This window comes from Neomoorella sulfitireducens, from assembly GCF_024733845.1.
In the GTDB taxonomy this organism is placed as follows: domain Bacteria; phylum Bacillota; class DSM-521; order Neomoorellales; family Neomoorellaceae; genus Neomoorella; species Neomoorella sulfitireducens.
In genome coordinates, this window is the sequence record NZ_JANRHG010000005.1 from 54541 (window position 1) to 169883 (window position 115343).

Below are 115343 nucleotides of genomic sequence, written 5' to 3' on the forward strand. Positions count from 1 at the left end.
CCCGTAACAATGCCCGGCGAATGTCGCCGTCGGTAATGAGGCCGAGGAGATGCCGTTCTGCATCTCCTACCAGCAGTACCTGCAGGCCGGCGCTGTCCATCCGCGGCAGGGCCAGCTTCAAGCTCTCCTGGGGCAGAGCCCAGATATCCTCCAGCTTATCATCATGCCAACCCATGGTTAACCCCTTATCCTTTTAAATCATATCCCAACTTAAAATACTCCCGGCCGCAATATCCCGCCTGGCCTGCCGGCCCACCACTACGTCCCAAAAATTCGGCGGGATGCCCGTCCCCGGCCTTCTGGCGGTCAGGCAGGATTCCGTGATTATTTCCCCGGCGGCTATGTCCCTGGCAGCCACCAGGCTGCGCCTGGCCGCCGGCATGATAGCCAGCTCGCCCGGCGCCGGCCGTTTGATGCCGTCCCCCAGGCTTTTTTCTACCTGGCGGATGGCCGCGACCATTTCTTTAAATTCTCCCGGCTCCAGGGAGGCGCGGTGGTCCGGGCCGGTGAAGGTACGATCTAAGGTTAAATGCTTCTCAATCACTTCTGCCCCCAAGGCCGCTGCCGCTATGGGTACGGCGATACCCATGGTGTGATCTGAATAGCCCACCGGTAGAGCGAAGGCCTGCTTCATGGTAAGCATGGCCCTTAAATTTACCTCCTCCGGCAGGGCCGGGTAATTGGTTGTGCAATGCAGCAGGGTGATGTCCCTCGCCCCGGCTTCCCGCAAAACCCGCAACGCACCTTCCACTTCACCCAGGGTCGCCATGCCGGTGGAAAGGATAACCGGCCGCTTTTTCCCGGCGATACGACGCAAGAAGGGATAGTTGGTTATTTCACCCGAAGGGATTTTAAAATAAGGCACTCCCAGTGCGGCCAGAAAATCAATGCTTTCCTGGTCGAAGGGAGAAGAAAGAAATATAATTCCCTTATGCCAGCAATAAGCATAAAGCTCCCGAAATTGGGCGTAGCTCAATTCCAGCCTTTTAATCATCTCCAGCTGGCTTTCGTCTTTTCCGGGCATGTTATCTTTTTGATATTGGGCCCGCTCGGCGCCGGGGGTAACTACTTTTTCAGCTTTGAAAGTCTGAAACTTTACGGCGTCTGCCCCCGCTTCTACCGCCGCATCTACCAGTTTCCTGGCCAGCCGTAAATCGCCATTATGGTTGACGCCCGCTTCGGCTATTATAAAAACATTCTGGTTCCCCATTTCCCCACTCCCAGTTATCTTCAGGAAGATCAATAAAATCTTTATAAAGCAATTTGCGATCTATCTCTACACTCTCTAATAAGTGTACAATACGTGGAACCGCATTCCCGTCCCCATAAATAGAAATGCAATTGGAAAATTGTAAACGGTATTCAGTGTCGAACGCAAGCTTTTCTAACACCATAGCAATTGTGTCAACATCAAAAGGTACAAATATAATGTTGTTAGAATGTTCCCGCTCTTTTTGCCGGTTACCGATATTTACTGCTGGCAAATGAAGAAAAGGAGCTTCATGGATACCTGCACTGGAGTTACCAACTAAAGCGACAGCATGACGCAAAAGATTTACAAATTGTAGGCGCGGTAAATTAGTATATGCCCGCAAAAAAGTATATTTACGTACATATTCATCAATAACCTCTATCATCCGTCGAGTTCCGGGATCGGAATTTGGCTTGATAATTACAGTTGGTAGCCCTACCTTAACTATAGCTTGTAAGGTAACATCTATCTGGGAGGCTCCTTCAGTAAACTCAGAAGAGATAGGATGCTGGAGTAAAACAAAATACTTGGCACCCAAAGAGATACCTAAACTGGTTTCCAGTTCCTCTAAAGAAAGGTCGGGTAGTGATTTTATGGCATCAAGCCCTGGAGAGCCAGTCACAGTTACGCGCCATTTCTCCTCGCCCATCTGCAGGATACGCCGGCCGCTCTGAACCGTAAAAGGGCAATGTAAATGAGCCATTTTAGTAACGGCATGACGTACATGGTCGTCTACATTTCCTATTACCCGATCCCCTCCGCCCAGATGTACGACAGGAATATTCAAATAATTACCTACGGTAGCCACTGCAAGGGATTCCTCGCGGTCACCCAGCACAAGTAAAAAGTCAGGCTCCCGTCGCCGGGCTATTTCAGCAAGCTCCATTGTAATTAACCCTAGCCCTTTTACTCTCCCTATCAATTCATCCGTATCAAATAGGGATAATATAGTTTCTACATCATTGAACCTATACTTAATTTGTTCTAATGTATAACCATAGCGGGGACTAAGATGAGCTCCCGTAGCCACAATTATAAGGTCTAATTTAGATGAGGCTTCTATTCCCTCTAATAAAGGCTCTAACAAAAAATACTCAGATCGAATACCTGTTACTACCATTACCTTCCGCCGAGTCATAATAACCTGATTTTATACCTCCATATAATTGTCTGGCTTCTAGCAAGCTAGACGAATTATTTGCTAGTTCCAGGCAAGAATGAGAGTCTGTGCCCCAGCTAATAATAGAACATGAGTTAACAATAAGCTGGATATATTCATCATTTAAACGATGCTTTGGGTTAACATTGATTTCCAATCCAAAGCCCGCCTGGTTAGCAAGCGCTATTAATCTGCTAACTTCATTCTGTTCTGGAAATAACCCGAGCTTTAACCACATACTAAAAGGATGACCCAGAATTACTCTTAGCTTGGGATTTTCTTGTTTAAGTATAATTAAATGCTTTCTAGTAAAGCCTCTTAAAGTTTCAAACCATGTTTTTTTAAATTCAAGCTGTCCTTTATTTTGATAAACTTCGCCAGGAAATTTATGGAAGGAAATAATTAAATTATCGAGTCTATGAGCCCACAATAAATTAAAATCGATATTTCCTTGCTCGTCAATAAACTTTACTTCCAGTCCCTTTCCAATTGTAATATCCCTATCTCTATACTTTTTCTTTAACTTTTCAAGTTCTCCCAAATAGGTTGGAATATAATCACTTTCTTTGCGTGCATGATCAGTAAAGCAAAGACAACTTATTCCTAGAGATAAAGCGGCTCGTATCATATCCTCCGGCTCATCTTGACCATCGGAAAAAGTTGAATGTATATGATTATCTGCCATTACCGGTATAGCTCCTGGAAAAAGCGGCCGCATTCTGTTTCCCAACGCACCTCACGGTTTTTAACTCGCCCATAGTAGATTAAATTTAGGGTTTCCTCAAACATATTGATGCCTCCCGCCAAGTCGGCAGCCAGCGTACCAGGAACCCGCGCATTTATTTCTAAAAGCTTGGGTTGTCCATATCTATCTTCTTTAAACTGGATATTCACAAGGTAAGACAGATTGAATAGCTTGATTAATTCCCTGGCACAGGCTATCAAAACCTCATGCCCGACCAGCCTGCTGACAGCTGCCTTACCGTCGACAACTACCTTTCGCTCCCTGGGTATAATAATCTCCGACTTACCTTCATAGCATAGTACATCCACGCTGTACTCCTTACCTGGCAGGTATTCCATAACAAAAAATTGTGCTAGGTCGTTCTCTTCTACAAGCAAGTCCAGCCATTCTAAGGGCACAGCTCCACCATGTTTGCTTCTCAGCCACTCGTCCCTTATTGGCTGTCCCAGCAAGATCACTCCCCGGCCCCCCTGGGCAAAACGGGATTTAAACACCACTTTTTCGTGGGAGTAGCCCAGCTTATAGGCAGCATGGTACAAGTCAACTTTGTTGCTTAGACGATAATATCTAGGGACAAAATGAGCAAGCGATGGTTGTTGAGCTACTCTATCTAATGTGCTCAACTTATCGCAAACCACTGCTACTTCTACAGGATTGTGAGAAACGGCTACAACTATTTCATGACATTTAAAAAGGTCCCTATTTCTCGCAAGGGGCACAAGTTCATTGGAGCTACAAGGAAAGACGACATTGACTCCTTTCTTAATACAGATTTTAAGCAGGGCATCAATAAACTCTTCCTCTTCCCCTCTTGGAATAATCTCCAGGGTTTCGCCAGTAAAGGTCGTATAGCTGAAACTATTATCTATATCAGCTGGTACTACCTCTACTTGAAAAGCCTGGATGCGCTTAAGAAGGTGGTAGTGGGAATATCCCGCCAACCCACCTGTAGCTGTGAGAAGTACCCTTATGCGATTATCCATCTTTTTAGCCCTTATTTTTATAGTTTAATTTCGATCAATAAATGATCGTCTGTAAGCCACGTATCAGGACAAATAAGTTTAGCTTTTTCTCTTTTATTTTTTCCTAATGCAAATCGAAGCCAATATTCCTTCCAGCCCATAAGATCGATAGTATCACAAAATTCTTTAACTATCTCTTTATTTTTTATCGTAGTTTCTATTATGGCTTTCAAGATAGAGTACGAAAATAAATAATAATGGTATGGAATCTCAGCATATGCTAAACCAAAATCATTAAGTATACTGTCATGGTTTGGCGTACTTATAAAAATACTGCCGCCGGGTTTAACCAATGAAGCCGCTTTATACAGGTATTTCTTTATATCTGCCAACGGAAGGTGTTCCAGTAACTCGAACATAGTTATAAAATCATATTTTTTAGGGAAATCAATCTCATCAAATCTACCTTGAAAAGCTAATATGCCCTTTGCACTCGCTAATGAACATGCTGAATCATTTATATCTGTTAAATGATATTCACAAGTTTTATCCAGAAATTCTCCGAATTCACCACTGTTACCGCCGACATCCAGTAAGCTAAAATTCTGTTTTCGAGGTAACTTTTTTAAGACCCATTGCCAATTTTTATGCCTTGATAAAAGAGCTTTTCCTGAACGTTCTACAGCATAATTTGAGTTATATAAGAGACTCAGACAATTTTTTGAAGGACGTGGGTTAAGATGTACTAACCCACAATTTCTACATGTCATGTAATATGATTTATCACATGGAACGAAAGAGTTTATAGGTAATGTGCTGGATACCGGAAGATAATCTAGACCCCCTCCACAAAAATCACATCGATCTATAGTTTCATAATCTATTTCTTCCCCGAAAAACATAACATTTGTTCTATTTTCTTGTAGAAATAAACTCAATTCATCAAGTGTTATATCTAAAATTCGCGAACCCAATTTGCTTGCAATCCATGAAAAACCTCGTATTTTATCATTATCGGATATTTCTACGCCAAATCTCATACTATCTAATTTATTACTCTCAATAAGCTTCATACCGTTACCCGAACCATTCACTATCTTATATGGCATTGTGCCAGGTATAAAGCCGTATAATTGAACTTCTTTACAGCTCTCATTAGCTAGAATCGATAATAGTTCATTTATCTCTATATAATCTACCAAAGCGTGTTCAACTTTAAAAAATAATGCTAGATGGTGAGGGTTTAAGGAGTCTATAATTTCTTTTTCTCTTTCTACCAAAGAGCGCGTTCCAAATTTAATTTGGCAATTATATTTTGGGATTAATTCTCCTAATCGCGCATCGGTATACCCATTGGGTAATGAAATTATAACACGAGGACTAAACTTTATTAAAGCTAATCTGTAAAGCAATAATTCAATTTGCCACAAACTGCCTATTTGATTCCAAAAAGGAGAAGGTACCCCTCGCCAATTATTTTCATCTGGATTACTTAAAATATATATATATATATCTTTGGGGTTCATATGCATTTATACCATTCCTCGCAGCTTTCGCATAACCTATATTTCCTGAAATCCAACTTTTCCATAGCGCGTCTAAAACGATTATACCTTTCACCAGTCCAAATCTCATATAGACTTTCATTGTTAAGGTTTCCCATATTTAAGTGGCCATTAAAATCAATACAACATCCAACAACTGTACCATCCCATAAGATCATACAGTATTTATATGGATGCCGACATGCTTTCCTTTTTTCAATGGGTCCCTTTAGTTTTAACAACTTACACCAATTTTCTACAACAAACTTAGATGTATCTATCCGTTTAGATAAATCTTCTTTAAATTTTTCTAATCCCAGCCATGAGTCCTCAGTCATAATTGCTACTCTAACCTGTCCCGCTAAAGACTTAATTGACCTTGTATATATGCAATCATTCGGTCCTAAAAATTGATTAAAGAATGAAATCGCCCTCTCGATTTCCGATTCTTGGTCTTTTTGTGCTAACATGTTTATTTGGATAGATAACTTATTTTCAATATTTTTTCTAGCAGTAAATAACTCTTTAATTCCCTGACAAACACGTCAGAAGTCTCCTCCTTTACGCATTTTATACGTTTCCTCGGAAAAATAGTCAAGGGAAACAATCACTTTATTAATATTGGAAGCTATAACACTATCAATGATTGCTGGTGTAAGGTTTTGACCATTGGTCACTAACGAGAGGTTACTGAAATGAGAACTTAGTTTTTCTAAGTATCTACTAAACTTTGGGTGGAGGGTCGGCTCCCCTACACCACATATAGAAATTTCAGTGCTTGGTGGTAATTCTATAATAAGATTATCTAAAATATGCTCCGGCAAATCCCCCTTTTTCCTAAACGTTGGTTGATGGTTTATGCAAAAATCACATCTTAAATTGCATCTATTAGTAAACTCAAGATTGATCGTACGCGGTAATAATGAAACCTCGAGTTTATCTGCCCATAAAACTTCCTCTGTTACATCATACATAGCTGGTTATTTACCCCCATATATGAATCTTACCGAATCATTTTCCTAATTAATCTAAACCCCTCAGCTTGGGTTATACCTACTTGAACACCACGAAATATAGCTAAAGCTGTTACACCTTCTTCACTGCGCGCATGCGGAAATGTTTTTATTTCTTCCCCAAAATAACGCATTATTGTTATCTTTCTCTCTATAAATTTAGAAATATCAACAAATGTATTAGGTTGAAAGCGAACACTCTTTTCTGGGAACCCCCAGTTTGTACTTGAAGGAACTTCGTAAAGCAAAATTTCTTGTATGAAAGGTGTATAAACCGGCTTGGTAGCCACCATAAGGGCACGATAAACTACGTCGTGGTCCGTGTTAACATCACTATCCCCCACACTATAAACTATATCCGGCTTTACTTCTTGAATAACTTTTGATAACGCATCAATAAGGCGACGTATAGGCACAGTATCTAAAGCAGCAGCCGGAAAATCCAGGAGAAAATATTTAACGAAACCATAAGCCCGGCTCACCTTTTCAATCATCCACAATCTTTCTTTACAATAGGCTTCAGTAGAGTCGGCAAAGGCATGGGTGACTACGCACCAGTAAACTTCATCCCCGCTGGCAATATGGCGCAGTAACGTGCCCCCGGCTCCCAGGGTTTCATCATCAGGGTGGGGCGCTATAACAAGAACTTTAGCTGCCATTAATAACCTCCCCTCTAAAATTTAAGGTTTGATCCTGGCCGGATTGCCAACCACAGTCACACCTGCAGGCACATCTTCGATTACTATCGCCCCGCTCCCTATTATGGCACCCCGCCCAATTCTTTTACCCTGAATGATACAAGCCCCAGCACCAATAAAAGCTCCTTCCTCGATTATAACACCACCACACAGGATCGCCCCGGGACCAATTTGTGCCGAATGTCCTATTATACAATCGTGCTCGATTATAGCCCCTGTATTAATAATCACGTTTTCACCAACAGTGACATCTGGATTAATTACAGCGGCAGCCATAATAATCGCTGCCTCGCTCAGCCTAACTCCTGGAGCTATACTAGCAGCCGGATGACTAAGTACTGGAAAAATAAACCCCAACTCCCGGATTTTTTCATATAACCTTCTGCGAATAGTATTATTAAAACCGGCCAGGCCCATAGCCGCCTGGTTAACCCCTGTCTGCAATAGATCGGGCAATATCTCGTCCGTACCCAAATACTTTATACCCCAGGAAATCAGGGCATTATCTTTGCGGGGATCTGTACAACCTATTATTTCATAGGCTCCCGTTTTCCTGATTATATCAGCAACAACTTTGGCGTGGCCTCCTGCCCCAATAAGTACGATCGGTAAAGGCATAATTAATCAGCACGCCCCGCTTTTCAAAGCTCGAGCAACAACATTTATATCCTCGACTGTTAAGAAACTCGCACTTGGCAAGTTTATCCCTTTCTGATACAATTCGTCTGCCACCGGACATAAATTAAAGGCGTAACCATGGTAACATGGTTGCCGGAATAGGGGTTTAAATAAGGGACGAACTTGAATACCCTGATCATGCAAACGCTTCATTAATTCCTGTCTACCCGTCCCGTATTCTTCTTCATCAATAGTTATAGAAAAAAGCCACCAATTACTTTCCGCCCCAGGCGTTTCCTCCTGCCAGCCAATCCCGGATATACTGCGCAATTCCCGGCGGTAGAGCGCCGCATTGCGCCTTTTAATCGCCAAAAATTCCGGCAGGCGTTCCAGCTGGGCCAGGCCCAGGGCAGCCTGGAGGTTGGTCAGGCGGTAATTAAAGCCTATTTCCTTATGCTCGTACTCGCTTTCCCCCGGCTCCCTGCCCTGGTTGACCAGGATTCTAGCTCTACGAGCCAGCTCAGGATCTTCTGTTACCAGCATCCCCCCGCCGCCGGTAGTGATAATTTTATTGCCATTGAAGCTAAAAACGCCTATATGTCCGAAAGTACCTGCTTTCTTTCCTTTGTAAGTTGAGCCTAAAGCTTCGGTAGCATCTTCGATGACGTACAGCCCATACTCCCGGGCCAATCCCAGGATGGCGTCCATATCGGCCGGGTTGCCGTAGAGGTGAACCGGTATTATCGCTCGGGTATGTTTGGTAATAGCTCTTTCTATCGCAGCGGGATCGATGTTCCACGTCCGGGGATCAACGTCGACCACTACCGGCCTGGCCCCAACGTATACCACCGGATTAACCGTGGCAATGAAAGTAAGGGCCGGTACAATAACTTCATCCCCTGGTCCGATCCCCAATAATTTCAGGGCCAGGTGCAGGCCGGCCGTGCCGTTTACTACTGCCACTGCATGGCTGATACCTAAATACGCGGCAAACCGCTGCTCAAACTCCCTTACCAGGGGCCCTGCTGAAGAGACATAGCCGCTTTCTAAAGCTTTTAAAATATAGTCCCTCTCTAACTCACTGAGATTAGGCCAGTCCAGCGGTATCTTAATTTCCTGCATCAACAAGGCGCCGCCTTATACGTTATATTGCCCGGCTTTATATAAAGCCAGGTGATTTTTAAACCACTCAATTGTTATTGCCAGTCCTTGACTTAAGGAGTATTCTGGTCGCCAGCCTGCCAGCCGGTTCGCTTTGCGGTTATCACAGCATAAACGCTCTACTTCGCTCGCTTCAGGGCGGTAACGTTCCGCATCAACCCGGACTTTCACCTTTATCCCGATCAATTGTCCTATCAGCTCAACCAGCTCGCCGATGCTTATTTCCCGGCCGCTCCCGATATTAACTACTTCGCCCACCGTCCGTGGTGAAAGACCTGCAGTGATAAAGCCGTTCACTGTGTCTTCAACGAAGTTAAAGTCCCTCGTCGGTGCCAAATTGCCCAGCCGTATCTCCTCCTGGCCACTTAATAGCTGGGTGATAATCGTAGGGATAACGGCCCGGGCTGACTGGCGTGGCCCATAGGTGTTAAAGGGCCGGATTACAGTTACCGGTAAATCAAAAGACCGGTAAAAACTCAGGGCCAGCTGGTCGGCGCCAATCTTGCTGGCAGCATAGGGTGATTGGGCCTGGAGGGGATGATTTTCATCAATAGGTACATACCGGGCCGTTCCATAAACTTCCGAGGTAGAAGTATGAACGACCCTTCTCAGGCCTTCTTCCCTCGCTGCCTGGCAAATATTGTAAGTACCTTCAACATTCGTCTTTATATAAGCAACTGGCGTGATATAAGAATAGGGAATCCCTATTAAGGCCGCCAGGTGGAATACTACTTCTATTCCCCGTAATGAAGCTCTGACGCTGTCATAATCACGGATATCACCGGCAAAGACTTCAATATCGTCTTTGACTTCACTCTCCTCCAACCACCCCCATGTATTGCGGGAATTATAATGGACAAAGGCCCGTACCTTATGTCCCTCTTTGACGAGTCTTTCCGAAAGATGCGAACCGATGAAGCCACCGGCACCGGTTACTAAAATACGCAAAAGTTTTACCTTCCTTTATTACATATAATGGTATTTAGAGTGCCATATATATATTATCTTCGCTTTAATTTTTCTTCCAGGACATTATATCGACATTCTATGGCGAGGCTGTAGAGGACAAGTAAGATTTTCTTCTTTAGCAATAAAGATGACACCGAATGGAAAATGTGGCTGGCTATTATCAAGGTAGCAAAAATACTTCTAGCAGCTTTAGAGGGCCAGTAAAAAAATACCCCGGTTTGTACCGGGGTGATTTGAGCAAGTATTGAACACTGGTCACGTTAACTCTTCCCATAATTCATCTAACTTCAGACTAAAACCCGGTAGCACCCGGGAGGTATAAACCCCGTCTTCATCCGGCCGTATCTGCCGGTACTGGCCGTCATGGAGCTGGAAAAACTCGGCATCGCGGGTATCGGGATGAATGAGCCAGTATTCTTTCACGCCGGCCTGTTCGTACTCGGTAAATTTAACGTGCCGGTCGCGGTTTAGACTTTCAAGCGAAGTTATTTCTACTACTAAATCGGGGGCCCCGTCCAGGTAGGTGGGCTTGAGCAGAGGAGAATTCTCCTTGGCCACAAAGATCAAGTCTGGCTCGCGGGCGCTTTTCAAAGGTTCGGGCAGGCGTACCAGAAAGGGAGCAAATAATACTTCGCCTAAATCATGGGTAATAACAAATTCCCTTAAAATAACAAGGAGAAAGCCTGCCAATCTTTGGTGGTTCAATGATGCCGGCGTCATCAGGACAACCTCTCCCTCAACCCATTCGGCCAGGGTGTCTTCATCGGCCCAGGCAAGAAATTGTTCAAAGGTTATTTTGCCAGGTGGAAGTGGGCGGGCAATAGCGACGGCGTACCGGGCATAGGCTTCCTTAAACAGGTTATGGTTATCCTGTTGGCTCATTTCAGTTTCACCTGCCGTCAGGGCATAGTGGACGAGATCGGCGTCTTGAACTAATTTGCTGAAATGATCATATCATACAAACCGTTACCGCTCAATGCCGCCCCTGCTCTTATTTCTGGCTGCCGGGAACCACATATAGCTCTTCCCGGCTCTACCGCGTCACGCCCATGCCGTTGATGATCTTGTCAAGCATGGCGTCCAGGGTGGTAATTAACCTGGCCGCGGCTTCGTAAGCCCGCTGGTACTGGAGCATGTTGACCATCTCCTCGTCCAGGGAGACGCCGGAAATGGATTCTTTGCGGCTGGTGAGCTGGTCTACCAGGACGCCCTGGTTGGTGACCATGCGGCCGGCTTCATGGGCGTCGACGCCGAGTTTAGCGGTGAAGTTTTTGTAGTAGTCGTCGAAGGTGACGCCGCTAGTCCCCTCGACCAGGGTATCAATGTCTCCATCGCTATTTATGTCGGTTTCTTGAAATAACTTAGACTGTAGTTGGGCGATCTTTAAGGCGTTAGCTCCATTACCGGCACCACCACTAACATCTGCCGCAGCGATTTTCGTTACATCATTGCGGATATTCAGGTTAACACCGATGTTTCTGGCGGTAATACCGCTTTCGCTGATATCACCTGTAGCGGGGGGATCGCTTAAAGCAACAAAAAAGTTTTCATATGTATTGGTATTGGGGTCTGTGTCAGTATTCACAGGTTGCCCGCTCAAATCCAGCCCCTCCCTGTGAATGGCATTGATGTTTTCCGCCAACCCCCTAGCTAAAACATCAAGCTTGTTAAGGTATAACTGGACATCGCCACGTGCTTCCTGCAAGCCTTTTATCTCCCCGCGATTGGGCGTGATCTCCGTCCCATCTCCCCAATAAATTTTTGCCTTGTCATTACCCGTTCCGACCGACACTTCATTTGCTATGCTGTTATTACTATTATCTATACTCACCAGATAGGCGTTACCGATTCTTATCTTTACCTGCCCGTCGTAAATATCGTCGCCATTGACGTTTATCTTGTTATACTCCACCTCAAAATCAATTATCTTGCTCAGCTTGTCCAGCAGCAAATCCCGCTGGTCCAGGAGGTCGTTGGGCTGGTCGCCGGCGGCGATGATGTTTTTGATCTGGACGTTCAAGTCTACAACCTGCCGGGCCAGGGAGTTGATCTCGGTGACCTTCAGCTCGATGGACTGGTCGATGTCGCCGATAATCGTTTCTAGCTGCTGGGCGCTGTGGTTGAAGGCTTCCGCCAGGGCGCCGGCCGTCTCGACAACGGTGGTCCGCACCGGGGAGCTTTCCGCGTTCTTGGACAGTTCCTGCCATGCGGCCCAGAACTGGCTCATCAGGGTGCTCAAGCCCGTATCCGAAGGCTCGCTAAAGACAATTTCCACCTGGGTCAGGACGTCCTGGATCTGCTCCCACATGCCCAGGTTTCCGGTTTCGCGGCGGATCTGGGTGTCTAAGAATTCGTCCCGCAGGCGGCGGGTTTCCTGGCTGTCGACGCCGGTGCCGATCTGCCATCCTGTACCGCCGGGCCGGTTCATGGCCGGGACGGGATAGGCGGGCGTGGTGGCCAGCACCACCTGCTGGCGGGTGTAGCCCTCTGTGTTGGCGTTGGCGATGTTGTGGGCGGTTGTATATATACCCCGCTGCGCGGCCTGCATGCCGCGCAGGCCGGTGTTAAAGCCGAAAAAAGTTCCCGGCACTTTACTTCACCCTTTATTCCGTTACTAATACCAGCCTCCCGCTACACCAGCCGGTCCACGAGGGCCGGGGCCTGGTCTTCCAGCAGGAGCAGGGACAGCATCTTATGTACATAGGCCAGGGACTGGCGCGCCAGCAGGCGGTTCGTCTCGTTGACTTCCCGGAGTTCCCCCACAGCCTGCCGTAAAGTGCAGCGCAGTTCTTCCGTTCCCGGCGCAGGGGCCTCGCCGGCCACGGCCAGCTGCCGTTCTTCTTCCAGGGCTGCTAAGATCCGGGCCAGTTCTCCCTTTCTTTCGGCGGCCGCCCGTATCGCCTCCAGATCGTCGGCCACCAGGGCGTCCTGCTCCCGGCGGCACACGGCCAAAAGGTCGCGCACCACTTCCAGCTCTGACTGCAAAACTTCTGCCAGTTCCCTCACCGGCCCATCTCCTTTAAGATGGCGCCGGCCACGTCTTCCTCGGGCACTTTATAAACGCCCGCCGCCACGGCGTCGCGTATGACCTCCACCCTGCCGGCGCTGGTTTCCTCCATGCCTGCCAGGCGGGTTCTTAATTCTTTTATCAGCCGGCTTTCGGGGGACAGCTGGACGCTGTCTCCTTCCTGGCGCGCCCGGGCCGGCCGTTCACTATCCTGGACTCCCGCCCCTTGCTGGTAGGCCACGTTCACCCGGTTCCAGGATACCGGTCCCTGTCCCGTTATCTTCAAATCGATACACTCCTCCTGGTTGCTCAACCTGCTATAAATCTACATATCGGTATGGCCGCCGCGATCTTTAACCGGCCGCGCAATATTTACGGCCGGCAGTTCCCCGGGTGCCACGGCAGCCGTCCTGGCGGCGGCCTTATTCTCGTCCCGCACGGCGGCGAGGAGTTCCTCGCGCACGATCGGCACCTCCGGCGGGGCGTCGATACCGATACGGATGCGGTCGTCTTCAATGGCGACCACGGTAATTCTTATCCTGCCGTCGACAATGATGGTCTCGTTGACCCGCCGGGTTAAGACGAGCACTCGCTACCGCTCCTTTATCATCACCTCAGGCGGGCAAAGTGACCCGCCCCGGATCAATTATACCCCTCCCGCACCGCCGTCTCCATCCCCGCCTGCCTGCCGCCACGGCCCTTATCACCGGAACAGGGGGTGCCGGGTGGTGTACCTGGTGCCTTCCATGATAAACTGCCGGCCCAGGCGGGCCTTCCTGTTGATGACCACCGGCGCCACCAGGTTGGCGGTCATGCGCCGGACGTCGCCGTCCGGGACGGTCACCACGGACAGGGCCAGGACATCGGCAGCTTCTTTTATTTCCAGCTCTCGCTGCAGCCCTTCCGGGATCTCCACTTCATAGCCGGGGAAAAAGAGGAAGGGGTCCACCAACAGGAAGGCCACGTCCGGATCGGCAACGGCCTGGAGCCAGGTAAAGGCCGGGTTTTCCGGGATGGGGTGCAGGAAAAACTTATGCAGGTGCTCAAAGGCCGGGATGCCGCCCGGGAAGTTCAACACATCCGCCGCCTCAATCTCTACGACTCCGAAACGTGACGTCTGTACCCTCACAGGTAAAACCGCCTTTCCAGGGGCTGAGATGATTTAACTGCTCCACAGGTTGACACGAAATACACGTGCCCGGCCGCAGCATGGTTTGGCCCGGGACATCGTGCCGCCGGAAAGGGGCGCTAGTTAAAATCCAGCACCCGCTCCCGGTAGTCGGCGGTCATTTCTTCCTGGAGATAATGAATAAAACGGTTGAGGAATACTGCCGCCTCGGCCCGGGTAAGGATTTCGTTGGGCCGCAAAAAGCCATAGTCGTCTCCCAGATTAAAGCCAATTTTATCGGCCACGTAGACGGAAGCCCTGGCCCAGGCAGGTATATCCCCGTCATCCAGATAAGATGTCTGCACATAGCCTGCCGGCGCCAGGCCTTCCAGGCCCAGGGCCCGCACCATGATGACCAGGGCCTCGACCCTGGTAAGGGGCTTCATGGGGCCAAAAAGGCCCGGTCCCGTGCCGGACATGACCCCGGCTTCGTAGACGGCCCGGTAATACTTATAGGCCGGGTCGGTTGTGGCCACGTCGGCGAAGATGGGGTTTTCCGGGGCTTGCTCAGCCTGGCCTGGCCTGCCGGTAAAGAGGGACGCCTGCCCGGCCTGGACGGTCAAGTTGGGCCTGGTATAAAACGTCCCGTTCTGACCCGGCAGGACGCTGCCGGCGTACAGTCCCCCGGCAGCCGGCAGCCGGGACGTCCCCGACGCTTCAACCGGCAGGGGCAGGTCCAGCACCGCCACCAGGGCCCGGGCAAACTGGCCGCGGTAAAAAGGCAGTGCGGGGCGGAAATATTCTCCCGTTTCCTCAAAGGCGCCCAGGCCGTAGATCTGGCGGATGTCGCTTTCTGCCCAGTGGCCGCGGATATCGGCCAGGTCTGCTACCCACAGCCGGTTTTTGCCGGCCAGGCCGTTTAGTTCGAAGCCGCCCTCTTTCTTCAACCAGGCGGTGCTGGCCAGCACGCCGTTTTCCAGGTCGGGAAAGCTGCCCTGGTACTGCAGGGTTTCCGTGGTGCGGCTGTTCTCGACGTAGCCCCCGGCAAAGCTGATGGCCTGGGGCTCGTTGGCCTGGTATTCCAGGTAGCGGGTGCGGTGGTAGGAAACGCCCTGGCTGTAGCTGCAGCTCCAGGTGGTGGAGACAAGGGTCGCTTTATCCAGGGCCACCTTACCGCTGAAAGACACCGTGCCTTCTTCCCGGCCGGTCTCGGTGCTCCCCCAGGCGTGGTTGTATCCCACCGTCCTGCCCCAGGTTTCCACCGTCACCGTCGCCTGGCCGTTGTTCACGCTGTAGACCTTCCGCGCCGTCCAGTTGCCGCTTTTATAGTCCACCGCCGGCTGGTGGTCAATGAGGTCGGAACGGGAAAATTGAAAGTCCTGCAGGGTGTACCTGTCCTTCCCCACCGTGACCGTCTCGCTGAAGCGTTCTATCCTGGTGGTATTCACTTCCTGGCGCCCGTTTTTTTCCACCGCCGTGGCAAAATTCAGGCTCCGGTTGAGCTTGATGCCCTTTTCCAGGTTCTCCAGCCTGTAGTTCACCCTGCCGGTTACGCTGCCGTCCCTGGCCTGGCCGGAGCTTTCCTGGATCGTGCCCTTCAAGACCACCGGCTCGCCGGTGAGGTAGAGGACTTCGACATATTCCTTTTCATTCCTGATGCCGCCCTGGAAGCGGTAATAGTCAACGGCCGCGGCCGGGAGGGTGCGCAGCAGCAATACGGCAAAAAACGCCCACCAGAAAACAAGGACGCGGGCTTTTCCTTTTAGAAGGTCTGTAACCACCACAAACCACCTCGAAATTAATCTTACCGCATACCCTACCGCGCTGCCGCGGCTAATCCATAACGGCAATTACCAGGGCCTGTTCCTGGTCGTGAATGACGTACAGGCTGTCGCCGGGAACCAAATCTTCCAGGGCGGCCGTGGACCTCCCTTTCACCACCAGGGCTTTCCGGGCGTCCAATTTTAAGGGCTCATCCCGGTCCTGCCAGCGGCCGTATCCCGCACTCCAGTCGCGGGCAGCGGTCAAGGTCAAAGTCCCGGCGCCGCGGTCGACTGCCTGCAGGCGGCCCAGGCTGGTCATGGCGGGTCCCACGTCGCTCCGGGGCAGGACCAGGAGGCCCCGGGCCACATCTCCCCGCACCAGGACATAGGCCCTGTAACCTTCATAATCGCCGGTAAAACGGCTGTAGGTAAAATCGCTCCTGCTCATCGAGCCGCTGCTGCCCATGATGACTGGCTCCCAGTCCAGCTCGAACTCCTGGCTTTCGCCGGCTTCTTCCCAGTCGAAGGGCCGGCCGGCCGCAGCGCCCATCTCCTCCACGTCTTCCAGGGTAAAACCTTCCCTGGTAACCGCTTCTATCTCCCCGCGGTAGAGGCGCCAGGAGGAGGGCAACACGTCTTCGCTGAAGACCAGCAGGGCCTGCCCGGCGCCGGGACCCGCTGCCGCCACCACAAACACGTAGTCGCCGGCATTAAGGTCTGCCACCCCTACCAGGCGGCCGTTTTTAACGAATACGCTTTCCCCGGTAAAAACGATGGGATCGCCGTAGCCTTCTAAAAGCATCTCGCCGCTGCCCAGGTAAAGGGCATGGAGGGTGCCCTCCAGGAGCCTCATGGAAGCGCCCGCCTTTACCACCGCCTCGCCGGTTTCGCCCCTGGCGCTTCCTCCCAGGATCACGAGCACTTCCCCGGCAAAACTGTTGCCGGACGGCAAGAGGCCACCGCCGGTCCCATTTAAGGAAGCAGCCGCTTCCCTGGTCAGCCCCAGGGTCTTTAAGGCGTCGCCGGCCAGCCAGGTGCCGTAGAAAAACTCGCCGGTATTGCGAAGAACAACCTTGCCGTCAAAAGGATTCACGCGGTCAAGCTTTCCCCTTACGATCTTTCCCACGCGGGAGGAGCTACCGCTTACCTGGACCGCCAGCGCCTCCCCCCTGCCGTCGACCTGCACCTTTACCTGGTCGCCGCGCTTCAAGTCGGCGGGCAGCAAAACACTGCCGGAACGGCTGATGGTCGCGGCAGCCGCCAGCGCGACGCTTCTTTCGTTCCCTGCCGTATCGACAATAATAAGCTCGGCTTCGTTTATCTCCCTCAGGTAGCCGGTTATTACCCGGGAGTCACCCTGGCTGTAGGCCGGGGTGGCCGCGGTACCGGCAGCGACTATGCGGGTGACGGTGCCGCCCTGGACCGTCAGGGTGACTGGCTGTCCCGGCAGGAGCGATCCGACGTTCCCGCTGCCCTCGACCGCCACATGGGGGCTGACGGCGTAGCGGTACTGCCGCCCCACGGCGTCCACCAGGAGCAACTCCTTTTCCCCGGCGGCCAGGACCGTGCCGCTAACAGGCTGCGATGAGGAAACGGTCTCCGCCAGCAGGACGTTATCTCCCTGGAGGAACAGCCGTACCGTATCGCCAACGGCCAGTTCCCGCCCCAGGGTCAGGCGCCCGTTTTTATACAGTATAAAATCTGCGGTGGAGTTCCCGCGGGCGTCTTTTTTGATCTCCAGGTTGATGACGGGACCGGCGAAAGTTGCCACCCGCAGGGTAACCACCTGTTCCCCGCTCCCCGCCCAGGTCTCCACCCGGTCCAGCACCTGGCCTTCAACCCGGGCGGCGCCCCGCAGGGAAGCGAACTGGCCGTCGAGGCGGTCCAGGAGGGCCGCCATCTCAGCCCGGGTAAGGGACTTGCGGGGGGCAAAGGTCCCCGCCCCCACCCCGGCCATCAGGTCCCTCTGGAGGACGGCTTCCACCACGGGCGCCAGATCGGCGTCGACCTCACCGCCGTCTTTAAAGGCGTTCAGGTATGGATACAGCCCGGTGTTTACCGGGGTAAGGCCCAGGGCTTTGCCCACCCAGGCCGCCACCTCCTGACGCGCGGCCGGCTGCTGCCATTCCTCGGCCGTGTAGGCCTTCTCCCGGTCCGTCAAAAGGTTCCAGGCCGCGGCCGGCAGGGCGACGGCACCCTGGTTCCCCCCTGCGATGGCCGTGCCGTCCCAACCCGCCGCCCGGCCCAGCAGCGTCAGGGCCTCAAAGCGGGTCACCGCCGTCCCGGGGTCAAAGAGCCCGCCGCCGCGGCCGCGGACGACCCCTAAAGCCGCCAGGCGTAAGATTGGTAAAAAGGCCCAGTGGCCTCTTGTATCGGCAAAGCTCACTCCCGCCAGCCGTTTATCCGGGTAGTCCAGGCCGCGGAAGGCCTGGCCGGTGACCAGTTCGGCCGCGCCTGCCGCCGGAACGGCAGTGAAAAACGTCAAGAAACACAGGACCGCCGCGAGGCGCTTGCGAAAAGCCATCACTTACCCCCCCATGTCAACCATGGCGTATTTCCCAACTAAAAGCAGCCGGGCCACCCGCGGCGCGTAGAGGTTGTTGACAGGCTGCCAGCCGGCGTTAATGGGTGTGCTGGAATACATGACGGGGCCGGCGGCCGTCGCCGGGAGGGCGGTAAAGGAGAGAAGGTATCCCCCCGGGAAATAGAGCAGGGGATAAAAGTGCCGCCCGGCGCGCCCCTGGACTTTTACGCTCCAGACCCGGGAGACTACCCGCGCGCCCGCAGGCAGGCCTTTTAAGATGGCTTCCGCTTCTCCCTGGCCCTTGTCCTCGATGATTATTTCCACCCAGGCGTCCTGTTCGCCTGCGCCTGCCAGGGTGCTCCGGTAGACCTCGTTCAAGGTCGCGGCTGGTACGGCCAGGTTGATCTCGCCGGTGCTGATGCTTAAACTGCCTCTGGCCGCCCTGGCCGCCCCGGCAGCCACCCTTACGGTGAAAGTAAAGCCCTGACTGCCGCCGTATGCAGAGAGGTCCAGCTTGTAATCGCCGGCCAAAAGCGCGGCGTCTTTTAGAACGGCTTCCACGGTATTGCGGCCGGTAGTAACCCTGGCCCTGTCCACCCCGCTGCCAGTTTCTTCTTCGTCATCGTCTTCTTCGGCCTCGGCGTACTCTTCACCGGTAAAAGAGGAATACCCGAACTCGTTGACCGCCCTGACCTGGAAGAAATAGCCTGCTTCCCCAGGCAGGGGATCGCTGTAAAAGGTCGTATCGCCGGTGCGGGCTAAAAATTTATAGGTGCCGCCCGGTGTTTTCGCCGACCAGATTTCATAGTAATTGGCAAATTCCGCCTCGTGCCATGTTAGTTTTATGGTTTTGCCGTCATTTATTACCCTGGCCCTGAATCCCGCGGGCGTTTCCGGCACTCCCCTGGGTTTCAAGTAGCGGAAGCCCTGGGCCAGGGCACTCCAGCCGCCGTCGGGGTTGATCACCCGTACCTCCTGCCAGCCGGCGCTCCCGGCCGGTGTGGTGGCGGTGATCAGGGTGTCGCTCACCCTTTCGATATTCAGGGCCTCGGTGCCGCCGATGCGGACGGTGACCCCTTTGGCGAACTTCTTGCCGCTGATTTGGATGCTCGTGCCACCGGTGGCCGGCCCCTCACCGGGAGTGACGGCCTCGATGACCGGCGCTTCCACGTAATAATAAGTGAAGCCTTTGGCCAGGGTAAAGGTCCCTTCATCCGGGTTGACCACCGTCACGTCGGCCGCTCCCACGGTCCCGGCCGGGGTCACGGCCGTGATGGTCTTGTAGTCCACCCGCTTGACGTCCTCGGCCGGCGCCCCGCCGATATACAGCTTTAACCCTTCGCGGAAGTCCAGGCCGGCGACGGTAATGGCCGTGCCACCCAGGTGGGGTCCCCGGCCGGGCTCCACCTTATTTATCACCGGCTGGCTCTCCGGCACCTTGTAGGTATAGGCCGCCGCCAGGGTGGCGGTGCCGCCGTCGTAGTTGGTCACGGTGACGTCCTTTACCCCTTCGCTATGGGGCGGCATCTTCACCCGCAGGGTCTGCCCGTCAACGAGCTTCACCTCCAGGGCCGGCAGGCCGCCGATAAAAACTTCAGGATCATCGCGGAAGTCCTCGCCGGTGATGGTAACCCAGTTGCCGCCCAGGGTACTACCGCTGGATGGTTCAATGCCGGTAATGACCGGCCGGCTGTCGGGAACCACATAGGTGAAGGCCTTCGCGCTTACCGCCTCGGCCCCGTGGCCGTTGACGACCCTGACGTCTACCGCGCCCAGCCTTCCCTGGGCCGCGGGCGGCAGGGTGAGCTCGATCATACTGCCGCCTTCAATTACCACGGCATCTGTTGCCGCTACCGTGCCGAAATAGACCTGCACCGGCGCAATAAAGTCGGCGCCGCGGATGACTACCTTGATGCCGCCTTCCCGGGGGCCGCGCTCCGGCGCCACGGCGTCGATGCGGGGCACCGAACCCTGGTAGGTGAAGGCCCGGCGCAGGGTATACGAGCCGGCGTCGGGATTGACCACCGTCACGTCGACCGTCCCTGCTGCGTGGGGCGGGGTGAAGGCCGTAACGGTCTCGTAATCGACCCGCACCACGTCGCCGGCTTCCGTACCGCCAAAGTACACCTTGATGCCCTCACGGAAATCCTCACCGCTGATGGTCACAGTCGTGCCGCCCAGGACGCTGCCTGCGCGCGGGTCAATGCTCTTTACCACCGGCTCGCTGCCCGGCACAAGGTAGGTAAAGGCCCGGTAGGCCGTAGCCACGCCGCCGTCCTTGTTGACCACCGTCACGTCCACCGCGCCGGCCTCATGAACTGGGGTCACCACCTCAATGGCATTGGCGGTGATCTTGTTGACGGTGGCGGCCACACCCCCGAAATAGACCTGCAGTTCCTCCCGGAAGTCGCTGCCGGTGATGGTCACCGGGGTGCCGCCTTTGGTGGTGCCACTGGCCGGGCTTATGCCGGTAATGGCCGGCCGGCTGTCGGGGAGCTTGTAGGTAAAGCCGTTCCGCAGCGTGGCGCTGCCCCCGTCGGGGTTGACGATGGTCACGTCAACCGGCCCGGTGAGGTAGTTTTCCCCCGCCTTCGGCCCCTCGGGGGTATGGACGTAGATGACATTACCGCCGGAAGCCACCAGGGGACTGATGATTTGGGTCCCCATCTCTTTGGGCACTATCCGGCCTTCGTTGTCTACATACAGGAAGGCTTCATTGGTCCCGATAAACACCCGCACCCCGGGCCAGAAATAGGCACCGCTGATGCTCAAAAGGGTCCCCCCCTGGACCGGCCCCATGGAGGGGAAGACGCCGGTTATCTTCGGCGAGGTCAGGGGCTGGCGGTACTCGTAGGCGTCTTCCTTAATAAAGACGCCTGTATCGTAAACGTTGACCACCGTGATGTCGTAAAGGCCCGCCGCGTTGGCCGGGGCGCTCACCCGGATAAGGCTGGGGGTCACCTCAAGTACCCGGGCTTCTTCCCAGCCGAAATAGACCTTAACGTCCGGCTGGAAACCGCTGCCGCTCAAGAGGACTTCATTGCCCCCCTGGACCGGCCCGAAATTGGGTGTAACCTGGTCCACCCGGGGGGAGGTTAAGGGCTGGTAGTAAGTAAATATGCCGCCGGCTATATAGCTGCCGCCGTCGCTGCTTAAAAATGCGTCGCTATTTACAACCGCGATGTCCACTTTGGCGCCGTTATGAAAGGCGACGCCCTCCGGCCACGCCGGCAGGCGGATTTTGGCCGCCTGCGCGTCGATGACCTGGACGTCCGCCGCCGGCACCTGCCAGTAAAAGCTCCCGGAAACGGTACCGTATACCACTTCCGTGATACTGCCGAAGTACACCTGCATGCCCGGGTAAAAATCCGTGCCGCGCAGGGTGACAATGGTACCGCCCTCGACGCTGCCGCGGGCGGGCGAGACGTTCTCAAGCACCGGGTGGCTGATATAGATAAATCCTTCCGGCAGTGTCGCCTGGCCGCCGTCGGGGTTGGTGACCACTACGTCCTGCTTGCCCGGCTGCCCGGCAGGCGTCACGGCGCGGATTTCCGCCGGGCTGACCACTTCTACCCCGGTAGCTGCCTTCCCGCCGATAGTGACGGTGGCCTTGGACTGGAACCTCTCGCCGTAGATGGTGATGGCCGTGCCGCCGGTGGTCGGCCCCGTCGCGGGATATACCCCTGTAATCTCCGGTTTGCTGGACGGTACGTAATAGGTGAAGGCCTGGGACAGGGTAGCGCTGCCGAAGCGGTTGCGCACCACCACGTCCTTGGTGCCGGCGGTGGTAATGGGCGTCAGGGCCGTGATGGTAGAACCGTCCTGGCTGACAACGACACTGGTGGCAGGTAAAAAGCCATCTTCCTGGGTGCCTAATTCTACCACGATGTAGATATTGTCCTGCTCGTCTTTATCCTGGTTGAAGTTAGCGCCGGTAATGGTGATCAGGGTCTGCCTGTCAACCGGCCCCTTGTCGGGGGTCACGCTGACGATGGTCATGGCGCTGGCGACGTAGGTAAAGCCATTGGGCAAAATCGCCGTGGCGAGATCCGGGTTGATGACCGTCACATCCCGGATGCCCGTCGCCGGCGACGCCGGTGTGACGGCGGTGATCTCCGTGCTGCTGACTACCTGGACATTGGTGGCCGGCAGGTTGCCGATATAAACCTGGACCGTTTCCCCGGCCTGGGGCGCCCGGAAGTCGCTGCCGTAAATGCGGATCAGGGTGCCGCCCGCCAGGGGACCCCCGGCAGGCTCTACTCCAGTGATCCGCGGTTTGCTTTCCGGCACTTTATAGGTAAAACCGCCGGGCAAAATCGCTTTTTCGGTGATTAAATTACCTTCCTGCCAGCGTTTGATTATTAAAACGACGTCCTGGGTGCCGTAGCCGGCAGGAGTAACGGCTTGATACGCTTTATTCTCCGGGTCCCATTCCAGGCTTTTTACCACGTTGCCGCCGATGGTGAGCTCAACGCTATCGACAGAGGGATCGTTCGGGTCGAGAAAATTAGCCCCGGTAACGACAACCGGGGTGTTACCTTCCATGGAACCCCGGTTCGGCGTGATGCTGGTGATTAAAAGCACCCGTTCCGGCGCCAGGTAGGTAAAGCCATCAGCATACGAGGCCTTGCCCCCGTCGGGGTTTTCTACCGTCACGTCCACCGGCCCGGTCACCGGGCTGGGGGGGGCGACAACCAGGAGTTCGGTCGTGCTTTTTACCGTTACCTGTTCGGCATAGACGCTGCCGAACTTTACCTTTAACGGGACGTCCACGCCGGAGCGAAAGTCATTGCCTTCGATGGTGACCTCCGTGCCCCCGTCTTTACTGCCGGCGTTGGGGGTAATCCTGGTAATAACCGGGCTGCTCTTGTCCGTCACATAGGTGAAACCCTCCAGCACCGTGTAAGACTTTTCGGGGTCGGTAGTGTCGTACACCTTTACGGCCACCGTGCCGGGGGCATTTTGGGGAGTTGTTACCTTTATATATCCATCTTGCACATCTTCTACTGTGGCCGCTACCCCCCCGAAGGTGACGCCTATTTTATCTATAGCCGGGAAATTGCTCCCGGTTATAGTTACTTCCGTCCCTCCCTGGGGGCTGCCGTAATTCGGTGTAATTGCATCAACGACAGGGGTGATAATAAACTCGAACTTTGTATAGTCAGTAACGGGGCTCGTCTGGCCGTCGGGGTTGGTGATGGTGACGTCCTGGACGCCCACAGAACCGCGCGGCGTCACCACCACCAGCCCGGTGATGCCGTTGGCCTGCTTGATGGTTGCCGGGACGCCGCCGAAACGGACGACACCTTCCGCACTTAATTCCTGGCCCTGGATGACAACCTCCGTGCCGCCCAGCCACGTGCCCCTGGCAGGGGAAACGCTGGTTATCTCCGGCCGGCTCAAGCGGTAGGTGAAGGTATTCGCGTCGGTCGCCGGCAAAATGCCGGTACCGCCGTCGGGGTTGACCACTTTCACCGCCACTTTCCCAGCCGTGCCCGGCGGCGTCAGGGCGGTGATGGTCTTACCGTCGGGAGATACGGTCACTTCCGTGGCCGGGTTGCTGCCGATGTACAGGACCAGGTTGTTTTGAAAGCCGCTGCCCTTGACGGTAATTGCCTGGCCGCCGGTGGTGCTCCCGGTTCGCCCCTCTTCTCCTGTGATAACTTCAGTTACCACAGGGTCGTAGAGAAATCCGGCCAGCTTAATGTTCTCCTGGCCGTCGGGATTGACCACCCTGACGTCCACCGCGCCGGATGAGTCGCTCGCAGGCGTCTTTGCGTAAAGCTTGCTGGAACTGCTAAAATTTACTTCTACGGCCGGTTCATCGCCAAAATAAACTTGAGCCCCGGCGGCAAAGTAAGAGCCGTTGATGGTCACCCACGTGCCGCCGGTCATCGGCCCGTTCGCCGGGGTAATACTGGTAATCCGCGGCGCCGTGGCCGCCAGGGCCGTGCGGCAGGAAAAAAATATTGCTACCGCTGCCAGCAGCAATATGAGTCCGGTTTTGCGTTTAATATTCAACCCCGGTTCCCCTTCCCTTTATACCCGGTTGAAAAAGAGGGTTAAGGGCAGTATCAGCGCAGGTAGTCGATCAAGCTCGGCTGCAGGACCATGGCCCCTGTAGCCAGGGAAGCCCGGTAGACGTTTTCCCGGTTTTTATAATTCATTACCGTTTCGGCCAGATCCACGTCTTCCAGCTTAGACATGGTGGAGGTAAGGCCGATCTGGGTATCGTCCAGGCGGGACATGGCCATCTCCAGGCGGTTGCTCTTGGCGCCCATGGTGGCGCGGATGTTCAGGATGTGGTCGATGGCCTGGTCGAACTTGCCCAGGGTATTGGAGACGGCGGTATTATTACCATTATTAAGGGCGTCACGCAACTCGGTTAATAAGTCAAAAATGGAACTTGTTACGCCGGCGTTATCCTTAATAGCATTTTTAAATATTTTTTCGCCGTCTTCATTAACGGCAACAACCACTTCCGGGGCCATTTCCCAATTTAAACGCCCTGAATTGCCTTCATACCTTACAGGATAGTCCGGACTGGTGGTATCACTGACCTTTACAAACGGGGTGGCCGTGGTATAAGTACCACCAAACACGTAGCGGCCGCCGTAAGAAGTGTTGGCGACCTGCACCATCTCGTCGAGGAGTTGATCTACTTCCTGTCCCAAAGCCCGCATGGATTCCTCGGGCATGGTCCCGTTAGAACCGTAAACCGCCAGCTCCCTGGCGCGCTGGAGCACGTCGGTAGCCATGCCCAGGGCCCTTTCCGAGGCGTCGAGCCAGCCCCTGGCGTCTTCCATGTTCTTTTTATACTGGTCATTGGCGGCAATAGAAGTCTTAAAGGCCAGGACCCTGGCGACGACGATGGGGTCGTCGGAAGGACGGTTGACCCTCTTGCCGGTGGACATCTGCTCCTGGGTGCGGTACATATTATCCAGGTTGCGGTTGATATTGCGGACCACGTTCTGCCCGAGCATGCGGTTGGTGATGCGCACCATTATTCACCCCGTAAATATCAGCCTCATACCAATATATCGGCAGCCACGGGGCGAACTTTACCGCGCGTGTAACTATATAGACTTCCCCCGGTAAATAGAACATCAACTTAAGCCACTTTTATCCGGTTATCATAGTTTTTCTCGAATTCTTCCGGTGTCTCATACCCAAGGGCCGAATGTAACCTGAGACGGTTATAAAAAACCTCGATATACTCCGAAGATTTCCAGTTTCGCTTCTGCCCGGGTTTTAAAACGGCGATGGTATACGAGTTCTGTCTTCAGTGTCTTGAAGAAGCTTTCCATAGGACAATTGTCCCAACAATCTCCTTTGCGGCTCATGGAACAGATAAAACCATATTGCTGGAGCAGTTGCTGATAATCGTAACTCGCATACTGGCTACCTCTGTCGGAGTGGATGACCAGCCCCCGGCCGGGACGGCGGTTGGTGATGGCCATCTGCAGGGCCTCAATGACCAGTTCCCGGGTCAGATATTTCTGCATCGAATAACCTGTAATCCTTTTAGAATAGAGGTCCATTTGATCTGCCTCGACTATTGTTGAATAATAGACTTCTATATCGTCGTCTTCTAGTTTCTTCATTGCCCAAACTGCTGCTTTTACTCCTGCCAGTGTATAAATAATTATGTTAGTATCGACCACATATTTATTCGGGTACGACCCCTGATCGATCATCTTCTTCCTCCCTGATGCGTAACATCTCCTCAACCAATTCAGGATGGTCCTTTAAGATACCCGCAGCCGCCAGGACAGCACCTTTTGATTTACTACGTTTAGTCAGCTTAATGGTTATCTTGTTCGTACCCGGGATAATCTCTACCCAATCACCAGGTTTAATTTTGGCCATTTTCAATACTTCTCCAATGGTAATTTTTCCGCCTGGCTCTACTCTTCTCTTAACCTGTATCAATGCCATCACTCCTAAGGCCCGAGGTTAATATCAATTATAATTCTGTAATTATACCCCAAAAACGTCTCCAACTCAATCTGGTATCTGTTTCTTCTTCTTTAGATACCTCACCATCCTGCCGCATCTGATCCCCTATGACCCTGGTATAACTCAACCTTTAAATCCCCGCGGCCTGCGGCGGTGCCACTGCCAGGCCGTAGCAATGATGTCCTCCAGTTCTGTATATCGCGGCCGCCACCCCAGCTCTTCAATAGCTTTTTCTGCCGAGGCTACCAGCACCGCCGGGTCGCCGGGGACCGAAACGGTAAGGTACTTTCTGCCCCGTCACCTTTTCTGCCGCTTTTATTACCTCCAGGACCGAATAGCCCCGGCCGCTGCCCAGGTTATAGGCCGCCGTAGGGCTGCACTGCTCCAGGGCCTCCAGGGCCAGCACGTGGGCTGCCGCCAGGTCCTCGACGTGGATGTAGTCGCGAATGTAGGTACCGCCTTCTTTCCCCTCGCCGTTTCTCCCGTCTCGGTCTGCTCCGGCAACATTAAAATACCGGAGGGATATATAGGTTATCCCGCCGGCGGCGCCCAGGTCCTGTAGCACCTGCTCCACTATGGCCTTGCTGTGACCGTAAGGGTTGATAGGATGCCCTGAAACCGCAACCAATGTCGTAAATAGAATAATTTTTGAATCAAGGTATGACCAAGCGCATTGACCCGCTCCTGCCCTTTCATGACTACCAGAAGTTTTTCGTAGAATAAGGTGGTCCCCTTTGTCAAGACAATATCCCTCCCCGGCACACAGCCGGAAAGGATTATCATGCTCAGCGCCAGGTACAATATCTTCACCGGCTCGCCCATGTCGAGAACGAAAATCTCCCCGCTTTTCACTAAAGCCCCGGCCTGGATAACGAGCTGCACCGCCTCGGAGATGGTCATAAAGAAACGGGTCATCTCCTGGTGGGTTACCGTCACCGGGCCGCCGGCGGCAATCTGGCGCTGGAATAAAGGTACCACGCTGCCCCGGCTGCATGTTAATAACCATGGCTCCCAGGGCCAGGACGTGGATCGCCTCTAATAAGGCCTATTTTCCTCCTCCATAGCTGCGAGGTATTCGCGACCCTTTTCTACATCCGGGAGAATAAACCGGCATCCCAGGGCATCCATCGGATCAAACATTAAAATGCGCCAGAATGTCTTGCGGGCGGCATCAAAATGGCCCAGGCGCCACTGGCAGAGGCCGAGCCCGTGCAGGGCGCGCAGAAAAGGACGATTATCTATCCAGCTCCAGGGCAGCAGACCGTTAAATCCTGGCGGCAGGGCCTGCTCGCCGATGCTAACCCCTGCCAGGTAATGTTTCATCGCTTTTTCTGCCTGCCAAGTGCTGCGTCCATCTCCCAATGTATATGTGCCCAGGTGGACAAAGGCATCAATGCAGCGCAGGTCTTTGGTCAGGCACCCCTGCAAAATTTCCCACGTTTTATCAATATTGCCCTGATGAGCATATTCAACCGCCAGGGATATTGGGTCCTCCATTTCCTCAGGGTTCGCCCCTGGGATAATTTGCTCCATTTCAAATACCTCACGGGAACCTGCTTTCAGAACAGCCATTACCCACTCAGGTAAAGACGAAGGCAACTCCCGGTCCGGATCAATTTCCCACAGCTCGGCAAAGTAATAAAAAGAATCCCAGGTGCCATGCGAGTACAGTCTCAGGGGAACAGGTGTTAATACGGAACCGTCTATGTAAGAATCGATGACTTTACCAGAAAGATAAGTATGCTTCTTGTATTCCCATTCTTTATTAGGGATGACCCTGAGGATTTCTCCCTCCGTTTCATCCCTGACGCCTCCGACCGGCCGCAAGATAATAATCTCCCGTTCCGGTAACCGGAGGCAGCGCAGATTCGTCTTTCCTGCCGCCAAAACGATTAGTTCTATTAAATCCGGCATAATCATACCCACCCTATCCCTGCGGTTATTTTAGTTGCTTCTTTTCCTAATAGGCTATCCGGCTATTTCCAGGCGCCGGCATCACGGAAAAGACTCACCGCCCACAGGAAAGCATTCTCGTAAATAATGTCCTTGTCCAGGGGTTCGAGAAGGGCTACCTGCTTTATGCGTTCATGTACCTCCTGTACGGATACCAGTTCTACCGGCATTCCCTCTTCTCTGGCTTTACTCACTGTTTCAAGCACTAATTTGTTGGGCGGCATGAAACACCAAATCTCATAGACCACCTGGTATTTCATTTCCCTTTGCGATGCCGCAAACTCTGCATAGCGCTGGAGAGCGGCAACTTTTTTCTGCACCCGGCGTACCCTTGTTTGCAGCTTCTCTTTTTCTGCAAAGTGGTATGTACTGGAAAAATCCATGCCGTAAAATTCCCCCGGTTTCTGGGCAAAGGCCACTACCGGCACAATATTTTCCCCGGGAATATCCAGGCTTACTCTACAGCCCCTCACCAGTTCATAGTAGGCCAGAATAAAGCCGCGTTCAATATCAGCCTTCAGGTATTTAGGCAATTTGCGCGCCATATTGTCCTCCATGAAAAATGCTTGTGTCCGGCCGTTACGCGCCGGCATCAACCGTACTACCCTACAGGGTCCTTACCTGATCCCACTGCCAGGCGGAGCAGGCTATCAGTTTACGAGTATTATTGGAGAACATGCTCACCCGGATCAGTAAGGCAAAAAATATAACAAGATATCAGGGCTCAATCCTCTTAATTTCCGGAAACTTATCAAAATGACGATCGTAAGAATATATCTCTATCCGGTTTCCGGCTACCATACTGGCGGCAATAAAAGCATCCGTCCAATCCACATTTTTTTCTACATACCACTCCAACGCTTTCCTAGCCACCGACTTGCTGGAAAGCCGCATACCCCGGAGAGATAATAGGGGAAGTAATAATTCTTTTATCCTCGCTTTGGGTTGACGATAAAACTTTTCCAATGTCCATACTACGTCAGCAATGACCAGGTCGGGTAAAAATACTTGCTCTGCCCCGCTTTCAACTCTTTGTAAAAGGGCTGAACACCGCTCAGCCCTCTCTGGGTTATCATTTAAGAGAAAACGAAGTATGATGTTGGCGTCAATTGTCTTTGCCTTCCCCGGCAATTTCGCTGGCCACCTCCCCCATGACGTGCTGACGTACCGCCATAAAATCTTGTTCCCCAGCAACCGGTACGCTACCCTTCAGAGCGGCTATCCCCCCACTACCTTTTTCAATCTGGACAGTATCGCCCCGGATCACAAAGCGAAGATGCGTACCCGGTGTGACACCTAAAAATTTGCGTATTTCTGCCGGGATAGTTACCTGGCCTTTAGCTGATATCTTAGCAATAGGCACCGTTCTCACCTCATTTTCCTTTACTTTATATTCTATTGTAAAGGAAGTGATCTTCGATGTAAAGCACCCTTTTGGGAGCGCTTTGCCGAAGGCCATACGTCTTGTTGAATATCAGTGGAGCAGCTAGATGACCTAGCGGAAAAGATACTGGACATCACCAGCGAGGATGAACTGTTGAAGGTTCTTGCCCTTAAACATTTGCCGGCAGTCTCAAAAGAACAGGTTGCTGAAATCCCTGTATTAAAACTCAGCGTCTAACGGAATGACCGCTCCTTTTTCGCTCCCACTGCCAGGCGGAGTAAATGATGCCCTCCAGGTCGTCATACAAAGGCTTCCTGCCCAAACGCCTCGTGGGTCGGAACCTTATAACCCTTCTCCCCCAGGGCCTTCACCACGTGGCTGCCTATGTACCCCGCCCCGCCGGTTACCAGTACTTTGGTCATGATATGTACCTCCTGTAACCTCATCAATCCTGCAGCGACCGAACCAGTGCTGTCCGAACCGGGTAAAATGATTTCCGAACCCGTCTTGTTTTATCATAATAAATTTGATATGATCAGATCAAATTTTTTTGTTCATGAAAGAAGGGAAAACGTTGGACATTATAAAAACTGTTAAACTGGGCGAGATGTCAGATGGTGTTGCCTGCTGAAATAAGAAAACAGCTGGGCCTAAAGGAAGGCAACTCAACGGGCTACCTCCACATTTACAGCTTCCAGGCTTTCATTGGCGACTAAAGCGCGAGCATAAGCTAAACAAGCTCTAATATCATCGGGTTCCAGATCAGGATAATCTTCCAGAATCTCCTTAATTGTTGCCCCTTGTTCGAGAAGGGCCAATATGTTTTCCACTTTAATACGCATACCCCTAATAATTGGTTTACCACCAACAGTCTATATTATACCCTGCGCAGATACTTAATTTCCACCCCGTAATAAATACTAATAAATAATGCGCTCATATTAGAGTTGTTACAGCGGTATGGCTGCAGCAGGCACGGCCAGCTGCCGGTACAGTAGGACTTATCCCCTCGTTAAATTGCACTTAACTGGCCAGGGCAAACATCACCGTACCATAGCCGTACCCACTCCGTTTAATGAACGCAGAGACAATAAAGCTGTACTCCAGGTCGTCATATGCAGGCTGCCAGCCCATATGAGTGCGGATTTTGCGGGCGTCGGCCACCAGGACCGGCGAATCGCCCGGGCGCCGGCCCTCATAGCGCACCGGGAAGTCCACGCCGGTCACCTCTTTGGTCGCTGCAATCACTTCCAGGACGAAATAGCCCCGGCCGTAGCCGCAGTTGAACACATCGCTCCCACCGCCGTCCAAAAGATACTCCAGGGCCAGCACTACAAACCCGCCTTATTTAATTCGTCAAGCAGAGCCGGTAGATGGGCATATTCTTTTCTCAGGGCATCCAGATATTTTCCCCATTCCCCGCCCTTACCAAGGCGCTCATAAAGACCTTTTATCCGGCGCAGAAATTCCGCTGCCTGGCGATAGTGTTTACGCTGGCGCCAGCTGATAGCCCGCAATGCCATTTCCTGATACAGCTCTATGGCATCCAGGGGCTGTTCCGCTTCAGCCGCCCTGGCCACTTCTCCCCGATAATCACGCCAACCATAGCCATGAACGCGAGGTAAAAGCTCCAACGCCCTCCTGACGTCTCCTTCATGCAAGGCGATCTCAATAAGCTTACCGAAGTTATTTTTATCTTCCAGTTCTTTAAGTACCCTTGTGCGCACTTCTTCCCCAACGCCAAGTTTTTCGCCTGTCTCATATAAAGCTGCGTACGATTTAATTGACGGGCTTTGCTGGAAAAATGCCAGCTCCATTTTAAAGCCGCATCCAGGTTACTATTCTTACGGTAATATTCAGCCAGCCATTCTAAATAGTCCGGATGGGAGTCTTCCGTCTTTGCGAGTTGTGTTAATAATTCAGCACCATATACCCCCTCGCCGGCATCATCCAGCACCCGGGCAAGATTCAGTATTATACCGGGCTTTTTTACGAAATGTTCTTTTGCCACGGCCACTGCCTCTCCGGCTTTTCCCTCTTGTACCAGCAGGAACATGCGTTGCTCTACCGTGCCCAGTTCGCGAATAATGCTGCGGGCTTTATCAGGCCGGCCGTATTTTTCCCGCCATGCCACCAGGACGTTTACCAGTTTCTCCCTTTCCCAGCCATCATTTTTCTCTATAAGCTCACGAACTCTTTCCTCCAGGAGCGCCCATTCTTCCTCATTAGCGTGCGAGAGAATGACGTCAAAAGCTTCGTAAGCAAAGTCTACGCCCCCCAGCCTTATATCAACCAGTTCCGCATCCAAAAGGGTTGCCAGCCAATCCCGGCGTGTTTCATTATCGATAATACCTTTTTCCAGGCATTCCCATAAACCTTCCACACATTCATTGGCGAAAGAAGCGATTATACCCTCATAATCGATTCCATACAGGTCATCCTCATAACTCGTTACCAGGCCGTCCAGCACTTCCCGGTAAACTATTCCTGCTCCCTTCCATTCGCCTTTCTCCGCCAGCTTGTCTATGATCTGCAAAATATCCCGCAGTTCTATCACAATATAGTCAGGGTCATCATAGCGCAGGGCCCGCCGCACCCGGCGACGTACGGTATCAATTTCTAAAGGGCCTCCGGACGGCATGGCAACCGCTCCTTCTACCAACCCCAGCATTGAAGGCTCCCTCTGTATCATTTTCATTATTAACGCTACAAGTACTTCTTTACTTAAAGAGGCAAGCCCGGCTTTCAAAGAATCAATATCGAGGAAGATTTCCGGTTCGTGAATATATGTAAGTAAAAGGGCTACAATGTGTTTACAGAAACCGCCCCGGGGGCAGGAGCAATAGGCCTGGGTGATGCCGCTTTCCCCCAGCACGACACCAACGCTGTAGGGTTCGTCTTGAGAACCTTCACACTTCCCCCACAGATGCGTCCCCTGCCGCATGGGCTCCCGGATGGCCCCGTTTAAATAGTAATTCATCCCGCGCTCAAAACTTTGCTCGCCTGCCAGCTGGCGGATATATACCTCCGTTAAACCGGTTATCATATCTTTTTCGTCCATAATAAGCCTCATCCACCCTTTTCCTCTTACCTGTCTCCCAGTATGTCCTTAAGAAGCTGCCGCAGTTCAACAGGTATAGTGGCAATTTTGACCCGCTTGCCTTCAAGATCCGCCTTGCCCACCATTACCAGGGCCTTTGACCACAACCGGCCCAGGGTAGAAGCGGGAGGCTCGTCCTGCCAGAAGAACCCGTCCCCCTGCATAGACCCGAAAATACGGGTAACGGCGTTCAGCCGGCTGGAGCCCCCCTTCTGCAACAGGTACCTCAGTAACTTCTGTTCGTCTTCTTCCAGCTTGCCGGCAACCCCTGCCAGGTTTTCCCGGGAGGATAGATACCCCGCCAGCTGCTTTTCCCGCTCGCGCCGCAGCCTTGCCGGTTTCAGGCTGAGCCTCTTCTACAGCCGGAAGAAAGCATTTCTTGTACTTGCGCCCGCTGCCGCAAGGACACATTTCGTTTCTTTCAACCTGATAAATATGCATCCTGTTAACTCCTTTTCATTCCCTAATAGGCAAACTATCCGTTGTTACTTCTATAATAACATACATTCCGAGCCATTGGATTATAGTTACCAATCATTTTTTGCAGCATAAAATTAAATAACTAACCCTTGCTCAACCCAGGCCCTCTCAGGTAAAATAAAGAAAAACAGGAGCAACCGCCAATGCCCGTTGATCACGACCGCCTGTTCAAGGAACTTCTGACCACCTTTTTACGGGAGTTTATGGAGCTCTTTTTCCCTGAAGCCCATGCTTTAATCGACTATTCGGATACCAGGTTTTTAAGCCAGGAGGTCATTACCGATATTACCGCCGGCGACAAGCACTACGTGGATATCCTGGCGGAAGTAAAAGTCAAAGGCGAAGAAGGCTGCGTCCTGGTCCACATCGAGCCCCAGGCCTACCGGCAAGCCGACTTCGCCCGGCGCATGTTCATTTACTTCAGCCGGCTTTACGAAAAACACCAGAAAAGGGTGCTGCCCATCGCCGTCTTTGCCCATGACAGCAAGTTAGAAGAAACCAACCGGCACGAAGTAGAGTTTCCTTTTCTCAAGGTCCTGCAGTTCGAGTTTTACAAAGTACAGCTAAAAAAACTGCCCTGGCGGCAGTACCTGGGCAGCACCAACCCGGTAGCAGCGGCGTTGTTAAGCAAGATGGACTATTCGCCCCGGGAGCGGGTACAGGTAAAGATCGAGTTTTTACGCCTGTTGACACGGATGCAGTTGGACCCAGCAAGGATGGAACTGATAACCGCCTTTTTTGAAAGCTACCTGGTATTAAACCCCGAAGAAGAAAAAACCTTGCAAGAGAAGTTGCCGGAAGAACTCCAACCCGAGGAGGTGCAAAGGGTTATGGAATTGACCACTTCCTGGCATTTAAAGGGCTGGCAGCAGGGCAGGCAGGAAGGCAGGCAGGAAGGCAGGCAGGAAGGCAGGCAGGAAGGCAGGCAGGAAGGCAGGCAGGAAATACTTTTAAGACAGCTAAGGAAACGCCTGGGTACCATTTCTTCTGAAGTGGAAGGGAAGATAAAGACTTTATCAGTAGAGCAACTGGATGACCTGGCGGAAAAAATATTGGACATCACCAGCGAGGATGAACTGTTGAAGGTCCTTGATATTAAACATTGATGCGCCGCCCCCAGGTATAAGATCGCCTCTGACTTTTAAAGACCGGCTGTTTTAAACAATGCCGGTCTTTAAATTTGCAGCAACCAGTCAAGTCCTGCCTACCACTGAGGTTTATTTATCACCACATCAACACATAGTGATACAAATCCCTTACCGCTTCTTCTCCCACTGCCAGGCGGAGTAAATGATGCCTTCCAGGTCGTCATAAGCGGGGATCCAGCCGAGACGTTCGCGGATTTTGCGAGCGTCAGCCACCAGGACCGGTGGGTCGCCCGGCCGCCGGCCTTCGTAGCGCATGCGCTCCTCCCGCTCTGCCCCAGCGACGTTGAAACACCACAGGGAACCGGGTAAAATGATTTCCGAATCCGTCTTGTTTTATCATAATTTATTTAATATGACTCAGATCAAAATTTATTATTCATGAAAGAAGGGAAAACGTTGGACATTATAAAAACTGTTAAACTGGGCGCGAGATGTCAGATGGTGTTGCCTGCTGAAATAAGAAAACAGCTGGGCCTAAAGGAAGGCGACGAAATTATCATCAAGGTAAACGGGAAAAAAGCGATAATTGAACCCAAACCTAAAAGCTATGCCGAGCATCTCTGGGGGCTGCATAAAGAAGTATGGGCCGGCACCGATCCCGACAAATATGTAAAAGAAGAAAGAGACCAGGCGGCAGTGCGTTTAAGTCCTTCCTCCAGCGTCACCTGTGGGCGCCAGTCCAGTTCTAAGGATATCCAGGCCCACCACTTCTATCCCCCGGTCCTGGAGCTACCAGCGGGTAGGATCCAGCCACGGGCCCTCCTCTCCGTAGAAGCTCAAGCGGATGCCGCTGCCCCGAAATACATTGTTAAAAGCCGGTCTGGTGCGCCGCAGGTGGTAAGGAGAAGTTACGACAATGGCCTGATGCCAGCCGGTTGCAAACGGTAACCAGAAACTTTTCGTTGTCAACAAAAATAAAAAGAGACCTGCGGTAATAATTAAAAGACATACCAGGCGCAGCAGTTCTTCCACCCCGGCCATGTCGGCCCGCCAGCCGGGCTGGGAAACAAGCCCCAAGAAGTGTTTAAGCAAATCGGCATCGAATTCCTCCGGCCGGGCAATGAAAATGCGCTCGTGGGAAGTAGCGTTGACCCCTTCGCGCGGGGTCGAAATCTTCTCCCGCCCAGGCCCGCATATCTTCATAATCCGGATGGCCGGGGTCCTGGAGAATATCCAACAAACTGGCATAGCCCCAGGGACCGCCGCAATCTTCAGGTGGGCAGGCCCGCCGGCCTTCCAGACCTCCCCATCAACCTGCAGATCAACCGGTGTTCTTTCTCTAAGGCCGATTTTCCATAGTATATACTTTGTTATCCCTGGATACAAAGCCGTTTTACCATCCCGGCGATTCCCGCATCATATTTATCTTTCGCCTCACGTCCCAGCGTCCGGAACTGCTCCAACACGTAGTTCGCTTCCTTCTCCAGCCCCTTCTCCTTAAGACTTTCCGCGTAACGAGCGACCTTTTCTTCGTCGAGCAAATCCTCAAGGCCATTGAAATTCATCTCAGTTCCCGGTAAGGTTGTAAGCATACCGTCTATGAATTTATACAGGCACAGCAAATAAAGCCTCTCTATCAAATCCGGGTTGTTTATGACAACACCGACCTGCGACGCAAAGAGCAGCCTTTCAAGCGCCATAGCCAGTGACTTATCTTCTTCTTGCCCGGCATGTTCGCTTAAAACCCGGAAAATCTCGGGCAAAAAGTATTTGGCCTCCCCATCCTCCCAGAGGCACGCCCCTATCCAGTCAAATCGGAACAGGTCCTCGTCAATAACCTTTTTGATAAAAGCCCGGGGCAGGTTGGCCAGCACCTCGTTGATATATTTATAAATCCCCCGCAGCACGGCATACAAAGGTAGGACGAGATTTATCTTCCCTTCCTCAATGGCCCGCATGGCAGGAACGGTATCTTTGAGTAGCTTGGTGTAAAAATACTCGCCAAAGACAGTGTTTTCCTGAAGAAAATCCATCAACTCCCGTACAGCCGCTTCGTCCTCTTCGTCTGCGGAACTCTCAAAGGCTTCTATCTTCTCCATCGCTTCCTCAAACTCTTCCATGGTTACGCTCAGGACGACCTCGATAAAACCGTACCGCGTATCTTTGCCGACAAGCCACCCCAGGCCGGTAAACAGGGCCTTCAGTTCCTCGTCCGAAAAGCTATCAAAATGCAGCGAATAGGCCAGGTCGACGATAGAACTGTAGACAAAATCCTCGTCGTCGGCCAGCCCCGACACGACTCCCTCAATGCACTGTTTTAATTCTTCGTCCGTTTCCTGATGCGCTTCTATCTCCAACAGGAAGTCCGGGGGTATCCGAACCAAGCGCAGGCAGGGCTTTTCGCGCAGCAGTTTTGCAAACCTGCTGCTTATCCCATCCAGCCTTTCACCACCCGGTTCTTCCATGGCTTCTTCCTCTTCTTCCCATGCCTCCTTTAAAAGCCGTCCTACCCGTTCAAATTCAGGAGGCCGCGCCCCTTCATCCCATTTAAGGCCGCAGATAAATCCAAGAGTATTTACCACTTCTTTACCATAGGCTGTAAGGTTTGGCCCGACTGCGCGGCCCACAGCCCGTGTGGCCTCCTCCACGGCCGGAAGGCAGCATTTTTTGTACTTGCGCTCGCTGCCGCAGGGGCAAAAATCGTTTCTTTCAACCTGATAAATCTGCATTATGACACTCCCTCAAATTAGTAAAAGCGAGTTCCTGCGCCTGCCGGCAAAAATGCAGCCGAACCCGTCTTGTTTTATTATAATAAATTTCGATATGATTCGGATCAGAATTTTCTGTTCATGCAAGGAGGGAAAAATGTTGGACATTATTTATCACCACACCAACACGTAGTGATACAAATCCCTTACCGCTTCTTCTCCCACTGCCAGGCGGAGTAAATGATGCCCTCCAGGTCGTGGTAATCCGGCACCCAGCCGAGAGGTTCACGGATTTTCCCTGCGTCCGCCACCACGACCGGCGGGTCGCCCGGCCGCCGGCCACCAGGTGCTCCAGGGCCAGCACGTGGGCTGCCGCCAGGTCCTCGACGTGGATGTAGTCGCGGATGTAGGTACCGCCTTCTTTCCCCTCGCCGTTTCTCCCGTCTCGGTCTGCTCCGGCAACATTAAAATACCGGAGGGATATATAGGTTATCCCGCCGGCGGCGCCCAGGTCCTGTAGCACCTGCTCCACTATGGCCTTGCTGTGACCGTAAGGGTTGATAGGATGCCCTGAAACCGCAACCAATGTCGCTCTTAAATCAGCTTTTTAATCTGGCGAAAGGCTTCCTTTACTTCATTTTCCTTAAGATGGGGTTTGAGCTTTAAAACATGGTAGACGACTTTGTCCTCATCAGGTAATAAACCTGCCTTCCGTAAGTCCTGAAAAATATAGTGTGCTGTAGCCAGTGCTTCCAAACGTCTTACAGGTTGTCCTCCTAAAACTTCTAATAAACCATCTACTTTTTTGCGGATCTCTTCAGCTACTCCCTGCCCGGTTACAAATCGCCTGCCTTCAGGTAATATCCTTATTTCATATCCCCACCCGGACTCATTTGCAGAAATAGTTAAGTAGCCATATTCTTTTAAGCTATTAAGGTCACCCCATAATTCGCTGCAATAGGGACCATAATGATATAACCTGAATTTATAACCAAGGGGAACACCCTTGCCGTTCTGGAGTAAATAGAATAATTTTTGAATCAAGGTATGACCAACCGCATTGACCCGCTCCTGCCCTTTCATGACTAAATAGACCAATAGAGCCATTCTTTGCATGGTATCCATGGAAAAACTACCTCCTCTGTTCTCGTTTATTTAAAAATGTATTGCAAAAGTCTTCCACGACTTCTCTAAAATCAGGACGGGTATATATGCGCATTTTTTGTATCTTACGCAAGTTGTTTGCCAAAGGAGATCGTTTATGTAAAGGATGATATTTTTTTCGCCAAAATACGAAGATGGGGGGTTGAGTAAAATTATAAGGATTCTTCCTGGCTTCATCGAAACGCAGAATTTCCGGATCATAATTCTTTTCCAGTTCGCTTTTAAGCCAATCAAAACGTTCGATTTCTTCTGGTTGAGGATGATCTGTTGTTTCAGATACTACCCGGTAATGCTGCCTTTTTAGTAATCTCCCGGTATGGGGACTATCTTTGCTCTTTCTTATAAATTCCATTACCCGGTTATCATCCCACTTCAAAAAAGTTTTCAGGTTCTTGGGGTATTTCTCGCCGGGAAGAAGGGAACGTAAAAATTCCGTCAGGTGTATATCCATTATTCGCCTGGTTTTATGAAAATAAACATCAAGAAACATAAAGTATCTTGCCAGTAAAAATCCCTCAACAGAATGTACTCCGCCATCTTCTACTGCCAACTCCGGCCCTTCTTTTTCGGAACTGTAACGAATATGGAGCGTATTAAGCAGTCTCTGAGCATCAAATTTCCCATAGGCAACCCCAAGTTGATAACTATCACGTAACAAATAATCGATCCTATCGGCGCCAAAATCGCCGGTTAATAGTTCACTTAAAAAGGCCAGATTTCTTTCTTTCGCCGACCCGGTTGCTACTTCAGATACTATTCGACTTCCGTTATCTCCAAGTTCTTGATTGATAATACTCACAATCGGCTCTACGTTAAGTATCATGTTTTGAGTATATGTTTCATGATCCCATCCGTCTGGAAATAAACTTTCGGAAGCATGGGAAAAAGGAGGGTGCCCAAGATCATGTAGTAAAGAGGCAAAACGCAGTACATGGCGATAGTAGGTAATCTCATTTTTATTCCAGCCCAGTATGCTAACATTATCTTGATTATTAATAAGGGCATCAAACATGCGGGTGGCAATTTCTATTGTACCAAGGGAATGTTCAAAACGGGTGTGATTAGCTGTAGGGTAGACAAGATAAGTAGTACCAAGCTGTTTAATCCCACGCAATCTTTGAAATGGCTCCGAATCAACTATTATCTGTTCGGGTTCCGTTAAACCAATAAATCCATATAGGGGATCCCGGTACTCTTTATAAGCCATATACTACACCTATCATTATTCTGTTTTCCATAAAGCTATATTGTAGGGAAGTATAGAATATATGTTCTACGTTAATCTTCATTTTCCTGCTCGCCTCCCATCTAAAAGGAAATTTTTTCTTGCCTAACCTAACGGTAAATAGGTAACTTCGGCCTCTTTCGCTCCCACTGCCAGGCGGAATAGATAATGCGCTCCAGGTCGTCATAAGCGGGGACCCAGCCGAGACGCTCGCGGATTTTGCGGGCGTCGGCCACCAGAACCGGCGGGTCGCCCGGCCGCCGGCCTTCGTAGCGCACCGGGAAGTCCACGCCGGTTACCTTTTTGGCCGCTGCAATCACTTCCAGCACGGAGTAGCCTCTGCCGTAACCGCAGTTAAATACTTCGCTCCGGCCGCCGGCCAGCAGATACTCTAGGGCCAGCACATGAGCTTCCGCCAGGTCCTCGACGTGGATGTAGTCCCGGATGCAGGTGCCGTCAGGGGTAGGGTAGTCCGTGCCAAAGACGCTTAAATGGGGCCGCCTGCCCGCCGCCGTCCGGGTAGCCAGGGTGATGAGATGGGTGGCGTCTTCTTTCCCCTCGCCGATTCTACCGTCCCGGTCGGCGCCGGCAACATTAAAATACCGGAGGGATACATATGTAATCCCGCCGGCGGCGGCCAGATCCTGGAGCACCTGCTCCACCATGGCCTTGCTGTGACCGTAAGGGTTAATGGGGTACAACGGGGCTTCTTCCGGCACCGGGATGCGCTCCGGTATGCCGTAGACGGCGGCGCTGGAAGAAAAAATAAGCCTCTCCACCCCGCCCTTTTTCATGCAGTCCAGGAGGTTCAAAGTGCCCTGCACGTTGTTGATGTAATACTTCAAGGGCCGGGCCACGGACTCGGGGACGACGATGTGGGCGGCAAAGTGCATGACGGCGTCGGGTCGGAAGTCCCGGACAACTTCTTCCAGCTTGGCGGCGTCCAGGAGGTCGCCCACCACCAGGTCGCCGTATAAGACCGCCCAGGGGTGGCCGCTAATTAAACTGTCATAGGTCAGCACGTGGTAGCCCCTCTCCCCCAGGACCTTGACCACATGGCTGCCGATATATCCCGCACCGCCGGTGACCAGTACTTTAGCCATGGAATGTACCTCCTATGAAGCCTTGTCCCTCATGAGCATGCTTTCAATGTATGTAAAAGAATCTGGGCGTCGCCCTAAGGTGAAAGGGTAATATATAGACCATCCGGTGGACCTACCCCACCTGCACCAGTTCCTGCCCCTTCTCTACCCGGAAGTCCGGCAGGACCAAGCGCAGCAATTCTTCCACCCCGGCCATGCCGGCCTGCCAGCCGAGCTGGGAGACCAGCCCCAGGAAGCGTTCCAGCCCGGCGGCGTCGAATTCCTCCGGCCGGGCAATGAAGATACGCTCGTGGGAAGTGGCGTTGACCCCCTCCCCGGCCGTCAGGAGCTCTTCATAAAGCTTCTCCCCGGGCCGGATGCCGGTAAAGACGATTTCAATATCCCTTCCCGGCACATAGCCGGACAGGATAATCATGCTCCGCGCCAGGTCCACGATCTTCACCGGCTCGCCCATGTCGAGGACGAAGATCTCCCCGCCCCGGACCAGGGCGCCGGCCTGGATGACCAGCTGTACCGCCTCGGGGATGGTCATGAAGTAGCGGGTCATCTCCGGGTGGGTCACCGTCACCGGCCCGCCGGCGGCGATCTGGCGCTGGAAAAGGGGCACGACGCTCCCCCGGCTGCCTAAAACGTTGCCGAAACGCACGGCCGCGAAACGGGTCCTGCTCCGCCGGGCCATTTCCTGGACCACCATCTCCGCCACACGTTTGGATGCTCCCATGATGCTGGTAGGATTGACGGCTTTATCCGTGGAAATCAGGACGAAAACCTTGCTGCGATGCTTATCGGCCGCCCGGGCCACCACCCGCGTGCCCAGGACGTTGTTCTTAATGGCCTCGGCGGGGTTCATTTCCATAAGCGGCACGTGCTTGTGGGCGGCAGCGTGGAAAACCACCGCCGGCCTGTACTGCCGGAAAAGCTGGTCTACCGCGGCTTCGTCCTTCACGTCCACTATCGCCTGGACGAGCTGGACGTCCGGATAATCGCGGCTCAGCTCCTGGTGGATTTCATAGATGTTGTTCTCGCCGTGGCCCATTAGGATCAACAGCCCTGGGCCGAAGCCGGCCACCTGGCGGCAGAGCTCGGAACCGATGGAGCCGCCGGCGCCCGTCACCAGGACCGTCTCCCCCGTGAGATACCCGGCCATGGCCGCCAGGTCCACCCGGACCGGCTCCCGGCCCAGGATGTCCTCAATCCTCACCTCGCGGATGGGGTCCATCTTCACGGTGCCGTCCAAAATATCATAAATCCCCGGCAGGATGCGCAAATCAGCCCCGGTGCCGTGGCAGATCTCCACGATCTCCCGGATAACCCGGCCCCGCACGGAAGGCATGGCGATTACAATTTCTTCAACACCCAGCTCCTCCACCAGCCGGGGTATATCCTCCCTGGTGCCCAGGACCGGTAGGCCATAGAGGATGCGACCCTGCTTGTTGGGGTCGTCGTCGACAAAGCCCACGGGGTGGGCCTCGCCGCCGTAACCGTTGCTGCGGTTACGGTACTCGCGGGCCACCATGGCCCCGGCGTCTCCGGCGCCAACGATGAGGACGGCTCGACCACCATTGCGTGCTACCGGGAAGCGGTACTCGCGGAAAAGGCGCCAGGAAAGGCGGGAAAGCCCCACCAGGGCGATAATCAAAATCGTCCACAGCACAAAAACGCTGCGCGGCAGGGGAAAAGTGCCGCCGGCCATGCGGAAATAGGCGAAGGAAACGCTGCCCAAAGTGCCTGTAAAGGTGGCTGTAACGATGGCCAAAAGCTCATTGATACTGGCATACTGCCACAGCCGCTTGTAAAGCCTAAAAAAATAAAAGGAAGCTATGTAGATGCAGGTGGCATAGGGCGCGATGTTTAAGGTATTGTTTATGTAAATAGGTCTGATAAAGCCTTCGAAGCGCAGCCATAAAGCAAGATACAATGATAGGTTTACAATAAAGGCGTCAATAATAACTAATAAAGCCGTCCGGATAAACTTACTCATGCTTATCCACCTGTTCAAATAAAATCAAAAATGAAATATTATTATCCATGTACGAAATTTGTCTCTTGCCTTCTACCGTCGTTAATGTTTGCCTGCATCCAAAAAACCGCAATAGAAACACATGCAAGCCCAAAAGCAAAAGATTGCCTGCAAAAAATACCCACAATAAAGTACCAGGCCAAAAAATTGAAATTAATGCTAACGCCGCTAACAAGATATTTAAACCTAAAACGGTTAAAGTAACCTGTTTATGGCTAAATCCAGCCTGAACTGCCAGTTGATATACATGAGTGCGGTGAGGCTCGTACCATCTTTCACCGTGCCATATTCGTCTCAGTAATGTCGCAGTTGCATCAACTATAAATACTCCTAGCAAAAGCAGCCAAATTAAAAGCGGTATACCCCCTAATTTTTCGCTGCCAACAGCGATTACTGCAAAACTATATCCAAGCAAGCCACTGCCAACATCACCCATAAATATTTTTGCTGGAGGCCAGTTCCACAATAAAAACCCGGCACTGGCAGCCGCTAAAAGCCAGGCTGCTGTAGCTAAACCCGGTTGGCCAGCAGCCAATGTCAGAGTTCCACCTATCAGGCCAACACTTAAAGCTTCGCTGCCGGCAATGCCGTCAATACCGTCCATAAAATTATAGAGGTTGATAAACCAAACAATACCGACAACAGCCAATATTGAATCTATAAGGCCAATTGAAATAGTTGTAAACCCCACATATAAATTTGACAGCCCACCAAGCCAATATACTGCCCATATAGCCGCTGCAAAATGAAAAACAGCCCTTACAGATACACTTAATTTACGGCAGTCATCAATCCAGCCAATAAGTGCGACCAACAGTCCACCACCACACAGGGCAGTGGCAACATTCGTTGAAACTATGCCAGACACAGCGAAAATACCAACACCAAGTAAAAACAAAACCGCAATAGCTAAGCCCCCTCCTCGGGGCGTAGCAACGCTGTGTGAACTCCTGGCATTGGGAATGTCTAAAATTTTTTTTCTCAGAGCATACTTCCTTACGGTACCAGTCAACAAAAACGAAAGCGTCAATGTTAATATAAAGCCGATTATACTACTGACATACAACATCATTTTATCTCCTTTAGATAATAATATCTATCAAAAATATAACGCCTTGGCTATTTTATCAAACCAGCCTTTTTTAAAGCTTCTACTTCCAATTTGATCCCTTCTTCAAATGAAATTGGGTTAAATTCCAAATCCTTTGCGGCCTCACTGTAGTCAAAAACTTTATCTTCCCGCAAACGTTTAATCTTCTCTATATCAACCAAGTCATTTGATATGAGTTCTCCAATATAACCTGCTAACATAGAAACAAAATATGGTATATGAATAAATAATCGTCTCTTTTTTAAAGTCGCTGCAATAAGTTTTAACACGTCGATATATTTGATAGGGTATTTGCCGGCCACATTATATGCTTTTCCTATAGAAACAGGAAGCAGATAAGCCGAAGCTATGACAGCAGCCAAATCCCGGGCATAAATAGGCTGCATTAAACTTTGCCCATTGCCAATTATGGGAATAAGCGGATACCTGTCAACTATTCTAACTAGCTTGTGGATGTTCTTATCCCTTTCATTTCCATAAATCATAGTGGGACGAATAATTGTATACTGGAGCTTGCTCTCAATAATACCTTTTTCAAGTTGCCTGTATTCCTCCGAACACTCACGATATTTACTAAATATACCCGTTGTTGTTACAATGACTACGCGACCAATTCCCATATCACTACACGCCTGAATAACCTGTGGAGAAAAACGTATATTTACCAAATGAATTACGCCGCTAACACCCACAAGCCCAGACTTTAGAGACTGCACATCACTAACATCACCTATGCAAAATTCAACATTTTCGTCTTGAACCCATGAAACATCGCTATGCTTTCGTATTAGACACCTAATACGCCCATTATAGCCCGCTTCTCTCAAGCAATCCAGTAAAAAACGCCCGGTTAAACCTGTAATTCCAGTGACGAGTAGCAAATCCATTGCCCCCATTTTCAATAAACTCAGTAACCGACACATTATCTTTCAGAGGCGCTGATACCCACCAGCGTTTCCAGATAGGCCCGCAGGTCTTTTACGCTTGTAAAGAAGCGATAGCCCGCCTGATTGAGAATTTTATTCTGCTCCTTATCCTCCTGCAAGACCAGGGCCACCGGCTGGCTGTAGCCTTCCTGCACCCCGGCGGGCCAGGCCAGGTCCACCACGGTCAAAACCTCTCCGGTGGGACTGCATACTTTAAAATCCAGTTCAGGCCGGGGTAAGCCGTTTAATTTCACCCATTCAATCAAGTCTCGAATTTCATCGTCTTCCACCGGAACGGGTGCAGTCGTCGGGTTGAGGACCGTTGAGTAATTGACCGCCACCGAGGCTGCAGCCGAACCACTTAACAGTTCATCCAGGAACCGGTTGGCCGCCGCAGCCAGCAGGCGCCGCCGCTCGGCAAGAAACTCCCTGTAGTTTTCCGGCTGCCAGAGTTCCCGGTCCAGGGGCACCCACTGGGAGGCCAGCGCCCCGGGATACCTGGCCTCTACTTCCTTCAAATAAGCCTCGGGTTTACTAGCGCTAATGGCCAGGTTGGCTCCCTGGGTGAGGAAGCAAAAATTAGCAATAGCGTTGACCTCTGCCATCTGGTAACCATATTCATAAAGAAGCGCTTTAGGAAAGATGTAATGCACCTGCAAGGCATTGAGCTTGCCCAGCATGTTGGCTGAAAGCGGCACCCCGCTGCCCCAATCCAGGGCGCCGCACACCCTGGTTAACAGGTAAAGCATGGGTAAAACCTGGCTCCCAGACTCCAGCCGGCAAAGTCTTCCGGGCGGATTGTCAGGCTTCCCCGGGAGAGCCGGAGCTGCTCGATTAACCGGTCCAGGGCACCATCCACCGGCTCCAGCACTCCCAAGTCCTGGTTTAGCACGGTTTCAGTGGAACCGGCGAAGCGGCCCCAGAGAAAGCTGTGAACATACCAGTACAAAAGGCGGTCGCGTTCCCTGGCGTCGCCCAGCTTGCCACCCCGCAGGGCAAGGTATCTAGTCATCACGGGAAAGGCGTAACGCCCGCCCAGGACCCGGTCGTGGTCAAGGCCCAGACGGCCTGATATCATATTCAACAGGTAATTGCAAGTATCCCGCGCCATGGCGAGGCCCTTTTGAAACTTCTGCGCGTCAACATCTTTTAAGGCTGAGAAAGAGGCCTCCCCGGTGAGGATGGTGGTGATATTGCGCAGCAGCCAGTCGAGGTTGAAGTGAAAACCGGGCCTGTCCCCAGCCGGCAAGCACATCCTTCATGGCCTGCCTGGCCCCCGGCCAATCGGCGCATATCTTGGCCAGGGCCAAATCGCCCTGGGAAAGCTTGGTGCCGCCGCTGTTGACCCGGTTAAAGATATCCACCACCACGTCAATGGTTTTGTCTTCGCCAGTCACCTCTTCTACATGCAGGTCAATATCCTTGATCCCTTCAATGGCGGTGAGGCGTTGAATATATGTATCCATTCGTGGCGCCAGTTCCGAAAGCGTAAAAAGCCGCCCGATAAACTTGCCCACTCCGGTTTGCATTAGTTCGGTAACATTTACCCAGAGAGGATTCCCCTTCAATTTGGAGGGCATATAGAATTCGAAGGTCTCATCCTCCAGGTGGAAGTAGAGCCCGGTGAAGGCCTGGGCGTTGCCGTCGAAAAAGCGGGGCGGCCTGCCCCTGATGATACCGTAGAGGGAGGTTATCCGCTGCTGGCCGTCGAGCAGCAGTTTAACCACCCCCGGTGCCGGGGCTTGATCGCCTCTCGAGGCGGCGCCCTCCGAACGGGTAACCCATACCAAAAGGCTACCGATGGGATAGCGGCGGTAAAGGGACTGCATCAGGCCGCGCACCTGGTCGCGGTTCCACACGTACCCCCGCTGAAACTCGGCAGGGCCATGCTCCCCAAATCGATCTGGTCAAGGATAGTAGCGATCTTCACAGACGTTATCACCTCGCACAGTTAACTATTTGGCCACTGTGACCTTAAGCTGTACAATACGGCACCATTCTCTCGCCAACCGTCGACAAGCTGCATCACTCTTTACTCCAGGTAGCGGTCATAGATGCCGGCCATCTCAACTAATACCTTTTCCAAGGAATAATCCTGAATTTTCTTCCGGCCGGCAGCGCCCATGGCGGCCCGCAGTTCAGGATCAGTAATCAGCCTTTCTAGGGCCGCAGCCAGACCTGGCACGTCGCCCAACTCTACTAAAAACCCTGTGCGCCCATCCTCCACCAGGTCCCTGTTGCCCCGGACGTCTGTGGCCACCACCGGTTTGCTGGCAGCCATAGCTTCCAAGATGGATTTTGGAAGGCCTTCGCGTTTTGAAGTCAGGGTCATGATGTCGCTTTCCAGGAGGATCCGGGGCACATCCCGGCGGTAACCGAGGAAGTATACTCGAGGTATCTGCTCTTTCTCAACTTTCTCCTGCAGGTATGCCATTAGCTCTCCCGTCCCTACCAGCAGGAGGTGGCAATCAGAATACCTAGTTGCCAGCTTCTTCCACGATCCCAAGAGAAATATATGATTCTTGTTGGGATTCATTTCTGCAATACAAGTGATAACTTTATCAGATGCCGAAAGACCGATCTCCGAACGTATACTTTCTTCTGATGAAGGTGGAAGCGCATAGCAGCTTAAATCTACGCCCACTCCGTGCACGTAAAACAGATTCTTATCTGGCTCAAAACCCATGCGGCGAGCGTTTTCATAGTCCTCCCTGTTCATTACAATAAGCCCGTCCGTCCACCGGGCGGCTAGGCGCTCCGCCGTGTAGTAAACCATCCAGTTACGCAGCGGCGCTCCTTTATAGAAGTGAAAACCGTGGGCGGTGTAGAGCACCGCACCCTGGCCCGTTTTTTTTGCTAGAAACCTTCCCAGAAAAGCGGCCACCGGGGTGTGGACGTGGATGAGGTTATATTGGTGCTCCTTAAACAATGCCTTCAGCCGCCGACAGGCCTCAAGGTTGGCATGACTGTAAGGGGAACGGGCAAAGGGGATCTCCCAGCATATTACCCCTGATCTTTCCACGTCCTCCTTACGCCTTTCAGCCGAAGAAGCCGCCGCGTGAACCTCATATCCCTTATCCTGGAGGAGCCGCATAAAAGGGATATGAAAGGCGGCAAGATGGGTATAGACGGTGGCGATGAAGAGAACTTTACCGCTTCCCTTGTTAGTATGGGTATCCTTCTTCAACTCTTTTAATTCTATTTTTCTCGCCATGTGTACCTCAATCCATGTTTCAAATATCTTTTGAATAGCCATCATCATGAAATAACTTTAATGCTCTACCATATATTGATACACGTTGCTAAATATTACTTTTATTTTGTCCCGTGACTTATTTTCTTTCAACACCTGATAGCTCGAATATAACAAGGCAAGGCCGACCCAGAAGTACCAATTGCGGATATTATATGTAGTAAATCCATATATAAACGGTGACAATAACATAAGTTTGAACCAAATATCACTGATTCTGAGTAGAATAACGAAAACAAATCCAAAGAATAAAAAAGTACCTACCATACCGTAATTAAAAAGCAGCCCAGCCCAGCTTGAATGAAACTCCCCCAGAAACCTGGTACGTTCCGCATACCGTTCATGGGCACCCTCACCAGCACCAAAGATAAGATACTCAGGAAATTTCCATATACGATCATATCCCCGTCCTTCAAAAGTGTCATCAAGATCTCTCTCATTAAAACGTTCAAACAAATATTCTGCCTGAAATGTTATGCGTTTCAGGTCTTCCTGCCAAAAATCATATGTAAAGCCAATACCAATACCTACAGCTATAATAAATAAACCAAAAATAATACCTCGAACTAGATTAATGCGCTCTTTAGTCAATATGTATCGGAATAAGTAATAAAAACCTATTAAACCATAAACAGCAAATAATGAAAACAAGCCAAGTGCCCCTGAGCGTGACGCAGTAAAAGCAATTCCTACTGATGCCGGTATTAAAGAAACCCCCCCGGGCAACCAACTTCTATATAGCGCTTTGCCGCTAACACCAATAATGATTGTGGCCCATAAGATCCAGTTTGCCATCTGGTTAGGATCATTAAAAGTAGCAATTATACGGGCCTGGCCAAACATGCGCCCTATGCCCAAAATGCCTAACATAGTCACAAAAAACAGAGCAATAAAGTGTATCCAAAAAATTTTTGTTAAAAATGCACTGCCTTTTTCTTTACAAAGAGTAATTAAAAAAAGAAAGATCATAAATCCAAAGGCATAATAGGTTGGTGATAATATCGTATGTACATCCTTATATTTGGCAAATATTATCAACCCCACAAGATAGCTGTATAGAACAAATGCAGCCCCCAAACCCCACAAACGTTCCCAATAAAAACGGGGTCTCAGCAGCACCCTTAAACAGATTGCCACCGCAGCAATAATATGGCTTATCTGGGGTAACCCGCTTTGCCAAAGATAAAAGGGGCTAAAAATGAAAGCTAACAGCATCAAGTAATCGATCATACCCTTCTGAATCTCCTTGCCAATATACAAAACCTAATCTGTACATTTCCACCTTATTCTATATCCTCATTTTCAAGTAGAGAGTTCCAAAAAAGATGTAGTTGGTAAAGAGTGCTACTGGCGAAAAGCCCAACGCCCAACAACCAAAAGAGCGAAAGGCGATCTAACAGGTACCCCACTACAAGAAGAAGCAACCATCCAGAGGATGACGAAAAAAAGCTAATCACGTTTATAAACGGGTTTCTTACCCGAAGCTCTGTTGTGGGAAACTTGTTACGCAACTGTCGACTGGTAAGAACAAAACCATTTCTGCTTACCATGCGCACTATAAAGAGAGTTAACAGAAATCCGGATGCCCACAATGGCTGACTTAACTCAGCTGCCTTAATGCCAACTGCGAGCGCCAACCCATTCATTGTTCCCTCTAGAATCTTATCTAGCCATAACCCCCTCGCGGATGCTTGGTTACGAATGCGGGCTAGCTCACCATCTATCACATCAAGTAAGTAAGCCAACTGGTACAATCCTAGTCCTACAACTATAGATTTACCTGGGTTAATTAACCAGATAATTACGATGCCTATACTTGCAATCAATATTGCGCTTGCTGTAATTATATTAGGCGTAATCCACCCTATGTGATTAAGCATTAAAGTAGCATATATTGAAATGCGTCTATGTATTAGCCATGCTTCCAGCGACTCAGCTACATAGGGCTTTTGTAACTTCACTCTAAGCTGCCTGATCCTATCATCATCAAATGGCATGTAGGGATAAGACAAAGTCCGCACCTCCTCAATTCATTAGTATCTAGTTACCCCTGAAAAACATCATTTTTGAACAGCTACAACAGTGCTGGGGAATGCCCTGTTCCTAATTTCCGGTGGATTACCCTCTTGATGTTCACATCAAGGTGGCAATCTTCCTCAAATTATAGGCCAGGACCCCTAACCCAACCCATGATTTGGTGCCGCTGGCCCCACGGAACCGGCTACGCCTTAATCCAAACTTGCGTTTAAGGACACTGATAGTAGCCTCACCACCGGCACGCCAGCGCTGAAGTCTTTTGAACCAATTCTGGGATTGGTGTTCCTTACGCGTTTCACTTAGCTTTCCTTTGTAGGGCAAACTGCATCGTTTAACTCCACGTTCTTTTAACGCCTTTTCGTTATTGGAATTGCCAAAGCCCCGGTCGGTTGCCACTGCCCGAGGAGGTCGTCTAAAGGTTTCGATGTGGTGGTCCACAGCACCCACTAACAAGGTGTCGTCACTGGGATTGCCATCAAGTACCTGATAGCCGGTAATCACCTTCTCTTCCGTTTCTTGAAGTAATACTTTGTAGCCAAATTCTGTGGGAGCATGGAGCTTCCCCCGCTTAATTGGGCGGGCCTCGGGATCAAAGATGCTGACTACCCGGTGGGGAAGTCTTGTCTTCCCTTGCTGGACCTCGATTGTCTGGTTAATAACCTGTTCAGTACGCTCAACAGCCTGGCCCAGTGATTGTACTACCTGTTGAACTCTTTTGGAGAGGCCTTCCTTGTGGCGATATAGATATTGCTTGGCGTTCTTGATCACTTGCTTCGCTTCAGCTACCACTTGTTGGGCGGTATCCATGATTTCTTCGGTGATTTGCCTTACTTCGGTGTAGGCTTCCCCGCTACGCCGTTTAACCACCTTGGTGATAGACAGAACCCGTTTCTTTACTGACCGCCGCCGGTCCTGAAACTTGGTGCGGATAGCTACACCGGCCTCTTTAAGCTTCTTGACTGTACGGGTAATTACCCTAATACCGTCAGAAAGCAGGCTGGCATCGGTGGGGTAGTGAATATCGGCTTCCACAACAGTTGTGTCGATACGAAGTTTCCTGCCCCGGATCACTTTTTGGTCCCTGGCTTTGGCTATTAGAGTGGCATTCAAACTGTCAATGATCTCCGGACCATATCGCTTGGTAAGTTTGATTAGAGTGGTAGAGTGAGGGATTTTCCCATCCAGGGGGATGCGGCCAGAAGCGCCGCCACTGGATACTGTCCTTAACTTCCTCTACCAGAACTTCATAGCCCACCTGGTACCGGAACTTTAAATACATTAACCGCAGGTAGGTTTCTACCGGTACCGCGGGACGACCGGTTCGGGTATTAAACCTGGCGATAAACGGTTCTAGAAAGGCCTCATCGTCCAACAGGGCATCTACTTTGGCCAGTTCTTCTTTTAGTTCCAATACTTCAGCGGGGAGCACCGCGTCCCAGATAGTCAACTGGGGATCTTTTATTCTTAACATGTGCTCACCCCGCAGGAAACGGAGGCGATGTGACGAATAATTATCATGGGAGTTACTCCTTCTGGTTATTCTTGTTTGTTCGTCACTTACAAGATTCGATCCAGAGGATGGTAACTCCTTCTGTTTTGTAAAATAATTATCCTGTTTCCTGAGAAGCTAAGACTTTTTGCCCTGAGTTTTTCAGGGGAAACTATCTAGTCTAGCATCTAAGCCACGTCACATTCTTGCCGCAAAGGAATTTCTTAATTACCTCCGCAATAGCGATAGACTCATTGGCTAATAGAGCGGGTGTCTCTAAACGACCATTAGTGATAAGTTTCGCAAACTCAGCTATTTCGTAGCGTAACCCCTCACCCTGAAACACCTCACACCATTTCCTGTTTTCGGCCCAGTTTTCCCGTCTGACTTCAAAATAGTTTGGCTTCCACCAAGGTGAAGGAACATAGATGTATCCCTCTGTGCCGGATATGACGAGTTCACCCTCTGATTTAACCCCCAAGCCAACTTTTCCTATGCCTATGCAATTGTCTGTAAGGATGTTTATTTGCGTAAAAAGGTCTACGCCACCTTCTTGCTTCATGGACAGGAAACTTACCTCACGAACATTGAGCCCACACAACTTAAAGATGGGCAACAATACATAGGAGGCCAACTCTGTTACACTTCCCCCAAACCGCCTGGGATCTAACTCTCTTGTGGTACCCCTTACCAACTTCGTGAAGGTAGCCTCTACGTGCTTCACGCTACCTAAAACCCCACTTTTCGCAAGTCCGATGATTCTTCTAAAGCCCGGAGTGTAAGCTGTTTTAATTGCCTCTAGCAAAACAAGCTTTTGTCTTCTAGCGAGATCGTACAATTCCGCAGCTTGTGCGTCTGTTAACGCTAAAGGCTTCTCACACAATACATGTTTACCTGCCTCTAATGCTGCTTTGGCATATTCATAATGTGTCTCATGTGGGCTGGCAATGTATATAGCTTCTACTACTTGAATAAATTTTTCCCACTTGTCAGTAGGAAAAGCGAGTTCTAGTTTATCTGCAAAATCCTCTGCGCTTTTGAGGTTTGGGTTGAATACCCAGTCAACGTTGACCCCACTCACAAACCTTGCTTCGGGGACAAAACGCTTAGCAATTCTGCCAGAACCCACTATACCAAGATTTATATAACCTCTAAGCTGAGTGCTGGAAACACCCTTTGTTCTTTCAAGGTAAACAACTTTGCAATATTCTTGTAAATAATCGAATTGTCCCTTCCAATCGGAACCAATGGCAAAGATATCTACGTTATATCTTTGAACATCTTCAATTTTTTGTCCTTCATACTCCTCTACAATTATTTTGTTTGCTAGACCTGTTAACTCAATATTTTTTATGCGTTCAGAAAGCGATTGTCGAACATTAAGTTTGCCCCTTTGCAAATCGTAGTTTTCAGAGGTAACTCCAACGATTAGATAATCTCCCAATTCTTTTGCACGCCTCAGTAGATTTATATGCCCTTTGTGGAGCAAGTCAAAAGTCCCGTAGGTTATGACCACTTTATGACCCTTATCATCCATTTCCAGAACCTCCGTCATTGCAGGAACCGCCGAATGTCGAAGCCTAGGGTAACAAACCAAAAAGCCAAGTATATAATTATGCCTAGAGATACCTTTACGAATAACCCGTAGAATCCGGTAAAATCCTCCAAATTCAGCAGTAGTAATAATACTAAAGCTGATCCTACACTAGCTTTGGATAAAATGACAAAATCAAATGGAATAGACAATATCCTCTTCCCCATGGCTACACTTAATATTAGTGCAACAGTATACGCCACAAATGTAGCCCAAGCTGCGCCTAGTGTGCCAAGTCGGGGGATGAACACTAAATTAAGCACTAGGTTTGTTATTCCGGCAGTAACCATAATCCAGAACTGCATGTTTGTGCTAAGACCCAACTGAAAAGCTAGATCAAAATGATGGTTTCTGAAGGCATGTAGAGCTGCAGAAAGGGAAATAATGGCAATTATAAGCTCCGCTTTTCCTTGATGAAACTGCGTCCCTAGTAAAATTTGGGAAACATCGCGAGCTATAGCCGCTAGGCCTATACTAGCCGGAACGAGAATAACTGTAAGTAATCGAATATTTTGTAGTATTTGGTTTTCGGCTTTTTGCATCCCTCCTTCCTCAAATGCCCTAATCGCTAATGGTGTCGTTGTGAGACCAATAATCCATGAAATAAGATTTATCGTTGTGAATGACAAATCGTATGCTGCCGAATAGACACCTGCTAAGTCCTCACCTAGAAAGTATGCAATCATAAACCTATCGGAGGAAGAAACAATAAATGCCATAGCGAAGGTAAAGGTGAGAGGAAGACCATAACGCAACAACTCTTTAACAAGCGGCTTTAAAGGATAAAGAAAGGTATTTTTCCACTCAGCTATTCCCAAAGGTAATGCTAACAGCGTCCCCGCTAAAAGACCCAACAGAGGGCCATAGACCCCAAAGCCCCAAAGTAAAGATAGGATTCCCAGAACTAAGGCGCTCGTAGCCTTGACACAGCTCATGAGCCCATAGCGTAAGGGCTGTAAGCGGCTACGAGCGAGCTCTAGGTTCAGCTCAAACCAGCCCTCGACCCATAGAAGCGGCACGGCCAAGAGGATGAGCCCACGCCAGACCGGATCGGGCCAAAGGCAAGCCAGAAGGAGACCGATACCTCCAGTGAGGGTGGCTAAGACGAAGAAACATGCCAGTAGAGTGGAGAGGAGGAGGCTAGGGTTTTCAAGGTGGGCAGGCAGAAAGCGGAGGAGAGCGAGCCTTAACCACTGGAAGAAAACCACATTGAAGAACCCTACCCCGGCCACTACCAGGGCGTAGCGCCCGTACTCCTCGGGGGCCAGAAACCGGGTGTAGACGGCGATGGCTAGGAAGTTGACGAGGCCCGGAAACCCCCGGGCGAGAAGGTAAAGGGCGCTATGCTTTAGGAGCATAACTTAGAACCCACTCCGTGAAGCGCTCTAGCTCTACCCAGAAGGTGATATGGGACCTAAAACCTAAAAGCCTCACCGCCTTCTCCACATTGGCCCATGTCTGGGGCACCTCCCTGAGTAGAGGGGGTAGAAACTCCAACCAGGCCTTCACCTCCAAGCCCTCCTCGAGGGCCGAACCATGTTCAGAAATCCTATGGACCTTAATTAATTTATAGTTGAATCCCATAGCCACTTCCCGGGCCGCTTCTTCTACATAGTATGTATTGGCTTCACCGTTCGCTTTTTGCGGCGTACCTACGGCAACCATGATTAACTCGACTTCAGCGACGGCCCTAACCGTATTATCGGTGAAAGTAAGCCGACAACCCGTTTCTGCAAGCAACTCTTCCAGCCCCTGTTCATGGATGGGGCTTTTCTTTTGGAGCAGTAGTTCGAGCTTGTCCGGGTCCTTATCTACTCCTGTAACCTGATGCCCCAGGTAGGCCAGGGCCACACCTGTGGTGAGGCCCACATACCCGCAACCAATGATAGCTACTTTCATACCCGGTTTAACTTCCTCCCGTATGTCTAGCTCTGTTTATGCTTTTTCCGCCTGGACGACCTACCCCAGGACAAAAAAATAAAATGGGCCAGTTGGCCACAGGGATGAGCTGCTTGGTAGTGGTATATGTAAGTGGGCGCAGGCGGGTGCCCTTGCCGCCCGAGAGGATGAGGCCTTTCATGGTCGATTTCACCTGAACTTTCAAACCTTATAAACAATAACTTGCTTATGCCATTATATGTTATTCTGAGTGCCTAATAATTTCTTCTTGCTACCTAATCCCTACAACCTGTCCATTATATTTACCACTTCCACCCCGGCCGGCAGCGGGAAATTCTCCCCGGCCTGCCAGGTGATTACCAGGGTGTTGCGGCCGTCTATACCCGCCAGGTCTGCAGCGCAGGAAGCGGTGGTGTGCTTTATATGTAAATTCCCGGCGGCGATTTTCAGGATCTCCAGCACTTCGTCGCGGGGACCGTAAAAGACTATTCTTGCCACCGGCTCCGGCCTCTCCGCCACTACTTCGGCCAGCACCCGGCCGGTCTTGACGATCTGCCGGTAGGTGCTTTGCATGTACTGGTAGGCAAGCCTGGTTTTCTCGGCCATGCCCTGGGGGGTGAGGATATAGCGCAAGGTCCGGCCGTTGACCTTTTCCAGCTTGACCAGGCCTTTGCGCACCATTTTCTTCAACAGCAGGTTGACCCCGCCGACGGAAAGGCCAGTGTAACGGGCGATGTCGCGCTGGGTGAGGTTGTTATTCCTTTGCAGGCAGTCCAGGACTGCGTAATGGCTATCCATACCGGCTGCTCCATTATATTTATTTCGACATATCTTATGCTTACTTTATGAACAATAATACCAGTACCAGCCAGGTACGTCAATAGATTACAACGTTAAATTTTTTGTAAATTGGCCTCAACCCGGCCCACAGCAATCAACGATGCGGAGGAAGCCCGGGATATTTTTGGTAATCCGCCTGGTACGATATCCCTCTTCCGTTACCTGCTTTATTGGCCTTCCTTAGCACCAGCCATTACCGGCTAATTACGTGTTCTCGTTAGCCCGCCGCTCGACCACGGGAAAAGCCAAATTTAACATGGTATTTATAATGTTTTTATTCTTTTTACGACAATATTCCCTACAATATCATCTTCCCTCAAAATACGGAGGGAAGATAACATAAGCTCGTGCTGCGTAGCGCAGTGCCGCCAGGATATCTTCTTTTTTGCGGTCATATTCTGCCATAATTTCTTCATAGGTAAGGCCCCCGGCTAATTTGCCTACGATAAGTTCAACCGGTACGCGCGTACCTTTTATTACCGGCTTACCGCCTTTGATTAACGGGTCAACAATGATGCCTGGCATTACTTCCTGCATCTTTGCCACCTCCCGTTAACTATTCTACCACAACAATACTATTTGATAAGCACACGATCTTCAATTTTATTCTCAGCCAAATAATGCTTAAGGGCTCCCTGGAAGCCAACCGTGCCGTATTAAGATGCCTACGACCGCAACTCCATCGAAGGAGAAGGCGACGCCAGGAGCCATATCATCGGTAAGTCATCCGGCCGGCAGCAAGAAATCTCCCCCTGCCTGCCAGGTGATTACCAGGGTGCTGCCTAGCAGGATGCGTCGTAACCTATCCCGAGCGATCTATTTCTCTTTCTTTTCCTCCCCTAAATGCAATTTCGGCATTTTCTCGCTGGGTTAAAAGCCGGTTAAGTAAATCTCGTATCCTTTCAATATGAGGCCAGGTGAAAGCGAAACGAGCGACCAATCTGCCAATTGCCCCTTCCTGGGGCTGATGCCCCGGTGGTGGGGCAGATTCCGGAAATCGTTGAATAAAGTTTAAAACAACAATCTCTGGGTTCGCCGAACTCTGGACCAGATCGATAAACTCAATATGCATGGCCTGTTGGTCGGCGATTAGCGGAAGCAATTCTGGGTTTTGCTGTTCCTGTTTAACCATCCTATGTAACCTCCTCTTTATTCCTCAATAATGCTGCGGCTGAACCTCCTCACACTTTCTAGTCCTGTGCCCCTTCACGGCATTGACGTTATACTCGATGAGCACTGGTAATCCTCCACTTGATTTAGGCAAAATGCTCAACGTCGTACCTGCATGCATTTGCGGGCAAAATTGATCTGTTCGACCAGGCGGGCTTTAATTTTCTCCTGGTCTTCCAAAGACAACTGGTTAATCTTTTTGTTGCCGGCAATGCCGGAATGATTTCTTTGATCTGGAATTCATAATAACCCAGGCGGCGGGGTTCGCTGCATAAAACCCGGATTTCTTCCCCGGCCATTGTGCCTGCCCCCTTGTTTGGAACAAGATAAAGCCTGGCAGTAGGCCGGGTTCATTACTGGCTCCGCTCCCCGCAAGTGACCAGGTACACGGGGAGCTTCCTTGCCTCCTACCATATATTAGTTATACTCTACGTAACGCCATTTTCCTTTATGCCTCCCGTCATAGATGCCCCGGGGCCTCTTTTTGCCCGTCGAAGACGGGTTTATTTGGCCGTAATTCTATTTGGCCAGGGTTACTTTAAAGCTTTCCAGGGTGGAGGTGACCCGAGTGTCCCCGGAGATGAACTCCCTTTTCACCATCCCCACCCCTTCTTTGTAGTACTCGAAGATGGTGGAACTGCTGCCTTCAAGCTTGACCTTGAGGCAGTTTTCGAATTTTCCCGCCGGCGTGTCTACGGTTGCGTTGACGTCAACAATCTCCCTGGGGCCGTTGGGGGTATCCCACCTGGTGCCCACCGCCAGGGGCGCCTTCAAAATAACCACACTGTCTTCGGGCTCGTGTTCCAGGTAATTCGTGTCCTCATAGGCTTCGCCCCGGAAAAAGATGCGCGTTACCTCATCGTCCGTGACCTTGAACACGGCTGCGCTTACGGTACCACCGTTGTCCTCCCTTACCTGGGCCCGGTCGCCCTTTGCATACAGGACCTCGCGTTTAAAGGAGGCATATTCGTTCCCCTCGCCCAGGTACTGCCACCGGCTGCCTGGATATAAAGGGAAGAATTCGCCGGCCTTACCGCGTTGCGGGGGAACTTGTTCCCCGGCCCCCGGCCCGGGCTGCTGGACGTTGGGCTGCTGCGGTACCCCCGGCTCTTGCTGCTGGACGTTGGGCTGCTGCGGCGCCTCCGGCCGGGAACGGGCCACCATCAGGGCGCCGGCGATTATGACGACGGCGATGAGGGAAATTGTCGCTGCTCGTCGCAAAGGAATACCTCCATTTGCTTTTTCTTTACTGCCATCATACCATCACCGCGGGTTTTTATCCAGCATAAGGAACGTTCCCGGCCCTGCCATCTTCAGGTAGTGCTGTTAAAAGGTATGGTAATCTCCCGGATACGGCATCCCCTCTTTCGTTGTTATTGCCAATCTTCTTTCCGGCCGCCGGGTCCGGCGGGTAAACGACAGGTATTCTTGCGTAATGGTATGCAAACATTTGTTCCCTTTTGCCGCCAACCATGTTATGCTGAAGCCGTCCGAAGGGAGGTGATAAAAATGCCGGTCATCAGCACACCCCTGGCCACCACCCTGCGCCTGCAGGTGCAGGTTGGGACCGACGCCGGCGGGCAACCCGTCTACCGGGTGCGTTCCTACAACCGCGTCAAGCCTGCGGCCGCGGATCAGGACGTCTACGACGTCGCCCAGGCCCTGGGCAGCCTGCAGGTCTATCCCGTTAACGCCGTCAGCCGCCTTAACGAGAACGACCTCAGCGCCAGCTCCTAAGCAGCACATATAACCGCAGTCCCGGGGATGGACAAGCCGCCGCTCTTTTAACGGCGGCTGCCTCCCCCGGCAGCAGGCTGCGGCAGGAAGGAGGTGAAACGTCATGCCTACCAAACGCCTGGAGTTGATTTTCCAGAATGCCGCCGGGAATCGTTCCACCCTGGCGGTTACCGACCCGCGCGACGACCTGACCGAGACCGAAGTCCGGGCCGTCATGGAACTCATCCTGGCTAAAAACATCTTTACCTCGCCCGGCGGCGACCTGACGGCCATCATCGGCGCCCGCATCGTCACCCGGGAGGTCACCGACATCATCGCCGCTTAAGCTTGACGGTCAACTTTTACCGGATGGGGTGGGCGGCTCCCGAACGCGCAGTTCACCCCATCCCTTTATATTTCCATAGAACCCGGCCTGCGGCGCTTTCACCGGGGCCGCCCCCGGCGTCGTACCGCTGCCGCCGGTGATAAGCGATAAGAAAAGGAGGTTCGCGTTATGCTGCAGGTTAAATTCAGTTATTTCGCCCGGCCCCGGCGGGGCCGCTGTGACTGCTGCGACCGCCAGCAGACCCTGGAAGGTAAAATACTGCTCCTGGAAGATACTGCCCTCATCGGCGACCTTGTTCTCTGTGGCGAATGCGCTGCCGCCTGGGAGGAGCTCCTGGGGCAGGGCCGGGAAAAAGTGGTGCAGCAGTGGAACTTTGCTCGTGAAAAGGAGGGAGCCTGACATGGAAAACCTCTGGGTCCAGATCGGCAACTACGGCTTCCCGATGGTGATTGCCTTTTATTTATTAGTTCGAGTGGAGAAAAAACTCGATGACCTGACGGCGGCCATCCACGACCTGGCCCAAACCTTAAACAGGGCCGCACCGGGTTGAAGCCCCTGCCGGGGCAACAGCCCGGGCAGTGCCGTTATCTCAATTCGTGATTGCAGTTCCCCTTGAAATGCGAACTTCTGTTCGATTATAATAAAATCCAGGTAGGAGGTGGCATAATTGGCAGTCAACTGGATACGGGAAGATTTGTGGCAGAAATTAAACTGCCTGGTACCTGTCTACGGCAGCGGCGATGACGCCGGCAACTATACCGAGGTCTGGCTGGACGACGGCCGGAAAATCCTGGACCGCCGCCGGACCAAGACCGTCTTGAAGGCCCTGGCCGCCCACCTGGGCGTTTCCTGGCGGCAGGAGCATACCGCCTGGTCCTGGGAGGGCCGCAGCCACCTGGCCCCCGTGGTCCTGGGGCCGGAGATGGTCCTGGTGCCGCTAAGGTTGCGCCGGCCCCGCAGCCGCGACGAGGGCGGCACGGGCTATGTGGTCGGGGGCAAGGTGAAGACTTTTGAGCCGTACAATGAAGGTTTCTTCCGTACCCTGCTGTACCTGGACGGCAACATGACCCTGCCCTGCCTCTTGAATATGGACACCCTGGCCCTGCGCCTGGCGGAAGGAGAAAGGGCCCTCCGGCGCCGCCGGGAAACCTTCTGCGAGCTTTCCGCCCCCAATTTTACTCGTCGTGTAAACAACAACAGCTACCTGCTGGTAGAACCGGGCGGGGGCACCGTCGCCGCCCGGCTCGTAGACTCCAGGGGTGACGTGATAATCCTCCGCCGGGAAGATAAATCAAGCCCCCTGTGACTGCAGGGGGCTCCATTTGGACCTCTTTTATGGTAAAATCTGTCACTGAACCTATTTAATCTTAATACTGGCGCAAGGCTGCTGCCGGCCGAGGCATTCAACCCCTTCGCTATACATTTTTACCAGCAATTCCTGGCGGCTTGTAACGTTCAGTTTTTCGTAGATGTGTGAGATATGCTTGTATACCGTAAAAAGGGAGACGTGCATCTTTTTGCTTATGTTGGCCGGGGTGACGCCACTGCACAACATATTTACTATTTCCTTTTCTTTGGGTGTAAGGGCCTGAAGGCTTTTATTATTTACTTCAAGGTCGCGTCTGCTGTAATCTGCTGCATTTACGTAAAGGTTCTTATAAAGGTTGTTCAGATGCGGCCAGACGACGTTGAGAATGTTTAACTCCCGGACGGTGAATTTGTCAAACCTGCTCCGGTCTATAATGCATGTGCACTTCAAGGTGTTATAGGTGTCAAACAACCCGAAGCCGAGGGAAAAACGTATTCCTTGCGGCCTTATATAATCGACCAGGAATTCGTCACGCTGATGTTTGGTCCAGTCGTAAACACAATTTTCCATCCTTGATACAAAATGAAAGCCCCTACCGGTCAAATTATGGAATAATGAGTAACGCCCGTTTTCCACTTTTGAATAATACTCATAATAGAGCCGCGGCCATTTTTTATCAACTTTAACGAGGTATTCATCATATACCGCGCCGTTGTCGTTGATGTAATAGACGCGGGCCTGATCGTATGGTACCAGGAACTTTATTTCTTTTATCACCTGGGTGCTAAAGTTTTTAGGATCCCTTACATTGCCGCAGTTAAGTAGAAAGTTGTGAATATCATGCCACGGCAATTCGTTATCAGTACCCATCGAAAGGAGTACCCCCTTCCCCGGGTAGATCATGCAAGGGTTTAAGGTACAGGCTGGTGCGGTTATAACCCCACCAGCCTGCCGGGTGCCCGCTACCGCACCGCGCGGGTTTAAACGGGCACAATCCCCTTTAGGCTTATTATACCTGATTTCCGGCCGTTCTTTAATCATTTATGGTTTGCTCATAACCTCATAACTGTGGGTGTAGATCTCAAAGATATTGCCAAAGGGGTCTTCGGCGTAAACGGCAGCATAAATTGTCCCCCTGACGTCTCTTTTATTGACTAATGAGCGCTGTTTGCCGCCGTAGGCCTCTAGTTTTTTAAGAAACTCTTCGTAACTGGGTACCGTGATGCCGAAATGAAAAACCCCGTGTTTTTTAAATTCCCATTCTTTAGCCGGGTAGCTGCCTTCAAATTCCAGCAATTCGATGCCGATACGGTCCCCGGTAGACATATGCGCCAATTTAAATCCGGTCCAGTTTTCCCCGTACACGGTATCGCAGAAATTGCTGGAGGGACCGCCGTCACGCTTAATCGTCCAGGGCCCGGCCAGGTGATACCAACCGAATACTTCTTTATAAAACTCGATGGCTTTTTCAATATCAGGCACAGAGATGCCAATATGGGAAAAAACAATCGGGTATTGCATTTTTATCCCTCCGGTTCATTTTTTAAAACCGCTTTTTGCCCGCTACACTTGTTCGTAGAGCAACATTTTTGCTTTGATCCTGAACAAACCAGCCGTATATTTTCCAGCCTGCAACACCTTTTTGCCAACACCTGCCTTAATGACTTTTTATGTGAATTTTTAGTTCCTTATAAAAAAGTATAGATGTGGTCCCGGCTATGATAAATACTTAATTTTGAGTATTTAGGCTTCTCTATAGACACAATGTTTCTTTTCGCGGACGACGAAGAATGAGCGACGGGTGTAATAGATAAGGGCAGAGTGTCAGGGCCACTTTGCCCTTATCTATACAGGTGCTATACATAGGATATGCAAACTTTCAGGCATTCTCCGGGATTATTAGCTTTAGCAAGGGCTTCATTTATTTGTTCAAGCCGGTACACATGTGAAACTAGAATAGATAGGTCAAACTTACCTGATCTCATCATTTCTAAAACCTCGACCGCTGCGGTTTCCAGGGGAATATTGCCACAACCGTTAACATGCCAGTTATTGTAACAGAGGGAAAGCATATTAATAGTCACCGGCTCATGGTGCACACCGATAATCCCAAGGGATGCCTCCCGGCCCGCCAGCAAAGCAAATTGATCTATCACTGCCTGGGCACCGACAGCGTCTATATACAGGTCGGCGCCGCAAGCCTCACCGCCAAAGCTGATCTTTTTCCCGAATTCTTCGATTGCCCTTGCTTTCAGGTTTTCTTTTTCAGGATTACAGGTTAATAAACCCAGGCTCCGGGCTCTTTCCAGCCGGAAATCAGAAATATCAACAACCATGACTTTTTCGCAACCATACCATTTGAACATGAGGGCTGCGCTCATACCAATGATACCTGCTCCGAACACGATGGCCGTCTTCCCCGGCCCGGGGTTCAAACCTTTGGCCCCGCGAGTACCGATCACAAAAGGCTCTAAAAGAACTGCTGATTTCAGCGGAATATCTTTGTCGACTTTAATTACACTAAAGCCCACTTCGCACTTCGGAATATGAATAAACTCTGAAAAACCGCCGACAGTCGCCATGCGCCTCCTGTCCCGTTTGGCATTACCCATGTTCGGAAATACATAATCGCCCACCTTCAGGCCTTCTACATTTTTACCTATTTCTACTACTTCACTTATCATTTCATGGCCGAATTCATGATCTTTCCAAATCATGTGCATGTCGCCGCCCCTGGTGTAAGCGCCGATATCACTGCCACAGATGCCTGCCATGAGGTTCCTGACGATAATATCGTCGTCCCCGCACCGGGGATACGGAAGCTCTACCACCTCAACGTTACCTACCCCCCTGTAAATTGCCGCCTTGTAATTTTCAGGTTTCATTTTAATAACCCCCATTCATAAATTTGATAAAAAATACCTGAAAAATTACTCTATTGAATGTCTAACCGAAGTATAGCACCGGGCAGTTATTATACTAAATACTTAATATTGAGTATTTGCACAGATAATAGTTGTTTCTACAATACTTATAGAGATTTATGTTATAGCTGGACAAATCCTGCATTTTGTACGGATACAACCAGCTGGCAACGTTAAAAACAAAATTTGAAGGGGGATTATACTATGGCAACTGTAAAAGGAAGCAATATTGAGATGGTACCAATTTCCATGCAGCGGCAGACGATCTGGCATCTCCAGAAGATGAAGGATGAGGGCAAGAAGATTAGCATGGTTGGCACCGCCTACATGGATCCGATTTTTGCCATGCTTTGCGAAAAAGCGGGTATCAATCTGGTGCGCTACACAGCACCTGGTGAGAACAGCCAACAGCGCGCTGAGAATATCGCTTGGTGGACCAGAGCGATCCGCAAGATGGCTCCGAACATTTGTCTGAACGCTGTTATGCAGACCCAACAGTATGCAGATAAATATACTGCGGTAAAGGAAGCCTCAATAATTATGGCAGACGGCGCTGACTCTGTCATGCCCATGGGCGTTACCAACGAGGTCCTGAAATACATGTCCGATAACCAGATCCCTGTTTTTGGGCATGTGGGCTGCCTGTCCGGTTGGCAGACGGGACGGTTCGGCGGGTACAGGCGTGTCGGCAAGACTGCCGAGGAAGCCATGCAGATTTTCCGCCAGGCTTATGAATATCAGGAGAACGGCATGGTCGGTATGACCATCGAGATGACCCCTCGCGAGGTGACCAATGCTATCGCCAAGAAACTGCGTATCCCTGTCATTGGAGTCGCGGCCGGCGGTGTTGCGGACGGCTCCGAGATGGTGATCTTCGATCTTCTTGGATTCCTGCCCCCTGAGGCCATGGCTAAGCATGCAAAGTCTTATGCATCATTCCTTGGTGAAGCTATCAAGGCATTCCAGACCTTTGACGCCGAAGTCAAGGGCGAGATCTATCCCGCAGAAGAGCATGGCTGGGGCATGGATGAAAAAGAGTTCGAGAAGTTCATGAACGAGCTTGAGAAGAAGTATTAAATGTTACTGCTCGGCCTATTTGACCGCAAATGAGCATACGGAAAAAATATCCAACAGATTTTAAAGCGAAAGTTGTGCTGGAAATCGCCTGCCGTGAAAAAAACAGCTGCTACCTGCTGGTAGATCCCGGCGGCAGTACTGTCGCCGCACAGCTCATCGCCGCAAGGGCGATATCATAATCCTCCGCCGGGAAGATAAATCAAGCCCCCTGTGACTGCAGGGGGCTGTTTTTTTAAGCCTGGAGTGTTAAAATGGAACGCATTACCACAAGTGTTGTTTCCGTGACCTGGTCGGCAAAATTGCTGCCGTACAGCCTGTATTAGCTGTCGAGAACATTGAAGATACTTTTCCCCTTTCGTTAAGATGGCGGCCGAGGGCCGTCTACCGGGCCGTATCCCTAACCCGGGCAGGTGTCCTCTATGGGCGGGGCTAACGCTTTATGCGAGGGCCATCGTTTAATATTGCCCGGCATTAGAGACCGGGCGCGAGCCACCTGCCAGGAGTGTCGCTACTGTGTACCAATCGTGGGGCGGGAAGAGACGCGCCTGGCCTGTCTGGCCACCCTGGATATATATTTAACAGGGGTAAAGCGAGTACCGGGAGAACTGAAGGCTGTAGACTTCATCTGGCTGGCCGGCAGGGAAAAGCTGGTTGAGGCGGTAAATAAAATACATGCCGGCAACCAGGCATGCGGCTTATACTGCCAGAAAGATTGATTGTTGTTCAGGCGCGAAATCGGGTTGCCATGCATGGCCGTTAGGATGTTCTCCTAGCGGCCTTTCTTTTCTTTACTACCAAAAGCGTCCCGCAGGCAACCTGAACAGCGTAGCAGCTATTGCGTTGTTCAGGATTGACGGGACGTTTCAGTAGCAAAGCGTTCGTGCGCGTTGACGAGTTCCCTAATGAACGGTAACAGGGATGGGTTAGCATTGTTTTGTTTCCACACGACAGCGATGTAAATCTTGCAGTCTTCATCCTCCAGATCAATAAAGCACAGTTTTGAGCTGGCATTGGCGATATGGTGCCGGGGGGCAATCAATATTCCCGTACCCAATTCAGCCATCAGCAAGGCTGTATCGATATTTGGAGCTTCTTTGACAATGTTGGGGGAGAAGCCCCGGGCCTCGCACAGGGCGATCGTATGATTAAAAACCGTAAGATTCTGTTGCCGGTTTAGCATAATGAAAGGTTCCTGCGCTAGTTCAACTAATGAAACGCCGCCTTTCTCCACTAAAGGATGGTCCTTGCGGACGATGACACAGAGATTGTCCTGGCATATAGGTTCGCAGTTTAGATCTTCGGTGTTTTCTAAGCCAAGGGAAAGAGTAAACCCCGCGTCCAATTCGTTGCGTTTTATTGCTTCTGTAAGCTCTTCCAATTCATCATAACAACTGAATTCCAGGCTGATATGGGGAAGGGTTTTGCTGAAGTGTAAAATAAAGTCGGTTAGAAAGCTTCTCACGGCTCTTTCCAGGAAACCTAACTTTAGATGACCTACTATGCCGCATGAGGCCAAACGCAACTTCCGGTAGGCTTCTTCATATTTGGCAATTATTTCTTTGGCATCCTGAAAGAATAATTGCCCCATGGCTGTAAGCTGTACCTTTTGTTTGTTCCTGAAAAAGAGCTGGACGCCAAGCATGCGCTCTAAATCGGCAATATGCCGGCTCAGTACCGACTGGGCGATGAACAGGTGATTGGCAGCCTGGCTAAAATTTAAATATTCAGCCACCGCAATAAACTCCCGCAACCGCTGAAAATCCGTAGACAGAGCTAAACACCTCCTGAAACGGCTGATCAATTATACCTGGTGGGTATAGAAGCGTTGTGAATAACCCACTCAAATTGGTAAGTTTTTGCCAACCAACATCAAATCCTTATCAGTAATCATATCTACTTTTGCGGGAGAGGATTTCGTTGTTGTGAAGCAAGGAAAACCTGCGGCGGCAAATAACTATCCAGGTTGTCGATATTAAAACCTAACTTTGACACTAAAACGTCTATTTTAAGGACTTAAATACCATCAAGACTAGTAATATCAACGACCTTTCTCTACCGAAACCGCCAAAACGTAGTGAAAACAAAACTACCTTATGATATTTTCACACTGGGCATCTCTCGGTATAATAGTAATGACGATAACCGAGGTGATGCCCCTTTGTTCCCCCGCATTATCACTACCAGACGCGGTGGCCATACCTACCGTTATCTTGTCCTGTCGAATCCTACCGGGAAAAAGGCAAGGTAAAACAGCGCCAGGTTGGGCATTTAGGCAACATCGACCAGTATTCTCAGGAAGAGATACAGCGGCTTATTAATAAGCTGCATGGAGTGTTTCCTCCATGCCCTGATCCAGGTTTTCACCTGGATCAATGGCGTCCCCCAGTATATCTGCTTCGATAACCTGGCGGCAGTGGCAAGTATAGGCAAGGGCCAGGACAGGAAACTCACCGCAACCTTTCGCCGCTTCATGCTCCACTACCGGTTTGAAGCCGCCTTCTGTAATGCCGGCAAGGGTAACGAAAAAGGGAACGTAGAGAATAAGGTAGGGTACAGTCACCGCAACTGGTTATTGCCCTATCCGGAGGTTACCAGCTATGAGCAGCTCACAGCAGAGCTTTATCGCCGGGCTATAGCAGATATGCAGCGCAGCCATTACGAGAAAGGGCGTCCCATCGCCGCTTTGTGGGAGGAAGATCAAAAAGCCCTGCTGCCCCTGCCCGCCGTACCCTTTGAGCCGGTCCAGCTGGCAACGGCCCGTATTAACAAATATGGCCAGTTTCACTGCCGCGACGAGGTTTACGCCCTCCCCAGCGCTCCTGTGGGAGAAAGAGTATCGATCAAGCTCTGGTGGGACCGGGCCGAAGTTTTCAGTCACAACAACGAATACCTGGCTGTATTTCCCCGTCATTACACCCTGAAAACCCAGCCCATTGACTGGCAGGGGTACTTCAGCATCTTTGTCCGTAAGCCCCGCGGCGCCCGTCACGCCACCATGTACCGCTTTTTGCCCCAAGAGGTCAAAGATTACCTGGAAGGATGTGAACCCCAGGGATACCGCCGCCGGCTTGAGCTCATTTACAGCTTCTTGCAGGAAGGCTTCTGCCTGGACCTTATTGCCAGAGCCCTTGCTGATACACCGCCCGGGAAAGGAGATGATGCCGGGTTCATCCGCCACCAGCTTTACCGCCTGGCCCAGCCGGAAACCGGGTTGCCGGCCTTAAACGAGATCTATACCCCGGCCAGCGTCCGGGGTTATAACCCGGCAACTGACGTTTATGACCAGCTCCTGCCCCATACCAGAGTGCCGGGAGGTGACGCCAGTGGTCATGGTCCCGGAGTCCTTGCCGGAACAATGTAAAGCCCTGAAACTGGCCCATGTCCCCTCTCTTTACCCGGAACTGGAGTACCATGACCGGGAACAATACCTGACGGCTCTTTTTAAGGCCGAACTCGAAGCCCGTCAGGCCGGCAAGATCCGCCGCCTCATTCACCGGGCCGGATTTCTGGCTCATAAAACCCTGGAGGACTTTGACTGGACGCCGGTTACCCTGCCCACCTCCACCACCGTTACTACTCTCAGTACGCTGGCCTTCCTGGAGCGGCACGAGAATGTCCTGGCGCTGGGGGCAATAGGGACCGGCAAAACCCTCCTGGCCACTGCCCTGGGTTTAAAAGCCTGCACGGCCGGGAAAGTGGTTCGCTTTTACCGCTGCCTGGACCTGGCAAACACCTTGCTTGATAGCCACCGTCAGGGTGGGCTGGGGAAGCTGATGGCCGACCTGGAAAAGGTAGACCTGATCATCATCGACGTGGATTGCTTCATTCAGAAACATTAACGGCCTGAATGGTTACTTTCACGTGGGGCTACCCTATAGCTCGCTTCACTACTTTATTGCATTAACCGTGGTATGAACAAGCTAAGCTGCGGGAAGCTCGAAACAATGATTATGCATATAATATCCGCTATGAAAAATGGAATGATACTACTAAATACTGTAGAAAGTGGAATCCCGGTTAATCCTGAGAAGACGAAGCAGTCAAGCCCTACTGGGGGTGTAATAACTCCGATTACTATAACTAAGGTTATTACAACTCCAAACCATATTGGATCAAAACCTAAGGATAAAGCTACAGGGTAGATAATAGGCATAGTAAGAATAACTGCTGAAAAAATGTCAAGGAACATTCCCAGGATAAGGTAAAGCACTACTATGCCTGTGAAGATCACCATTTTAGGTACGGGTAATTGAGCCGCAATTTCTCCTAGCAAGATGGGAAGCTTACTAACTGCCATAAACTTCATGAAGATATAGGCCCCAACAATGAGGAGCATAACCATTGCTGTTGTCTGCCCCGCTTCAAAGAGGGCATCTAAAATTTTTTTCAGGGTGAGTCGCCGGTTGCTTAGGCCAATAAGGACAGCACCAAAACCACCAATTGCTCCTGCTTCTGTAGGGGTAAAAATGCCTCCATAAATACCTCCCAACATCAAAACAAATAAAAGAATCATATGCCATGTCCCTTTAAGCGACAATACTTTTTCTTTAAAGCTAGTCTTCGGTCCAGGTGGACCCGCTTGCGGATTACGAGCTGTAATTATTGCAATAACTAGGCAATATAACAAAGTAAGAAGTATTCCAGGAATTATACCGGCCATAAACAGCAACCCGATGGAGTTCTCCGTGAGGATGCCATAAATAATGAAAGACATGCTGGGGGGGATAACAAAAGCCAAGGGAGCCGCACAGGCAATGCTGCCCACAGACAGTTTTTCATCATAGTTATACTTTTTCATTTCGGGGAGCGCTACTTTACCCATGGTGGCTAAAGCCGGTGCAGGGACACCGGTAATAGCTGCAAATAAGGCACAGGCTACGACTGTGGCCATAGCTAGCCCTCCGCGCAGTTGCCCTACTAGCTTGTAGGCGCTCTCATACAGGTCTTTACCTATTTCAGTATTGGAAAGCAGCATACCCATGAAAACAAATAACGGTACTGCCGACATGGGGTAGTCGCCAACGGTTGTAAAAAGGATCTGGGGTATCCCTCTGAAGGCTGGTCCGAAACCCATGATGCTAGCATACCCAAAAAAGCCCACCAGCGCCATGGCCGCACCAATCCATATTCCTGAAAACAGAAGAACCACCAAAACTACAAGCCCAATAGCACCAACGATTTCTGGGCCCATCATTTTTTCACCTCTCTAGTCTCAGTCATGTTTCGGACCAGTAGCACTAAGATAGCTACGCAGAATAATGCGAAACCCAGGCTCATTATCCAGTAGAATGGTGCATGTGGTATTCGGAGCAAGCCTGTCTTGGTATTTACTTCAATACTCTCATAGAAACTTGCTATAGTCAGAATAACATATATAAGTAAGGACAAAAGCAAGGTAATTGTTTTAATAAATGCTTGAATGCTCGGCGAAAATCGCTTTATTATTAAGTCTACCAACACATGTCGACCGGCTAATGCGCACCACGCCAGCGCAGGAAAAACTATAACTATCATCATAAATTCGGTTAGCTCAGGAGTGCCTGTTATTGGGGCTCTAAATAGGAACCTCCCAAGGACGTCTGCTACCGTCAGTAGCATCATAAACGCTATTACGAGTGATACTGCGAAACCAACCAACTGGCTAAAAGAGGAGAACGCTTTTTTCATAGCTTTGATATCCTCCATCCTCAAAGTGTCATATCATTTGCAAGGGAATGAAGTCCCCCAGCAAACCGACAAATAACAGTTTGTTTCCGCCACAGGCTTTATTGCTTGCAAAGCTATCCCAAAATAAAGGCTTTGATGCCGAACCATGCATATCTACGATTTCTGTCAATGTTATTATTTAAGCAAAAAGTTGGTACCTCCTTTCTGTATATGCATGTGGGTTCTGCATCAAAGCCGGCTAAAAATTTAATGCTTAAATTTTTTGATAGAATGGTTCTGTGTTTATTTTAATTGCTTTGATATCTCTGTATCAGCTGCAGAGTTTCCTCATATACAGCCTTTCCTGGTAGGCCTTTAGCCTCGCATTCTTCTATCAACTTGTCGTGAACAGGTTTAACTGCCTCATACCATACCTTCATATCCTGCGAAGGGATTTCAATGAAAGTATGGTTATTAGCTTTACATTGGTTAATAGCATCACTAACAAGCTTTCCAGTGGTCTCCGCTATTACCTTTGCCCAGACATCACCAGCTTGTTCAATTAATTGTTGTAGATCGGGAGGTAGTTTATCAAACTTCTCCTTGTTGATAATAATGAACTGTGGAGTTCTGTTAAACCCGCCTTCTCCAAAGGTAGTGTGATATGGCAGGAGTTCAAGGACGCGGAAAATACTGAGTACGGCAAAATGATTTACAACACCTTCGATTAATCCTCTTTCAAGGCTTGTGTACATGTCCGCAATGTCTAGTTCAACGGGACTGGCGTTTACTTTACTCAAGGCTTCCGCCAGCATACTCTCAGCAGCAAACATTTTAACCCCTTTAAGATCTTGAGGCGTCTTTACTGGTTTCTTGACTGTGTGGATGTGCGCGGGCAACATATATTTGAATGCGATTGGCTTAACCCCTTGCCATTCGGCTTGCATCTCTGGGAATTTATTAAGAAGGTCTTTGTAAATCTGGATTGCTGCTTCTTCGGACGGTAAACCCAAGCAGGGTAAAGTAATGAACAAATTCAGGAGGAATCCGTCCTCGCGGTCCAGCACATAGTTGCCGCCGTCGACAAAAAGGGTCTGAACGCCCCTAAACACTTCATTACCCTTTAATAATGAGCCACCGTGATGGATCGTTATTTTTAGCCTACCGCCACTTTTCTCTTCAAGCCATTTCTTCCATTCTTCGAACGCCATACCGATATTGGATTGCGCGGGATTGTGATTGTTGATATTAAGTTCATAGACCTGGGGTTGTTCAGAAGGTTGCTGTTTTCCCGCAGTTCCTGTCTCTTTTGTCTTGGCGCAGCCCCCAAGAATAAGCACCCATACTAATACAACCATCAGCAACAGAATTACCCACCATGAATTTTTTTTCATAGCAAGCTAACCTCCTCTGCCTTTGTTTGATTGGCTTTACGATGTCGTCTTAGAGTTCGTCGGGCTACCAGATAACATAACTTTTTGCAAAGTTACCAACCTGCGTAGTAATCTCACTTTGGTAACTTTTCATCCTCCTTCCCCGAAAAAATTTTCCCAAAATGCAATTATTTGTAGCAAATCATCATTTGCAGGGGAATTCTCAACTTAATTACCCCCTCAATCGGACACTCCTGAACGCATGCACCTTCGTGCCAGCACTCTTCTGGGTAAGTGATTACCGGGAATTCCCCTTTTTTAGTTCCAAAAAACACGTCCATTGGGCAGACGTCTGCACAAATGCCACAGGCCTTGCACTTCTCCTTATTAATTACCGGTGGCATAAAAACCCACCCCCTTGCTTAAATACTTAAATTTTTCTCCATTCAGTGACAGGTAATCCATCGGGGCCCTTGCGGATTAAGTGGCGTTTAGCATCCAGCATAGGGTTGGTGAGGATATAATCCGGTCGAATGAAGTTTATACCTCTTGTCTCTTTACGGTCCAAAGAACCTACGAATACTAATTCCGCCAGATCTAAGAGGTTAAAAACTTCCAGGCAGTGCATCAGTTCGTGCGGGTTCTCGGCCATCAGGTACTGATGGGTCTTTTCCTTCAGTCTTATCAAAGTTTCCAAACCGGCTTCTAACAAGGGTTCGGATTTCACTGTGTAACAGTAGTCGCGCATTATCTGCTGTAGGGCATAATTTGCCTCCTGCCATTTAGGACCGTCCTTGCGGCTTCTTAAATCTTGTAACATTTCTTTTCTAGTGTTGATATCAGTTTTGACTTTATCTAGATCCGTGGATGTTACCGAAGTTGCGTATAGGGCAGCATTCTTGCCTGCTGACCATCCAAAAACAGCTGCACAAGAGATGCCACCTGCCCACTCATCGCCAGCAGCGTAAAGCCCCTCCAGCGAAGTCTGTCCCTTTGAATTGTAAGGTATTCCTCCCACGATATGCATGTCATAGGTCATGAATTCGACGGCGTTCTTGCGAAGATCGATACCCTCTTCCGCAAGATGTTTTATTAGCTCGATATTACCCTCGTGTTTCATCCAGTAGAGCATGTATTGGAGATCTTCCTCGGACATGCCTCTGGTATCCATGTATATGGGTCCCTTACCGCTCTTGATGTACTCGTTAAAAATTCCCTTGTTTACCTCCAAGGTCATATCGTTGTAGTACCTGTTAGGTTTGGTAAGGAAGGTTCCAACGGGCTTGTCGTAGCGGTCTCTCAGCACCCCAATCCACGTGGCCTGACCGGCTCTGGCGAGATACTTGGGACCAGCGTGCACCGCAGTTAGTTCTAAGTCGACTAACTCAGCTCCTGCTCTATAAGCCATAGCCCGACCGTCCCCTGTACAGCTAGGGGGTAGAGGACGATTAAAGTCTTGGAGGCCAGGAGCTGGCCACATTCTTACACAGGGCCCTGTACCAAGAATGACGCTTTTGGCTTCAAACTCTATCAATTTATCTTCCCTGGTGCTAATACCAAGGGCTCCAATTACCTTACCTTGCCCGTCGGTAATCAGGTCAAACACCATGACTCTATTCAAGATCTCCACACTGTGTTCTCTGGCCTGTTTAGTTAGGATGGGCTTCTGGTTAAAGCCGCTGTACTTCAGGTGGTTGAGGGTTTGCCCTGGGAAAGAATGCCCTGCAAACTCATACCGTCCTTCGTACTTCATGGGGATACCCCAGCTCTCCCAAAGCTTAACAATCTCATAGCTATTCTTGAACCAGAAGTCCATTGCTTCCCGGCCCATTGCTGATATTCTGCCTGCAAACTGACCATATAAGAGGTCATTTGCGAAGGCCTCGTAGTCTCCGTGAACGTCGGGGATGTAGCATTGAAAGTGGTCGTTACCCATTCCAGCTGCCCCGCTATGCATGGTGTTAGACTTCTCTGCTACCACCACCTTTACTGCGCCGTTTTCCGACGCAGCAATGGCAGCCATTAGTCCGGCGATACCGCCTCCTACGCACAGGACGTCACAAATTACCCTTTGTGTTTCCAAGGCAATTTCCCTCCCATAACGAGTTTTTCAATTATCCATTCGAACTTCTAAAATAGCTATTACTGGATTTTCATCCTCCTTTCCATGTCATGTATATTCTCGGAAACTCCCAAGCTTTGGTACTCAAGCCCTACATGAAGGGCTTTTATTTTTTTCTCCCCATCCCCCAGGGGGTATAGAGAGAAATAGGTGGCTAAAATAGGCGACTGAGTTAGTACGTGTGCGACACACGCAAGGTGAAAAAGGACGCCACTATTGCCCTTAACAAGCAGGTATATGAAGTTCCCCAGGCCCTCATCGGCCGTTCTATTACGGTGCGTTATGACCCGGATGACCCCTCTAAGGCTTTTGTGAAAGTGGGAGAGCCGCCTTCCCTGGTTACTGTCTATCAGGTGCGGCCGGTGGATAATGCCCGCATCATCCGCCGGCAAAATGCCCCGCCCCAGATCGATTATGCTGCCCTTTATGGGGGAGGTGACGGGCAACCTCTTCCATCTAGTTAACGCCCATGCCGGGCGCACACAAAAGGGATCGTCTGCCCCTAAGCGGGGACAGGCGCTCCTTTCTTTTATCCGTATCAGCTGTTTGCTTCCGCAATGAGCTCCAGCGCGCGCTCATAGATCTGGGTGGCTGGCAGGCCCTGGGCGTCCAGCTCGGCCAGAGAAGCCTCGATGGTGGCGGCGGCCGCCGCCTGCCACTGGGCGATCTCCTCATCGGTGAGATAGACGATCTTGTTGCCGTTCTCCTTGATGGCCTCCATGGACTTGTCGTGGTAGCTCTTGAGGAGAACCACGTCATCCTGGAAGAATTTAGCCACCCGCTCCTCATCGGTGAAGAGGGCCTGGAGGTCGGCGGGGAGCTTGTTCCAAGTGTTGGCGCTCATGACATAGGCGCTGATGTCGGAGTAGATACCGCCCCGCTCGGAAACCATGACGTGCTGCTTGCAGAGAGGGATGAGGCCGGCGTTGAACATCATGGGGAAGTGGAGAACGGTGCCGTCGACCACGCCCTTCTCCATGCTGGAGTAGTACTCGCCGGGCTCCATGCTCACCGGGGCGCCGCCGTTGTCCTGGATGATGGAGGCGATATCTTTGCGGGTGGTGATGATTTTCAGGCCCCGGAGGTCGGAGGGCACCTTGACCTCCCGGTCGGTGGTCAGGTGGAGGTTATAGGGCAGGGTGACCAGATAGTTGAGCATGACCATGCCGGCGTTGGTGTATTCCTCCTGCATCTCGGGGAACTCCTCAAGGAGCTGCCGGTAGACGCCGCCGCTGTCCTGACTCATGCCGATGAAGGGCAGGCCCAGGATGGTGCTGTTGAGGGGGAAAATGGTTGGGAACTCGGCCAGGATGAACTCAGAGATGTCGCACACGCCGGAGGTCAGGCCCTGGGGGATCTCAGGCACCTTGAGCAGGGAGCCGCTGTAAAAGATCTCGAACTTGATGCGGCCGTTGCTGTCCTTTTCGATGCTGGCCAGGTAATCCTGAAGGGCTGTGGTGTTCTTCTGCCCCTTGGTGAGAGAGACGATGAGGGTGAAGGTCTCGGCGGGGTCGCTGCTGCTGTTACTGCCGGCGGTGCCGCTGTCGCCGTTACAGCCGGCCAGCATGACCAGGACCAGGGAGAGGGCCAGCAGGAGCGCAAGGATTTTCCGTTTCATTTCATTCATGTACCTCCTTTAGATTGTTTGATGTACGCGGATGGAGCCGGGGAAAACGCGCCGGATATCGACCTCCTGTCCCGTTGGATTGATATTGCGTTTTCTTATGCCGTCCGCCGCTACTTCATCAGACTGGGCAGGAAGGTGGACAGCGGCGGGAAGAGCACCACCAGGATGATGACAAAGACCATGCCCACAATGAATGGGAGTACCCCCTTGAATATGGTGTTGATCTGTACCTTTGACAGACCGGACAGCAGGTAGACCACCATGCCCACAGGCGGACTGACGGAGCCCACAGCCTGCATCAGCACCACGAACATACCGAACCAGATGGGGTCGAAGCCCAGGGCGGTGATGATGGGATAGAGGATGGGGATAGTGAGCACGATCATGGGCATATCGGGCAGGAACATGCCCAGGATGATGTAGATGCCGGCGATGGCCGCGATGATGACCAGGTCGGGGGCATTGAGGCCCTGCACCTGGCTGGCCATCAGGAAGGGGAACTTGCTCAGGGTGATGAAGGATATGAAGATATATGTACCGGTGAGGAGCACCAGGATGGTGCTAGTGATGATGGCGGTGTCCACGATGCACTTGCGCAGCTTCTTGAAGGTGAGCTGCCGGCTGGCGAAGGCGATGACGATGGCGCCCAGCGCGCCGATGGCCCCCGACTCGGTGGTGGTGAAGAAGCCGCCGTAGATGCCGCCGAACACCAGGCCGAAGAGAAGGAGCATGGGCAGGATATCCAGGATGGCGGAGAACTTCTCCTTCATGGAGGTCTTTTCACCGGCGGGACCCAGCTTGGGGTTGCGCCGGGTGACGAAGGAGATGATGATCACATAGGTGAGCATGAGGATGATGCCCGGGATGACCCCCGCCATGAACAGCTTGCCCACCGACTGCTCAGTGATGATGCCGTACATGATGAAGGGCATGCTGGGGGGGATGATGATGCTCAGAGGGGCGGCGCCGGCGATGGAGCCGCAGGCCAGGCCGTCGTCATACTTGTACTTGCGCATCTCGGGCAGGGCGATCTTGGACATGATGATGGTGCCCGTCATGTGGGAGCTGCAGATGGCGCCCAACAAGCCGGAGGCCATGGTGGTGGCGGTGGCCAGCCCCCCCCGGAAGCTACCGAGCCAGGAGTTGGCCGCCCGGTACAGGCCGACGCCGATGTTGGTCTCGGAGATGACCAGGCCCATGAGCAGGAACATGGGGACCACGGTCATGTTGTAGGAGTTGATGGTGGAAAAGGGGACCGAGCCTACCACGTTGAGGGCCTGGGTCACGCCCCGCAGGGCGATGATGCCGAAGAAACCCACTAGGGCCATGGAGAAGCCGATCCAGAGGCCGGAGGCCAGGCAGACGAGGAGTACCGCGATGCCGATGATGCCGATCAGTTCAGGTGCCATTACTCAAACCTCCTTAGCGTTTCCGCGGGCGTCTCGCCGTCCTCTTCCGGGGTGCGCAGCTGGTGGACATATCGGGCGATCAGCAGCCCCAAACCAAAGCAGCCGCCCAAAAAGCCGATGACCAGCAGGATGATGAAGGGCCACTGGGGGACGTTCTTAAGCATCAGGTAGTGGATGTTGTAGCCCTTGGAGTACAGGGCGGTTTCAAAGCTGCGCCAGGCGATGAGGATACACATGCCGATGGAGATCAGCGAGGTGATGATTCTGAAGACGAGCCGCACCTTTCTGGGGCAGTAGTTCATCACAAAGTCCACCTTCAGGTTGTCGTCCCCCAGGCAACTGCGCCCGAAGGCCAGCAGCATGCCCACCAACATCATCTGTGTGATCTCCGTGGCCCCCACGAGGGGGGACTTGAACACGATGCGCAGGATCACGTCCGACACCACCAGCAGCATCATGGCCACCACGATGAAGATCGACATATAGGAGAGGGCGTTGATGATGAAGTGGGCGATTTTTTCCAGGAGCTTCATTCTACCGGGTCTCCTTCTCATTGTTTCTGTTTCCTCCGCCGGTCAGGTCGAACAGGTCGGAGTAAAAGCGGTCGACAGGGTGCTTATAGCGTGCCACGGGGACGGGCTCCTTTCTGAACCAGGGGGCTCCCTCGCCGCCCCCGCCGATGACGATCCAGTACGGGCCGTCCTTGTCCCGACCGGGGTGGTCCTCCCGGAAGTGACCCGCCCGGGACTCGGTGCGCAGCAGCGACGCCTTGAGATAGAGCTCCGCCGCCATCGCCATGCCCATCACCTCGCGAAGCTTCATGAGGTAGTGGGGGTCGGCCGCCGCCATATCGGGCATGAGGTCGGCCTTGACCCGCTCCAGTTCTTCCAAAGCCCGGGTCAGAGAGGCTTCGCTCTTGAGGATACATACGTCATAGGGGAAGAGAATCTCCCGCAGGGCCCGGAGCACCAGGCTGGGCTCGACGCCCTTCCTGCCCAGGGGCCGGTAGAGCCGCCTGCGGCACTCCTCCACCAGCGCCTCATCAGGCGCGGGAGGCTCACCGGGCAGCCCGGCCAGATATTCCACAATGGCCTCGCCGGTCATGTGGCCGGTGACCGCCGTGGTGCACATGGCGAAGCCGCCGATGTAGACGCCGGGGTCGATACTCCGCGCCCGCCCGGCGGCAAACACGCCGGGGACCGCGGTGGCGCCCCACAGGTCGGTGCGGATGCCGCCGCAGGTGTCCTGGAGGTGGGGGATCCATTCCATCTTTGGCCCGTTGATGAGGTCCATCCCCTGGGCCACCAGCTTTTGATAATTCAGAAGCTGCCAGCCGGACTGGGGGACGATGAGGCCCATGTCCTCGGCCCGGATGCGGCTGATGTCGAAGTAGATGGGGCCCCGCCCGGCCCGGGTCTCCAGGGCCATGGCCCGGGTGATGTAGTGAGGGTCGGTGTTGGAGCCCGGGCTGGGCATATATTTGTCCATGAAGGGCTCCCCCAGGGCGTTGACGAACCGGCCGCCCAGGGGCAGCAGGGTGGTTTGGCCCTCCCAGGTGAAGTCCTTGGGCACGTTCCACACCTTGACGAATTCGAAGTTGCGCAGCTCCACCCCCGCCCGGAAGGCCATCTCCATGCCCTCGCCGGTGGCGGTGTTCTGATGGTAGGCGGGCTTCCATTCCGCCTGGCCGGTGGCGATGAGTATCGCATTGGCACGGAAGACGTAAAAGTCGCCGTTGATCGTGTCGAAGCCCACGGCGCCCACGGCCCGGCCGTCTTCCTTGAGGATGTCGGTGACCAGGGTGCGTCCCATGCGTTCCGCCCCCAGCTTTTTCACCTCGCCCAGGATGCCCCGCACCATGTCCTCGCCGCCGGTGCCCTTGAACTGGGCCGGGTAGAGCTTGCAGTGCTTCAGCCCCCGCTGGGGGACGCTTTTCAGAGTGCCGTCCTCCTGTTTGAAAAAATTGCACCCAAAGCGCTGGTAATCCAGGAACCGGTCATAGGAGCGGCGGAGCACCTCCTCCACCACGTCCTGCTCACATAGGCCGTCCCAGTAGTAGGTGAGCTCCTCCACCCAGTCGTCCACGTTCTCGTCGGGCATGACCACGACCATGTCGCCGCCGCACATGGACATGAGCCCGCCCCAGTCCAGCGGGCCCTTGTCCACGATGAGGACGCTGCGTTTGGGGTCCAGCTCTTTGATGCGCTTGGCCGCCCAAAGGCCGGAGGAGCCGCCGCCCACGATGAGCACGTCCGCTGTTTTTATGGTCATTGCACGCCCCCCTTTGCAGCCTCCCAGTCCGGGAACACCGGCGGGAACTCTCCTCTGGCGGGGTCCACGGTCACCGCCCCCACAGGGCAGAGCCGCTCACAGATATAGCAGGTCATACAATCCTCGGGATAGGCGATGAATGCTCGCCCTTCACCGTCCATGCGGATGGTGTCCAGGGGGCAGCGGTCCGCACAGCGGCCGCAGCCAATGCACTTGCCCCGGTCGATATGGCTGATCATTGGCGACATCCTTCCCAATAGAAATGTGTGCCGGCGTACGATGTAACAACGACCAAAACGGCGGCTCGTTTTTGGGTTTCTTTGGCTATTTTGATGATAACATTGGGGGCGGAGGCTGTAAAATACGAAAGATTTATGTCTCCATTGCGTTTTTTTATATCTGAATTTTGCCATAAAAAAATGCAATGTATGGCATAAGAGACTGGTATTTTACAGACGGACACTTCTGCGATACGCTAAGAGTAGGCAAACAAACCGGCAAAGATATGAAAGGGAGTTATGAAGCAATGCCGCCTGTCATCAATCCAAAGAAATGCGTCGCCTGCGGAAAGTGCGCCCTCATCTGCTGCATGGACGTCTTTGGCCCCACGGAGCCCAAGACCGTGCCCTTGGTACGCTACCCAGAGGAGTGCTGGCACTGCCGGGCCTGCGTCATGGACTGCCCCACCGGGGCCATCGAGATGCGCTACCCCCTGACCCACACCCTGCTCTTCCGGGACGCCCCCGGAACACTGAAAAAGGAGGGAATGTAAATGCTGGAGCTCCAAAAGGAGATCAGAAGCTGCGATGTGCTCGTGGTGGGCGGCGGCATTGCCGGCCTCATGGCCGCCATCGCGGCGGCGGAAGGCGGGGCCAAGGTCATCGTGGCCGAGAAGGCCCACTCCCTGCGCAGCGGCGACGGCGTGGGGGGCAACGACCATTTCATCTGCTACATACCCCAGGTCCACGGCTCCCTGGAGGACTTTATGAAGGAGTTCAAGGCCAGCCAGTCCGGCAAGTTCTCCGACGACTGTATCCAGCGGGTATTCGCGCAGCGGTCCTTCGAGATCGTCCAGGACTGGCTGAAGTGGGGCATCGACATGAAGCCCCACGGGGACTGGACCTTCCTGGGCCATGCCTTCCCCGGCCGCATGCGCATCCATCTGAAATATGACGGCAAGAACCAGAAGGCCGTCCTCACCCGGGAGGCCCAGAAGCGGGGAGTGGTCATCGAGAACAAGACCCCCATCACCGAGTTCCTCACCGATGACAGCGGCAAGATTGTGGGCGCCCTGGGGGTGGATGTATCCAAGGAGACCCCCTCTCTCAAGCTCTTCCGGGCCAAGAGCGTGGTGACCGCCACCGGCTCGGTGAACCGGCTCTACCCCGGTATCGTCCCCGGCGCTATGTTCAACGTCCCCGGCTGCCCGGCCAACACCGGCCTTGGGATGACCGCCGCCTACCGCGCCGGCGCCTCCATCGTCAACATCGAGATGGCGGGAGCCTCCGCTGGCCCCAAGTACTTCGCCCGCGCGGGCAAGGGCACATGGATCGGCGTGCTGCGCACCTCCGACGGCAAGAGCGTGGGGCCCTTTGTCACCCAGCCCACCAAGGAACTGGGGGACATCACCTCCGACGTGTGGCCCACCGTGTTCACCGAGAAGGCCAGGGACGGCTCCGGCCCGGTGTACATGGACTGCAGCGGCATCTCTCAGGAGGACTACGAGTATATGCTATGGGCCTTTACCTGTGAGGGGGACACCTCCCTGGTGGAAGCCATGGAGCAGCAGGGCATCGACCTGCGCCGCCATATGGTGGAGTTCGGCGGTTACGGCGCCACCCAGCTGGACCGGGGGGTCCAGATCGACGAACATGGCGCCACCGACGTGCCCGGCCTCTTCGCCGCCGGCGACGAGGTGGGCAACTTCGGCGGCCACGTGGCCGGGGCGGCCACCATGGGCCGCATCGCCGGCGAATCCGCCGCACGATATGCCAAAGCGGCGGAGGAGAACAACTATCCCGTGGAACAGCACCCCGTGGTGGCCGAGCGTCTGACCTTTTACTCCAGCCTCATGGAGCGGGAAAACGGCTCCAACTGGAAGGAGCTCAACCTCACGGTGCAGCAGCTAATGGAGGAGTACGCGGGCATCAATCATGTGCGTTCCGGGACCATGCTCTCCGCCGGGTACAAGTACCTGGGCGACCTGCGGGAGCGGGCGCTGAACGAAGTGGCCTGCGCCAATTCCCACGAACTCATGCGGGCGCTGGAGTCCTTCGAGCTGCTGGAGGCGGGCCGCCTCATCTGCCTGGCCGCCCTGGAGCGAAAGGAGACCCGGGCCAACCACAAGCGCTCGGACTACCCCTTCACCAACCCCCTGCTCAACGACATGTTCGTCATGGTAAAGCAGGTGGACGGCAAGCCCACCGTCTCCTGGCGGCACAGCCGGTAGGGGCGGCCGGAGGCGCAAAAAAAGAATGGACCGTCTCCCGTGGGAAACGGCCCATTCACGATCTGTGCTCAGGCGCGGCAGTCACGCCTGAGTCAAAAATTCCGGGTTCTCGCACTGCTGGACCAGCTGCTCGATGACCATCTTCTCCGCTTGGGTCAATGGCTCCGGGCCATGGATCCAGCCCACCTGGGTGTTCCAGTCGATATCCTCCATCCGGAGGGGAGCGAATTTCACCTGATAGTTCATGTTCCCGTGGGCGATGGCCCGCTCGGGCAGGACGGTAACGGTGTGGTAGAGGGCCATGTGCTTCCGCATCCGGGCCATCTCGTAGAAGCGGGTGATCTTGGCGGGATACCCGGTCTCCTGGGTGAGCGCCAGCACCTTTTGGTTAGCACAGTTCCCGAAGCAGACGTAGGGGAAGGCCCGGAGGTCCTCCAGGGTCACCTTCTCCTTTCCCAGGAGGGGATGGGTGTCGGCGACCACGAAGTGGAGCCGGTCGGTAAAGAGCGGCTCATAGCGCAGCTTCCCCTTCTCCACCTTTTGAAAGAAGGCGGTCTCGTCTAGGTCGCAGATTTGGATGACGGCCAGGTTGAGTTCCCCGTTCTCCACTCCTTTTACCAGTGGCGTGGTATCCAGCCCCTCCAGCGCCAGGGTGAAATCGGGATAGCGCTCCTGGAGGATGATCTGCACGTTCATCAGCAGGGTGTTGCACAGGTGGGGCAGGGCCCCCACCCGAAGGGACCCCTGGAGGTTGCCGTCCTCGCAACAGGCGATGCAGCTGATCTTCTTCAGGGCCCGGATGATGATCTCCGCCTGCTCCAGCACCAGCTCCCCTTGTTCGGTGAACACTGTGCCCCGGTTGGTGCGCTTGAGGAGGGGATAGCCCAGTTCCTGCTCCAGTTTCTTGATGGAGATGCTGACGGCGGGCTGGGAGGTATACAGCTCCTGGGCTACCCTTGAGATAGACCCATATTTTTTCAGCGCCAGCAGGAAATGAAATTGCTCCAATTTCACCCGCTTCCCCCCCTGAATCCCATTTTTCGCGCTTTTTCGTATTATATCACATAGCCGCCGGCAAGACAACGACCAGCGGAGCAGAGTCTGAGCAGAGTCTGTCCAGGCGATCAAGGTGGGAGGTAACAGCTATGATCCAAACGATCGACTCCGGCAAGTGCGTGGGCTGTGGGCTGTGCGCGGCAAAGTGCCCCCTGGACGTACTGCGTGTCCGGGCGGGTAAGGCGGTCATCGCCTATCCCGACGACTGCATGACCTGTTACATCTGCGAGCGGTCATGTCCCCAGGGAGCCATCTTCGTCCATCCCTTCAAGGAGGCCGCGCCTCCGGTGCTCCCCGGCATTCTGGAATTTCTTTCCACTCGTGACGGGCGGCCATCGTAAGGAGGTGGCGTGATGGATTGGAAACAAGTGCCCGAGACCGTCCTGCGCACCGATGTGCTCATCATCGGCGGCGGCGCCGCCGGCATGTGGGCGGCCAAGCGTCTGAAGGAAAACGATCCTGGGCTGGACGTGCTCATGGTGGACAAGGGCCCCGAGAGTTGGGGCGGCCTCATGCGCCTGGCCGGCGGCGACTTCGCCGCCGTCCTCCCCGGCGAGTCCGTGGACGACTGGGTGAAAGACGTGGTGTACTACTGGGACGGCCTGTGCGAGCAGGACGTGATGGAGGACATCTTCTCCCAATCCTACGACCGCCTGTTGGATTATAAAAACCTGGGCTGCGAGTTTTTGGAGGACGAGAACGGCAACCTGCGTGGGGTCCCCCAGCGGGGCCTGGACCACTGCCGTCTCTATCCCGCCAAGCTCAAAGGAACCGGCGGCCAGAACATGGCCGAGGCCATGGTGAAGGAGATGGTGCGCCTTGGCGTCCGCCGCATGAGCCGCACCCTGGTCACCGACCTGGTGAAGGACGGCGACCGGGTAATAGGGGCCGTTGGCTTCCACTCCATCACCGGCGAATACTACATATTCCAGGCCCGCGCCGTCATCGTGGCCTGCGGCAACGCCAGTTGGAAGCCGGGGTATAACTCCAACACCTCCACCGGCGAGTGGGTGGACATGTGCTTCCAGGCCGGGGTGGAGTTGCGCAACTTCGAGACCCTGACGGTGATGAACGCCCCCAAGCTCTTCTTCTGGGAGGGCCAGGCCATCTACTTAGCCCTGGGCGGCCGGTTCGTCAACGCCCTGGGGGAGCCCTTCATGGACAAATATTCCCCGGTGCTGGGGGCCAACACCGACAACAATTATATCACCCGCGCCATGGCCATCGAGATTCGGAACGGGCGGGGCCCCATCTACCTCGACCTCAGCCAGATCAAGCCGGAGGACATGGTCTTTGTCAAGCCCCAAACCGGTAACCAGATGATGAACTACGAGAAGCTGCTGGCCGAGGGCATCGACTTCTTCCATGACAAGAACATCGAGTTCATCCCCCAGGTGCAGCTCACCCTGGGGGGCGCCGCCACTGCCCCCGACGGCGGCACCGGCGTGGAGGGCCTCTACGTCTGCGGCCGCTCCCGCAGTCTGGACTACGTGTATATGGGCGGCTTCGGCCTGAGCTCCACCGCGATCACCGGCTACATCACAGGCAACGCCGTAGCGGACTACCTCCGCACCGCCTCCGCCGGACGGGAGGTGTCCGTCGGCGAGGCCGCCGGCCTGAAGGAGAAGCTGTACTCCCCCATGGGGGACGCCGGCCTCACCCCCAAGCAGGTACTCATCAAAGTCCAGAACCTCATGTCCCACTACGACGTGTGCCTGCTCAAGAGCGCCGAGAGCCTTACCGCCGCTCTTGGAGAGCTGGACCGCCTGCGGACGGAGGAGCTGCCCCGGATGTACGCCGCTGACCCCCACTACCTCCTCAAATACAAGGAGGTGGAGGGCATCTTCCTGCTCACCGAGCTCTATCTCCGTGCTTCCCTTCTCCGCCAGGAGAGCCGGGGCTCCCACTACCGGTTAGACTATCCCAAGCGGAACGACAAGGACTTCCTGGGCTGGATCGTCCAGCGGCAGGGGGCGGACGGCTCGGTGGTCCAGCGGGTGAAGCCCGTGCCCCTGGCCCGCTACAAGCACCCGGTGGACCGGTTCTATTCCGATAACTTCACCTTCTAAGCCCCTCAGCCCCGGAAGGGTCTCCGCTGGGCCGTCCGCCCGGCCATGAAAGGAGTGTCCATATGCCCCCTGTCATCGACCCAAAAAAGTGCGTCCACTGCGGCACCTGCGCCCAAATCTGCTGCATGGATGTGTACGGCCCCGCCAAGCCGCAAACGGTGCCCCAGGTGCGCTATCCGGAGGAGTGCTGGCACTGCCGGGCCTGCGTGATGGACTGCCCCGCCGGGGCCATCGAGCTGACCTATCCCCTGCCCATGATGATACTGTGCAAGGATGCCCCGGCGCGGGGAGAGGGAGGCGACCGCCCGTGATCACCATGGACCCTGTCGTCCGGGAATGCGACGTGCTGGTGATGGGCGGCGGCATCGGCGGCCTGATGGCCGCCATCGCCGCGGCGGACGCCGGCGCAAGAGTCATCGTGGCCGAGAAGGCGGACACCCGCCGCAGCGGCTCCGGCGCCACCGGCAACGACCACTTCGTGTGCTACATCCCCGAGGTCCACGGGGACTTCGAGGACTTCATGCGGGAGCTCAAGCTGACCCAGGCCGGCCTCAACGCCGACGAGCCGGTGCTGCGTGCCTTCGCCGCCCGCTCCTTTGAGATCGCCCGGGACTGGCACAAGTGGGGCATCAACATGAAGCTGAACGGCCAGTGGACCTTTGAGGGCCATGCCTATCCCGGCCACATGCGCACCCACCTGAAATACGACGGTCGCGACCAGAAGAAGATCCTCACCCGGGAGGCCCTCAAGCGGGGGGTGGTCATCGAGAACAAGACCCCCGTGGCCGAGCTGCTCACCGACCGGGCGGGCCGCATCTGCGGCGCCATGGCCATCGACGTGTCCGACACGGTCCCCGCCGTCAAGCTCTTCCGCACCAAGACCGTCATCGCCGCCACCGGCTCCGCCAACCGCATCTACTCCTCCTGCACCCCCGCCTGGATGTTCAACGTGGCCGGTTGCCCCGCTTGCACAGGCACCGGCGTGGCGGCCTCCTACCGGGTGGGGGCCACCTTGGTGAACATGGACATTCCCGCCATCCCCGCTGGCCCCAAGTACTTCTCCCGGGCGGGCAAGGGGACCTGGATCGGCATCCTCCGGGATTATCACGGCAAAAACATCGGCCCCTTCCTGGAGAAGCCCTCCCGGGAGCACGGGGATATCACCTCCGACGTGTGGCCCTCGGTGTTCCGGGACAAGCAGCGGGACGGCACCGGCCCGGTGTACATGGACTGCTCCGAACTCTCCGAGGAGGACATGCAGTACCTCCTGTGGGCCTTCACCTGCGAGGGGGACACCTCCCTGGTGGAGGCCATGGAGAAGCAGGGCATCGACCTGCGCCGCCATATGGTGGAGTTCGGCAGCTATGAGTGCACCCTCCTGGGCCGCGGCGTGGAGATCGACCCCCATGCCGCCACCAACGTCCCCGGCCTGTACGCCGTGGGGGACCAGGTGGGAAACTTCCTCTCCCACATCGCCGGGGCGGCCACCATGGGCCGCATCGCCGGTGAGCGCGCGGCGGAGTACGCCCGGACTGCGGAGCCTGACGACCGGGTGGAGAATCACCCCGTGGTGGCCGAGCGCCGCGCCTTCTACACCGCGCTGATGGAGCGCAAGCACGGCTCCTCCTGGAAGGAACTGAACATAACCGTCAACCAGCTCATGGACGATTACGTGGGGGTGTACAACGTCCGCTCGGAGACCCTCATGTCCGCCGGTCTGAAATACTTCGGCGACCTGCGCAAGCGGGCGGAGTCCTCGGTCATGTGCCGGGACGCCCATGAGCTGATGCGTGCCCTGGAGGCCTTCGACCTGCTGGACCTGGCCGAGGTGGTATGCCTGTCCGCCCTGGAGCGGAAAGAGACCCGGGGGGGCCACCGCCGGGCGGACTACACCTTCACCAACCCCCTGCTCAACGGCATGTTCGTCACCGCCCGGCTCCAGGACGGCCGACCCGTCATCTCCATGCGTCCGGCCCGGTAGGGGCACGGCGGACCGACAAAAAAGAGGAACAAAGGAGCAAGGGTAATGGAAGAGAAAAACGGCAAGCTGTCCGTCCTGTACGGCGTCGCTCTGTGTATCGCCATCGACGCCGCGGCCTGGTGCATGGCAAAGTACATCCCCACGGTGGCAAGCTCATCGGCGGGCCTGTGTTCGCCATCGTCATCGGTATGATCCTGGTCTTTATCAAGCGCCCCGCCGTTTTTACAGCGCTGAAGCATGAAATTTTTAAATTAAACCTGAATCCGTGACAACCCAATAACAAAATATCTGGATATGGCTCAAAACCTCGCGAAAAATAAGGTATAATAGGTTGGATGGTAAACGAATCCATGTTCACCTGCGAGGTGCAGCCATGAAATTCATCATTGAACAGTCTGATGAACACCTTACCCCCGTTGCCGGACTGGCTCTGGTCGGGGAAATCCTCAATCATACTGCCCTGAAATACAGATTTAATAAGGCAACCCGGGTTTATCTTCTCCGGATATTTCTCACGGGGATGTTATCACTTCCTACATCGGCCTGCTTTGCCAAGGCCGGAGCGATTTTGACCATATTGAGCTCTATCGGGATGACCTTTTCTTTGCCCGGGCACTGGATATCCGGGATGTGCCTTCGAGCCCTACCCTGCGCCGTGGGCCCTCGCTGCCGATAGAGGTTTTGGCGGTTCAAAGAATGAAACAAGTTGCCATCAACTTGGGGTAAAGCAAGTTAGCTTACCCCGGAAAGGTAAAATCAGCAAAGCTCGCAAAGCCTATCAAACGCAAAGCTGGTTCAAACGTCTCCAACGCTGGCGCGCTGGAGGCGAGGCTACTATTAGTCTTCTGAAGCGCAAATATGGATTACGCCGTAGCCTTTCCAGGGGATATGAGGGTACCACCACTTGGGTCGGTTATGGAATCTTGGCCTATAATCTACACAGGTTGGCAACAATGGTTTAACAAGATGGGTAAAGCAGTTAGAGATTAACCCGGACTACAGTCCGGAAATAACATTTCCCCTTAAGTGATGCAAAAAGTGGACTTTTTCAGGGGGAACTAAGTAGTTTTAAAAAGATATCTGTAACTGCCGGGTCAAACTGCTTCCCTGCATTCCGCTTTATTTCCGCTATTGCTTCTCTACGGCCCACCGCCCCGCGGTACGGTCGGTCGCTCGTCATTGCGTCATAAGCATCTGCTACGGCTAATATCCGGCATGCTAAAGGTATTTCTTCCCCTTTTAAACCCCTCGGGTAACCCCGCCCGTCCCAGCGCTCGTGATGGCACAGGATGTATTCTGCTATATTTGCAAGTTCCGGCGTGTTTTGAGCAATGCGCCAGCCGATCTCCGCACAACAAAAAGGGAAAGTTCGTCCAGCAACAGGCACCTGTATAGGTCTCTATCCCCGTTGCCCAAATTACTTAAAATGGCCGCCATTGCAAGCGGCCATAATATGACTTTTGTTGTTAACCATTCAATTCAAACATATCTTTACCTGCGCTGCAAAGCGGGCAGACCCAATCATCAGGCAATTCACCAAAAGGTGTACCCGCAGGTATGGCGTTATCTGGATCTCCTTCCAGAGGGTCATAGATATAACCGCATACCGTACAGACGTAACTTTCCATAAATATTCCTCCCCCAATAGTTTGCTCTATGACTTCCACAGGCCGTGCAGGTTGCAGAAGGCGTAGGCCGAAACATTATCTACTTCAGTGCAAAAAACTGCCTCGGGAGCAGCACCGGGTTCCAGGTGCCGGCGCAGTACCAGCCCGCCTGACCGGAGCTCAATCCATTCTATGTAATGTTTTTCTTCCATTGGATGGGCGGTGCTGCCTACAGTAACTTTAAACCCGCCGTCTATCTTTTCTACCACCGGGACGTGCTTTTCCCTGCTAGCGTCTACAGTGTTTTCTGCCAGCAATTCCATCGGCTTACCGCAGCACACCAGGGCCCCACGACCGGCATGCAGGACCTCGACGATATTGCCGCAAATGCCGCACTTGTAAACCTGACCGCTTATCGTCATAATTACCCTCCCGGCTTGCTTAATTTACCTCCATATAAAATTCGAGACATTTTGCCATTTTCCTGCTCTACTATAATAACTTTAAATTCCTCTTCCTTCCCGGCCGGGACCATCCCCGGTTTTGCTCTGGAAAAATGCTGGAATAAAAAGAAACTCGACACAAAAACGGCCTATTGACGGTCGTGCTGCCCAAGAAAGAGGCCGGTATGAAACGCGGGAGAAATATCCCTGTGGACTAGCCTCCCCTCCTCTAAAGCATAGAGGTCCCCATTAAACTATAGAGGCGGTTCCCCTAAAAAAGGGGCTGCCTCTATACTTTTAATAAGAGGTCTATAAACTGCCCGGGAGTAATTATTGGGATTCCTTCATATTTGCCCAGAGCTAACAAATGGCTGTCGCCAGAGATGAGGCAGTCGCATCCCCCTACCATAGCGCACTCTAAAAAGCGGTTATCACTTTGGATCTGCGGGAATAGTGTCAATTTCGATATCAGGTATTACCAAAATTGTATTATCAAGGTTAATTAAACCTTCTAATTGCTGCTGTCTCTTTTCCGTAGTACCGGCCTTAGCAAACGTAAAAAGCATTTTTTAGCTTATTCTTAGCCTTTTTTAATGTTAATTTCATTTTTTTCCATTATACTACGAAAGAATAAACATGAGAGAAGTCCCCGGCGGCGGGACGCGTGTTTCATACTGTGAAGGGAGCAGGTGATGGTGCCCGTTGAAAGATATCAAATACCGCAGTGAATTAAAGCATATTATCACCCTGGGGGATGCCGCCGTTGTCAGGAACAGGCTGGCTATGGTGCTACCTGCCGACGAGAACGCCGGGCCGGACCGCAGGTACCATGTCCGCAGTTTATACTTCGATACCCCGGAGGACAGGTCTCTCTTTGAAAAGATTGAAAGCCTGCCTTTCAGGGAAAAATTCCGGATCCGCTTTTACAACCACGACCACAGCTTCATCCGGCTGGAAAAAAAGATTAAGCACTACGGCAAAAGCGCCAAGTCCGGGGCAGGGTTAAAAAAAGAGGAGGTGCAGGCAATTTTAAGGGGTGATATCCTCTTCTTGATAGATGCCGGCCAGGCGCTGCTGCGGGAATTTTACCTGAAGCTTAAAACGGAGAGGCTTATTCCCAGGACTGTGGTGGATTACATGCGGGAGGCCTACAGCTACCCGGCGGGCAATGTAAGGGTGACTATTGACAGCGATGTCCGGGCTTCTATAAGCTCCACCGACCTTTTCGATGCCGATCTCCCGTGCGCGGCGGTCCTGGAGACCGGCCTGTGCGTCCTGGAGGTGAAGTACGACGGTTTCCTGCCGGAGTTCATCCAGGACCTTATCCAGTTAAACAAATGTACCTCGACGGCCATTTCGAAATACGCGGCCTGCCGCCTGTATATGTAGATCAATCGAAAGGAGCAGCTCAAACATGAGATTCACCTTTAACGACATATTTAAATCAAGTTTTTTGGAAAAGGTGGCCGGGTTTTCCATTACCGACGCAGCCCTGGCCCTGGGAGCGGCCTTCCTTGTGGGCATGTTCATCTTCCTTGTTTATAAAAAGACCTTTGCCGGCGTCATGTACTCGCGTCCCTTCAACATTTCCCTGGTAATGATGACCATGCTGACCACCTTTGTCATCCTGGCCATCAGCTCAAACGTCATCCTCTCCCTGGGTATGGTGGGTGCCCTGTCAATCGTCCGTTTCCGCACCCCCATTAAGGACCCCATGGATCTGGTCTTCATCTTCTGGGCGATAGGCGCGGGCATAGTCCTGGGCGCCGGGCTTATACCCCTGGCCGTGCTGGGCTCGCTGGTCACCGGCATCCTCCTCATGGCCTTTGCAAGTAAAAACATTGTGGATATGCCGTACATCACCATTATCAACTGTACAAGCGAGGACGCGGAGAACAGGGTGGCAGGGGTTATGAAAAAATACTTCACCAAGTACCGCGTGAAGTCCAAAACCGTTACCCCGGCCAGGGGTATTGAGCTGGTTTTCGAAGTACGGATGAAAAACGGGGAGACAAAATTTATAAACGAGCTGTCGGCAATCCCGGGCGTCACCAATGCCGCCATGGTGAGTTTCAACGGTGAGTATGCCTCCTAGAGGGAGCTGGAGTTGATGGTGAATGTCAGGACTGCCCTGCTGTCCCTGGTGATGGTGGTATTTACAGCGCTGCTCACCCTGGCCGGCGCGATGTTTGGCACCGGCGCCGTCACGGTTTACGGCGACGAGTATATGACAAAGTACTTCCAGAGAGATAAAGTAATGGAGATTAATATTCAAATAGACCGGGCCGATTGGGACTACCTGATAGAAAACGCCGCCAGGGAGGAATTCTGCACGGCTACGGTCATTGTAAACGGAGACGTTTACCCCCTGGTGCGGATCAGGGCTAAAGGCAACTCCAGCCTCTCGTCGGTGGCGCGCAGTGACAGCAACCGTTACAGCTTTAAGATTAACTTCAACGACATCAATGAAAACCTGACCATGGCCGGGCTGACCCAGCTAAACTTAAACAACTGCTTTTCCGACCCTTCCTATATGCGCGAATACCTCTCATATCAGATATTCGAGGCGATGGGGGTGCCTGTGCCGGCCTTCGCCTATGCCGCCGTCTACGTAAACGGGGAGTATTTCGGCCTTTACCTCGCGGTTGAGAGCATACTGGAACCCTATCTAGAAAGGAACTTCAGCAATATTACCGGCGACCTGTACAAGTCCGTCGGGAATACCCTCAAGTATAACGGCCCGGATCCGGAAAATTATACCGGCCTCCAGGTAAAAAGCACTTTGAAGAATGCCAACTGGTCCAAGCTTATAAAGATGCTCGAGGCACTGAACAGCGGCGTTGACATCGAAAAATATCTCGACGTGGATACGGCGTTGAGGTACCTTGCCGTCAGCACGGCCCTGGCCAACTTCGACAGCTACCAGGGTAATTTCGCCCATAATTACTACCTCTACGAGCAGGACGGGGTCTTTACGATACTGCCCTGGGATTTGAACATGTCCTTCGGCGGCTTCCAGTTCGGCGGGGATACTTCGAAGGTGTATATTGATGAGCCCACCCAGGGGGCAGTAGCCGACAGACCGCTCATCGCCGCGCTTTTGGCCAACGAAGAATACCGGGAGACCTATCACGCTTATCTTGAGGAAATAGCTACAAAATACTTGAGCGGCGGCTATCTGGAAAAGGAGACCGCGAGGGTCTTTAACCTCATTTCCGAATACGTCAGGACCGACCCCACTGCCTTTTATACCTACGACCAGTTCGTAAAGAGTATTTCCGGCACCATCCAGGGCGGGGCCATGGGTGACGAGAACCAGGCAGAAGATGCGGCCCAGGACCAGCAAAATGAGGGGGTAACCCGGGGCTTCCAGATGGGCGGGGTCCGGGAATTCGGCAGCAATGTGCCGGGTTTACTTGAATTTGCTGCCTCCATGTCGCAATCGATACTAAAACAGCTCAGTGGTGAGCTACCTTCTACCAACAATGGCAGCGGTTCCGGCGGCGGCATGGGAATGGTAAGAGGCAGGGTGCCGGACCAGGCGGCCCAAAATAGAGGTATGATACCCCCGGGAAATCAAAACATGGGCGCAGAAAATAGAGGAATGATACCGGATAATCAAAATATGGAAGCATTAGAAGCCATCCGGGAGGAAATAAGGCAGGCCGGCGGTCTTACTGACGAAGTGAGAGAAAAAGCCAGGGAGGCGGGAATTCCTGATAACGTCATTGAGATGCTGGCGGCAGGCCGGGTGGGGCAACCTCCCGGCGGCATGCCTCCCGGCAGAGGCGCGGGTGATATGCGCCCGGCAGGCATGGGCGCACCCCGGAACGGGCCTGTTGATAATACCGCCCTGATTTCCCTGCTGGTATCCGGAAGCGCTATCACCCTGGGTTTAATCATGGCTTTATTCTTCAGGCGCAGGAGATATGTAAAAGCCTGACCGGGGCGACAGTACCTCTCTCCCGGCTTAATACCTTATAACCCTGTCGAGAATATCATACTTATACGAAACAAACTACGCCGGGTGGTTTATATGCTCGCCACCATAAACGAAATCATAGGCGATTTCTCCTACCTCCTGGGAACTGCAGTTGTTGCCGAATGCCTGGTCAAGGGTGTCAGGGACCTTCGTTGATACCCCTCTATCTTGCCCTGGCAATAATTATCGTCGGCCCCGTAGAGGACCTGGCCAACTGCTTTATCGAGAGAATGAAAACCGGGCGCCGTGAAAAGGAGTTATATAAGGAACTGGTGAACCAGATCACCAGCATCGCCTTTCTAATTTTGCTGGAACGGGGAGTAAGCAGAGTGGAAACATAAGTTAAGCCCCCTTTTTCTGAAGGGGGCTCTCTATTATTCATACCGCAAGGCCTCGATGGGGTCAGCAGTGGCGGCCCGTCGGGCGGGGTAGTAGCCGAAGAAGATCCCCACCAAAGCCGAGAAACCTATGGCCAGCAGGATGGAGCCGGGTGCTATGACGGCCGGCCAGCCGGCCAGGACGGCTATCAAGCGGCTGCCGGTGAACCCGGCCAGCAACCCGATTATGCCGCCGGCCAGGCTCAGTACCAGGGCTTCGATTAGAAACTGGCTCAATATTGCCCCGCCGGTGGCCCCTACGGCCATGCGGATGCCAATCTCCCGGGTGCGTTCGGTGACGGATACCAGCATGATGTTCATGATGCCGATGCCGCCTACTAACAGGGATACCGCCGCCACACCTGCTAATAGCATGGTCATGGTCCTGGCGGTCTCTTGTACGGTTTCCATGATGGCCGTCATGTTCTGGATGCTGAAGTCGTTTTCTTTTTCGCTGCTGAGGCGGTGCCGCTGGCGTAAGAGGGCGGTTATTTCTTCTTCTACCGTGCTGAGGCTGGCGGCGTCCCGGGCCTGGACGTTGATGACCTGGACGTTACGACTGCCGCTGAAGCGCTGCTGGGCGGTGGTGACGGGGATGTAGATCATGTCGTCCTGGTCCTGGCCGCCCATGCCGCCGCCCTGGGCTTTGAGGACGCCGACGACGGTGAACCTTAAATTGTTCAGGGTGATGGTTTGGCCGACGGCGCTGGTGCCGCCGGGAAAGAGGTTGCTTTCTACCGTTGGCCCGAGGACGGCCACCTGCCTGGACTGTTCGATGTCTTCGGCGGTAAAGAAGGCCCCGGCTGTCGTTTCCAAGTTCCTCAGCTGGGCGTAGGTGTCACTGGTACCTTTGACGGTGGTGCTCCAGGTCTGGCTGCCGGCGGCGGCCGTGACCTGCTGGTTGACTTCCGGGGCGACTTGCTGCACCAGGGGGAGTCCGGCTATGGCTTCGGCGTCTTTCAAGGTGAGACTTTCGATGCCGGCGGCGCCGCGTACGGGGCCGAAACCCGTCCCCGGGCGCACCATAAGTATGTTGGACCCCATGCGGGCTATCCTTTCGGTTACCTGGGCCGTGGCTCCCTGGCCGATGCTGACCATGATGATTACTGCGGCGACGCCGATGATGATGCCTAGCATGGTGAGTAGCGAGCGCATCTTGTTGGCCATGAGCCCCCGCCAGGCTACGGCCAGTGCCGCCCTGAAGTTCATGCTTTCCCCTCCCCTGCCGGCGGCGTCGCCGGCCCTTCTTTTGCCTGCCGCGGCTGTGTAATGACTTCGTCGGCGATGATTTGGCCGTCGCGCAGGCGTACCAGCCGCCGGCAGTAGGCGGCGATGTCGGGTTCATGGGTGACGATGATTACCGTTAGTCCTTTTTCTTGGTGCAGCTTCTGGATGATGGCCATTACTTCGATGCTGGTGCGGGTGTCCAGGGCGCCGGTGGGTTCGTCGGCTAAGATGATGGCCGGGTCGTTTACCAGGGCGCGGGCAATGGCTACTCGCTGCTGCTGCCCGCCGGATAGCTGGTTGGGCTGGTGGTGTTCGCGGCCTTCTAATCCTACCTGCTGCAGGGCGGCCAGGGCCCGCACCTGCATCTCCCGCCGGGGTACCCCGGCGTAGATCAGGGGCAGGGCGACGTTTTCCCAGGCCGCCAGGTTGCCGATTAGGTTGAAGCTCTGGAAGACAAACCCTATCTGCCGGTTGCGAATGTAGGCCAGCTGGTCCGGTGTGAGCCCGGTGACGTCCTGGCCGCGGAAAAGGTAGCGGCCGCCGGTGGGCTTATCCAGGCAGCCCAGGATATGCATGAGGGTGGACTTGCCCGACCCGGAGGCCCCCATGATGGCTACCATTTCTCCTGCTGTGATTTCCAGGTCTATGCCCCGCAGGGCGTGTACACGGTTTTCGCCGCTGGCGTATACCCTGGTCACTCCTTCGAGCTTTATTACGGGTGCGGCCATGTTTCCTACCTCCCCGGGGGGGCGCCTGCCGGCGGCCCCATCATGGGCCCGGGGGTTACCGGCGTCCTTGTTTGGTTGCTGGTGGACGAGCTGGTGGAGTTGCCGGCTGTTTTCCCGCTGGTAGTGCTGGTGCCGATGATGACCGCTTCTCCTGCCTGCAGCCCGCTTACTACTTCGACGTTGCTCGCGTCGCTCACGCCGGTGACGACCTGGCGGGGTACCGGCCGGCCGTTTTCTAATACCAGCACTATGGCCTTAGCTGTGCCGGCTTCTCCGGCGCCTGCCGCGCTCGTGCCCGCGCCTGTATTTGTACTGGCTGTGCCGCTCTCCTGCCCGCTGCCCCGGTTTGCGCCACCGCCGGGAGCGCTACCTCCTTGCTTGCTGCTCCCGGCCGTCCTGCTGCCGGGGGCAGCTGTATCGCCGCCGGCTGTAGTGCCACCGTTCTGGAGGCTGCTGGCACTGTAGTTTCTGGCAAAGGTCAGGGCTGCCCTGGGTATGGTTAAGACGTTGTCCTTGCGGGCGATGATAAAGTCAACGCTGGCCGTCATGCCGGCCCGCAGTGATTGGCTCTTATTCTTATCTATGGATATGACTACTTCGTAGAGCTGGACGTTGGAGATGGTTTGGGCTTCGGGGGCGATCCAGGCTACTTTCCCGGGTATTTCTTCTCCGGGCAGGGCGTTGACGGTAAGGGTTACTTCCTGTCCTACCTTTACTTCGTTAATATCGGCTTCGTTTACCCGGGCGCGTACCTGCAGTTCTTCCGTGATCAGGGTAATGAAGCCGCTACCACTGTCGCTGCTGCCGACGCGGTACCCTACTTCGCCGTTGACGGCGCTGATGATGCCGTCCCAGGGGGCACGGACCCGGGCGCCGTCAAAATTGTTCTGGGCCAGGGTTAACTGTGCCCGGGCTACCTCTACCTGCGCCTGCGCCGCCGCGATCTCTTCCGGCCGGCTGCCGTTTTTCAGTTCTTCCAGGGCTGCTTCGGCCTGGCGCAGCTTCGCCGCCGCACTATCACGTTCGCTTATGGCGCTGTCCAGCTCCGCTTTTGATAGTGCTCCGGCTTCGTACAGGGCCTGGCTGCGCCCGGCTGCGGCTGCGGCGTTGTTGTAGGCTATCCGCGCGGTTTCGACGCTGGCTTCTGCCTGGATGATTTCTGCAGCCGTGGCGCCGGCTTCCAGCTTCTGGAGGTTGGCCAGGGCGCTGTTGTAACTTGCCTGGGCCTGGGCCAGCTGGGCTTCCAGTTCGGTGGTGTCCTGGAGGGCCAGTACCTGCCCGGCTTTGACCGCGTCCCCGGGCTTGACGTAGATGGCTTTGATGATGCCGCCGGTTTTAAACCCCAGCGTAACGCTCTTGACCGGTTCGATGCTGCCGGTGGCGTTGATGGTGTTTTTAATATTGCCCTGGCCGGCAGGCATGGTTATGTAGGTTACCCCTGTATTCCTCCCGTGCTGCCACCACAGGATGGCGCCGCCGAGGAGTATAACTAAACAGGCCCCCACAAGCCATTTGCCTTTATGCGACCGTGGGGGCGTTACCGGGACTGCACCGGTTGCCATGTCAATCTCCTCTCCCGCTGCTCACTGCTGGATCTCTAATTTCCAATTATATCAGGAACATGGTGATTAAACCTTAAAAATTTATAAGAAATTTGGGGAAGCCCCGGCCGGTTATTACTACAATGAGCCGTAAGCAACAGAAAAAAAGAGAGGGCGGCCTGCCCCCTCCTTTCCTGTCACCCTGCAGCCGTCTAGCCAAACCTGTAGGTCACCCCGAAGGTCGCGCGGGGATACTGCCACTCGATGGCGCCCTTATGCCTGCACATTATCCTGCACGTCCCGCATTCGAGGCACCCGGCGTGGTCGAAACTTATATCCCCGTCCTGATCAAGGCGGTACAGTCCCGCCGGGCAGACCACGAGACACGGTTTCTCCGTACATCCGGCGCATATCTCTTTTTTTATTTTAATATGCGGCTCCTTTTCATCCACGTTGAATTTATTGAGACTTAAAAGTTCGGGTGTATCCATGATCCTTATGCTCATATCAGTTCTTTAGCCCCCTGAGCCCGTCCTTTATAACCTGCCACCAGCCCGGCCCGCCGTCCCTCATGGCTGCTTTAACCTTTGCCCGCAAGGATGGCGGCACACTCCCGTCCACGGTAAACAACTCCCGGAAGACGTTGATGATAAACCGGGGATACTGTTCGTATAACCGCGGGGTGTCCAGAAGGTCAACATAGCCCTGCACCGCTTTCATGGTTGGGAGCACTTTAAGGTTCTCCAGCTCCTGCATGTAGGCCGAGCCTACGCGTTCAGGCTTTGTCTCGGACAGCACGGCCCGGGCCGCAGCCACGCCGCTTAAAACTGCCAGGTCCATGCCCCGGATAGTGTAGCCGAGGTTGACGACGAACCCGGCGCTGTCACCCGTGACCAGGAAACCGTCCCGGTAAAGCCGCCGCGGCACGCCCCGGTACCCTGCTTCGCCGACCAGGTGGGCCCCATACTCCACTGTTTCCCCGCCTTCGATGAGGGGATACACGGCGGGATGCATTTTGAGCTCCTGGAATATCCTGTGCACCGGCTTCCCGTGCCCGGCCACCTCTTCCGGCGCCACCACGCATCCTAAAGAAATGCTCTCTTTATTGGTATAGAGAAAACCGCCGCCTTTTATGCCTTCCGTGCAGCCGAGGATAAGGAGGGCGGTACCCTCTTCACCCCTGACGCCAAAACGTTCTTCAATGACTTTAGGGGGCAGGGCTATGATCTCTTTCACCCCTACAGCCACGTTGACGGCCGCGATATCACCAATAAGCCCGGCCTTTTGGGCGAGAATAGAGTTCACCCCGTCGGCAGCGACGACAACATCAGCATATACTTCATCTTCGCCCGCTTTTACCCCTGCAATGCGCCCGTTCTCTTCGATAACATCGTCTACCTTGATGCCGCACGCTACAATTGCGCCCGCTTCCTCGGCCTTGCCGGCCAGCCAGCCGTCCAGCACGGCCCGCAGCACCGTGTACGACTGGGGGACCTCGCCCTCGCGGTTAAAGGAAGGGTCATGGTAATCGATGGTCACCGCCCGGTCACCCGAGAGCACCATGATCTCTTCCCGGGTGACCCTCCTTTCGACCGCCGCTTCCCGGACAAACTCGTCGCCCAGAACCTTGAGGGCGTGGGTATAGAGCCTTCCCCCGCTTACGTTTTTGGCCCCGGCCGTGTCCCCCCGTTCGACGAGCAAGACGCTCTTGCCTTCCCTCGCCAGGGTGCAGGCGCAGGCGCTGCCTGCCGGTCCCGCCCCCACTACGATGACATCAAATTTCTCTTCACCGCTCAAGAGCTATCTCTCCCTTGACTTCAAGCGCTCTGCAAAGCCCGGATTAACAGGGGGACTACCTCATACAGGTCACCAACGATGCCGTAGTCCGCCGCCCGGAAGATGGGGGCATTCTCATTTATATCGACGGCCACGATGAGCTTCGAGTCTCTTATCCCTACCACGTGCTGCACCTGTCCCGACACGCCGAGGGACAGGTAGAGCCGCGGTTTTACCGTGGCACCGGAAATGCCTATATACGCGTCGGCGGGCAGCCATTTGCGTTCTTCGGCCACGCCGCGGGAGCAACCTATCTCGGCCCCTAAAACCTGCGCCAGCTCTCCGGCCAGGGCCAGGTCCTCTTTTTTGGCGAAGCCCATGCCTGCGCACACTATCTTTTCGGCGGCGCTTAGATCTACACCTCGTTTATCGAGGGGCGATCTTTCCACCAGGGATATCCTCGTATCGGGTTGTAAGTCCAGGGTTACAATTTCGGCCTCTTCTTCCCCCTCCGCCGGGGGTTCAAATTTCCCGCCGGGAATGGTCAGCACGGCCGGTACCGGGGCTTTCTCCTTCCGGACCACCGCGCCGCCGTACATCAGGCGTTCGGTAATAAACGCCCCGTCTTCGTACCGGACGGAAGACACGTCGCTGATGAGCGGCCAATCGAGATAACCGGCCACCCTGGCCGCCAGTTCCCTTCCCCTGACGGTAGAGCCTGCTACAAAGGCTTCGGCCCCTTCCTGTGCCACCACCCCGGCCAGGGCCCTGGCATAGTTTTCAAGCAGCCGGTTTTCTCCCTCCAGCACGAGCACTTTGCCTGCCCCGCTCCGGGCAAAACGCCGCGCCGTTCCGGCGTCAAAGGTAACTACGCATGCTTTTTTCCCTGCGGATATTGAGAAACTTATCAGTTCACAGGCTACGGCTGGTTTGTCGGCATAGATGACAAAGGTACCTGCCATGGCTAGATAACCCCTTCCTTCTTAAGGTAAGCGACCAGTTCCCGGACCCTCCCGGCCAAATCGCCTTCTTTTAAGATAACGTTCTTGCGGTCCATTATATAGCCTTGAGTATCTATTACCTCCGACCCGGCAAACACGTCTTTCTCTTCCAGGCCGAGGGCTTCCAATGTCAATTCCCGGGAAGGTTTTTTCCCTGCAGCCAGCACGGCCTTGAGACTGGGTACCGGTGCCTCGTTTATTTCCGGGAGGGCGCTTACTACGGCAGGAAGGGTTACCTTGACCTTTTCCGTGCAGTCCTCGAGCTTACGGGTGGCGAGTAAGATATCGCCTTCCGCCTCCAGGCCGCACACCGCCGTCACCACGGGGAGATCGAGCATTGCTCCCAGGCGCGGTCCTACCTGCCGGGCATAGGTATCGCCGGCCCCTTCCCCGCATATGACCAGCTTGAAGTCACCTATCTTCTTCACCGCAGCGGCCAGGACCCTGGCCGTCACGGCCCCGTCAGCGCGCCCGGCCTGGCTGTGGTTTACCCAGTATACTTCGTCCAGGCCCCTGGACAAGGCGTCCTTTAAGGACTGCCTGGCCTCCGGCCCCCCGAAGGTAAGGCCCACTGCCCGGCAATCCAGTTCCGGGGCTATCCTCACCCCGGCTTCTATGGCATTCTTGTCGTATTCGCTTATCTTACGCTGGGCTTTGGAAAAGTCAATACTGCGGTCGGAATTTATCCTTATGTCTTTTTCGTCTATTACCCATTTATAGCAGACTATAACTTTGGCCATGCTCTTCCCCCCCGCGATTTTTGCCGGATGGTAGTCAGGGATTTATGCCAGGGCGTTTTCCGCCACCAGGTAATCCGGGTACTCAAAGAGGCTGTCGGTAATGAGGGCGCCTTTTACATCCCGGAAAAGCCTTTCAACAATGAGTTCCTGGCTGTAGCCGTATCCCCCGTGAACCTGGATGGCATCGATGCAGGCGCCCTGGCCCGCCCGGGCGGCGAACATGTGCACCATGGCCGCCTCGGCGATAAAGGGCTCGCCTTTATCTACCAGGTCGGCCGTGCTGTATACGGCCAGCCTGGCCAGGTGGAGGTTGGCAGACATGGTGGCAATCATCTGCCGGATGGCCGGGAACCGGGCGATGGGCTGGTCGAACTGGACCCTCTCCCCGGCGTACTTGACCGACTCCGCCAGCGCGGCCTGCATTATGCCTGTTATTTGCGCCGCGGCCGATATTTTCCCCAGGGCCAGGGCCTCATGTAGCATGGCGGCCGCGCCGTTCTCCGGCCCCAAAAGGCTGTCCCCGCTTACCTCTACTCCTTCCAGGGCCAGTTCGGCCGCCTGTAAGCCGTTCAGCCCCATCTTTTCTACCTGCCTTAGCACATTAAACCCCGGTACGTCCTTCTCCACGATAAAAGCCGACAGGCCCTCAAGGCCCTTTTCCGGTTCGGTAAGGGCAAACACGATGTAGACGTCCGCCGCGCCGCCGTTGGCTACAAAATACTTGCGGCCGTTCAAAACATAGCCGTCGCCTTTTCTTACGGCTACCACCCTGTGCTCGCCGCAGCCAACGGACGCGCCCGGTTCGTACAGGGCAAAAGCCCCCAGTTTTTCGCCCCCGCACATGGGGGACAGGAAACGCTCCTTCTGGGCGGCCGTACCCCACCGGTAGATGGCGTATGCCGCCAGGGAACAATGGTTGATAAGGATTGATCCGAGGGAGGCGCAGGCCCTGGATATCTCCTCCACGGCCAGGACATAGCTCAAGAATCCAGCCTCCACACCCCCGTATTCTTGCGGAAAGGGAAGCCCGAAGAAATCATGTTCGGCCATTTTCCTGACCATTTCCTCCGGGTGGCTGCCCTGGCGGTCGATTGCTGTGGCCACAGGTTCCACGTATCTCCCGGCAAATTCCCTGGCGTTCTGCTGGATCAGAAGCTGCTCCTCTGTCAGCGGGTACCGCATACCATTAACCCCCTTCAGCTTAAACCTGCTGGCCTGTAGTCACCCGGGGTTACCCCCTGAGCAGGTGATTGGCGATAACTATCCTCTGGATCTGGTTGGTCCCCTCGTATATCTGCGTGATCTTGGCATCGCGCATGAGTTTTTCCACCCTGGAATCCTTGCTGTATCCGAGGGCGCCCATAATCGCGACCGCTTCGGCCGTAACCTCCATGGCTACGTCAGCAGCATAAGCCTTGGCCATGGCCGATTCCTTCGAGTAGGGTAACCCGGCTCCCTTCAAGGCCAGGGCCCGGCGCACCATAAGCCTTGCGGTCTCTACTTTCATGGCCATATCCGCCAGCTTAAACTGGACTAACTGTTCGGAAGCCAGGGGCCTGCCCCCGTCCCGGCGGGATTTGACGTAATTGATGCACTCATCCAGTGCGGCCCTCGCCACCCCAACGGCTATGGCTCCCACGATGGGCCTGGCCATATCCAGGGTCTGCATGGCAATCTTGAAGCCTTCCCCTTCTCTGCCCAGGAGATGACCTGCAGGTACCCTGACGTCTTTAAACCGCATCTCTACGGTGTTGGAGGCGCGAATGCCCATTTTGTGCTCTTCATGCCCTATTGTTATGCCCTCGCGTTCTCGCTCGACGATGAAGGCGCTGAGCCCGCGGTGCTTCAAGGCGGTATTAGTGGAGGCAAAGACGATAAAGATATCGGCCATGGCCCCGGTTGTGATGAAGCACTTGGTCCCGTTTATGACGTATTCATCCCCTTGGCGCCTGGCCACGGTGGCAACCGCCCCGGCATCCGATCCGGCCCCCGGCTCTGTCAGGGCAAAGCCGCCCAGGCCCCCGGCCACCAGGGTGCCGAAAAAGAGTCTTTTCTGCTCCTCGTTGCCTGCTATCAGCACCGGGTAGGAGCTCAGGCCGTTCCCGCCCAGGGTCGTGGCGACACCGGCGCAGCCGTACGCGAACTCCTCGACTATGACGGAAATGGTCAGGGAATCCAGCTCCGGGCCGCCGTACTCTTTGGGCGCGGTCATACAGTTAAGACCTATTTCTTTTACCGCTTCGACGATAGGCCAGGGGAACTCGCCCGTCCTGTCATAGGTACCGGCCACCGGGATTATCTTTTCCCGGGTAAATTTGCGGGCCAGCTCTTGATATCGCTGTTGTTCGGGTGTCAGTAATAGATCAACCATCTTCTCTCACCGGCCTCTCTTTCTGGCTTCTATGATACCGCGGAGCTGCCCCCAGCGGGGCAGGAAGATCTCCCGGGGCATACTCTTTAAATTGCTTGCTATCCGGGGTTTAAAATCCATCTGCGCCAGTATATCTTTTTCCAGATCGACGCCGGGGGCAATCTCTATGAGGGTTACGCCGCCGTCATCCAAATTAAAGACCGCTCGTTCGGTGACATAGAGGACGGGTTGCTTGATCTTTTGCGCGTACCTGCCGCTAAAGGTTATCTGATCGACCTTGTTAATAAACTTTTTGCTCCTGCCTTCCTGCTCGATTGCAAGCTTCCCGTCTTCTACCCTGACTTTTAGCCCCCCGGCGGTAAAGGTCCCGCAGAAAACCACTTTCTTGGAGGTCTGGCTGATGTTGATAAAGCCGCCGCAGCCTATGACCCGCCTCCCGAACTTGCTGACGTTGACGTTTCCTTCAGCGTCCACCTGGGCCTGGCCCAGGAAGGCCACGTCTATACCGCCGCCGTCATAGAAGTCGAACTGGGCATGGTGCTCGATGGTGGCTTCGGCATTGTAAGCGTGCCCGAAGTGAGGCAGGCTGGCGGGAACGCCCCCGATGCTGCCCGCCTCGGTGGTCAGGGTCATGAGATCCACGGCTTTCTCCTCGGCAGCTACCGCGGCCACATCCGAGGGTATGCCTACTCCCAGGTTGACAATGGCCCCGGGTATAAGCTCCATGGCCGCACGGCGCGCAATTATCTTGCGCTCGTCCAGGGGCAGGGGTTGGAGGGCTTCTAAAGGCACTTTTATCTCGCCGGCAAAGGCCGGGTTATAATAGGTACCCTCGGTCTGGTAATGATACTCGGTGTCGGTACAGACCACAATATAGTCCACCAGGATACCCGGTACCTTTACGTCTTTGGGATGCAGCGTCCCTGCTTTCGCTACGTACTCTACCTGGGCGATGACTGTGCCGCCGCTGTTCCTGGTGGCCTGGGCTAAAGGTAGAGCTTCCACCAGGATTCCTTCTTTATCCATAGTGAGGTTGCCGTTCTCATCAGCTACCGTGCCGCGGATTAGGGCCACATCGACGGGGAAGGTTTTAAAAAAAAGGTATTCTTCGCCCTCCAGCTCAATCACTTGCACGATATCCTCGGTGGTGCGGGAATTTAACTTTGCTCCACCAGTACGCGGGTCGACGAAGGTGCCCAGACCCACTTTTGTTATGACGCCGGGACGCCGGGCGGCAATCTCCCGCCAGAGGTGGACTATTACACCCTGGGGCAGGTTGTAGGCCTCGATCTTGTCCTCCTCGACCAGCCTGCACATATTGGCCGAAGAACCTATGTGGGCCCCGATCCACCTTTTGATGAGCCCTTCGTGCCCCAGGCGGGTGATCCCCTTTTCTTTCCAGTCACCGGTAGCCGACCCGTGCACCAGGGTCAGGTCCCGGGGATGCCCGGTAGCCAGGAATCTCCTCTCTATGGCCCTGGCAATCTCTTCCGGCCACCCGGCCAGTCCGAAGGCGGCTGCTGCTACTGTAGCCCCGTCCCGGATGAGGGCTGCAACTTCATCAGCAGTTCTGATCTTGGGCACAGCTATATCCTCCTACGCATTTTTTCACTTCTCGGGGACTTTTACAAAGGTTTTTTTTGCAATTTCCATGCCAAAACTCAAAGGCGGGTCCTGTGAGACCAGCCCGGCCTTGTAGAACTTAATGGGGAACATTTTGCATAAAAATAAACGGCAAGTATGTACCGCTACAGGTACATCGCCTCTGTAACCGGTTACATGCAAGAAGCAACAATATATAAAGGGCCTATCCCTGCGGCCAGGCCAAGGGTTAGCAGCCCTACGGTCCAACCGTATTTGCAGGCGAGGCCCTTGCTTACTGTCAATTCTCCGGTGCTTTACTATGCCCGGATCGATACGATAATACCAGAATAGTGGTTTGCGGCCCTGCTTTCCGCGGCCGCAAACCACCCTCTAACCTCCTGCTGCAGGGGGGAGAATCAGGACGGTGTCTCCCTCAACCAGGGGGGTATCCAGTCCCTGCAGCCCGATTATATCCCTGCCGTTGACCATAAACCGGATATAGCGGTACGGTTCACCGGTATCAGGCCGGATAAGCTTATTCCTTAACGGTTCGCCGTAGCCGTCGATCAGGCTCCCTACCAGGGCGCGCAGGGTCGACCCCTCCGGGACCTCGACTTCAACCATTCGCCCGCCCAATAACTGGGCCAGGTCGAGTATGGCCTCCACCTTTATTTTCATTAAGAACCTGACCCGCCCTTGAGGGAGGCCCTGGCCTTCTCTACCGCCTCTACCGTATCCTCTAAGCCCAGTTCCACCAGTTTTTCTTTGGTCGGCAGCCCCGTCTCCTTATCCCAGCCCCTGGCCTCATAATACTCGTCGAGCATTTTATCCAGGTCTTCCCGGGATATGAGCTGGCCTGCGGAGTTACCGGCCTTAATGGGCTCTTCCATAAGCCTGGCCGGCAGGGTATCGTCGGCACGGCTGAAGCCTTCCCGGGCATTGAATACCCGGGCCAGGTTCATTATCCTTTCCCCTGCCTGCCATATATCTTCCGCAGTCAGGGAAAGCCCGGAGGCAGCGTTTATCAGCCCGGCTATGATTCTTGGTCCTTCAATGGCCAGGGCCGAATTGAGGAAATTGCAGAAGGTCGGGGAGTCAAAGCAGGACACGGCGAAATCCTGGTTCCACTTGGTGAGTTTACCCTTGCCTTTAATCTCCAGCCGGTCCACGGGTTCAGGCAGGGGAACGCCGAAAATCTCCTGGAAGGCATAGCCGCGGTTGTGGTCGGCCCCTGTGTAAGAGGTAATATAGTTGAGGCCGTGGGCCTTGGCGCCGCGAATGTCGTAAGCAGGGAGTTCCAGGCCTTTTATGTGCATGGCGTACCTGTCCGCTCCCCTGCCGAAACGCTGGGCGGCCAGGCGCGAACCGTCGGCCAGCACGTCGCCGAAGCCTTCCCGGATGGCCATCTTGCGGATGAGTTCCAGGACGCTCTCATAATTGCCGAACCGCAGTTCCAGCCCGTCGACTTCTTCTTTACCGAGTATGCCCCGCTCGTAAAGCTCTATGGCCATGCCGATAGTTACCCCGGTTGAAATGGAATCCAGGCCATACTCGTCGCACAGGCGGTCGGCTGCTATGACTGCCGGGGCGTAATCGACACCCACATTGCTGCCCAGGGAATAAATGGTTTCAAACTCCGGCCCCTCGGCCAGCACGCTGGCATAGGCGCCATCCTTCGCCGTCCTGACCTGGCTGCAGGCTACCGGGCAACGGTAGCAGGGATTACGCCTGATGGTATAGGCATCCATGGCCTGGCCGCCTAACTTATCGACCGGGCTGAAAACGCCCGTTTCCATCCAGTTCTTCGCCGACCAGATGCCCATGGCTGAGGTGACTTCTACCGCGACGGAAGTGCCCATCTTGGAAAGGGCGGGATAAAGGGCGGGGTCGTCACGCATCAGCTTGTGCAGGTCCTTTAATATCTGGGAGAAAGACTGGGGATCTTGTACCGGGACATCCTTCGTAGCCCGTACGGCGATGGCCTTGAGGTTTTTGCTGCCCATTACCGCACCGACGCCTTTGCGGCCCGCAGCCCGGCGCTCGTTTATAATACAGGCTATCCTGGAAAGCTTTTCGCCGGCCGGTCCTATACAGGACACGCGCACGTTATGGTCGCCCAGTTCCTCCTTAATGAAAAGCTGGGTGTCGGTGGTCATCATGCCCCAGAGCCGTTCTGCATTCCTGAACTGCACATCTCCATCTTTGATATATAGATACACCGGGCTCTCGGCCTTGCCCTCAATAATAACGGCATCATAGCCGGCAAATTTCAGTTCAGCGGGAAAATAGCCCGCGCTCAAGGCCATGGCCACCCCGCCCGTTAAGGGCGAACGCGAAACAACTGCCATGCGGCTGGCGCAGGGAGCATCCGTTCCTGTCATTGGACCTGTAGTAATTACCAACACGTTCTCCGGGCTTAAAGGGTCCACGCCCGGTCCCACGGCATCGTAAAGCAGTTTTATGCCCAGGCCGGCGCCGCCAATGTATGCGGCCACTATTGCCGGGTCTAAGTCTTCAACATTCCACTTTTTCTCCGTAAGATTGACTCTGAGAATCTTTCCCCAGTACCCGCCTTTCAGGGTAGCCATCACTTTATCCCTCCTAAAAGGTCTTTAAACGGCCTACGGCCAGCTTATTTAGCGGTCCTCCGGGCGGCTTGCCCGGAGGACCGTTTCCCTCTTATACCTTGCCCTTAAACATACATCTCGCTTAACAGCTTGCGTGCATCCTCGACGGTGATCTTCTTCGGTCCAAAGGCCGCACAGTCATCAGTCAATACGTCCGCAGCAATGGCCTCCAGATCCGCCTTAGCGATCCCTGCATCTTTAAAGGTCTTCATGCCTATCCGGGCGGTAAAGGCCTGGATAGCCTCACGAACTTTGCGCCCCGCTTCCTGCGGCGATATAGCGTCGCTTACTTCTAATCCCATGCACCTGGCGATAATTTTAACCTTCTCGGGAACTGCATCGGCAACGAACTCCAAAACTACCGGCAGGGCTAACCCGCATACCATGCCATGATGCACGTGGAAGTGGGCCCCCGCCGTATGGGCTATAGCGTGGCCGTAGTGCGGCAGGGCATCGTTAAAGGCTATGCCGGCCAGCATCGAGGCCAGGGACATATTAATCCTCGCTTCCATGTCGTCACCGTTTTCAACGGCTACGGGGAGATACTTGTAAATAAGTTCTACCGCCCTTTCGGCCAGGATACCGGAGACGGGATTGGCAAAACCGGAAGTCAGGGCTTCCGCCGCATGGGAAAAAGCGTCCATGCCTGTGCCTGCCGTCAGGGCCGGGGGCATCTTGACCGTCAAAGCCGGGTCGACTATGGCCACCGTTGACATGCAGTAAGGGCCTATTACCCCGCTCTTCTTTTGCGTGCGGCTGTTGGTAACCACCGAAATGGCCGTCACTTCGCTCCCGGTACCGGAGGTAGTAGGAAGGAGAATAAGTACTTTTCCGGGATTCTTAGCCGTAAAAACGCCGTAATAGTTGGTAATCGGAGGGGGATTGGTCAATAAAACGTTAACACCTTTGGCTGCATCCAGAACGCTACCGCCGCCTACACCCACCACGCCGTCAACCTGTTCACTCCTGGCAATTCCGGCGGCCTCTTCTATGATGTTGTCCGGAGGATCAGAGGGCACTTTATCGTACTCCACAACTCCCACACCGGCGGCCTCCAGGTATTTCCGCACCTCAGCGGCAATACCGGCATTCTTTATACCCGCGTCGGTAACCAGCATGACTTTTCCGCATCCGTGCTCCTTGGCCTTGGTTCCCACCTGTTCCACCGCGCCCACACCGAAAACGATGGGCGAGGTACGGGTAATGTTGTACACCATAAAGCTCTCCCCCTTGTTTAAATAATTTTTTAATGTTTCCCGCGAATCCCTGCCATAGTTACCTCCCCTTTGCCCGCCGCATCTCCCCCTTCTAATTCTCACTTCCCGTGCCTTTCCGGGCGGAGCCATAAAATTTCCCTTTGTTTATCGCGACTGCCTTCTTACAGGCAACCACCCCTGGCTACTTCTTCAATGCCCGCTACATTCTCGTTGACCACAGAGACCATGGTGCTTATCTCTTCTCTAACTATTAGCAACTTTCATGCCAATATTTTGATTGCAAGCCCCGGCTGCTTTTTCAAGCTATAGTGAACCATCCTTTAGTACTTTCTTTGAAACATTTTGTTATTATTTTAACAAAAACTGTACCCCGCCGGGTACAGCCTCCTTTTTAAAAGGAACATAAGGCTGGATTACAGTAAGAGGTTGACTTTCTCCCCGGGTAGTAATAAAATGTCTGTGAAATAATGAATCTCTATTCATTGTTTGAAAATTGGAGGTAAAATTTTGGTTTACCGGCGGACGAAAAAGGTGGATCAAAAACTGGAGGCACGCCTGCAGGCCATCATGCAGGCGGCCCGGGACGAGTTCGCCCGGAACGGTTTCTACGGCACCTCGATTAAAGATATCGCCCGGCGGGCGGGAGTGGGCGTCGGTACCATTTATTTATACCTGCGCAATAAAGATGCCCTCTTTGCCGCCCTTGTCAACGAAGCCTATGAAATGGTGCTGGACCGTATTGCCCGGGCCCGCAAAAACGCCGGCAGCGGGCGCCAAAAACTCCAGGCTTCCATGGAGGCGGCCCTGGCGGTATTGCAGGAGAACCGTGACCTGGCCCGGGTAATGCTGGTTCAATCGCCTGCGGGCCACCCGGCGGTGGCGGAACAGCTCTACGACCTGCTGCACCGCCTGGCCAAACTGGTGGAGGAAGACGTGGAGGAAGAAATCGCAAGGGGAGAACTACCGCCCCAGGATGCCCGCATTGCCTCCCTGGCCTTTGTGGGTACTTTCTACCAGGTGGTCATGGGGTGGCTTAAAGAAGGTGTCCCCGCCGATCTGACGGCGGCCGGCAAAGAACTGGTAGCCTATAACCTGCGCGGTTTGGGTTACCGGGTAGAAGGAGTGAAGGAGGATGGATGAAGCAAAGGTGCAGGCCGACATAGGCTTTATCGGCGGCTCGGGCACCTTCAGCTTGAACTTCCCTGAAGCCTTAAAGGATCCCGGGACGGAGGTGCTGGCCCGGGAGGTCGTTTTTACCACCCCCTGGGGTCCAAGCGCACCTTTAACCCTTTTTTCCACCGGCGTTCCGCCGCGGCGCGTCCTGGCGGCTAAAATGCACGGGCGGATTCCCGGCGTCTCCTGGGGCGAAAGTTCCCAGCGCTTGTTCTACGCCTTTATGCAGGCCAACGTGCGGAAGATTATCGCCGAGGGCGGGGTGGGAAGCGTCAATCACATGCTGGACCCCCAGGATATTGTAGTGGTAACCGACTACATCGATTTTTCCATGCGCCGGGATGTGGGGCTCCAGGAGGGCTACCTGTCGATAATGCGCCGGCCGATCTGCCCTTCCCTGCACAGGACCCTGGTCGAAACGGCCAGGGAGGCTCCCCTTGGGCGAGTCTTTGACCGCGGCGTCTACCTGGTGACGGACGGGCGCCACTTTGAAAGCGCGGCCGAGGTGAACCTTTTCCGCCAGTGGGGGGCGGACGTGGTGGGCCAAACCCTCTGCCCCGAAGTCTACCTGGCACGGGAGATGGGGGCCTGTTATGCCGGCATCTACCTGGTTGTAAATTACGGGGAAGGCGTGGTGAAACCCTGGGAGCACAGGGAGTTGAAGGAGCTCTTTTTTGAGGCGGCCCCAGCCTTCGGCCGCATCATCCTGAAAGCCCTGGGACGGGTATCCCTGGACGACGACTGCGGCTGTGCCGACCTGCGGAAGCCCACCCTCCTGCGCCCGGAAAATATCGGCAAGCACCCTTTATGAAAGGAGTTTGACCGGTCTTGTCCACCACTGCAGCAGAATATATCCGCCGGGAGCTCGACCGCGGGGAGCTGGCGGGGATAGCCGCCAAGGTGGAGGCGGGGGAAAGGCTTACCAGGGAGGACGGCATCCGCCTCTGGGAAAGCCGGGACCTCCTCGGCATCGGCTACCTGGCCGACCTGGCCCGGCAGCGGACCTGCGGTGATACTGTATATTTTATTAATAACGTCCACATCAATCATACTAATATCTGCCAGAATCTCTGTGATTTATGTGCCTTCGGGAGGGAAGCCGGGGCTATAGGGGCATATACCCTCACCCTGGCGGAAGTTGAGGCCAAGGTCCGGGCGGCAACTGCCGCAGGGATTACCGAAATCCATATTGTCGGCGGCCTGAACCCGGAATTACCTTATGATTATTACCTGGAACTAATCCGGGCCGTGCGCCGGGCAGCACCCGGGGCCTGCATCCAGGCCTTTGACGCTGTGGAGATCGATTTTATCGCCTCCCGGGCCGGCCTTCCCGTAGCCGACGTCCTCCAGGAACTCCGGCAGGCGGGCCTGGACTCCCTTCCGGGCGGCGGGGCCGAAATCTTCGCCCCGGCCGTCCGCCGGCGCCTCTGTGCCAAAAAGATCGACGGCCGGCGGTGGCTCCACGTCCATGAAACGGCCCACCGGCTGGGCATACCCACCAACGCTACCATGCTCTACGGCCACCTGGAGACGGCGGCCGACCGGGTGGACCACCTCCTGGCCCTCCGGGAACTCCAGGACCGGACGGGAGGGTTCCTGGCTTTTATCCCCCTGGCCTTTCACCCGGCCAACACGGCTTTCAGCGACCTGCCGGGAACCACCGGTGTAGATGATTTGAAGGTCCTGGCCATAAGCCGCCTGCTTTTGGATAACTTCCGTCACATCAAAGCCTTCTGGATTATGATGGGGCCGAAGCTGGCCCAGGTGGCCCTGCATTTTGGGGTCAACGACCTGGATGGCACCGTCCGGGAAGAGCATATCTTCCATGACGCTGGGGCTGCAACTCCCCAGTACCAGCCTACCGAAAGCTTTTTACAAAGTATCCGGGCGGCCGGCCGGATCCCGGTGGAACGGGATACTTTATACCGGGAAATCCGCCGCTATGCCTGAAAAGGAGGATGGCGCTATGGACTGCCCCCGGCTGGGACGGGTAGGTTACCTGAACTGCCTGCCCCTGTTTTACCCCCTGGAGACAGGACGGGTAAAAGTAGCGGCAAGGATAGTTGCCGACCATCCCGCTGTTTTAAATAAGGCCTTCCGGCAGGGGGAATTAGAGGTCACGGCCGTCTCTTCCCTGGCCTACGGGTTTTTTGCGGGAAACGCCCTGGTCCTGCCGGGACTATCTATTTCCTGCCGCGGCAGGGTCGGCAGCGTGTTCCTTTTAAGCCGGATTCCGGTTAAGGAACTCGAAGGCCGGACCCTTTCCCTCACCCCCTATTCGGCCACCAGTGTGGTTTTGCTGCGTATCCTCCTGCAGCGTTTTTATCATGTTGCCCCGGACTTTTTCACCCGGCCGGCCGGCAGCCCGCCGGAATGGCAACGGCCGGATGCCCTCCTTACAATCGGGGATGAAGCCCTGCAAATCGCCGGCGCCGGCCGTTTTCCCTTCGTCTACGACCTGGGTGAAGAGTGGTACCGCTTTACCGGCAAACCTATGGTCTTTGCCCTCTGGGTGGCCAGGAAAGATTTTGCCGCCGCCCACCCGGAAAAGCTGGCCGGGATCTGGCGGGCCTTACAGGAGGCCAGGGCCTGGGCAAAAGGCCACCCGGGAACCCTGGCGGCGGTGGGAGCCCGGCACCTTGGATTAGAGCCGGAATTCATCGAGGATTATTTCGCCCTTTTAAACTATGACCTGGATTGGCCGCACCTGGAGGGGCTTTTAACCTTTTACTACCTGGCCCGTGCGGAAGGGTTTCTCGACCATACGGTGGCCCTGGAGATCTGGGGGGGAGATAATGAAAGAAACTACCGCCTGCAAAGTGCTTGACGGTGGACGTTTGAGTTTTGACGAAGCGGAGCGACTTTATCTGGAAGCCGGCCTGCTGGAACTGGGTTACCTGGCCAACCTGGTCCGCCAGAAGCTGCACCCGGAAGAGACGGTTACCTTTGTCGTGGACCGGAACATCAACTATACCAACATCTGCGTCAATGCCTGCCGTTTCTGCGCCTTTTACCGCCTGCCCGGGAATCCGGAAGGCTACCTCCTCACCCGGGAAGAAATCGGCCGGAAAATCGAGGCGACCCTGGCGGCCGGGGGGACCCAGATCCTGATGCAGGGAGGCCTGCATCCCGATCTGGACCTGGCCTGGTTTGAGGACCTCTTCTCCTGGATTAAATCCCGCTACCCGGTGACCCTTCATTCCCTGTCCCCGGTCGAGATCGACGACCTGGCCCGGAAGGAGGGGCTGCCGGTGTTGGAGGTTTTGCGGCGGCTAAAAAAGGCGGGCCTGGATTCCCTGCCCGGCGGCGGGGCGGAGATCCTCGTCGACAGGATACGCAGCCGGGTCAGCCCCCAAAAGACCGGTGCGGCCCGCTGGCTGGAAGTGATGCGTGCCGCCCATACCCTGGGGATGAAGTCAACCGCCACCATGGTTTTCGGCCTGGGAGAAACTATAGCCGATCGCATCGCCCACCTGGAAGCCGTCCGCCGGCTCCAGGATGAAACGGGAGGTTTTACTGCCTTCATCCCCTGGAGTTTCCAGCCCGGCAATACCGAACTCGGCGGTTTGGAAGCCAGCACCACCGAATACCTAAAACTCCTGGCCCTTTCCCGTCTTTACCTGGATAACGTCCCCAACATCCAGGTCTCCTGGGTAACCCAGGGTACCAAGGTGGCCCAGGCGGCCCTTTTCTTCGGCGCCAACGATTTCGGTTCCACCATGCTGGAGGAAAATGTAGTCCGGGCGGCCGGAGCTTCCTTCCGTGCCGAACTGGAGGAGATCCTTCACTGCATCCGGGCGGCCGGTTTTCGCCCCGCCCAGCGTGATAATGAGTATCATATTTTACGCTACTGCTAGTCTGATTGAAGACCATGCACTACTTTAAGGAATTCCGTTCTTAAGCCCGGTATTTCACATGCTTTATAAACATTCTACGCATACACATAAGCTCTTACAGCTCACGTATTTTTACCCCCTGGGCCAGGGCTTCTCCCGGCAAATTATACAGGGTATCTAAAAGGGCTACCTGGAAGCTGGCCGGTCCCCCGCAGGCTTCCGCCGCCTTTTCCGCCGCCAGGCCGTAATAAGCAAGGGCCGCTGCACCGGCTTCTACCCCGTTGGCTTCCACCGCCCGAAAGGCAGCAATTACGGAGGTGGCGGAACACCCGGTCCCCGTGACCAGGGTTAACATAGGATGACCATTATCCACCGCTATCAAGCGCCGGCCGTCACTGATATAGTCGGTTGCTCCGGTAACCACCACCACCGTACCCAGATCCTGCGCGATTTGCCTCGTCATCTCGGCGACCCGGGCAGGAACGCCCGCAGCATCGACCCCCCTGGTTTGCCCGCCCAACCCGGCCAGGCAGGCTATTTCCGAGGCATTGCCCCGCAAAATGTCGACGTGCAGTTCCTTTATAATCCTTTGAGCCGTGGCCGTGCGAAAAGGCGTGGCCCCTGCGCCTACCGGATCGAAAATTACCGGTATCCCGGCCTCCCCGGCTGCTTTGCCTGCCAGCAACATGGCTTCCACTACTTCCTGGGTCAGGGTGCCCATATTTAAGACCACCGCCTGGGCCAGCCTGGCCATATCGGCCACCTCTTCCGGGGCATAGGCCATGACCGGCGAAGCCCCGACGGCCAGCGTAACGTTGGCTGTAAGATTCGTGACCACTAAATTGGTAATATGGTGGACCAACGGCCGTTGCTCCCTTACCCTCTGCCGCATGCTAGCGACTTTTTCTCCCCAGTTCATGTTATCCTCCCTTTCTGGTTTAAGGATATAATACCATACTTACGGGATTCCCTTCATAAGTAATATGGAAAAAGCATTAAACTCTATTTATTACATGGTATAATAGGGTTATAATTTCTGGAAAAGTCCAGCTTGAAGGGGAGAGACAAAAGATGGAAGAAAGCAGACAACTTCAGGCCAGTTCCAGGTATGTACTACTGGTATGTACACTGGCCTCTTTTTTGACACCTTTTATGGGAAGTTCTGTCAATCTAGCCATCCCCACCATTGGGGTGGAGTTCCAGGCCGGGGCCCTGGGCCTTAACTGGGTAGTCTCGGCCTTCCTGTTGACCTCGGCCGCTTTTCTCCTGCCCTTCGGGCGGCTGGCCGACCTTTATGGCCGCAAGAAAGTATTCCTGGCCGGCCTCCTGGGTTATACCTTGTTTTCTTTGTTATCGGCCCTGGCTCCTTCATTATCCTTTTTGATCGCCATGCGGGCCCTGCAAGGCATGAGCTGTGCCATGATTTTCAGTACCGCGGTAGCCATACTTATTTCCGCTTTCCCCGCGCAAGCCAGGGGCCGGGTCCTGGGAATTAACGCGGCGGCTGTATATACCGGGCTATCTGCCGGGCCTTTTTTGGGCGGCATAATCACCCATTACCTGGGGTGGCGTTTCCTGTTCGGGGTAAATACTATCCTGGGGCTGGCCGCCCTGGTCATTACCTTCACTAAACTCAAGGTAGAAACGGTGGGAGCGCGGGAAGAAAAATTCGATTTGGCAGGAGCTCTCTTATCCGTTCCCAGTTTAGCCGCCATCGTTTACGGGGCTTCCACTTTCTCCCTGGGAGCCTTCCCCAAGTTGCTTTTCTTCCTCGGCCTGGCAGGAATCCTCCTGTTTATCCACCAGGAAACGGCGGTTCCCTTTCCCTTGCTGGACGTCCGCCTCTTTAAATCCAGTACCGCCTTCACTTTTTCCAACCTGGCTGCCTTGATCAATTACAGCGCCACCTATGCGGTAGGCTTTATCCTTTCCCTTTATCTCCAGGTGGCAAGGGGCCTCGATGCCCAGGCAGCCGGCCTGATCCTCCTGGTCCAACCCGTAGTCCAGGTGCTACTTTCGCCCCTGGCCGGCCAATTGTCGGACAGGGTTGAACCCCGTATCGTGGCCTCGGCAGGTATGGCACTTACCTCTATCGGCTTGTTTTTTTTCTCCCGGTTTAACTCCCAGTCCCCAATAGCCCTGGTAGTCGCCAATCTCCTGCTTTTGGGACTCGGCTTTGCTTTCTTTTCTTCCCCCAACACCAATGCGGTGATGAGTTCGGCGCCCAAAGCTTATTACGGCGTCGCCTCTTCTATCCTTGGGACCATGCGCCTCCTGGGGCAGTCCTTCAGTATGGCAATCGTCACCGTAATCTTCAACCTCTACCTCAGGGGAAGCCAGATCACCCCCGCCTCGGCCCCTCTACTGGTCAAAAGTATGAATCTGGCCTTTTTTGCCTTTGCTCTTTTTTCCCTGGGCGGCATTTTCGCTTCGTTAGCCCGGGGACAAATCCACCAGTAAAATTGCCCGATCCCATCTCAGTACACAAAGGGAATTAGACGCCACGATTTTTGGGAATAGGCCTGCCACTCCGTGCTGGTCAACAGTTTTAATGCCGAACGAACGATGGAAAACATGAAAATGCACTTCCCTTGATATTTATGAGCGCCCAATACCTTTGATAAGTTCACTGGTTCAGCTTTTTTGCATCCATGTCTAAAGAATAAATAAAGACCAGAATCTCAGCTACCATCTGGTACAGTTCAACGGGGA

General features: G+C 53.6%; 117 protein-coding genes, 11 pseudogenes and 1 riboswitch (2 of these 129 only partly in view). Of the genes and pseudogenes, 32 read left to right on the forward strand and 96 right to left on the reverse strand.

The genetic code is table 11. From position 1 onward, the window contains the following. The 37 genes and pseudogenes from NWF31_RS06735 to NWF31_RS14945 all read right to left on the reverse strand — a co-directional run. Positions 1-175 carry the start of a nucleotidyltransferase family protein gene (locus NWF31_RS06735; protein WP_258359745.1) on the reverse strand. Its footprint begins 890 nt before the window's first position, so only the first 175 of its 1065 coding nucleotides appear in the window; its start codon is at positions 173-175; its stop codon lies off the left edge, out of view. Between the two features lie 18 nt (positions 176-193). Further along, the gene (gene neuB / locus NWF31_RS06740; protein ID WP_258359746.1) at positions 194-1210 is read right to left on the reverse strand and encodes an N-acetylneuraminate synthase; all 1017 of its coding nucleotides are present in this window, start codon (positions 1208-1210) and stop codon (positions 194-196) included. Next, complete coding sequence (gene neuC / locus NWF31_RS06745) at positions 1161-2372, reverse strand: UDP-N-acetylglucosamine 2-epimerase (RefSeq protein ID WP_258359747.1); 1212 nt, start codon at positions 2370-2372, stop codon at positions 1161-1163. The genes neuB and neuC overlap by 50 nt, the downstream gene beginning before the upstream one ends. Then, positions 2347-3096 (reverse strand): PHP domain-containing protein, encoded by a 750-nt coding sequence (locus NWF31_RS06750; RefSeq protein ID WP_258359748.1) that lies wholly within the window; start codon positions 3094-3096, stop codon positions 2347-2349. Before NWF31_RS06750 ends, neuC begins: the two co-directional genes overlap by 26 nt. Then, complete coding sequence (locus tag NWF31_RS06755; RefSeq protein ID WP_258359749.1) at positions 3096-4139, reverse strand: ATP-grasp domain-containing protein; 1044 nt, start codon at positions 4137-4139, stop codon at positions 3096-3098. The genes NWF31_RS06750 and NWF31_RS06755 overlap by 1 nt, the downstream gene beginning before the upstream one ends. A 17-nt stretch (positions 4140-4156) precedes the next feature. After that, the gene (locus NWF31_RS06760; protein ID WP_258359750.1) at positions 4157-5644 is read right to left on the reverse strand and encodes a class I SAM-dependent methyltransferase; all 1488 of its coding nucleotides are present in this window, start codon (positions 5642-5644) and stop codon (positions 4157-4159) included. Next, positions 5641-6132, reverse strand: a complete 492-nt coding sequence (locus NWF31_RS14930; RefSeq protein WP_422880255.1) for an SPASM domain-containing protein — start codon at positions 6130-6132, stop codon at positions 5641-5643. Before NWF31_RS14930 ends, NWF31_RS06760 begins: the two co-directional genes overlap by 4 nt. Positions 6133-6207: 75 nt before the next feature. Next, a complete protein-coding gene (locus NWF31_RS06765; protein ID WP_258359751.1) occupies positions 6208-6636 on the reverse strand; it encodes a radical SAM protein in 429 nt (142 codons plus the stop codon). Positions 6637-6665: 29 nt separating this feature from the next. Then, complete coding sequence (locus NWF31_RS06770) at positions 6666-7334, reverse strand: PIG-L deacetylase family protein (RefSeq protein ID WP_258359752.1); 669 nt, start codon at positions 7332-7334, stop codon at positions 6666-6668. 21 nt (positions 7335-7355) lie between these two features. After that, a complete protein-coding gene (locus NWF31_RS06775; protein WP_258359753.1) occupies positions 7356-7991 on the reverse strand; it encodes an acetyltransferase in 636 nt (211 codons plus the stop codon). Between the two features lie 6 nt (positions 7992-7997). Beyond that, entirely contained in the window at positions 7998-9113 is a 1116-nt protein-coding gene (locus NWF31_RS06780; protein WP_258359754.1) for a LegC family aminotransferase, read from the reverse strand. 15 nt (positions 9114-9128) lie between these two features. Further along, the gene (locus NWF31_RS06785; RefSeq protein WP_258359755.1) at positions 9129-10100 is read right to left on the reverse strand and encodes an NAD-dependent 4,6-dehydratase LegB; all 972 of its coding nucleotides are present in this window, start codon (positions 10098-10100) and stop codon (positions 9129-9131) included. A 276-nt stretch (positions 10101-10376) separates the two neighbouring features. Further along, positions 10377-11003, reverse strand: a complete 627-nt coding sequence (locus NWF31_RS06790; RefSeq protein ID WP_258359756.1) for a Uma2 family endonuclease — start codon at positions 11001-11003, stop codon at positions 10377-10379. Positions 11004-11154: 151 nt separating this feature from the next. Then, positions 11155-12711, reverse strand: a complete 1557-nt coding sequence (flgK, locus tag NWF31_RS06795; RefSeq protein ID WP_258359757.1) for a flagellar hook-associated protein FlgK — start codon at positions 12709-12711, stop codon at positions 11155-11157. Between the two features lie 41 nt (positions 12712-12752). Further along, complete coding sequence (locus tag NWF31_RS06800; RefSeq protein ID WP_258359758.1) at positions 12753-13127, reverse strand: flagellar protein FlgN; 375 nt, start codon at positions 13125-13127, stop codon at positions 12753-12755. After that, positions 13124-13414: a flagellar biosynthesis anti-sigma factor FlgM gene (flgM, locus tag NWF31_RS06805; RefSeq protein ID WP_258359759.1), complete on the reverse strand. Its 291-nt coding sequence runs from the start codon at positions 13412-13414 to the stop codon at positions 13124-13126. Before flgM ends, NWF31_RS06800 begins: the two co-directional genes overlap by 4 nt. Positions 13415-13453: 39 nt before the next feature. Then, entirely contained in the window at positions 13454-13717 is a 264-nt protein-coding gene (locus tag NWF31_RS06810) for a carbon storage regulator (RefSeq protein ID WP_258359760.1), read from the reverse strand. Between the two features lie 114 nt (positions 13718-13831). Continuing rightward, entirely contained in the window at positions 13832-14257 is a 426-nt protein-coding gene (gene fliW / locus NWF31_RS06815; RefSeq protein ID WP_258359761.1) for a flagellar assembly protein FliW, read from the reverse strand. 119 nt (positions 14258-14376) lie between these two features. Beyond that, positions 14377-16017: an S-layer homology domain-containing protein gene (locus tag NWF31_RS14780; protein WP_258359762.1), complete on the reverse strand. Its 1641-nt coding sequence runs from the start codon at positions 16015-16017 to the stop codon at positions 14377-14379. A gap of 52 nt (positions 16018-16069) precedes the next feature. Then, positions 16070-18523, reverse strand: coding sequence for an S-layer homology domain-containing protein (locus tag NWF31_RS06825; RefSeq protein ID WP_258359763.1), 2454 nt, complete (start codon positions 18521-18523; stop codon positions 16070-16072). 3 nt (positions 18524-18526) lie between these two features. Next, the gene (locus tag NWF31_RS06830) at positions 18527-24544 is read right to left on the reverse strand and encodes an IPT/TIG domain-containing protein (protein ID WP_258359764.1); all 6018 of its coding nucleotides are present in this window, start codon (positions 24542-24544) and stop codon (positions 18527-18529) included. 53 nt (positions 24545-24597) lie between these two features. Further along, complete coding sequence (flgL, locus tag NWF31_RS06835; protein WP_258359765.1) at positions 24598-25527, reverse strand: flagellar hook-associated protein FlgL; 930 nt, start codon at positions 25525-25527, stop codon at positions 24598-24600. Positions 25528-25634: 107 nt separating this feature from the next. Then, positions 25635-26064 (reverse strand): annotated as a pseudogene (locus NWF31_RS06840) (IS3 family transposase); the annotation flags it as partial. A 127-nt stretch (positions 26065-26191) separates the two neighbouring features. Then, positions 26192-26455, reverse strand: a complete 264-nt coding sequence (locus NWF31_RS06845; RefSeq protein ID WP_258359766.1) for a phospholipase D-like domain-containing protein — start codon at positions 26453-26455, stop codon at positions 26192-26194. A 247-nt stretch (positions 26456-26702) separates the two neighbouring features. Next, entirely contained in the window at positions 26703-27056 is a 354-nt protein-coding gene (locus NWF31_RS06850) for an NAD-dependent epimerase/dehydratase family protein (RefSeq protein ID WP_258359767.1), read from the reverse strand. 86 nt (positions 27057-27142) lie between these two features. Further along, a pseudogene (locus NWF31_RS14595) lies at positions 27143-27472 on the reverse strand (polysaccharide biosynthesis protein); the annotation flags it as partial. Positions 27473-27517: 45 nt separating this feature from the next. Beyond that, positions 27518-28396 carry a hypothetical protein gene (locus tag NWF31_RS06860; RefSeq protein ID WP_258359768.1) on the reverse strand — a complete coding sequence of 293 codons (879 nt, stop codon included), beginning with the start codon at positions 28394-28396 and terminating at the stop codon, positions 27518-27520. A gap of 62 nt (positions 28397-28458) precedes the next feature. Continuing rightward, positions 28459-28980: a metal-sensitive transcriptional regulator gene (locus NWF31_RS06865; protein WP_258359769.1), complete on the reverse strand. Its 522-nt coding sequence runs from the start codon at positions 28978-28980 to the stop codon at positions 28459-28461. 172 nt (positions 28981-29152) lie between these two features. Beyond that, positions 29153-29566, reverse strand: a complete 414-nt coding sequence (locus NWF31_RS06870; RefSeq protein ID WP_258359770.1) for a type II toxin-antitoxin system VapC family toxin — start codon at positions 29564-29566, stop codon at positions 29153-29155. Then, complete coding sequence (locus NWF31_RS06875) at positions 29541-29798, reverse strand: AbrB/MazE/SpoVT family DNA-binding domain-containing protein (RefSeq protein ID WP_258359771.1); 258 nt, start codon at positions 29796-29798, stop codon at positions 29541-29543. Before NWF31_RS06875 ends, NWF31_RS06870 begins: the two co-directional genes overlap by 26 nt. A 347-nt stretch (positions 29799-30145) precedes the next feature. Continuing rightward, positions 30146-30241, reverse strand: a pseudogene (locus NWF31_RS06880) (NAD-dependent epimerase/dehydratase family protein); the annotation flags it as partial. Between the two features lie 243 nt (positions 30242-30484). Beyond that, positions 30485-30676 (reverse strand): annotated as a pseudogene (locus tag NWF31_RS15050) (DUF433 domain-containing protein); the annotation flags it as partial. A 166-nt stretch (positions 30677-30842) separates the two neighbouring features. Further along, positions 30843-31151 (reverse strand): hypothetical protein, encoded by a 309-nt coding sequence (locus NWF31_RS06890; protein WP_258359773.1) that lies wholly within the window; start codon positions 31149-31151, stop codon positions 30843-30845. Continuing rightward, positions 31151-31399, reverse strand: coding sequence for a hypothetical protein (locus NWF31_RS06895; RefSeq protein WP_258359774.1), 249 nt, complete (start codon positions 31397-31399; stop codon positions 31151-31153). The genes NWF31_RS06890 and NWF31_RS06895 overlap by 1 nt, the downstream gene beginning before the upstream one ends. Next, a complete protein-coding gene (locus NWF31_RS06900) occupies positions 31357-32880 on the reverse strand; it encodes an SWIM zinc finger family protein (protein WP_258359775.1) in 1524 nt (507 codons plus the stop codon). Before NWF31_RS06900 ends, NWF31_RS06895 begins: the two co-directional genes overlap by 43 nt. A 26-nt stretch (positions 32881-32906) precedes the next feature. Then, positions 32907-33137, reverse strand: a complete 231-nt coding sequence (locus NWF31_RS06905; RefSeq protein WP_258359776.1) for a hypothetical protein — start codon at positions 33135-33137, stop codon at positions 32907-32909. Positions 33138-33291: 154 nt separating this feature from the next. Continuing rightward, positions 33292-33360 (reverse strand): annotated as a pseudogene (locus NWF31_RS14945) (SEC-C metal-binding domain-containing protein); the annotation flags it as partial. 182 nt (positions 33361-33542) lie between these two features. On the opposite strand from NWF31_RS14945, the gene NWF31_RS06910 reads away from it, so the two are divergent. Beyond that, a complete protein-coding gene (locus NWF31_RS06910) occupies positions 33543-34505 on the forward strand; it encodes a DUF4351 domain-containing protein (protein ID WP_258359777.1) in 963 nt (320 codons plus the stop codon). A gap of 150 nt (positions 34506-34655) precedes the next feature. Here NWF31_RS06910 and NWF31_RS06915 read toward each other — a convergent pair whose 3' ends face one another. Next, positions 34656-34802 carry a hypothetical protein gene (locus NWF31_RS06915; RefSeq protein WP_258359778.1) on the reverse strand — a complete coding sequence of 49 codons (147 nt, stop codon included), beginning with the start codon at positions 34800-34802 and terminating at the stop codon, positions 34656-34658. A 123-nt stretch (positions 34803-34925) separates the two neighbouring features. Here NWF31_RS06915 and NWF31_RS14950 point away from each other — a divergent pair, with 123 nt between their 5' ends. Continuing rightward, positions 34926-35435 carry an AbrB/MazE/SpoVT family DNA-binding domain-containing protein gene (locus NWF31_RS14950; RefSeq protein WP_422880257.1) on the forward strand — a complete coding sequence of 170 codons (510 nt, stop codon included), beginning with the start codon at positions 34926-34928 and terminating at the stop codon, positions 35433-35435. Positions 35436-35571: 136 nt separating this feature from the next. Here the strand turns inward: NWF31_RS14950 and NWF31_RS14955 are convergent, their stop codons facing one another. The 25 genes and pseudogenes from NWF31_RS14955 to NWF31_RS07050 form a co-directional block, all read right to left on the reverse strand. Beyond that, the gene (locus tag NWF31_RS14955; RefSeq protein ID WP_422880258.1) at positions 35572-35727 is read right to left on the reverse strand and encodes a hypothetical protein; all 156 of its coding nucleotides are present in this window, start codon (positions 35725-35727) and stop codon (positions 35572-35574) included. Between the two features lie 130 nt (positions 35728-35857). Then, complete coding sequence (locus NWF31_RS06930; protein ID WP_258359779.1) at positions 35858-37216, reverse strand: SEC-C domain-containing protein; 1359 nt, start codon at positions 37214-37216, stop codon at positions 35858-35860. A 185-nt stretch (positions 37217-37401) separates the two neighbouring features. Continuing rightward, a pseudogene (locus NWF31_RS06935) lies at positions 37402-37760 on the reverse strand (NAD-dependent epimerase/dehydratase family protein); the annotation flags it as partial. Positions 37761-37789: 29 nt separating this feature from the next. Next, positions 37790-38320 carry a hypothetical protein gene (locus NWF31_RS06940; protein ID WP_258359781.1) on the reverse strand — a complete coding sequence of 177 codons (531 nt, stop codon included), beginning with the start codon at positions 38318-38320 and terminating at the stop codon, positions 37790-37792. Positions 38321-38327: 7 nt separating this feature from the next. Then, positions 38328-39566, reverse strand: coding sequence for an HD domain-containing protein (locus NWF31_RS06945; RefSeq protein WP_258359782.1), 1239 nt, complete (start codon positions 39564-39566; stop codon positions 38328-38330). Positions 39567-39694: 128 nt separating this feature from the next. After that, a complete protein-coding gene (gene galE / locus NWF31_RS06950; RefSeq protein WP_258359783.1) occupies positions 39695-40687 on the reverse strand; it encodes a UDP-glucose 4-epimerase GalE in 993 nt (330 codons plus the stop codon). A 112-nt stretch (positions 40688-40799) separates the two neighbouring features. Beyond that, positions 40800-42668 carry a polysaccharide biosynthesis protein gene (locus NWF31_RS06955; RefSeq protein ID WP_258359784.1) on the reverse strand — a complete coding sequence of 623 codons (1869 nt, stop codon included), beginning with the start codon at positions 42666-42668 and terminating at the stop codon, positions 40800-40802. Further along, positions 42661-43776 carry an MraY family glycosyltransferase gene (locus NWF31_RS06960; protein ID WP_258359785.1) on the reverse strand — a complete coding sequence of 372 codons (1116 nt, stop codon included), beginning with the start codon at positions 43774-43776 and terminating at the stop codon, positions 42661-42663. Before NWF31_RS06960 ends, NWF31_RS06955 begins: the two co-directional genes overlap by 8 nt. A gap of 50 nt (positions 43777-43826) precedes the next feature. Next, positions 43827-44699: an NAD-dependent epimerase/dehydratase family protein gene (locus NWF31_RS06965; RefSeq protein WP_258359786.1), complete on the reverse strand. Its 873-nt coding sequence runs from the start codon at positions 44697-44699 to the stop codon at positions 43827-43829. A gap of 41 nt (positions 44700-44740) precedes the next feature. Continuing rightward, positions 44741-45493, reverse strand: a complete 753-nt coding sequence (locus tag NWF31_RS06970) for a hypothetical protein (RefSeq protein ID WP_258359787.1) — start codon at positions 45491-45493, stop codon at positions 44741-44743. Then, the gene (locus tag NWF31_RS06975; protein WP_258359788.1) at positions 45478-45993 is read right to left on the reverse strand and encodes a hypothetical protein; all 516 of its coding nucleotides are present in this window, start codon (positions 45991-45993) and stop codon (positions 45478-45480) included. The genes NWF31_RS06970 and NWF31_RS06975 overlap by 16 nt, the downstream gene beginning before the upstream one ends. Next, on the reverse strand, positions 45884-46603 hold the full coding sequence (locus tag NWF31_RS06980) for a DUF262 domain-containing protein (protein WP_422880259.1): 720 nt from the start codon (positions 46601-46603) through the stop codon (positions 45884-45886). Before NWF31_RS06980 ends, NWF31_RS06975 begins: the two co-directional genes overlap by 110 nt. 173 nt (positions 46604-46776) lie before the next feature. Then, on the reverse strand, positions 46777-47958 hold the full coding sequence (locus tag NWF31_RS06985; RefSeq protein WP_258359789.1) for a glycosyltransferase family 4 protein: 1182 nt from the start codon (positions 47956-47958) through the stop codon (positions 46777-46779). A 57-nt stretch (positions 47959-48015) separates the two neighbouring features. After that, entirely contained in the window at positions 48016-49227 is a 1212-nt protein-coding gene (locus NWF31_RS06990) for an O-antigen ligase family protein (protein ID WP_258359790.1), read from the reverse strand. 53 nt (positions 49228-49280) lie between these two features. Then, positions 49281-50009: a CDP-alcohol phosphatidyltransferase family protein gene (locus NWF31_RS06995; RefSeq protein ID WP_258359791.1), complete on the reverse strand. Its 729-nt coding sequence runs from the start codon at positions 50007-50009 to the stop codon at positions 49281-49283. 121 nt (positions 50010-50130) lie between these two features. Then, positions 50131-51505, reverse strand: a pseudogene (locus NWF31_RS07000) (ISNCY family transposase). Between the two features lie 199 nt (positions 51506-51704). Further along, entirely contained in the window at positions 51705-53060 is a 1356-nt protein-coding gene (locus NWF31_RS07005) for a Gfo/Idh/MocA family oxidoreductase (protein ID WP_340674361.1), read from the reverse strand. A gap of 14 nt (positions 53061-53074) precedes the next feature. Further along, the gene (locus NWF31_RS07015) at positions 53075-54475 is read right to left on the reverse strand and encodes an oligosaccharide flippase family protein (RefSeq protein ID WP_258359792.1); all 1401 of its coding nucleotides are present in this window, start codon (positions 54473-54475) and stop codon (positions 53075-53077) included. Next, a complete protein-coding gene (locus NWF31_RS07020) occupies positions 54459-55016 on the reverse strand; it encodes a 2-dehydropantoate 2-reductase N-terminal domain-containing protein (protein WP_258359793.1) in 558 nt (185 codons plus the stop codon). Before NWF31_RS07020 ends, NWF31_RS07015 begins: the two co-directional genes overlap by 17 nt. A 76-nt stretch (positions 55017-55092) precedes the next feature. Continuing rightward, positions 55093-55197, reverse strand: a pseudogene (locus NWF31_RS14960) (sugar phosphate nucleotidyltransferase); the annotation flags it as partial. Positions 55198-55298: 101 nt separating this feature from the next. Continuing rightward, a complete protein-coding gene (locus NWF31_RS07030) occupies positions 55299-55814 on the reverse strand; it encodes a winged helix-turn-helix transcriptional regulator (RefSeq protein ID WP_258359795.1) in 516 nt (171 codons plus the stop codon). A 348-nt stretch (positions 55815-56162) separates the two neighbouring features. Beyond that, positions 56163-56393, reverse strand: coding sequence for a DUF433 domain-containing protein (locus NWF31_RS07035; RefSeq protein WP_258359796.1), 231 nt, complete (start codon positions 56391-56393; stop codon positions 56163-56165). A 265-nt stretch (positions 56394-56658) separates the two neighbouring features. Continuing rightward, complete coding sequence (locus NWF31_RS07040; protein WP_258359797.1) at positions 56659-56988, reverse strand: hypothetical protein; 330 nt, start codon at positions 56986-56988, stop codon at positions 56659-56661. A 124-nt stretch (positions 56989-57112) separates the two neighbouring features. Continuing rightward, positions 57113-57325 (reverse strand): hypothetical protein, encoded by a 213-nt coding sequence (locus NWF31_RS07045; RefSeq protein ID WP_258359798.1) that lies wholly within the window; start codon positions 57323-57325, stop codon positions 57113-57115. A 34-nt stretch (positions 57326-57359) separates the two neighbouring features. Then, positions 57360-57443, reverse strand: a riboswitch (cyclic di-GMP riboswitch). Between the two features lie 102 nt (positions 57444-57545). Then, positions 57546-58247 carry a hypothetical protein gene (locus NWF31_RS07050; RefSeq protein WP_258359799.1) on the reverse strand — a complete coding sequence of 234 codons (702 nt, stop codon included), beginning with the start codon at positions 58245-58247 and terminating at the stop codon, positions 57546-57548. Between the two features lie 288 nt (positions 58248-58535). Here NWF31_RS07050 and NWF31_RS07055 point away from each other — a divergent pair, with 288 nt between their 5' ends. The 5 genes from NWF31_RS07055 (at position 58536) to NWF31_RS07075 (ending at position 60394) form a co-directional block, all read left to right on the forward strand. Then, a complete protein-coding gene (locus tag NWF31_RS07055) occupies positions 58536-58763 on the forward strand; it encodes a DUF1659 domain-containing protein (protein ID WP_258359871.1) in 228 nt (75 codons plus the stop codon). Between the two features lie 103 nt (positions 58764-58866). Continuing rightward, complete coding sequence (locus NWF31_RS07060; protein ID WP_258359800.1) at positions 58867-59088, forward strand: DUF2922 domain-containing protein; 222 nt, start codon at positions 58867-58869, stop codon at positions 59086-59088. A 168-nt stretch (positions 59089-59256) separates the two neighbouring features. After that, positions 59257-59487 (forward strand): hypothetical protein, encoded by a 231-nt coding sequence (locus tag NWF31_RS07065; RefSeq protein ID WP_258359801.1) that lies wholly within the window; start codon positions 59257-59259, stop codon positions 59485-59487. A 1-nt stretch (position 59488) separates the two neighbouring features. Continuing rightward, a complete protein-coding gene (locus tag NWF31_RS07070) occupies positions 59489-59638 on the forward strand; it encodes a YvrJ family protein (protein WP_258359802.1) in 150 nt (49 codons plus the stop codon). A gap of 117 nt (positions 59639-59755) precedes the next feature. Beyond that, on the forward strand, positions 59756-60394 hold the full coding sequence (locus tag NWF31_RS07075) for a hypothetical protein (protein ID WP_258359803.1): 639 nt from the start codon (positions 59756-59758) through the stop codon (positions 60392-60394). A 51-nt stretch (positions 60395-60445) separates the two neighbouring features. On the opposite strand, the gene NWF31_RS07080 is transcribed toward NWF31_RS07075, so the two are convergent. The 3 genes from NWF31_RS07080 to NWF31_RS07090 form a co-directional block, all read right to left on the reverse strand. After that, the gene (locus tag NWF31_RS07080) at positions 60446-61267 is read right to left on the reverse strand and encodes a response regulator transcription factor (protein ID WP_258359804.1); all 822 of its coding nucleotides are present in this window, start codon (positions 61265-61267) and stop codon (positions 60446-60448) included. 171 nt (positions 61268-61438) lie between these two features. Beyond that, on the reverse strand, positions 61439-61918 hold the full coding sequence (locus NWF31_RS07085; protein ID WP_258359805.1) for a VOC family protein: 480 nt from the start codon (positions 61916-61918) through the stop codon (positions 61439-61441). Positions 61919-62253: 335 nt separating this feature from the next. Then, positions 62254-63282 (reverse strand): zinc-dependent alcohol dehydrogenase, encoded by a 1029-nt coding sequence (locus NWF31_RS07090; protein ID WP_258359806.1) that lies wholly within the window; start codon positions 63280-63282, stop codon positions 62254-62256. 243 nt (positions 63283-63525) lie between these two features. Here NWF31_RS07090 and NWF31_RS07095 point away from each other — a divergent pair, with 243 nt between their 5' ends. Beyond that, complete coding sequence (locus tag NWF31_RS07095) at positions 63526-64398, forward strand: 3-methyl-2-oxobutanoate hydroxymethyltransferase (protein ID WP_258359807.1); 873 nt, start codon at positions 63526-63528, stop codon at positions 64396-64398. A 419-nt stretch (positions 64399-64817) separates the two neighbouring features. After that, positions 64818-65114 carry a hypothetical protein gene (locus NWF31_RS07100; RefSeq protein ID WP_258359808.1) on the forward strand — a complete coding sequence of 99 codons (297 nt, stop codon included), beginning with the start codon at positions 64818-64820 and terminating at the stop codon, positions 65112-65114. Between the two features lie 128 nt (positions 65115-65242). Here the strand turns inward: NWF31_RS07100 and NWF31_RS07105 are convergent, their stop codons facing one another. Beyond that, positions 65243-66199, reverse strand: coding sequence for a LysR family transcriptional regulator (locus NWF31_RS07105; protein ID WP_340674362.1), 957 nt, complete (start codon positions 66197-66199; stop codon positions 65243-65245). A gap of 357 nt (positions 66200-66556) precedes the next feature. On the opposite strand from NWF31_RS07105, the pseudogene NWF31_RS14965 reads away from it, so the two are divergent. From NWF31_RS14965 to NWF31_RS07115, 3 genes and pseudogenes are all read left to right on the forward strand, one after another. Continuing rightward, positions 66557-66723 (forward strand): annotated as a pseudogene (locus NWF31_RS14965) (IS1634 family transposase); the annotation flags it as partial. 1 nt (position 66724) lies between these two features. After that, the gene (locus tag NWF31_RS07110) at positions 66725-67759 is read left to right on the forward strand and encodes a hypothetical protein (RefSeq protein ID WP_258359810.1); all 1035 of its coding nucleotides are present in this window, start codon (positions 66725-66727) and stop codon (positions 67757-67759) included. Further along, positions 67728-68237 (forward strand): ATP-binding protein, encoded by a 510-nt coding sequence (locus NWF31_RS07115; RefSeq protein ID WP_258359872.1) that lies wholly within the window; start codon positions 67728-67730, stop codon positions 68235-68237. The genes NWF31_RS07110 and NWF31_RS07115 overlap by 32 nt, the downstream gene beginning before the upstream one ends. Before the next feature lie 53 nt (positions 68238-68290). Here NWF31_RS07115 and NWF31_RS07120 read toward each other — a convergent pair whose 3' ends face one another. The 5 genes from NWF31_RS07120 to NWF31_RS07135 all read right to left on the reverse strand — a co-directional run bounded on the left by NWF31_RS07120 (position 68291) and on the right by NWF31_RS07135 (position 73500). Beyond that, entirely contained in the window at positions 68291-69592 is a 1302-nt protein-coding gene (locus NWF31_RS07120; protein ID WP_258359811.1) for a TRAP transporter large permease, read from the reverse strand. Then, positions 69589-70083 (reverse strand): TRAP transporter small permease, encoded by a 495-nt coding sequence (locus tag NWF31_RS14970; RefSeq protein ID WP_422880260.1) that lies wholly within the window; start codon positions 70081-70083, stop codon positions 69589-69591. Before NWF31_RS14970 ends, NWF31_RS07120 begins: the two co-directional genes overlap by 4 nt. A gap of 269 nt (positions 70084-70352) precedes the next feature. After that, positions 70353-71438: a TRAP transporter substrate-binding protein DctP gene (gene dctP / locus NWF31_RS07125; RefSeq protein WP_258359812.1), complete on the reverse strand. Its 1086-nt coding sequence runs from the start codon at positions 71436-71438 to the stop codon at positions 70353-70355. Positions 71439-71605: 167 nt separating this feature from the next. After that, entirely contained in the window at positions 71606-71821 is a 216-nt protein-coding gene (locus tag NWF31_RS07130; protein WP_258359813.1) for a 4Fe-4S dicluster domain-containing protein, read from the reverse strand. Positions 71822-71847: 26 nt separating this feature from the next. Further along, positions 71848-73500: an FAD-binding protein gene (locus NWF31_RS07135; RefSeq protein ID WP_258359814.1), complete on the reverse strand. Its 1653-nt coding sequence runs from the start codon at positions 73498-73500 to the stop codon at positions 71848-71850. Between the two features lie 218 nt (positions 73501-73718). On the opposite strand from NWF31_RS07135, the gene NWF31_RS07140 reads away from it, so the two are divergent. Beyond that, positions 73719-74003, forward strand: a complete 285-nt coding sequence (locus NWF31_RS07140; protein WP_422880261.1) for a Mu transposase C-terminal domain-containing protein — start codon at positions 73719-73721, stop codon at positions 74001-74003. Between the two features lie 74 nt (positions 74004-74077). Here NWF31_RS07140 and dctP (NWF31_RS07145) read toward each other — a convergent pair whose 3' ends face one another. The 5 genes from dctP (NWF31_RS07145) to NWF31_RS07165 form a co-directional block, all read right to left on the reverse strand. Continuing rightward, positions 74078-75157 (reverse strand): TRAP transporter substrate-binding protein DctP, encoded by a 1080-nt coding sequence (dctP, locus tag NWF31_RS07145; protein WP_258359815.1) that lies wholly within the window; start codon positions 75155-75157, stop codon positions 74078-74080. 119 nt (positions 75158-75276) lie between these two features. Next, on the reverse strand, positions 75277-76575 hold the full coding sequence (locus tag NWF31_RS07150; RefSeq protein WP_258359816.1) for a TRAP transporter large permease: 1299 nt from the start codon (positions 76573-76575) through the stop codon (positions 75277-75279). Continuing rightward, on the reverse strand, positions 76575-77108 hold the full coding sequence (locus NWF31_RS07155) for a TRAP transporter small permease (RefSeq protein ID WP_258359817.1): 534 nt from the start codon (positions 77106-77108) through the stop codon (positions 76575-76577). The genes NWF31_RS07150 and NWF31_RS07155 overlap by 1 nt, the downstream gene beginning before the upstream one ends. 1 nt (position 77109) lies before the next feature. Beyond that, the gene (locus tag NWF31_RS07160; RefSeq protein ID WP_258359818.1) at positions 77110-78846 is read right to left on the reverse strand and encodes an FAD-dependent oxidoreductase; all 1737 of its coding nucleotides are present in this window, start codon (positions 78844-78846) and stop codon (positions 77110-77112) included. Beyond that, the gene (locus tag NWF31_RS07165; protein WP_258359819.1) at positions 78843-79085 is read right to left on the reverse strand and encodes a 4Fe-4S dicluster domain-containing protein; all 243 of its coding nucleotides are present in this window, start codon (positions 79083-79085) and stop codon (positions 78843-78845) included. The genes NWF31_RS07160 and NWF31_RS07165 overlap by 4 nt, the downstream gene beginning before the upstream one ends. A 266-nt stretch (positions 79086-79351) precedes the next feature. Here NWF31_RS07165 and NWF31_RS07170 point away from each other — a divergent pair, with 266 nt between their 5' ends. Both NWF31_RS07170 and NWF31_RS07175 read left to right on the forward strand, forming a co-directional pair. Beyond that, positions 79352-79618, forward strand: a complete 267-nt coding sequence (locus NWF31_RS07170; protein WP_258359820.1) for a 4Fe-4S dicluster domain-containing protein — start codon at positions 79352-79354, stop codon at positions 79616-79618. Next, a complete protein-coding gene (locus NWF31_RS07175) occupies positions 79619-81295 on the forward strand; it encodes an FAD-dependent oxidoreductase (RefSeq protein WP_258359821.1) in 1677 nt (558 codons plus the stop codon). An 81-nt stretch (positions 81296-81376) separates the two neighbouring features. Here the strand turns inward: NWF31_RS07175 and NWF31_RS07180 are convergent, their stop codons facing one another. Beyond that, positions 81377-82378: a LysR family transcriptional regulator gene (locus NWF31_RS07180; protein ID WP_258359822.1), complete on the reverse strand. Its 1002-nt coding sequence runs from the start codon at positions 82376-82378 to the stop codon at positions 81377-81379. 62 nt (positions 82379-82440) lie between these two features. On the opposite strand from NWF31_RS07180, the gene NWF31_RS07185 reads away from it, so the two are divergent. The 7 genes and pseudogenes from NWF31_RS07185 to NWF31_RS07215 all read left to right on the forward strand — a co-directional run. Then, positions 82441-82692, forward strand: a complete 252-nt coding sequence (locus NWF31_RS07185) for a 4Fe-4S dicluster domain-containing protein (RefSeq protein ID WP_258359823.1) — start codon at positions 82441-82443, stop codon at positions 82690-82692. 12 nt (positions 82693-82704) lie between these two features. Then, positions 82705-84420, forward strand: coding sequence for an FAD-dependent oxidoreductase (locus NWF31_RS07190; protein ID WP_258359824.1), 1716 nt, complete (start codon positions 82705-82707; stop codon positions 84418-84420). Between the two features lie 62 nt (positions 84421-84482). Continuing rightward, a complete protein-coding gene (locus NWF31_RS07195) occupies positions 84483-84731 on the forward strand; it encodes a 4Fe-4S dicluster domain-containing protein (protein ID WP_258359825.1) in 249 nt (82 codons plus the stop codon). 5 nt (positions 84732-84736) lie between these two features. Then, positions 84737-86401, forward strand: a complete 1665-nt coding sequence (locus tag NWF31_RS07200) for an FAD-binding protein (protein WP_258359873.1) — start codon at positions 84737-84739, stop codon at positions 86399-86401. Positions 86402-86493: 92 nt separating this feature from the next. Then, positions 86494-86670 carry a hypothetical protein gene (locus tag NWF31_RS07205; protein WP_258359826.1) on the forward strand — a complete coding sequence of 59 codons (177 nt, stop codon included), beginning with the start codon at positions 86494-86496 and terminating at the stop codon, positions 86668-86670. A gap of 104 nt (positions 86671-86774) precedes the next feature. Continuing rightward, positions 86775-87058, forward strand: a pseudogene (locus tag NWF31_RS07210) (hypothetical protein); the annotation flags it as partial. After that, positions 87055-87363, forward strand: a pseudogene (locus NWF31_RS07215) (transposase); the annotation flags it as partial. The pseudogenes NWF31_RS07210 and NWF31_RS07215, both read left to right, overlap by 4 nt. Before the next feature lie 86 nt (positions 87364-87449). Here NWF31_RS07215 and NWF31_RS14600 read toward each other — a convergent pair. The 3 genes from NWF31_RS14600 to NWF31_RS07230 form a co-directional block, all read right to left on the reverse strand. Continuing rightward, positions 87450-87788: an HD-GYP domain-containing protein gene (locus NWF31_RS14600; RefSeq protein ID WP_340674363.1), complete on the reverse strand. Its 339-nt coding sequence runs from the start codon at positions 87786-87788 to the stop codon at positions 87450-87452. A 79-nt stretch (positions 87789-87867) separates the two neighbouring features. Next, complete coding sequence (gene rd, locus NWF31_RS07225; RefSeq protein WP_258359827.1) at positions 87868-88029, reverse strand: rubredoxin; 162 nt, start codon at positions 88027-88029, stop codon at positions 87868-87870. Positions 88030-88055: 26 nt separating this feature from the next. Continuing rightward, positions 88056-88430, reverse strand: coding sequence for a desulfoferrodoxin (locus NWF31_RS07230; RefSeq protein ID WP_258359828.1), 375 nt, complete (start codon positions 88428-88430; stop codon positions 88056-88058). Between the two features lie 723 nt (positions 88431-89153). Here NWF31_RS07230 and NWF31_RS07235 point away from each other — a divergent pair. The 4 genes from NWF31_RS07235 (at position 89154) to NWF31_RS07250 (ending at position 92774) form a co-directional block, all read left to right on the forward strand. Further along, positions 89154-89840, forward strand: a complete 687-nt coding sequence (locus NWF31_RS07235) for a polyphosphate polymerase domain-containing protein (RefSeq protein WP_258359829.1) — start codon at positions 89154-89156, stop codon at positions 89838-89840. Between the two features lie 25 nt (positions 89841-89865). Beyond that, positions 89866-90546, forward strand: coding sequence for a DUF4956 domain-containing protein (locus NWF31_RS07240; RefSeq protein ID WP_258359830.1), 681 nt, complete (start codon positions 89866-89868; stop codon positions 90544-90546). A gap of 15 nt (positions 90547-90561) precedes the next feature. Then, positions 90562-92394 carry a CotH kinase family protein gene (locus tag NWF31_RS07245; protein WP_258359831.1) on the forward strand — a complete coding sequence of 611 codons (1833 nt, stop codon included), beginning with the start codon at positions 90562-90564 and terminating at the stop codon, positions 92392-92394. 191 nt (positions 92395-92585) lie between these two features. Then, positions 92586-92774: a hypothetical protein gene (locus NWF31_RS07250; RefSeq protein ID WP_258359832.1), complete on the forward strand. Its 189-nt coding sequence runs from the start codon at positions 92586-92588 to the stop codon at positions 92772-92774. Between the two features lie 33 nt (positions 92775-92807). Here the strand turns inward: NWF31_RS07250 and NWF31_RS07255 are convergent, their stop codons facing one another. From NWF31_RS07255 to NWF31_RS07315, 13 genes are all read right to left on the reverse strand, one after another. Then, positions 92808-94019 carry an ABC transporter permease gene (locus NWF31_RS07255; RefSeq protein WP_258359833.1) on the reverse strand — a complete coding sequence of 404 codons (1212 nt, stop codon included), beginning with the start codon at positions 94017-94019 and terminating at the stop codon, positions 92808-92810. Further along, positions 94016-94765, reverse strand: a complete 750-nt coding sequence (locus NWF31_RS07260) for an ABC transporter ATP-binding protein (protein ID WP_258359834.1) — start codon at positions 94763-94765, stop codon at positions 94016-94018. The genes NWF31_RS07255 and NWF31_RS07260 overlap by 4 nt, the downstream gene beginning before the upstream one ends. 5 nt (positions 94766-94770) lie before the next feature. Then, on the reverse strand, positions 94771-96327 hold the full coding sequence (locus NWF31_RS07265) for an HlyD family secretion protein (RefSeq protein WP_258359835.1): 1557 nt from the start codon (positions 96325-96327) through the stop codon (positions 94771-94773). 191 nt (positions 96328-96518) lie between these two features. Continuing rightward, positions 96519-96812, reverse strand: coding sequence for a ferredoxin family protein (locus tag NWF31_RS07270; protein WP_258359836.1), 294 nt, complete (start codon positions 96810-96812; stop codon positions 96519-96521). Position 96813: 1 nt separating this feature from the next. Next, positions 96814-98103: an FAD-dependent oxidoreductase gene (locus NWF31_RS07275; protein ID WP_258359837.1), complete on the reverse strand. Its 1290-nt coding sequence runs from the start codon at positions 98101-98103 to the stop codon at positions 96814-96816. 20 nt (positions 98104-98123) lie between these two features. Further along, entirely contained in the window at positions 98124-99044 is a 921-nt protein-coding gene (locus NWF31_RS07280) for an electron transfer flavoprotein subunit alpha/FixB family protein (protein ID WP_258359838.1), read from the reverse strand. Positions 99045-99046: 2 nt separating this feature from the next. Next, positions 99047-99823, reverse strand: a complete 777-nt coding sequence (locus tag NWF31_RS07285) for an electron transfer flavoprotein subunit beta/FixA family protein (protein ID WP_258359839.1) — start codon at positions 99821-99823, stop codon at positions 99047-99049. Between the two features lie 42 nt (positions 99824-99865). Then, on the reverse strand, positions 99866-101005 hold the full coding sequence (locus NWF31_RS07290) for an acyl-CoA dehydrogenase family protein (protein ID WP_258359840.1): 1140 nt from the start codon (positions 101003-101005) through the stop codon (positions 99866-99868). Positions 101006-101054: 49 nt separating this feature from the next. Next, entirely contained in the window at positions 101055-102194 is a 1140-nt protein-coding gene (locus NWF31_RS07295; RefSeq protein ID WP_258359841.1) for an acyl-CoA dehydrogenase family protein, read from the reverse strand. A 6-nt stretch (positions 102195-102200) separates the two neighbouring features. Beyond that, the gene (locus NWF31_RS07300) at positions 102201-103778 is read right to left on the reverse strand and encodes an acyl CoA:acetate/3-ketoacid CoA transferase (protein ID WP_258359842.1); all 1578 of its coding nucleotides are present in this window, start codon (positions 103776-103778) and stop codon (positions 102201-102203) included. Positions 103779-104168: 390 nt separating this feature from the next. Next, positions 104169-104456, reverse strand: coding sequence for a MoaD/ThiS family protein (locus tag NWF31_RS07305; RefSeq protein WP_258359843.1), 288 nt, complete (start codon positions 104454-104456; stop codon positions 104169-104171). Continuing rightward, entirely contained in the window at positions 104456-106366 is a 1911-nt protein-coding gene (locus NWF31_RS07310) for an aldehyde ferredoxin oxidoreductase family protein (protein ID WP_258359844.1), read from the reverse strand. Before NWF31_RS07310 ends, NWF31_RS07305 begins: the two co-directional genes overlap by 1 nt. Before the next feature lie 104 nt (positions 106367-106470). Next, the gene (locus NWF31_RS07315; RefSeq protein ID WP_258359845.1) at positions 106471-107622 is read right to left on the reverse strand and encodes an iron-containing alcohol dehydrogenase; all 1152 of its coding nucleotides are present in this window, start codon (positions 107620-107622) and stop codon (positions 106471-106473) included. Positions 107623-108129: 507 nt separating this feature from the next. Here NWF31_RS07315 and NWF31_RS07320 point away from each other — a divergent pair. The 5 genes from NWF31_RS07320 to mqnC are packed head-to-tail and all read left to right on the forward strand — an operon-like array spanning position 108130 to position 112652. Further along, positions 108130-108762 (forward strand): TetR/AcrR family transcriptional regulator, encoded by a 633-nt coding sequence (locus NWF31_RS07320; protein ID WP_258359846.1) that lies wholly within the window; start codon positions 108130-108132, stop codon positions 108760-108762. Continuing rightward, the gene (locus NWF31_RS07325) at positions 108755-109606 is read left to right on the forward strand and encodes an MTAP family purine nucleoside phosphorylase (RefSeq protein WP_258359847.1); all 852 of its coding nucleotides are present in this window, start codon (positions 108755-108757) and stop codon (positions 109604-109606) included. Before NWF31_RS07320 ends, NWF31_RS07325 begins: the two co-directional genes overlap by 8 nt. A gap of 17 nt (positions 109607-109623) precedes the next feature. Next, positions 109624-110745 (forward strand): aminofutalosine synthase MqnE, encoded by a 1122-nt coding sequence (gene mqnE, locus NWF31_RS07330; RefSeq protein ID WP_258359848.1) that lies wholly within the window; start codon positions 109624-109626, stop codon positions 110743-110745. Between the two features lie 16 nt (positions 110746-110761). After that, positions 110762-111622, forward strand: coding sequence for a menaquinone biosynthetic enzyme MqnA/MqnD family protein (locus tag NWF31_RS07335; RefSeq protein ID WP_258359849.1), 861 nt, complete (start codon positions 110762-110764; stop codon positions 111620-111622). Continuing rightward, positions 111591-112652, forward strand: a complete 1062-nt coding sequence (gene mqnC / locus NWF31_RS07340) for a cyclic dehypoxanthinyl futalosine synthase (RefSeq protein ID WP_258359850.1) — start codon at positions 111591-111593, stop codon at positions 112650-112652. The genes NWF31_RS07335 and mqnC overlap by 32 nt, the downstream gene beginning before the upstream one ends. 94 nt (positions 112653-112746) lie before the next feature. On the opposite strand, the gene thiM is transcribed toward mqnC, so the two are convergent. Next, positions 112747-113550 (reverse strand): hydroxyethylthiazole kinase, encoded by an 804-nt coding sequence (gene thiM / locus NWF31_RS07345; RefSeq protein ID WP_258359851.1) that lies wholly within the window; start codon positions 113548-113550, stop codon positions 112747-112749. Between the two features lie 89 nt (positions 113551-113639). Here thiM and NWF31_RS07350 point away from each other — a divergent pair, with 89 nt between their 5' ends. Further along, a complete protein-coding gene (locus tag NWF31_RS07350; protein ID WP_258359874.1) occupies positions 113640-115091 on the forward strand; it encodes an MFS transporter in 1452 nt (483 codons plus the stop codon). 166 nt (positions 115092-115257) lie between these two features. On the opposite strand, the gene NWF31_RS07355 is transcribed toward NWF31_RS07350, so the two are convergent. After that, a protein-coding gene (locus tag NWF31_RS07355; protein WP_258359852.1) for an EscU/YscU/HrcU family type III secretion system export apparatus switch protein crosses the window boundary here: on the reverse strand, positions 115258-115343 show its 3' end. Its footprint extends 199 nt past the window's final position; the window shows 86 of its 285 coding nt (coding positions 200-285); its start codon lies beyond the right edge, outside the window — the gene reads right to left on this strand; its stop codon occupies positions 115258-115260.

Excerpts from the sequence above, each read along its gene's own strand:
- NWF31_RS07160 (WP_258359818.1), bottom strand. The coding sequence starts at position 78,846 with ATGACCATAAAAACAGCGGACGTGCTCATCGTGGGCGGCGGCTCCTCC.
- NWF31_RS06915 (WP_258359778.1), bottom strand. The coding sequence starts at position 34,802 with ATGCGCTACGAAGGCCGGCGGCCGGGCGACCCACCGGTCCTGGTGGCT.
- NWF31_RS07255 (WP_258359833.1), bottom strand. The coding sequence starts at position 94,019 with ATGAACTTCAGGGCGGCACTGGCCGTAGCCTGGCGGGGGCTCATGGCC.
- NWF31_RS07240 (WP_258359830.1), top strand. The coding sequence starts at position 89,866 with ATGAGATTCACCTTTAACGACATATTTAAATCAAGTTTTTTGGAAAAG.
- NWF31_RS07110 (WP_258359810.1), top strand. The coding sequence starts at position 66,725 with ATGGAGTGTTTCCTCCATGCCCTGATCCAGGTTTTCACCTGGATCAAT.
- NWF31_RS07005 (WP_340674361.1), bottom strand. The coding sequence starts at position 53,060 with ATGGATGATAAGGGTCATAAAGTGGTCATAACCTACGGGACTTTTGAC.
- NWF31_RS07055 (WP_258359871.1), top strand. The coding sequence starts at position 58,536 with ATGCCGGTCATCAGCACACCCCTGGCCACCACCCTGCGCCTGCAGGTG.
- NWF31_RS07315 (WP_258359845.1), bottom strand. The coding sequence starts at position 107,622 with ATGGTGTACAACATTACCCGTACCTCGCCCATCGTTTTCGGTGTGGGC.
- NWF31_RS06945 (WP_258359782.1), bottom strand. The coding sequence starts at position 39,566 with ATGGCTTATAAAGAGTACCGGGATCCCCTATATGGATTTATTGGTTTA.
- NWF31_RS07115 (WP_258359872.1), top strand. The coding sequence starts at position 67,728 with ATGGTCCCGGAGTCCTTGCCGGAACAATGTAAAGCCCTGAAACTGGCC.
- NWF31_RS07230 (WP_258359828.1), bottom strand. The coding sequence starts at position 88,430 with ATGACGATAAGCGGTCAGGTTTACAAGTGCGGCATTTGCGGCAATATC.
- NWF31_RS06860 (WP_258359768.1), bottom strand. The coding sequence starts at position 28,396 with ATGCCGGATTTAATAGAACTAATCGTTTTGGCGGCAGGAAAGACGAAT.
- NWF31_RS07060 (WP_258359800.1), top strand. The coding sequence starts at position 58,867 with ATGCCTACCAAACGCCTGGAGTTGATTTTCCAGAATGCCGCCGGGAAT.
- NWF31_RS06940 (WP_258359781.1), bottom strand. The coding sequence starts at position 38,320 with ATGGATACCATGCAAAGAATGGCTCTATTGGTCTATTTAGTCATGAAA.
- NWF31_RS06775 (WP_258359753.1), bottom strand. The coding sequence starts at position 7,991 with ATGCCTTTACCGATCGTACTTATTGGGGCAGGAGGCCACGCCAAAGTT.
- thiM (WP_258359851.1), bottom strand. The coding sequence starts at position 113,550 with ATGAACTGGGGAGAAAAAGTCGCTAGCATGCGGCAGAGGGTAAGGGAG.
- NWF31_RS07295 (WP_258359841.1), bottom strand. The coding sequence starts at position 102,194 with ATGGTTGATCTATTACTGACACCCGAACAACAGCGATATCAAGAGCTG.
- NWF31_RS07245 (WP_258359831.1), top strand. The coding sequence starts at position 90,562 with ATGGTGAATGTCAGGACTGCCCTGCTGTCCCTGGTGATGGTGGTATTT.
- NWF31_RS07185 (WP_258359823.1), top strand. The coding sequence starts at position 82,441 with ATGATCCAAACGATCGACTCCGGCAAGTGCGTGGGCTGTGGGCTGTGC.
- NWF31_RS07045 (WP_258359798.1), bottom strand. The coding sequence starts at position 57,325 with ATGGCCGGGGAAGAAATCCGGGTTTTATGCAGCGAACCCCGCCGCCTG.
- NWF31_RS07270 (WP_258359836.1), bottom strand. The coding sequence starts at position 96,812 with ATGAGCATAAGGATCATGGATACACCCGAACTTTTAAGTCTCAATAAA.
- NWF31_RS07085 (WP_258359805.1), bottom strand. The coding sequence starts at position 61,918 with ATGCAATACCCGATTGTTTTTTCCCATATTGGCATCTCTGTGCCTGAT.
- dctP (WP_258359815.1), bottom strand. The coding sequence starts at position 75,157 with ATGAAACGGAAAATCCTTGCGCTCCTGCTGGCCCTCTCCCTGGTCCTG.
- NWF31_RS14970 (WP_422880260.1), bottom strand. The coding sequence starts at position 70,083 with ATGGAGGATATCAAAGCTATGAAAAAAGCGTTCTCCTCTTTTAGCCAG.
- NWF31_RS07155 (WP_258359817.1), bottom strand. The coding sequence starts at position 77,108 with ATGAAGCTCCTGGAAAAAATCGCCCACTTCATCATCAACGCCCTCTCC.
- NWF31_RS07030 (WP_258359795.1), bottom strand. The coding sequence starts at position 55,814 with ATGGATAGCCATTACGCAGTCCTGGACTGCCTGCAAAGGAATAACAAC.
- NWF31_RS06760 (WP_258359750.1), bottom strand. The coding sequence starts at position 5,644 with ATGAACCCCAAAGATATATATATATATATTTTAAGTAATCCAGATGAA.
- NWF31_RS07265 (WP_258359835.1), bottom strand. The coding sequence starts at position 96,327 with ATGGCAACCGGTGCAGTCCCGGTAACGCCCCCACGGTCGCATAAAGGC.
- NWF31_RS06955 (WP_258359784.1), bottom strand. The coding sequence starts at position 42,668 with ATGAGTAAGTTTATCCGGACGGCTTTATTAGTTATTATTGACGCCTTT.
- NWF31_RS07260 (WP_258359834.1), bottom strand. The coding sequence starts at position 94,765 with ATGGCCGCACCCGTAATAAAGCTCGAAGGAGTGACCAGGGTATACGCC.
- NWF31_RS07065 (WP_258359801.1), top strand. The coding sequence starts at position 59,257 with ATGCTGCAGGTTAAATTCAGTTATTTCGCCCGGCCCCGGCGGGGCCGC.
- NWF31_RS06825 (WP_258359763.1), bottom strand. The coding sequence starts at position 18,523 with ATGGCTTTTCGCAAGCGCCTCGCGGCGGTCCTGTGTTTCTTGACGTTT.
- NWF31_RS06910 (WP_258359777.1), top strand. The coding sequence starts at position 33,543 with ATGCCCGTTGATCACGACCGCCTGTTCAAGGAACTTCTGACCACCTTT.
- NWF31_RS07335 (WP_258359849.1), top strand. The coding sequence starts at position 110,762 with ATGGACTGCCCCCGGCTGGGACGGGTAGGTTACCTGAACTGCCTGCCC.
- neuC (WP_258359747.1), bottom strand. The coding sequence starts at position 2,372 with ATGGTAGTAACAGGTATTCGATCTGAGTATTTTTTGTTAGAGCCTTTA.
- NWF31_RS07080 (WP_258359804.1), bottom strand. The coding sequence starts at position 61,267 with ATGGGTACTGATAACGAATTGCCGTGGCATGATATTCACAACTTTCTA.
- NWF31_RS07130 (WP_258359813.1), bottom strand. The coding sequence starts at position 71,821 with ATGCCACCGGTAATTAATAAGGAGAAGTGCAAGGCCTGTGGCATTTGT.
- NWF31_RS07175 (WP_258359821.1), top strand. The coding sequence starts at position 79,619 with ATGCTGGAGCTCCAAAAGGAGATCAGAAGCTGCGATGTGCTCGTGGTG.
- rd (WP_258359827.1), bottom strand. The coding sequence starts at position 88,029 with ATGGAAAGTTACGTCTGTACGGTATGCGGTTATATCTATGACCCTCTG.
- NWF31_RS07015 (WP_258359792.1), bottom strand. The coding sequence starts at position 54,475 with ATGCTCCTAAAGCATAGCGCCCTTTACCTTCTCGCCCGGGGGTTTCCG.
- NWF31_RS06755 (WP_258359749.1), bottom strand. The coding sequence starts at position 4,139 with ATGGATAATCGCATAAGGGTACTTCTCACAGCTACAGGTGGGTTGGCG.
- NWF31_RS06770 (WP_258359752.1), bottom strand. The coding sequence starts at position 7,334 with ATGGCAGCTAAAGTTCTTGTTATAGCGCCCCACCCTGATGATGAAACC.
- NWF31_RS07280 (WP_258359838.1), bottom strand. The coding sequence starts at position 99,044 with ATGGCAGGTACCTTTGTCATCTATGCCGACAAACCAGCCGTAGCCTGT.
- neuB (WP_258359746.1), bottom strand. The coding sequence starts at position 1,210 with ATGGGGAACCAGAATGTTTTTATAATAGCCGAAGCGGGCGTCAACCAT.
- NWF31_RS07095 (WP_258359807.1), top strand. The coding sequence starts at position 63,526 with ATGGCAACTGTAAAAGGAAGCAATATTGAGATGGTACCAATTTCCATG.
- NWF31_RS06865 (WP_258359769.1), bottom strand. The coding sequence starts at position 28,980 with ATGGCGCGCAAATTGCCTAAATACCTGAAGGCTGATATTGAACGCGGC.
- NWF31_RS06750 (WP_258359748.1), bottom strand. The coding sequence starts at position 3,096 with ATGGCAGATAATCATATACATTCAACTTTTTCCGATGGTCAAGATGAG.
- dctP (WP_258359812.1), bottom strand. The coding sequence starts at position 71,438 with ATGAAAAAAAATTCATGGTGGGTAATTCTGTTGCTGATGGTTGTATTA.
- NWF31_RS07200 (WP_258359873.1), top strand. The coding sequence starts at position 84,737 with ATGGACCCTGTCGTCCGGGAATGCGACGTGCTGGTGATGGGCGGCGGC.
- NWF31_RS06930 (WP_258359779.1), bottom strand. The coding sequence starts at position 37,216 with ATGCAGATTTATCAGGTTGAAAGAAACGATTTTTGCCCCTGCGGCAGC.
- galE (WP_258359783.1), bottom strand. The coding sequence starts at position 40,687 with ATGGCTAAAGTACTGGTCACCGGCGGTGCGGGATATATCGGCAGCCAT.
- NWF31_RS07100 (WP_258359808.1), top strand. The coding sequence starts at position 64,818 with ATGGGCGGGGCTAACGCTTTATGCGAGGGCCATCGTTTAATATTGCCC.
- NWF31_RS06780 (WP_258359754.1), bottom strand. The coding sequence starts at position 9,113 with ATGCAGGAAATTAAGATACCGCTGGACTGGCCTAATCTCAGTGAGTTA.
- NWF31_RS06765 (WP_258359751.1), bottom strand. The coding sequence starts at position 6,636 with ATGTATGATGTAACAGAGGAAGTTTTATGGGCAGATAAACTCGAGGTT.
- NWF31_RS07285 (WP_258359839.1), bottom strand. The coding sequence starts at position 99,823 with ATGGCCAAAGTTATAGTCTGCTATAAATGGGTAATAGACGAAAAAGAC.
- NWF31_RS07165 (WP_258359819.1), bottom strand. The coding sequence starts at position 79,085 with ATGATCAGCCATATCGACCGGGGCAAGTGCATTGGCTGCGGCCGCTGT.
- flgL (WP_258359765.1), bottom strand. The coding sequence starts at position 25,527 with ATGGTGCGCATCACCAACCGCATGCTCGGGCAGAACGTGGTCCGCAAT.
- NWF31_RS07035 (WP_258359796.1), bottom strand. The coding sequence starts at position 56,393 with ATGCAGGAAGTAATGCCAGGCATCATTGTTGACCCGTTAATCAAAGGC.
- NWF31_RS07290 (WP_258359840.1), bottom strand. The coding sequence starts at position 101,005 with ATGCGGTACCCGCTGACAGAGGAGCAGCTTCTGATCCAGCAGAACGCC.
- NWF31_RS06970 (WP_258359787.1), bottom strand. The coding sequence starts at position 45,493 with ATGCTTTACCTGTTAACCAGGGTGTGCGGCGCCCTGGATTGGGGCAGC.
- NWF31_RS07325 (WP_258359847.1), top strand. The coding sequence starts at position 108,755 with ATGGATGAAGCAAAGGTGCAGGCCGACATAGGCTTTATCGGCGGCTCG.
- mqnC (WP_258359850.1), top strand. The coding sequence starts at position 111,591 with ATGAAAGAAACTACCGCCTGCAAAGTGCTTGACGGTGGACGTTTGAGT.
- NWF31_RS07310 (WP_258359844.1), bottom strand. The coding sequence starts at position 106,366 with ATGGCTACCCTGAAAGGCGGGTACTGGGGAAAGATTCTCAGAGTCAAT.
- NWF31_RS07120 (WP_258359811.1), bottom strand. The coding sequence starts at position 69,592 with ATGATGGGCCCAGAAATCGTTGGTGCTATTGGGCTTGTAGTTTTGGTG.
- NWF31_RS07150 (WP_258359816.1), bottom strand. The coding sequence starts at position 76,575 with ATGGCACCTGAACTGATCGGCATCATCGGCATCGCGGTACTCCTCGTC.
- NWF31_RS14950 (WP_422880257.1), top strand. The coding sequence starts at position 34,926 with ATGAAAGAAGGGAAAACGTTGGACATTATAAAAACTGTTAAACTGGGC.
- NWF31_RS07170 (WP_258359820.1), top strand. The coding sequence starts at position 79,352 with ATGAAAGGGAGTTATGAAGCAATGCCGCCTGTCATCAATCCAAAGAAA.
- NWF31_RS07195 (WP_258359825.1), top strand. The coding sequence starts at position 84,483 with ATGCCCCCTGTCATCGACCCAAAAAAGTGCGTCCACTGCGGCACCTGC.
- NWF31_RS06990 (WP_258359790.1), bottom strand. The coding sequence starts at position 49,227 with ATGATCGATTACTTGATGCTGTTAGCTTTCATTTTTAGCCCCTTTTAT.
- NWF31_RS14930 (WP_422880255.1), bottom strand. The coding sequence starts at position 6,132 with ATGTTAGCACAAAAAGACCAAGAATCGGAAATCGAGAGGGCGATTTCA.
- NWF31_RS06790 (WP_258359756.1), bottom strand. The coding sequence starts at position 11,003 with ATGAGCCAACAGGATAACCATAACCTGTTTAAGGAAGCCTATGCCCGG.
- NWF31_RS07020 (WP_258359793.1), bottom strand. The coding sequence starts at position 55,016 with ATGAAAGTAGCTATCATTGGTTGCGGGTATGTGGGCCTCACCACAGGT.
- NWF31_RS07040 (WP_258359797.1), bottom strand. The coding sequence starts at position 56,988 with ATGGTTAAACAGGAACAGCAAAACCCAGAATTGCTTCCGCTAATCGCC.
- NWF31_RS06900 (WP_258359775.1), bottom strand. The coding sequence starts at position 32,880 with ATGGACGAAAAAGATATGATAACCGGTTTAACGGAGGTATATATCCGC.
- NWF31_RS07070 (WP_258359802.1), top strand. The coding sequence starts at position 59,489 with ATGGAAAACCTCTGGGTCCAGATCGGCAACTACGGCTTCCCGATGGTG.
- NWF31_RS06960 (WP_258359785.1), bottom strand. The coding sequence starts at position 43,776 with ATGTTGTATGTCAGTAGTATAATCGGCTTTATATTAACATTGACGCTT.
- NWF31_RS06985 (WP_258359789.1), bottom strand. The coding sequence starts at position 47,958 with ATGGCGAGAAAAATAGAATTAAAAGAGTTGAAGAAGGATACCCATACT.
- NWF31_RS07190 (WP_258359824.1), top strand. The coding sequence starts at position 82,705 with ATGGATTGGAAACAAGTGCCCGAGACCGTCCTGCGCACCGATGTGCTC.
- NWF31_RS07305 (WP_258359843.1), bottom strand. The coding sequence starts at position 104,456 with ATGAAAATAAAGGTGGAGGCCATACTCGACCTGGCCCAGTTATTGGGC.
- NWF31_RS07090 (WP_258359806.1), bottom strand. The coding sequence starts at position 63,282 with ATGAAACCTGAAAATTACAAGGCGGCAATTTACAGGGGGGTAGGTAAC.